Genomic DNA, 114,326 nt, shown 5'->3' with positions numbered 1-114,326 from the left:
CAAAGTGACCCTGAACCAGGCCATCGATAAACCGCTGACCGTGCTGCTGAGCACCGGTGAAACCGTGGTGTTCGCCGCTGGCGAAACCACCAAGACCATCTCCGCTCCGGCGCAAGGCGATGACGTGTTCATCGACAAGGGCCAGATCACCGTCAGCATCGACAAGGCCACTGTGACCGGTGCCCAGCTGGAAAACCTGCAGATCGGTGCACCGGCGACCGTTCAGGTCACCGACACCATCAGCAAAGTCACCGCCGTACTGTCGGTGGACAACACCGCTGTGGTCGAAGGGGGCAAGATCACCTACACCGTGACCTTGATCAGTGAGGACACCAAGCTGCCAGTCACTGGCCATGGCGGCGTGACCGTCACCCTGACTGGTGGCACGGTCGTGACCATTCCGGCAGGTTCTGCTTCGGGCACCGCCTTCGTTACCGCACCGAACGACCTGTACGCGGGTGGCCAACCGGCCATCACCAAGTCGATCACCGACATTGCGGTCTCGGGTGATGCCAAGTTTGAAAACCTGGTAACCGACAAGACCCCAGTCACCACCACCGTCAGCGATGAGCCGAACGGTGCGGGTAACCTGGTCAAAGTCAGCATCACCCCGGTTGTGGACACAGTGAACGAGGCCACCGCGCCGACCTTCAAAGTGACCCTGAACCAGGCCATCGATAAACCGCTGACCGTGCTGCTGAGCACCGGTGAAACCGTGGTGTTCGCCGCTGGCGAAACCACCAAGACCATCTCCGCTCCGGCGCAAGGCGATGACGTGTTCATCGACAAGGGCCAGATCACCGTCAGCATCGACAAGGCCACTGTGACCGGTGCCCAGCTGGAAAACCTGCAGATCGGTGCACCGGCGACCGTTCAGGTCACCGACACCATCAGCAAAGTCACCGCCGTACTGTCGGTGGACAACACCGCTGTGGTCGAAGGCGGCAAGATCACCTACACCGTCACCCTGATCAGTGAGGACACCAAGCTGCCAGTCACTGGCCATGGCGGCGTGACCGTCACCCTGACTGGTGGCACGGTCGTGACCATTCCGGCAGGTTCTGCTTCGGGCACCGCCTTCGTTACCGCACCGAACGACCTGTACGCGGGTGGCCAACCGGCCATCACCAAGTCGATCACCGACATTGCGGTCTCGGGTGATGCCAAGTTTGAAAACCTGGTAACCGACAAGACCCCGGTCACCACCACCGTCAGCGATGAGCCGAACGGTGCGGGTAACCTGGTCAAAGTCAGCATCACCCCGGTTGTGGACACAGTGAACGAGGCCACCGCGCCGACCTTCAAAGTGACCCTGAACCAGGCCATCGATAAACCGCTGACCGTGCTGCTGAGCACCGGTGAAACCGTGGTGTTCGCCGCTGGCGAAACCACCAAGACCATCTCCGCTCCGGCGCAAGGCGATGACGTGTTCATCGACAAGGGCCAGATCACCGTCAGCATCGACAAGGCCACTGTGACCGGTGCCCAGCTGGAAAACCTGCAGATCGGTGCACCGGCGACCGTTCAGGTCACCGACACCATCAGCAAAGTCACCGCCGTACTGTCGGTGGACAACACCGCTGTGGTCGAAGGGGGCAAGATCACCTACACCGTGACCTTGATTAGTGAAGACACCAAGCTGCCAGTCACTGGCCATGGCGGCGTGACCGTCACTTTGACTGGCGGCACTCAGGTCACCATCAACCCAGGCTCGGCTAAAGGCACTGTCAGCATTTACGCGCCTAACGACCCTTACACCGGTGGTCAAGCCACCATTACCAAGGGTATTACCGATATCTCGGTCTCGGGTGACACCAAGTTCGAAAACCTGGTGACCGACACCAAGCCGGTGAGCACCACTGTCACTGACGAACCGACCGGCAGCGGCGATGTCACCACGGTCGGTATCACAGGCACCACTTCGCTGACCGAAGGCGAAACTGGCCAGTACACGCTGACCCTGAGCAACGCGTCCAAGTCCGAAGTCACCATCACGCTCAGCTACAGCGGCACCGCCAAAAATGGTGAGGACTTCACCGGTGTCACCACCGTGAAGATCCCTGCCAACAGCACTGGCACGACGTTCAACATCGCTACCATCGACGACAAACTGGTCGAAGGTACCGAGAACTTCACCGTGAAGATCGAGACCGCCACCGGTGGCACCTTCGAGAACCTGCAGGTTGATAGCACCAAGTCGAGCGTGACCACTGCCATTCTCGACAACGACCACCTGCCGGTTTCGCCTGGCAGCGCGGTGTTTGGTGTGGAAGACACCGACTACGTGTTCGCCTGGAGTGATTTCAAAGTCACCGATGCCGATGGCAACACTGGCCTGTTCGTAACCATTTCTTCGCTCCCGGCCGCCGGCACCCTGCAGTTCTTCAATGGCACCGCATGGGTGAACGTGACCGCTGGCCAGGTGGTTAGCCAGGCGGATATCACTGCCAAGAACCTGAAATTCGTTCCGGCTCTTAACGAGTCGGGTGCGGATAACTACGGTGGCAATGGCGTGGGTAACCAGAAATCCGACTACGCGCAGTTCAAGTTCAAGCCGAACGACGGCACCAACCTGGGCAGCGAAGTGACCATGAAGGTCGACATCAGCCCGGTTGCCGACAAACCGACCCTGAGCTTCGGCAGCGCCGATATCGCGTCCAAAGGCCTGACCAAGGAAGTCTGGACTACCCTCAAAGGCCTGGGCACCGATGGCAACGGCATCACCGGTGATGCGCTCAAGACGGTCTTTGCCAACTCTGGCAATGCTGCCTCCAGCGGCACCACCACCAACGTGCAGTCCGATGGCAGCGTCACTGCTGGCACCGGTTCGAAAACGTCGGGCCTGATCTATCTGGAAGCCGGCAAGACCTACACCTTCAGCGGTATTGCCGACGACAGCTTCGTGGTCACCATTGGTGGCAAGACTGTAGTCACGGCCACTTGGGGTGCAGGTGGCCAGGTTTCGGGCACCTTCACCCCGAACACCAGCGGCTACTACCCGATCGAGGTCTACCATGCCAACCAGTCCGGTCCAGGCAGCTATGACCTGAACATCCAGGTAGGCTCGGGTGCTGTCACTGACCTGAACAGCTCGAACGTCAAGATGTATCAGAACGTGACCGAGATGGCCAACGCTGGCCTGGGTGTGTCCGACCTGCACACCGTGAACGGTCAGAGCTACTACGACGGCTACAAACTCAACGAAGGGCCGGAAGGTGGCTCGGTGAAGCTGGTCGGTATTACCACCGCCCTGACCGACACCGACGGTTCAGAAACCCTGAACGTGACCCTCAGCGGTATTCCGAAAGGTACCGTGCTGAGCGACGGTGCAGGCCACACAGTGACGGTAGGCAGTTCTCCGGTAGATGTGACCGGCTGGAAACTCGGCAGCCTGTCGCTGACCCCGCCGGCCTACTATAAAGGCTCGTTCGACATCACTGTCACCTCGACTGCCACCGAAAGCCTGGGCGGTTCGGCCATCACCACCGGCAACATCCCGGTGACTGTGTACGCCGCAACCTACAAGGCCAGCGTGGGCACCTCGGGCAACGACACCATGACCGGCAGTGAAGGCAACGACATCATCGTCGCTGACGTGGCTGGCCTGAACGTGGTCCAGGGCAAGAACTACAACATTGCCTTCATGGTCGACAGCTCGGGCAGTATGAGCGACCAGTCGATTGCCTCGGCCAAGACCCAGCTGGCGTCCGTATTCCAGACGCTGAAAGCGAGCCTCGGCTCGGACACTTCCGGTACCGTGAATATCTTCCTGGTCGACTTCGACACCCAGGTCAACAAGAACGTGACGGTGAACCTGAACGACACGGATGCCCTGAGCAAGTTGCAGGCGGTACTGGACTCGATGGTGGGCGGTTCTCGCTACGGCGGTGGTACCAACTACGAAGACGCGTTCAAGACTACGTCCAACTTCTTCAAGAGCGCCGTGGCCTTGGGCAACTCCGGTGCGGAGAACCTCACCTACTTCATCACGGATGGCAAGCCGACTTACTACCAGAGCGGGGAAAGCACCAACCCTCGCCTGTGGAGCAATGGCAAGTACCTGGATGACGTGGTCAACGTCAATAATTACAAGATTGGCGACACCTTCAGTGTCTGGGTCGACAGTACGCACAAGGTCGACATCAGCAGTAACGGACTCATTACCGTCTCTACCTACAAGAGTAATGGCAACCTCGCCTCGACCAAGGAGATCGGGACTATCCATGCCCAAGGTGATGGCACCTATGAGACTTCCGACCTGGCGGGTACTGGCTACGCTGACTACTCGAACTACTACTACTCGGCGGCAGGGTCCACTGCGAGCTTTACCGTACTGGGCGACAAAACTACCGGCCTGAGCAAGGTCCAGGCCATTGGCCTGAACAGCGATGTCACGCTGAGCGACCTGACACCTTACGACAGTGCTGGCAAGCCACAGACCAACATCGACCCGGCCGACCTGGCCAAAGCGATTCTTGGCCACTCCGAGGCTACCGTACCAGGTGCCGACACCGTCGATGGCGGTAACGGCAACGACATCATCTTCGGTGACCTGATCACCCTCAACGGCGTTGTCAGCGAGGGCTACCAAGCACTGCAGACCTACGTTGCGCAGAAGAGCGGTGTCGAAGTCAGCGCCATCACCACCAGCAACGTTCACCAGTACATTACCGAGCACTACACCGAGTTCGATATCTCCGGTGCCAAAGACGGCAACGACATCCTGTCGGGCGGCAATGGCAACGACATCCTCTTCGGCCAAGGTGGTAACGACACCCTCGACGGTGGCAAAGGTAACGACATCTTGCTGGGTGGTACTGGCAATGACACCCTGATCGGCGGCCAGGGCGACGATATCCTGATCGGTGGCAGCGGTGCGGACACCTTCGTGTGGAAGGCGGGCGATTACGGCAACGACGTCATCAAGGACTTCAAGATGACGGACAAGGACAAGATCGACTTGAGCGATCTGCTTCAGGGCGAGAAAGGCAGCACCATCGACAATTACCTGAAGCTCACCACGGTGGACGGCACGACGACGCTGCAGGTCAGCAGCGAAGGCAAGCTCAACGCTGCTGGCGGTCTGGCAAATGCCGATGTGACCATCAAGCTCGAAGGGGTGAACTGGTCCAACACCACGGTCAACTCGTTGATCAGCGGTGCTGACCCAACCATCATCATCCACAACAAAGACAACTGATCGACCACCGGGGCCGCCTAGCGGCCCCGGCTCTTTCCTGCCATACGTCAACAGCGCATAATCTGGCGCCGGGCCTGCGGGCCCGGTGATCTTTGCCTATGCTGCTGTCTACCAACAAGGAATCAACGTGACGAGGGACACCGCCATGTTCTACGTGCAACGCGACGCTGCCGGCCAGTTGCTGCGGGTAGAAGCAGCCTCTTTTGACCAGTTCACCGAAATGCTCCCAGCCGACCATGCTGATATCCAGGAATGGTTTGCCGATGACGCCGTTGAAAACAGCCTCGCCCAGCTCAAGCAAAGCGACCTGGACATGATCCGGGTACTTGAAGACCTGATCGATGTGCTGACCGCCAAGGGCGTGTTCAAGATCACCGACCTGCCCGCCGGCGCGCAGGCCAAGTTGCTCAACCGCTCCACCGCGCGCAAGGCGCTAAGCAGCCTGAACAACCTTATCGATGAAGAAGAGCAGGGCGGGCTGATCTGATCACGGCGCAGCCTGGCCCTGGTGCTATGGTTATTCTTTAAAGGTATTTAAATTATTTCTCTTATGACTTTATAGTCACCACCACTGCGTACCCGTCGACCAATCGATGCGCCGCACGACTTGAACCCACACGGGAAAACCCCGTGCGTTTCTGATCGTTGCGCGCCATTGAAGTCGCGCACTGCGTGGGAGTGATAAATGTCAGCCGCCTCGAACGCCTTGTCGACCATCGACAGCGCCCAGCCGCAAGTTTTCGAAATCCGCCCGTTCTCCGGTGCCGTAGGCGCCGAGATCATCGGCCTGGACCTGGACAAACCGGTCAACGCCGGGGATTTCACCCGAATCCATCGCGCCCACCTCGACCACCATGTGCTGGTGTTCCGCGACCAGCGCATCAGCCCGAAACAGCAGATCGCTTTCAGCCGCCGCTTTGGTGAGTTGCAGATCCACGTGCTCAAGCAGTTCCTGCTGGCAGGCCACCCCGAGATCCTGATTGTTTCCAACATCATCGAGAACGGCCAGAGCATTGGCCTGGGTGATGCCGGTAAGTTCTGGCACTCGGACCTGTCGTATAAAGAACTGCCCAGCCTCGGTTCGATGCTGCATGCCCAGGAACTGCCCAGCGAAGGCGGCGACACCCTGTTTGCCGACATGCACAAAGCTTGGGATGCCGTACCCGATGCCCTGCGCAAACAGATCGAGGGCCGCAGTGCCGCTCACTCCTACACCGCTCGCTACGCCGAGACCAAATTCGAAGGCAACTGGCGCCCGACCCTGACCGCCGAGCAATTGGCGCAGGTCAAGGAAGTCATCCACCCCGTGGTCCGCACACATCCGGAAAACGGCCGCAAGGCGCTGTTTGTCAGTGAAGGCTTCACCACTCGCATCGTCGGCTTGCCAGACGATGAAAGCCACGACGTGCTGCAACAGTTGTACGCCCTGAGCGTGCTGGAACAGAACATCTACCGCCACCAATGGCAGGCCCACGACCTGGTGTTCTGGGACAACCGCTCGCTGATCCACCTGGCCGCCGGCTGCCCCGCACACCTGCGCCGCAAGCTGTACCGCACCACCATCCAGGGCGATGCCCCGTTCTGACGACTGAGGAAATCTTCATGCGCAAATCCATCAGCCGCCTGGCGGCAAGCATCGGCCTGGGCGCTAGCCTGGTCATCGGCAGCCTGGCCGCCCCCGCAGTGGCCCAGGCCGAAGGCAAGATCCGTATTGCCGAGCAGTTCGGCATCGTCTACCTGCTGCTTAACGTGGTACGTGACCAGCACCTGATCGAAAAGCACGGCAAGGAGCAGGGCATCGACATCGACGTCGACTGGGCCCAGCTGTCGGGTGGCTCGGCCATCAATGACGCACTGCTGTCCGGTTCGGTGGACATCGCCGGCGCAGGTGTCGGCCCACTGCTGACTGTGTGGGACCGCACCAAAGGCCGGCAGAACGTGAAGGCAGTGGCCTCGCTGGGCAACTTCCCTTACTACCTGGTCAGCAGCAACCCCAACGTGAAGACCATCGCCGACATTTCCGACAAAGACCGCATCGCTGTGCCGGCGGTAGGTGTTTCGGTGCAGTCGCGCTTCCTGCAGTACGCCGCCGCCCAGCAGTGGGGCGACAAGGAATACAACCGCCTCGACAAATACACCCTCGCCGTACCGCACCCGGACGCCACCGCCGCGCTGCTGGCGGGCGGCACCGAGCTGAACGGGCACTTCTCCAACCCGCCGTTCCAGGACCAGGTACTGGCCAACAAGGACGTGCACGTGGTGCTCAACAGCTACGACCTGCTCGGCCCCAACTCGCCGACCTTGCTGTTTGCCACCGAGAAATTCCGCAAGGACAACCCTAAAACCTACAAGGCTTTCGTTGACGCCCTGGCCGAAGCCGCAGACTTCGCCCAGAAAGACAAGGCAGCTGCCGCCGACACCTACATCCGCGTGACAAAGGCCAAGATCGACCGCGACGCGCTGATCAAGCTGATCGACAACCCGCAGTACGAATTCACCATCACGCCGAAGAACACCTACAAGCTCGCCGATTTTCTCTATCGGGTAGGCGCCATCAAGCACAAGCCGGAATCGTGGAAGGACTACTTCTTCCAGGATGAACGCCCGCTGCAAGGGAGCTGATCGATCATGACCGCCCCATTGCCAGGCCACACGGCCAGCAACCTGAGCCGTGTCGTAACGCCGCCTTTGCTCAAGGTGGATAACCTCAGCCTCGAATACCGCACCGCGCAACGCGTGGTGCGGGCTACTCACCAGGTCAGCTTCGAAGTCGACCGTGCGGACCGCTTTGTGCTGCTCGGCCCCTCCGGCTGCGGCAAGTCCACCTTGCTCAAGGCCGTGGCCGGTTTCATCCCGCCTCAGGAAGGGCAGATTCTGCTCCAGGGGCAGGAGGTCCGCGGCCCAGGCCCCGACCGCATCGTGGTGTTCCAGGAGTTCGACCAGTTGCCGCCGTGGAAGACGGTGAAGCAGAACGTCATGTTCCCACTGTTGGTTTCCGGCCAGCTAAAAAGGGCCGAGGCTGAAGAACGGGCGCTGCATTACCTTGAGAAGGTCGGCTTGGCCGCCTTCGCCGATGCCTATCCGCACACCTTGTCGGGCGGTATGAAGGCACGCGTGGCAATTGCCAGGGCGTTGGCCACGCAACCAAAGATTCTGTTGATGGATGAGCCGTTCGCCGCCCTGGATGCGCTGACCCGGCGCAAGATGCAGGAAGAACTGTTGCTGTTGTGGGAGGAAGTGCGATTCACCCTGCTGTTCGTGACCCATTCCATTGAGGAAGCGCTGGTAGTCGGCAACCGCATCCTGCTGTTGTCGCCGCACCCCGGGCGAGTGCGGGCCGAAGTGCACAGCCATCAATACGACCTGGGCAGCCTGGGTGCCAGCGACTTCCAGGCCAGTGCCCGGCGTATCCACCGTTTGCTGTTTGACGAGGCGGATACCCCGGAACAGCCCGACGACCTTGGCTTCAATGATATTCGCATCGCCTACTGACAGGAGCTTCAGCCATGACCACTACACCTGTACGCCAGGAATACGAGGTGCAGCTGCAGCCCCTGCTCAGTGTGCCTTTGGAACGCCAGTTATCGTTGGCGCAACGTCTGTGGCAGCAAGGCTGGCTGCGCAAGGCGGTCATCTTGATGGTGATTGCCGTGCTGTGGGAGGCCATCGCCCGCTACCAGGACAACGACCTGCTGTTGCCGAGCTTTCTGCAAACCGCTGCGGCCTTTTGGGACGGCTTGCTTAGCGGAGAACTGCTAGCCAAAGTCGGTGTTTCGCTGGTGATTTTGCTAAAGGGCTATGTGCTGGGCATCGTCCTGGCCTTCGGCCTGACCAGCCTTGCGGTTTCGACCCAACTGGGCCGGGACCTGCTGGGCACGTTGACCTCGATGTTCAACCCGCTGCCGGCCATTGCCTTGTTGCCCTTGGCGTTGCTGTGGTTCGGGCTGGGCGACAACAGCCTGATCTTCGTGCTGGTGCATTCGGTGCTGTGGGCCTTGGCGCTGAACACGTATGCGGGCTTTCTCGGGGTCTCGGAAACACTGCGCATGGCGGGCCGCAACTATGGCCTGAAAGGGCTGCGGCTGGTGCTGCATATTCTCGTGCCGGCGGCCTTGCCGTCGATTCTGTCGGGGCTGAAGATCGGCTGGGCCTTTGCCTGGCGTACACTGATCGCCGCCGAACTGGTGTTTGGTGCCAGCAGCGGTAAAGGCGGGTTGGGCTGGTACATCTTCCAGAACCGAAACGAGCTGTATACCGACAAGGTATTTGCCGGGTTGGCGGTGGTGATCCTGATCGGCTTGCTGGTGGAAGGACTGGTGTTCAACACCCTGGAGCGGCTGACCGTGCGACGGTGGGGGATGCAACGCTAGTTCGTAAGCCTGTACCGGCCCCTTCGCGGGTACAGGCTAAAGCTTGTGGTACTGAGCTGCCGCATTGCTCAGGATCCTGCCAATCTCTTCCCGCAACCCCGCAGGCTGCTCCACCACCACCCCATCGCCATGGCTCAACAGCCACCAACGCAACGGCCAGCCATCACTGACCGTGCCGCGCAACCGATGCCCATGTTCCAGCGCCGTGAGTTGCATGTCGCCGCTCAGCGGCGCATCGCGCAGCTGCCGCGCCAGTGTATCGCTGATCCGCGCCACCAGCTCCACGCCTTCACCCTGCGTCGGCTGCAACGCATCCCCGCGCAGGTGCATCAGCAAGTCGAAGCTGCCACGCAACTCGCCAACCGCACTGGCTGACCAGTGCCAGCCGAACGGGATGCTCTTGTCATTGCGCTCCAGCGGGAAGATCAGCGACAGCTCATTGAGGTCGCGCTCGACCGTGCGTTTGCTGACCGTGAAGCCCACATCGCGCAGGCCCCAGACAAGCTCGGCGCTGGTAGTGCCGGGGGAGCGGCTGGGCAGCAGGCGCAGCAGCGCCCACTGACGGCTGAGGGTGGCGCGAGTTGTGGCGAACGGCAAAATGTAACGTCCTTGTCTAGGCTTGCCGCAACAGGATGGCGGCACGCGTGATGGATGGCAATTGGCCACAGCCTGCTCAGATCAAGGAACTCGCATTTGGTTGCCATGTGCCGAATCGTTCGCGACAGGTTTTGACGTGACGTCACGCAGAATCACGCCTCATCACAGCCGAAGGTTGGGGCTGTGCGTCGTTCAATGAGGATGAACATGTCTGCTGCCAGCAATATCCATTCGCTGCTTGCCCGCCTTCTTCCCGAGCGGGTCATTGCGCCACCGACCCCGGTCGGGAGGCGACAGCGGCTGTTTGCCGGTGTGGGTTTGCCCAGCCAGCGCTCGATGCTGGTCAACCGTCTGGATGAGGCCAGTGACCTGCAGGCGGTGTATGCCGACCTGCGCCGCCAGGCGTTGCTAGGCAGCGTGGCGGCACTGAACGACCTCGGCTGGATCTGGCTCAACGGCAAGTACTGGCGTGCCGATACCGTGCTGGCTGGCCACCTGCTGCGCATGGCGGCCCTGCAAGGCAATGCCGCTGCATGGTTCAACCTTGGGCAGCAGCATTACTTTGGCAAAGGCATCGACCCTTCCTACGTGCAGGCGGCGGAGTGCTACCGGCAGGCTTTCGAACTGGGCATGCTCCACGCAGCCGCGGCCTTGGGTGACTTGTATGAGGAGGAGGTGTGCGATGGCGACCTGGATTGGCAGGTGGACCTGGTGCAGGCTTACCAGTGGTTCATGCGCGGGGCTGAGCGGGGTGAAGCGCGTTGCCGCTTTGAGGTGGGTTACCGGTTGATGCACGGGCTTTACGTAGACGCAGACATCAAGGCCGCACTGTACTGGCTGGAGCTGGCGGCAGCGGCGGGGGTAGTGCAGGCGGCGGAAGAACTGGCAGTGCATTTCAGCAGCCGCGATGGGCTGCGCTACCAGGAGTGGCGGGACCGGGCGGTGCAGATGGGCAGCACGTTGGCCTTGACCATGAAGCTGGAAGACCAGATCCAGCCCTGAGTTTTCAGTTGCCTGTGCCGGCCTCTTCGCGGGCACGCCCGCTCCCACAGGTACCCCACAAATGCTCAGACCTTTGGTTTTCCTGTGGGAGCGGGCGCGCCCGCGAAGAGGCCGGCACAGGCTAAAAAATGAACAACATTTAACCCGGCGATTCGTCACCTCCTGTTGACGACAGGGGGAGGCACAGGCGTATATTGATAGTTAGCAAACTATGAATATCCTTGGTTCCTTTCATGTCCCTTGATCTCCTGCGCCTGCAAGTCAGCAGTGGCATGGTGGTTGCCGCTCGTCATTGGCGGCGCATCTGCCATACCGCGCTGATCGGTTACGGCATTTCCGAAGCCTGCGCCGCGCCATTGCTGATGATCGTGCGCCTGGGCGACGGCGTGCACCAAGTGGCGGTGGCCCAGGCTGCCGGCCTGGAAAGCCCATCACTGGTGCGCTTGCTCGACCAATTGTGCAAGGCCGGCCTGGTGTGCCGCAGCGAGGACCCACTGGACCGCCGCGCCAAAGCCCTGAGCCTGACCGCCGAAGGCCGTGCCCTGGCCGAAGCGATCGAAGCCGAACTGGTGCGCCTGCGCCGCGATGTGCTCAACGGAATCGACCAGGCCGACCTGGAAGCCACCTTGCGCGTGCTGCGCGCTTTTGAAGCTGCCGGCCTGGGCAGTGCGGGCGGGGTGGCATGAACGGCTTCTTCAGTTCGGTACCTCCGGCCCGCGACTGGTTCTACGGCGTGCGAACCTTCGGCGCCTCCATGATCGCCTTGTACATCGCGTTGCTCATGCAGTTGCCGCGCCCCTACTGGGCGATGGCCACGGTGTACATCGTCTCCAGCCCGTTCGTCGGCCCGACCAGCTCCAAAGCGCTGTACCGCGCAGTGGGTACGCTGCTGGGTGCCGGCGGGGCGATTTTCCTGGTGCCGCCGCTGGTGCAATCGCCGTTGCTGCTAAGCATCGCAATCGCGTTGTGGACTGGCACTTTGCTGTTCCTGTCGCTAAACCTGCGCACGGCCAACAACTACGTGCTGATGCTGGCCGGCTACACCTTGCCGATGATCGCCCTGGCGGTGGTCGACAACCCGCTGGCGGTGTTCGACGTGGCGTCTTCCCGCGCTCAGGAAATTTGCCTGGGGATCGTCTGCGCGGCGGTGGTCGGCGCCATTTTCTGGCCGCGCCGGTTGGCCCCTGTGGTGCTCGGCGCTACGGGTAACTGGTTCACCGAAGCGATCCGCTACAGCGACACCTACCTGGCCCGCGAAGCCAGCGGCGACAAGGTCGGCGGCATGCGCGGGGCGATGGTCGCCACCTTCAACTCGCTGGAGTTGATGATCGGCCAGCTAGGCCACGAAGGCGCTGGCCCACATACCCTGAAGAACGCCCGCGAGCTGCGCGGGCGGATGATTCATCTGCTGCCGGTAATCGACGCGCTCGACGACGCCGTGGTGGCCTTGGAAGGTCGCGCGCCGGCCCAGTTCGCCCAGCTTCAACCTGTACTTGAAGCCGCTCGTGAATGGCTCAAAGGCACTGCCGACAGCGCGTCGGTCGCGCGCTGGACTGCGCTGCACGAACAGATCGACCGCTTGCAGCCCGCTGCCGCCGCCCTCGACCAGCGCGCCGAGCTTTTATTGTCCAACGCCCTGTACCGCCTGACCGAATGGGCCGACTTGTGGCAGGACTGCTGCACCTTGCAGCACGCCTTGCGTACCGACGATGCCAAGCCTTGGCGTGCGGTGTACCGCCACTGGCGCCTGAGCCGCCTGACGGCGTTCTTCGACCGCGGCCTTATGCTGTACTCGGTTGCCTCCACCGTACTGGCGATTGTGGTCGCCTGTGGCTTGTGGATCGGCCTGGGCTGGAACGACGGCGCCAGCGCCGTGATCCTCGCGGCAGTATCGTGCAGTTTCTTCGCCGCCATGGATGACCCGGCGCCGCAGATCTACAAGTTCTTCTTCTGGACACTGCTGTCGGTCATCTTCTCCAGCCTGTACCTGTTCCTGGTGCTGCCCAACCTGCACGATTTCCCGATGCTGGTGCTGGCCTTCGCCGTACCGTTCATCTGCGTTGGCACCCTGACCGTACAGCCGCGCTTCTACCTGGGTACCTTGCTGACCATCGTCAACACCTCGACCTTCATCAGCATTCAGGGCGCCTACGACGCCGACTTCTTCACCTTCCTCAACGCCAACCTGGCCGGCCCCGTGGGGCTGTTGTTCGCCTTTATCTGGACCCTGGTGATGCGCCCGTTCGGCGTAGAGCTGGCGGCCAAGCGCATGACCCGCTTCGCCTGGCGCGACATCGTCGAAATGACCGAGCCGGCGACCCTGGCTGAACACCGCCAGGTTGGCGTGCAGATGCTTGACCGCCTGATGCAGCATTTGCCGCGGCTGTCGCAAACGGGTCAGGACAGCGGCGTGGCACTGCGTGATCTGCGTGTGGGGCTGAACCTGCTTGACCTGTTGGCCTATATGCCGCGTGCCGGCCAGCAGGCTCGCGAGCGCCTGAACACGGTGGTTGAGGAAGTCGGCGCGCACTACGCCGCCTGCCTGCGTGCCGGCGAACGCCTGCATGCCCCGGCCGCGCTGCTGCGCAACATGGAGCGTGCACGCCTGGCGCTGAACCTGGATGAGCTGTACGAGCGCGGCGATGCCCGCACCCACCTGCTGCATGCCCTGAGCGGCCTGCGGTTGGCGCTGTTGCCGGGCGTGGAAGTGATGCTCGACCCCGCCGAACAACCGCAATTGCCCCCTGGCCTCGACGGAGCGCCCCTGTGATTGGTGAACTGGATATCAGCGGGGTGTTCCTGCCTACGCTGCTGGTGATGATGTTTGGCACCTACCTGCTGTTCCTCGGGGTACACGCGGTGCTGGTGCGTATGCATTTCTACCGCCTGGTCTGGCACCGGGCGCTGTTCAACGTTGCCCTTTATGCCGTGCTGCTTGGCGCGGTGGACCACTTTTGCCGAAACCTGATGCTGCCATGAAAAAACCTTTGCTGACTTTGGGCCGTGTGGTCCTGACCTTGCTGGTAGTGACCTTCGCCGCCGTGCTCGTGTGGCAGATGGTGGTGTACTACATGTTTGCCCCCTGGACCCGCGACGGCCACATCCGCGCCGACGTGATCCAGATCGCCCCCGATGTGTCGGGGTTGATCCAGAAGGTCGAGGTGCGCGACAACCAGACCGTCAAACGCGGCGACGTGCTGTTCACCATCGACCAGGACCGCTTCACCCTGGCCCTGCGCCAGGCCAAGGCGACCCTGGGCGAGCGCCAGGAAACCCTGGCCCAGGCCTCGCGCGAAGCGCAGCGCAACCGTAAGCTGGGCAACCTGGTGGCCGCCGAGCAGCTGGAGGAAAGCCAGTCTCGCGAGGCCCGTGCCCGCTCTGCTGTCAGTGAGGCCCAGGTAGCGGTCGACACCGCCCAGCTCAACCTCGACCGTTCGGTGGTGCGCAGCCCGGTGGACGGCTACCTCAACGACCGCGCGCCGCGTAACCACGAGTTCGTCACGGCCGGCCGCCCGGTGCTCTCAGTGGTCGACAGTGCCTCGTACCACGTCGACGGCTACTTCGAGGAGACCAAGCTGGGTGGCATCCACATCGGCGACGCCGTGGACATTCGCGTGATGGGTGACAACACCCGCCTGCGCGGCCATGTGCAGAGCTTTGCCGCCGGCATCGAAGACCGCGACCGCAGCAGCGGCGCTAACCTGCTGCCCAACGTCAACCCGGCGTTCAGCTGGGTACGCCTTGCGCAGCGTATTCCGGTGCGCATCGCCTTTGACGAAGTGCCCGAGGACTTCCGCATGATCGCCGGGCGTACCGCCACGGTGTCGATCATCGAGGGCCAGCGCCCATGAAACAACTGATCCTGGCCGGCCTGTGCCTGTCGCTGGGGGCCTGCATGATGGTTGGCCCCGACTATGAGGTGCCCAAGGATGCGGCGGTACAACGCAGCGACCTCAACGGCCCGCTGCGCCAGGACGCCGACAGCGTGGTCTCGGCGCCGGTACCCGAGGACTGGTGGCAGCTGTATCAGGATCAAAGGCTGAACGAACTGGTGCGCCAGGCCCTGAGCGCCAACACCGAGCTGCGCGTGGCCGCCGCCAACATCGCCAAGGCCCGCGCTCAGGTCGAAGTGGCCGAATCGCAAGGTGGCTTCAATGGTGGCGTCAAGCTCGGTGCCCAGCGCCTGCAGGAGGCCGGCCAAGCCTTCCTGCTGCCCGAAAAGGTGCCAGTGGCCAACATTGGTGAAGCCATCATCAGCGCCTCGTACCAGTTCGACCTGTGGGGCACGTTCAAGCGCGGCACCGAGGCCGCCAAGGCCAATGCCGACGCTGCACAGGCGGCGGCCGACACCGCCCGTATCACCTTGGTGGCAGATGTGGTCAAGGCTTACACCCAGGTGTGCTCGGCAAACGAGGAATACCACATCGCCCGCGAATCGCTCGACTTGCAGGAGCAGAGCGTGAAGCTCAACCAGCGCCTGCGTGATGCCGGCCGTGGCGATGAAACCCAGGTCACCCGCTCCCAGACCCAGTTCAAATCCTTGCGCGCCGAGTTGCCACGCTTCAAGGCTGAGCGTGAGACCGGCGTGTACACCCTGGCTGCGCTGCTGGCTAAACCGGTGGACCAGTTGCCTGCCGGCACCGCTGATTGTGCCGAGCTGCCGCACCTGAGCCAGCTGGTTCCGGTGGGCGACGGTGCGGCCCTGCTCAAGCGCCGCCCAGATGTTCGCCAGGCCGAGCGCCAGCTGGCTGCAGCCACTGCTTACATAGGTGTAGCGACCGGTGCGCTGTATCCGGACATCAGCATCGGCGCTCAGGTTGGCACCATCGGTATCCTGGACGACCTTGGCGACCCGTCGACCAACCGCTGGGGCTTTGGCCCGCAGGTCAGCTGGTCCATTCCCACCAACGGCACCCGGGCCCGCATTCGCATGGCCGAAGCGTCTACCCAAGCCTCCTTGGCCAACTTCGATGGCGTGGTGCTGAACGCCATACGCGAAACCCAGACCCGCCTGGCGCAGTACAGCGCCCTGCTGGACCGGCGCGATGCCTTGGCCGAGGCGGAGAAATCGGCCAAGGAAGCAGCAGACCAGACCCACCGGTATTACCAGGCCGGGCGTGAATCGTTCCTGGCGGATTTGCAGGCGACGCGGACTTATACCGATATGCGCGCGCAGTTGGCGGCGGCCAATAGCCAGGTAGCCATGGGGCAGATTGGCGTGTTCCTCGCATTGGGTGGAGGGTGGAAGGAAAGTGCGGCTGAGCAGCCACGCCCATAGTTCTGCTAGTTACTTGACCGCTTTAGAGTTCGTCATGCTCCGCCTGACTTAACCAGGCAGGTGGAACATGGAAAAAGTTACGTGTGGGATGCCTGTTGGCATCGTGGAAGAGCAGGCCGGGCACTTTTGTGCAAAGTCCAGCTATGCGCCTTACGGGTTCGATGGTACCCAGGCAGTCGGGGTACCGGGCTTCAACGGACAGCCTCGTGACCGGGTGACCGGGTGTTATCTGCTAGGCGCCGGCTACCGGGCCTACAACCCTGGGCTGATGCGTTTCAACAGCCCGGACAGCTGGAGCCCGTTCGGCGAAGGCGGGTGGAGTAGCTATGCCTATGTCTCGTGCGACCCCATAAACCACAGTGATCCAACGGGACATATCAAGTACCCACAGCGACCATTGTCGCTGCAGATAAGCCCGAAACAGACATTCAATTCGCCACCCAGATCCCACAGTGCTCCCGTTTTAGCGAAACCCTTGCTGAGCCAAACGCCATCAAGTGCGTCAAGCTCCTCCGGAGGGCGCGCACCCGGCAGTGGGCAGTACAGTTCTCAAATATCGTGGAGCTCCAACGCCTCTTCAGGCTCCAGCAAAGGGTGGGCATTAGACAAATCCAACGCCACCTTCAAAAAGCTGACCAAGTCCGAACAGAAAGTATTCGATGTTTTCCAGAACGCCATACACCACTTTGGCATGTCTCCCAAAGACGCTTCAATGTTGGCGGGTGCTAGTAACTATAAATTGCTGCCCAACAATAAAGTCGACAATTTCCAGGTTCGGCTTAGCCAAGGGCAGCGGGTCTCAGGTGAAATCGAAGGTAAGACAGCGATCATTCGTCAGGTAGGTGGGCATACATGACACCGCCGGTGATCCAACGGCAAAGCCCCTGGCCATTCCATTTCATCAGATTTGTAGCAAGATTTTTCATGAAATCCGTCCAGCACCCTTGAGGGAAGCCAAGTCGGAGTGAACAATGTTCTCTTTCGTATTCCCTTCGAGACTGGCCATGAAAACCCGTTCCCGTCTGTTTGCCTGGCTGCCTGCTGCATTGCTCGGGCCGGTGCTGGCGCTGTGCAGCACCCTGGTGTTGGCCGAAGCCCCGGCCGAGGCCAGCAAGGCCATGCACCTGCTGGACTACATTGGCGCCGACTACCCGCCGACCGTGCAGGGCGGCAAGGTGATCGACGATGGCCAATACCGCGAGCAACAGGCGTCCAGCAAGGTGTTAGCGGAGCTGGTCAAAGGCTTGCCGGTAAATGGCGAGCAAGCAGCCTTGGAGCAGGGCGTGCAGGCGCTGCGCCAGGCGATCGACCAGCGCTTGGAAGGCGTGGCGGTGGCCAAGCAGGCTCGCCAGCTGGGCGCGCGCCTGGCAGTGGCCTACGAGGTCAGCCAGGCCCCGGTGATCACTCCGGACCCGGTCCGTGGCGCTTCGCTGTACGCGCAAAACTGCTCGATCTGCCATGGCGACACCGGCGCTGGCGATGGCCCGGCAGGCGTGGGGCTGGAGCCAGCCCCGTCTAACCTGCGCGATGTCTCACGCCTTGACCGGTTGAGCCTGTTCGACCTCTACAACGCCCTTTCGCTGGGCATCGACGGCACCGAGATGCCGTCCTTTGCCGACCAGCTGGATGACCGCCAGCGCTGGGATGTGGCTGCCTACATCGCAAGCTTCACCGCCAAGCCCGAAGCCGGTAAAGGCGACAAGACCTGGAATATTGCCGACCTGGCGCGCCAGACACCGTCCGAAGTCGCGGCCAACGAAGGTAATGCGGTCGTAGAGGCGTTCCGCGCCCAGCGCGCCCAGCCGCCGCAGGTCAAGCGCGGCCCGGCGCAGTTGCTGGAGTACACCGCCAGCACGCTGGACAAGAGCCTGGCGGCCTACCGCGCAGGCGACCACGACCAGGCTTACGACCTGTCTGTGGCGGCTTACCTGGAAGGTTTCGAACTGGTGGAAAGCTCACTGGACAACGTCGATGCCCAGGTGCGCAAGGACACTGAAAAGTCGTTGATGGCTTATCGTCAGTCACTGCAGGACGGGTTGCCCGTAGCCCAGGCCGAGCAACGTCTGACCCAGGCCAAGGCCAAGCTCGACCAGGCAGCCAAGCTGTTGGGCAGCGATGGCTTGAGCTGGTCGCTGAGTTATATCTCCGGTTTGCTGATCCTGCTGCGCGAAGGGCTTGAGGCCATTCTGGTGCTGGCGGCGATCCTGGCCTTCCTGCGCAACACTGGCCAACAGTCCGCGGTGCGTAGCGTCAACATCGGCTGGGCACTGGCACTGGTTGCCGGCTTTGCCACCTGGGCCTTGGCGGCTTATGTGATCGACGTCGGCGGCGCCCAGCGCGAGTTGCTGGAAGGCTGCACGGCGCTGTTCGCGGCGGTGATGGTCCTGTGGCTCGGGGTCTGGATGCATGACCGCCGCCATGCAGCAGCCTGGCAGAACTACATCAAAAGCAGCCTGGTCAGCGGCGGAGGGCGCTTCGGCTTTGCCTTGCTGGCGTTCTTCTCGGTCTACCGTGAACTGTTCGAAGTGATCCTGTTCTACGAAACCCTTTGGCTGCAGGCAGGCCCTGCCGGCCATCAGGCGGTACTGGCGGGTGGCGCAACGGCGCTGGTGCTGTTGGTGGGCCTTGCGTGGGTGATTCTGCGTGGTTCGGCCAAGCTGCCGCTGTCGCTGTTCTTCAGCATCAACGCCGCGCTGCTGTGTGCATTGTCGGTCGTGTTCGCCGGGCATGGCGTGAAGGCGCTGCAAGAGGCCGGGGTGCTGGGCACACGGCCGGTGGCGTTCTTCGAATTCGACTGGCTGGGGATTCACGCCGACGCCTACTCGCTGTCAGCGCAGGTGGTGGCCTTACTGGCCATCGTGTTCCTGTACGGGCGCTCGTGGCTGGCGGAAAAGCGCAGGGCAGCGGCTAACTGAAAAGGGCCGCTCTGCGGCCCCTTGCAATCTCGGATCAGGCTGGCTGTGGCGCTTTCAGAATGTTCTGCAGCAACTGGACACTGTTGACGGCGTCATGACCCAGGCTGGTCAGGTAGCCGCCATCAGGCTGATCAGTCAGCTTCTTATCATACAAGCGTTGCGCCGCCGCGATCAGGGCTGGGGCGGCGGCGCTGGTTATCTTGATGCCCTCCTGGCTGCTGTCGTGTTTGAACAGCGCGAGTACTTCCAGTTCGTCGATCAGATCGGGGGTAAAAGGCATGGCAGCTCCTGACTTCCAGACAAGGATTAGGGCACTGTTCAACGGTGCCTGATCTTCGAGTGTAGCCGGGTTATTCGTCCTCGCCTTGATCCATCTCAGGCGGCAGTTCCGGCAGCGCTCTCAGGGCGTTCTCGTACCACTCACGGTCGAACTCGCGATCTTCCTTCAGCATGTTGTCAACCTCGAAGGCCAGCACATGGGCCATCAGGTTGAGAATGTCTTCACGCTCGTAGCCGACCAACTTCAGTTTGTTGAAAGTGGCCTTGGCCGCAGCCGGGTCGCCGCTTTCAATCTGGTTTTCGATGGCCTGGGTCAGCGTTGCCTCGGCAAAGGCTTCGTCGTCGTTGTCGATGTCGGTGGGCTCGCTCATGGCGCTACTCCTGAGTTGGGATGCACAGTGTGCCATGCCCGTGGCGGCAATGCCCGGGCATTGACGGGGTGCATGACGCTGGTCAGCGGCGGGCGTACGGTCTATAAAAGCCGGGCCATCCCCTTACGGCCTGGAGGCTGTTACCTCATGCTCAAGCTTCATGGATTCTCGGTCAGCAACTACTACAACATGGTCAAGCTGGCCCTGCTGGAAAAAGGCCTGCCCTTCGAGGAAGTCACCTTCTATGGCGGCCAGGCGCCACAGGCGCTGGAGGTAAGCCCTCGGGGCAAGGTGCCGGTGCTGGAAACCGAACACGGTTTTCTCAGTGAAACCAGTGTGATCCTCGACTATATCGAGCAGACCCCGGGCGGCAAGGCACTGCTGCCAGTTGATCCGTTTGGTCAGGCCAAGGTGCGTGAGCTGCTCAAGGAAATCGAGCTGTACATCGAGCTGCCGGCGCGTACCTGCTATGCCGAGTCGTTCTTTGGCATGTCGGTGGAGCCGCTGGTCAAGGAGAAGGCCCGTGCCGATTTGCTGGCCGGGTTTGCCACGCTCAAGCGTAATGGGCGTTTTGCGCCTTATGTAGCGGGCAAGGAACTGACGCTGGCAGACCTGATGTTCTGCTTCTCGGTCGATCTGGCTTATGCAGTGGGCAAGAAAGTGCTGAACATCGACTTCCTGGCGGATTTCCCGCAGGCCAAGGCTTTGTTGCAGCTGATGGGTGAGAACCCGCACATGGCGCGGATCGTGGCAGACAAGGAGGCGTCGATGCCGGCCTTCATGGAGATGATTCGCAGCGGCAAACGCTGAGATCAGTGTTGGCCCCTTCGCGGGTAAACCCGCTCCCACAGGGACTGCGATGCTTTTGAAACCTGTGTGATGCCTATGGCCCCCACAGGACTGCACAGCCTTTGAAACCAGCGCAATACCTGTGGGAGCGGGCGTGCCCGCGAACGAGGGCGAAGCCCTCGCAATGGGCGTTAACGCGAAGCCAGCAGGTCTTTGCCACGCACAGCGGCGGCACGCACCTGCGCCGGTGCCGTACCACCAATGTGGTCACGGGCGTTCACCGAGCCTTCCAGGGTCAGCACGGCAAACACGTCCTGCTCGATCTGGTCGCTGAACTGGCGCAGTTCGTCCAGGCTCATCTCGGCCAGGTCCTTGCCCGTGTCCACACCGTACTTCACAGCATGGCCAACGATTTCGTGGCAGTCACGGAATGGCAGCCCCCGGCGAACCAGGTAGTCGGCCAGGTCGGTGGCGGTGGAGAACCCGCGCAGTGCCGCTTCACGCATGATGGCGTGCTTTGGCTTGATCGCCGGGATCATGTCGGCAAAGGCACGCAGCGAGTCGCGCAGGGTATCGGCGGCGTCGAACAGCGGCTCCTTGTCTTCCTGGTTGTCCTTGTTGTAGGCCAGCGGCTGGCCTTTCATCAGGGTCAGCAGGCCGGTCAGGGCGCCGAACACACGGCCGGTCTTGCCACGTACCAGTTCCGGCACGTCCGGGTTCTTTTTCTGCGGCATGATCGAGCTGCCAGTGCAGAAGCGGTCCGGCAGGTCGATGAACTGGAACTGCGCGCTGGTCCACAGCACCAGCTCTTCGGAGAAGCGCGACAGGTGCATCATTGCCACACTGGCAGCGGCGCAGAATTCGATGGCGAAGTCGCGGTCCGACACGCCGTCTAGCGAGTTGCCGCCCACGGCCTCAAAGCCCAGCAGCTTGCAGGTGAGTTCGCGGTCGATCGGGTAGGTCGTACCCGCCAGTGCGGCGCTGCCCAGGGGCATGCGGTTGGTGCGCTTGCGGCAGTCGACCAGGCGCTCGTAGTCGCGGCTGAGCATTTCGAACCACGCCAGCAGGTGGTGGCCGAAAGTGACCGGCTGCGCCGTCTGCAGGTGGGTGAAACCGGGCATGATCGTTTCTGCTTCACGCTCGGCCTGCTCCAGCAGGCCCTTCTGCAGGCGGGTGATTTCGGCCAGGATCAGGTCGATTTCATCGCGCAACCACAGGCGGATGTCGGTGGCCACCTGATCGTTGCGGCTACGGCCAGTGTGCAGCTTCTTGCCGGTGATGCCGATGCGGTCGGTCAGGCGCGCCTCGATGTTCATGTGCACGTCTTCGAGGTCGACGCGCCAGTCGAAGTTGCCGGCCTCAATCTCGCCCTGAATGGTCTTCAGGCCATCGATGATGGTGTCGCGCTCGGCATCGCTGAGCACGCCGACCTGCGCCAGCATGGTGGCATGGGCGATCGAACCCATGATGTCGTGGCGGTACAGGCGCTTGTCGAAATCGACCGAGGCGGTGAAGCGGGCGACGAAGGCGTCGACGGGCTCACTGAAGCGGCCGCCCCAGGACTGATTGGTCTTGTCGGTGCTCATGGATTCACTCATTGCAGGCGTGAACGAAAAAGTGGCGCCGATAATAGCAGGGTTGGGCTGGCTGCCGCAGGGCGCCGGTCGAGAGAAATGCCCGGAAAATGGCACAGAAGGATTTTAAGGAATGAACGGCAGTGTTCCACGGACCGTCTACAGTTGGACAAAGGACAGGCGGTGAATCTGCCGTCCGAGTGAATCTTTGGCCATCGCACCGGTCTAGAGCGTGACCGCAGTGTCGCTCGAACCACATCTGTCTACGCTATACCTGTGCGAGACTCATTCAGGAATCCAGCGCAATTATGAATGTCCTGATCGTTGATGACGAACCCCAAGACCGTGAACGCCTAAGCCGGCTGCTCGGCGAACTGGAGGGTTACACCGTGCTGGAGCCTAGCGCCACCAACGGCGAGGAGGCCCTTGCGCTGATCGAAAGCCTCAAGCCCGATGTGGTCCTCCTGGACATCGGCATGCCAGGCCTGGATGGCCTGCAGGTAGCTGCTCGCCTGTGCGAGCGCGAGGCGCCGCCAGCGGTGGTGTTTTGCACCGGGGATGATGAATACGGTGCCGAGGCATTCAAGGACAGTACCCTCAGCCATGTGACCAAGCCCTTCCAGGCCCAGGTGTTGCGTGATGCCTTGCGCAAGGCCGAAAAACCCAACCGCGCCCAGTTGGCCGCGCTTACCCGGCCGGCCAATGAAGGTGGTGGCCCTCGGAGCCACATCAGTGCCCGTACGCGCAAAGGCATCGAGTTGATCCCTTTGCCCCAGGTGATCTATTTCATTGCCGACCACAAGTACGTGACCTTGCGTCACGAAGGCGGGGAAGTGCTGCTCGACGAGCCGCTCAAAGCCCTGGAAGACGAATTTGGCGAACGCTTCGTGCGCATCCATCGCAATGCGCTGGTTGCCCGCGAGCGTATCGAACGCCTGCAGCGCACCCCGCTGGGGCACTTTCAGTTGTATCTGAAAGGTCTGGATGGCGACGCCCTTACCGTCAGCCGGCGGCATGTGGCCGGTGTGCGCAAGATGATGCAAACCCTCTAAAACCATTTGCGCAAGTCAGTAAGTTTGCGCGGTCCTTGTGGGAGCGGCCTTGTGTCGCGAAAGGGCCGCAAAGCGGCCCCAGCAAGCTATGCACCGCTGCCCAAACCCTGGGGCCGCTTCGCGGCCCTTTCGCGACACAAGGCCGCTCCCACACCAGACTGCGCAGGAGCTGTTGATCCGTATCTGCTAGCGATACCGGCGATGCTGTTATCATCGGCGGCATTTCTCTGGATCGGGGCGTTTCATGTCCACTCGCGAAATCCGCATTGCCACCCGCAAAAGTGCCTTGGCCCTGTGGCAGGCCGAATACGTCAAAGCCCGCCTCGAGCAGGCCCACCCCGGTCTGCTGGTGACCCTGGTGCCCATGGTCAGCCGTGGTGACAAGCTGCTCGACGCGCCGCTGGCAAAAATCGGCGGCAAGGGCCTGTTCGTCAAAGAGCTGGAAACCGCCCTGCTGGACAACGAAGCCGACATCGCCGTGCACTCGATGAAGGACGTGCCCATGGACTTCCCTGAAGGCCTGGGCCTGTACTGCATCTGCGAGCGCGAAGACCCGCGTGACGCCTTCGTTTCCAATACCTTTGACAGCCTTGCTGCGCTGCCTGCCGGCAGCATCGTCGGCACTTCCAGCCTGCGCCGCCAGGCCCAGTTGCTGGCGCGCCGTCCGGACCTGCAAATCCGCTTTCTGCGCGGCAACGTCAACACTCGCCTGGCCAAGCTGGACGCCGGTGAATATGACGCCATCATTCTCGCCGCCGCCGGCCTGATCCGCCTGGGCTTCGAAGACCGGATCACCGCCACCATCAGCGTTGACGACAGCCTGCCGGCTGGCGGCCAGGGCGCAGTGGGCATCGAGTGCCGCAGCGCCGACGTTGGGATCCATGCACTGCTGGCGCCGCTGCACCATGCCGACACCGCCGACCGGGTGGTGGCCGAACGCGCTCTGAACAAACGCCTGAATGGCGGCTGTCAGGTGCCGATCGCCTGCTACGCGGTGCTCGAAGGCGACCAGCTGTGGCTACGTGGCCTGGTTGGCCAGCCTAGCGGTGGTCTCCTGCTTGTGGCCGATGCCCGCGCGTCACGTTCTGCGGCCGAGGCCTTGGGCGTGCAAGTGGCCGAAGACCTGTTGGGCCAAGGCGCCGAGGCCATCCTCAAGGAAGTCTACGGTGAGGCCGGCCACCCGTGAGCCAATGGCGCCTGTTGCTGACCCGGCCTGCCGAGGACTGTGCGGCACTGGCGCAGAACCTGGCGGCAGCGGGGGTGGGCAGCAGCTGCCTGCCGCTGCTGGCGATCGAGCCCGTCACCCTGGAGGCCCGGCAGCGTCTGCTGCTGGAGGGCCTGGATGGCTTCCAGACGATCATCGTGGTCAGCAAACCGGCTGCCCGGTTGTTGCTTGAGCAACTGGCCGAAGCCAGCCTGCTGCCACCACGGCAGGGTTGGTTCACCGTGGGTGAGGCCACCGCTGCAGTGCTGCAGGGGGCGGGGCTGGCGGTAAGCACGCCTCTGCGTGGCGACGACAGCGAAGCATTGCTGGCACTACCAGCCCTGCTTCAGGCCGTTGCCGTACCTGCAGCGCGCGTCCTGGTCGTTCGCGGCGTTGGAGGTCGCGAACTGCTGGCAGAGCGTCTTGCAGAGCAAGGTGCTAGTGTCGAATATCTGGAACTGTATCGTCGCTGTCTGCCGGCTTACCCGGCGGGCACCCTGATGCGCCGCATCGAAGCGGAACGCCTCAATGGCCTGGTGGTCAGCAGTGGGCAGGGTTTTGAACATTTGCAGCAACTGGCCGGTGCCGACTGGCCGCAGCTGGCACGCCTGCCGCTGTTCGTGCCTAGCCCACGGGTCGCCGAACAGGCAAGGGCCGCCGGGGCCCAACAGGTTGTGGATTGCCGTGGCGCCAGTGCCACGGCCTTGCTGGCAGCTGTGCAGCGCAGCGCTGCACCTGCCTCTTAAGGCGCTAAGCTGAACGCGATGCGCCCCCATGCAAAGGATGGATACGTGAGCGAGACTGTCTTGTCCAATAACGATCAGCCGTCGGCACAGGCGCCGGCGGAACCCGTCAACACCCCACCTGCCAAGCGCTCCGGCAGTGGCCTGGCAGCACTGGCCTTGCTGCTGGGTGCAGCCGGGGTGGCGGTAGGTGGCTGGGGGGTCTGGCAGGTGCGTCAACTGCAAGGCAGCGAGTTCAACCAGGGCCAGCACATCGAGGCGCTGACCCAGCGTGCCGAAGCCCTGCAGCAGCGCGAACAGCAGATCAGCGCGCAACTGGCCAGCCTGCCGGCGGCCAGCGAGCTGGAAGATCGCCGCCGCCTGGTGGCACAGTTGCAAGGTGACCAGCAGCGCCTCAGCCAGCGCCTGGAAACCGTGCTGGGCGAAAGCCGCAAGGAGTGGCGCCTGGCTGAAGCCGAGCACCTGCTGCGCCTTGCTACCCTGCGCCTGTCGGCCTTGCAGGACATCACCAGTGCCAAGGCCTTGGTCGAAGGCGCCGACGAGATCCTGCGCGAGCAGAGCGACCCGGGTGCATTCGCCGCCCGTGAGCAACTGGCACGCAGCCTGGCCACACTCAACAGCACTCAGCAACCAGACCGTACCGGCCTGTTCCTGAAACTGGCCGCACAGCGTGAGCTGGTGCAGCAACTGAGCGCCCAGTCGCCCGAGTTCGACAGCAATGCCGATGCGCTGGGTGCCCTGACTTCCGACGGAGATGGCGCCAGCCGGCTGTCGCAGTGGTGGGCAGAAATCTCCAAGTACTTCCAGATCGACTTCAACGCCGATGAAAACGTGCGGCCGCTGCTGGCCGGGCAGCAGTTGAACCAGCTGCGACTGGCCCTGAGCCTGACCATCGAGCAGGCCCAGTGGGCGGCGCTCAATGGTGACGCAAAGGTCTACACCCAGGCGCTGGACGACGCCCGCAGCGTGCTGTTGGCGAACTTCAACGCCGACAACCCGCAAAGCAAGGCCATGCTTGACAGCCTTAACGCCTTGGCCGAGCAACCGGTGTCGGTGGTTACCCCCGACCTCAGCGAAAGCCTGGCGGCCGTGCAGGCCTACATTCAGCGCCGTCACCTGCCGGCCGAGGCTGAAGGGGGCAAGCCATGAAGCGTGTCTACCTGCTGGCGGTGCTGGCAATCGTGATTGCTGCGGCGCTGGGTATTGCCGTCGCCAAGCACAGCGGCTACGTGCTGCTTTCCTATGGCAGCTTCCGCTATCAATCGGGGCTGTGGGCGGCACTGGCCGGCCTGCTGGCGGTGCTCGCAGTGTTGTGGCTGGTGCGTTATCTGGTCGGCCTGGTACTGACGTCCAGCGGGGTGGTCAACCCGTGGTCGCGGCGCAACCGCAGCCGGCGCATCCGCCTGGCCATCGAACAGGGCCAACTGGACCTTGCCGAGGGCCGCTGGGCCAGCGCTCAACGCCACTTGCACCGTGCCGCCGAGGCCGAGCGCCAACCGCTGCTGTACTACCTCGGTGCCGCACGTGCTGCCAACGAGCAAGGCCGCACCGAAGACAGCGACAACCTGCTGGAGCGTGCGCTGGAGCGTCAGCCGCAAGCAGAACTGGCCATTGCCCTGACCCATGCGCAGTTGCAGATGGACCGTGGTGAAAGTGACGGCGCCCTGGAAACCCTGCTGGCCATGCAGGAACGCCACCCGCACAACAGCCAGGTGCTGCGCCTGCTGCAGCGTCTGTATGTGGAGCGCGGTGACTGGTCGGCACTGATCCGTCTGCTGCCAGACCTGCGCAAGGGCAAGGTGCTGCCGTCCGCCGAGCTGGCGGCATTGGAACAACGTGCCTGGGGCCAGAACCTGAGCCTGGCCACCACCCGTGGCGAAGACGCGCAAACTGCACGCCAGGCCCTGGAACGCGCCTGGCAGCAACTGACCGCGGCCCAGCGCCAAGAGCCGCAACTGGTGCTGGCCTACGCCGAGCAATTGCGCCAGGTGGGGGCCCAGAACGAGGCCGAGCAAGTGCTGCGCACTGCCCTCAAGCGTGAGTACGAAAGCCATTTGGCCCGCCTGTACGGCCTGGTGCGCGGTGATGACCCGGCGCGCCAACTGCAAACGGCCGAAGGTTGGCTCAAGGCCCACCCGCAAGACGCCAGCCTGTTGCTGACCCTTGGCCGCCTGAGCCTGCAGAACCGCCTGTGGGGCAAGGCGCGTGACTACCTGGAAAGCAGCCTGCGCATGGAGCGCAACCCCGAGGCCTGTGCCGAACTGGCCCGTCTGCTCGCTGGCCTTGGCGAGACCGAGCGCAGCAACCAGCTGTTCCAGGAAGGCCTTGGCCTGCTGGACGAGCGCCTGCTGGCGCTGCCTTTGCCAGAAGGCGTACGCGCCTGACCCACCCCAGAGCCCGCGCAAAGGTGCGGGCTTTGGGGGCGGGTAACTTATCTACTGCTGTAGGTTAGTTCTGCAGCCCATTTCTTCCGGCGCTTCCTACTTTAGCAATGGAAATTTCCTACGCGCTTCAGCGACTTATCGCTACTGTAGCGCCTTGATACAAAGCGGGTCTTTCCTCTACCGTTTCAGACCACAACATTTCCCCGGGACTTTCACCGCCCATGCTTCCGGCCCGCTTGCGCACCTTTTTCCTTCCTTCCTGCCTGGCCGCATTGGCAGTACTGGTCGTGTCATTCCACCTGGAAAACATACTGGGGCTGGTGCCGTGCCCTTTGTGCGTCAGCCAGCGGCTATTGCTTGCCGCCTACGCACTGCTGAGCCTGGCGGCGGTAGTGCAGGCGCCGGGTGCGCAAGGCATCCGCCATTACGCGCGGGCTACGCTGGGCTGCTCGCTGGCCGGCGCGTTGCTGGCGGCACGGCATGTCTGGGTGCAGGGAGGTGGCGGTGCTATCCCTGTATGCCCGCTGCCGATCGGGCGTGTCTTCGAGCAATCCTGGAGCGAAGCCGCGCGGCAGTTCCTGCTGGGTGGCCCGCAATGCAGCTCGCTGACATGGAGCTTTCTCGACCTGACGCTGCCTGAGTGGAGCCTGCTGGCCTTCCTGTTGCTGGCCGTGCTGCCCTTGAGATGCCTGCTGGCGTATCGTTTCCGCAGCCGGGCAACAAGTTGACCTGGAACAAGGCCAGGCCACCAGTGCGACCAATGGCGGTTTTACAAGGTATTAAACACTTGTATGAACTTTGTCTGCTGCGTACCTTGATGGTCAGCACGCACGGGAATAATCTCCCAGCACGCATACTGAAAACACAACTGCTCGATGCCGTTCTGCTGATGTCACCTTTGTGCTGCGTATTCGTGGCGCGAGGTGCAGCGGCATCTACCCAGAAGGGATGAGATCGCCATGCTCGATAGTTGTCAGAACGCCCAGGAACGCTGGGGTGGGGTTCACAAGCTGATCGACCGTTGGCTGGAGGAGCGCCAGGAACTGGTGCAGGCTTTCCGCGCGTTGCGCGATGTGAAGCTGGCCTTTGCCGACAAGGACACCAACGGGGACTTTTGCGCGCTTCTGGTCGACTACGTTTCGGCGTGGCACTTCGAAGTCAGCGGGCAGTTGATCGAAGAAGCCAAGGCATTCGGTGACTCGCGAGGCCTGGAACTGGCCACGCAAATCAATCCGCGCATTGATGAAAGTACCCAGATCGCACTGGCCTTCAATGATCATTGCGAGAAAGGCGACTGCACTGACCCCGAGCGCTTTGCCGACAAGCTCAACAAGCTCGGCGGCCTTTTGCGCGAGCGTTTTGAGCTGGAAGACTGCCTGATCGAAGTGCTGCACACCGCGCACAAGGAAGAGGGCGCAGTCGAGGCTTGAAGGTTGGCGTCAGTCGCCAACCGACAGCAGTTCGATCTCGAACACCAGGGGTGTATAAGGTTCGATCAGATCACCCGCACCTTCGGCGCCATAGGCTTGCGCCGACGGAATTACCAGGCGCCATTTGGCGCCGGCGTGCATTTTTGGCAAGGCCACCTGCCACCCTTCGATCACCGAGTCCAGGCTGAACCACTGGGGCGCCTGGTTCTGGTCGAACACCGAGCCATCCGGCAGCTTGCCCACATAGCGCACCTGCACTTTGCCGCCTGCTCTGGGTTGAGCCCCCGTGCCTGGCTGCAGTTCGCTGTAAAGCACACCTTCCGGTAGTTCGTGTACTCCATAACGCCCACGCTCGTTGGCCATGAAGCGTGTTTCGGCTGCCTGCAACTTCTGCGTGGCGGCGTCACCTGCCTGCGCTTCGTGCTGCTGGAGCACCGCCTGCATCCGCGCCTTGTCGAGCTTCAGCGGTTGCCCCTGATAGGACTGCTTCAGGCCTTCGACCAGTGCATCCAGTTGCAAACCCGGCATCTCCTGGCGCAGCCGCTCACCCAGGCTGGCGCCCAGGCTGTAGGCGAGGTCCGTGTCGGTGCTGTCGGCCATTGCAACAGGCACCAGCAGGCATACACCTAATACAAGATATCGAGGCAATGCCCGGACTCCCAAATATCAGCAATGATTAATTCAGCAACTACACTTTCACGCAGCTGCAAGATAACAACTTTGCCCAGGCATGCAACGCGGCGTAAATATTACTGTCAACATGCCCTAGCGGCGGTAGCAGCAGAAGCATAGTATGAGCCGCAATCTCGTCAGCCAGGAGGTAAACCATGTCGGCCAAAAAGAAGCCAGTAAACACGCCGTTACACCTGCTCCAGCAACTTTCGGGCAGCCTGCTTGAACACTTGGAAGATGCCTGCTCGCAAGCGCTGGCTGATGCGGAAAAACTGCTGGCCAAACTGGAAAAGCAGCGCGGCAGGGCCCAGGAAAAACTGCACAACGGTCGCCTGAAATTGCAGGATGCTGCCAAGGCAGGTAAAGCCAAGGCGCAGACCAAAGCGCAGAAAGGCATTGGCGAACTTGAAGGGCTGCTCGATGCGCTGAAAGAACGTCAAACCCAGACCCGTACTTATATCCAGCAACTCAAGCGCGACGCGCAGGACAGCCTGAAGCTGGCCCAAGGTGTTGGCAAGGTTCGTGAAGCAGCCGCCAAGGCCCTTGATCTGCGCGCAGCCAAAACCTCCAAGCCTGTTGCTGCCAAGCCAGCAGCCAAAAATACTACCGCTGCCAAACCTGCCGCGAAGCCAGCAGCCAGAGCCACTGCTGCTGTTAAACCTGCCGCGAAGCCAGCTGCCAAAGCCGCTGTTGCTGCCAAGCCTGCCACGAAGCCGGCTGCCAAAGCCGCTGCTGCTGCCAAGCCTGCCGCGAAGCCGGCTGCCAAAGCCGCTGCTGCTGCCAAGCCTGCCGCGAAGCCAGCTGCCAAAGCCGCTGCTGCTGCCAAGCCTGTCGCGAAGCCAGTTGCGAAAGCCGCTTCTGCTGCCAAACCTGCGGCGAAACCGGCTGCCAAAGCCGCTGCTGCTGCCAAGCCTGCCGCGAAGCCAGCAGTTAAAGCCACTGCTGCTGCCAAGCCTGCCGCGAAGCCAGCAGTTAAAGCCGCTGCTGCTGCCAAGCCTGCCGCGAAGCCAGCAGTTAAAGCCACCGCTGCTGCCAAACCTGCCGCTAAGCCGGCTGTCAAAGCCGCTGCGAAACCTGCTGCCAAAGCTCCAGCACGTACCGCCGCCAAGCCAGCTGCAGCAAAACCCGTTGCCAGCAAGCCAGCCGAAGCCAAACCTGCTACCCCAGCCGCCAGCACCCCGGCTGCGGCAACCAACTCGGCCACCCCGGCCGCTTCGGCAGCGCCGTCGGCACCCGCCAGCACTCCGGCTCAGGCACCGTCTTCGGCCTCCTGAAGCGCGGCCGCCGCGACGCGCAACTGTTGCAGCGCGTCGTGGTGTAGGGCAGGGGCCGGCGCCAGCCGGGCCAGCCAGTCGTCCGCGGGCTCAGTGGAGTCTGCGGGCCACGCTCGCGAGCGTTCCTGCATGCGCTCCAGCAACGCTCTTTCTGCCTGCAACTCCAACCCCTTCACCTGTTCACGCAACGCCGCCAGTTGCGGGTCACCCGCCGCTGACGCTCGCCACTGCTGGCGCAGGCTGCGTAATGGGGCGACCACTTCACGCTGCCAGCGCTCGGCAACTTCGTGCAGCGCTTGCGCGCGCTCGTCCAGCACGGCCACGCCACGCGCCTGCAGCCAGGCAGCGCACAGCAGCAGGCAGACATCGCCACCCTGCGCCTGCAGTCTAAGGCAGGCCGCTTCCACGCCAGGCTTGGCATACAGGGCCAGGGCGTAATTCCACAGGTCGGTGTACATGGTTCCACTCGCGCTATGGGCCGAGGAAGCTGGTAGACTCCGCGACCATCATGATCAGACTAACCAACCTCACTTTACAGCGTGGTCCGCAGCGCTTGCTAGACGGCGCCGACATGACCCTGCACGCCGGTCACAAAGCCGGCCTGATCGGCGCCAACGGCGCCGGGAAATCCAGCCTGTTCGCCTTGCTGCGCGGTGAGCTGTCGCCAGATGGTGGCGATTGCCAACTGCCCGGCGACTGGCGCATCGCCCACATGCGCCAGGAGATCGAGACCCTCGACCGCGTGGCGGTGGACTATGTGCTCGATGGCGACGCGCGCCTGCGCAAGGTCCAGACCGAACTGGCTGCGGCCGAGCAGGCCCACGATGGCACCGCCCTGGCGCGCCTGCACAGTGAGCTGGAAGCCGCCGACGGTTATACCGCCGACGCCCGCGCGCGCAAATTGCTGGCGGGCCTGGGCTTCACCAACGAGCAGATGGACCGCCGCGTCGGCGACTTCTCCGGCGGCTGGCGGATGCGCCTGAACCTGGCTCAGGCACTGATGTGCCCGTCCGACCTGCTGCTGCTCGACGAACCCACCAACCACTTGGACCTCGACGCCATCCTGTGGCTGGAAGACTGGCTCAAAGGCTACCCCGGCACGCTGTTGCTGATTTCCCACGACCGTGACTTCCTCGACGCCGTGGTCGACCATGTGCTGCACGTCGAGCAGCGCAAGCTGAACCTGTACAAGGGCGGCTACAGCGCCTTCGAACGCACCCGTGCCGAACGCCTGGCGCAGCAGCAACAAGCTTACGAGAAGCAGCAGGCGCAGCGCGCGCACATGGAAAAGTACATCGCCCGCTTCAAGGCCCAGGCCACCAAGGCGCGCCAGGCCCAAAGCCGGATCAAGGCCCTGGAGCGCATGGAGGAGCTGTCGGCGGCGCATGTCGACTCGCCGTTCGACTTCGTCTTCCGCGAGTCGCAAAAAATCTCCAGCCCGTTGCTGAGCTTGTCCGAAGGCAGCCTGGGTTATGGCGACAAGGCCATCCTCGACAAGGTCAAGCTGCAGCTCACCCCGGGTGCGCGCATTGGCCTGCTGGGGCCCAACGGCGCTGGCAAGTCGACCCTGATCAAGAACCTTGCGGGTGAGCTGGAGCCGTTGTCGGGCCGCCTGGTACGTGGCGAGAATCTGTCCGTAGGCTACTTTGCCCAGCACCAGCTGGACTCGCTCGACGACAAGGCCAGCCCGCTGTTGCACCTGCAGCGTATTGCCCCCACCGAACGTGAGCAGACCTTGCGCGACTTCCTCGGCGGCTTCGACTTCCACGGCGCCCGCTGCGAAGAGCCGGTGGTGAATTTCTCCGGTGGCGAAAAGGCCCGCCTGGCGCTGGCGCTGATTGCCTGGGAACGGCCGAACCTGCTGCTGCTCGACGAACCGACCAACCACCTCGACCTGGAAATGCGCCTGGCGCTGACCATGGCGTTGCAGGAGTTTGCCGGTGCCGTGGTAGTGGTGTCTCACGACCGTCACCTGCTCAAGAGCACCACCGACGACTTTTTGTTGGTAGCCGACGGCAAGGTTGAACCCTTCGACGGTGACCTGGACGACTACAGCCGCTGGCTGGTCGAGTACCGCCAGCGCAGTGCACCGGCCAGTACCACCCCGGTCAACCCGGACAAGACCGACAAGAAGGCCCAGCGTCAGGCTGCCGCAGCCTTGCGCCAGCAGTTGGCACCGCACAAGAAGGTCGCCGACAAGTTGGAGGCCGAGCTTAACCAGATGCACGCGCAGTTGGCCGAGGTCGAGACCGCGCTGGGTGATGGAGGCGTTTACGAGTCGGCTCGTAAGGACGAGTTGCGTGAACTGCTGGCGCGCCAGACCAAGCTCAAGCAACGCGAAGGCGAGCTGGAAGAAGCCTGGATGGAAGCGTTGGAAACCCTCGAAAGCATGCAGGCTGAGCTTGAGGCGCTGTCCTGATGGAGGAGCTGCGTTCGCTGCTGCCAGGGCAATGGATGAACACCTTCTGGCTGGGCTTGCAGATTCTCTTGATCCTGGTGGCGGCCTTCGTCCTGCAGCGCATCGTGGCTCGGGGTTTGAGCCGCCTGGGCCAGCGTTACCCGCTGCCGCCAGAGCTGCTGGTACCGGTGCGCGGCGGCCTGCGATGGCTGATCATGGGCAGTGCGCTGCTATTCGTGCTGGAGCGCCTGGGCGTGTCCGCAACCGTGCTGTGGACGGCATTGTCCGGCTTTGTCGCGGTGGCGGCGGTGGCCTTCTTCGCCATGTGGAGCGTGCTGTCCAACCTGCTGTGCGCGGTGCTGATCTTCACGGTCGGGCCGTTTCGCATCGGTGATGTGGTCGAGCTGGTCGATACGCTGGACAAGCCGGGCGTGAAAGGCCGGGTGATCGCCATCAACCTGCTGTTTACCACCTTGCTGGAAATGCCCGAGGCGGGTGGGGCGCTGGTGCAGGTGCCCAATAGCCAGTTCTTCCAGAAGTCGGTGCGGCGCTGGCGCGGGGCTGAGGTACAGACGATGCACAAGGATGCATCTGTCGAGGCTGACTGATTGAACCTGTACCGGCCTCTTCGCGGGCATGCCCGCTCCCACAGATAATCCACAGGGTCTGAAATCTGCACTGTATCTGTGGGAGCGGGCGTGCCCGCGAAGAGGCCAGTACAGGCAGTAAAATTCCTCAAAATCTGCTGGTCATTTTTTCACCAACACCTTAGCTTAACGTTTTGCAATATATGCTTGAGCGAGGTGTGTGATGTCGATGGAAGTATGGTTGGGCTTCTTTGCCGCCTGTTGGGTGATCAGCCTTTCACCCGGTGCCGGGGCAATTGCCTCGATGTCCAGCGGCCTGCAGTATGGCTTCTGGCGTGGTTACTGGAATGCCCTGGGCCTGCAACTGGGCCTGATCGTGCAAATCGCCATCATTGCCGCCGGCGTCGGCGCCATCCTGGCCGCCTCGGCCACGGCCTTCCAGGTCATCAAATGGTTCGGCGTCGCCTACCTCGTCTACCTGGCCTACAAGCAATGGCGGGCCTTGCCGATGGACATGTCCGATGAGTCCGGCGTGCGTCCGATCGGCAAACCGCTGAGCCTGGTGTTCCGCGGGTTCCTGGTCAACGTCAGCAACCCCAAGGCGCTGGTGTTCATGCTGGCCGTACTGCCGCAGTTCATCAACCCGCATGCACCGCTGCTGCCGCAGTATGTGGCGATCACCGTGACCATGATCACCGTGGACATGCTGGTGATGGCGGGGTACACCGGGCTGGCATCGCGGGTGTTGCGCTTGCTGCGTACACCCAAGCAGCAAAAACGACTGAACCGGACCTTTGCCGGGTTATTCATCGGCGCGGCCACCTTCCTGGCGACCCTGCGCCGGGCACCTCTCTGACAGATTTCAGGGGCCTGGTTCAGGCCCCTGCTGATCACCTGTCGTCACCTCGTTTGCCCCGACCGCACAAGTTTGGCCCTGCCTGCCGCTACCCGGCCTAAAATTGAAGATTGGGGGGCGAAACCGGAGGTGCATCATGCGTATGGCAAAGACCCTGCAGGCCCGCCTGGACAAGGCCAACTGCGACTACGACATCATTCCTCATCCACATTCGGCCACGAGCCTGGAGTCGGCCCGTACGGCCGGCGTGCCCGCCGAGCGGGTGGCCAAGTCGGTGATGCTCGATGACCGTCATGGCAACTACATCATGGCCGTGCTACCGGCCAACCGGCACCTGGACATGAGCAAAGTGCGCATGTCGGGGGCCTGGCAACTGACCCGCGAAAGCGGCCTGCCGAGCCTGTTCGGCGACTGCGAGCGCGGTGCCGTGCCGGCCCTTGGTGATGCTTATCAGATAAAAATGCTGCTTGATTCGAGTCTTACTCGCCAAGGTGATGTCTACCTGGAGGCAGGTGACCACGATCACTTGATCCACATGAGCATGGAGCAGTACATGAAGTTGGTGCCGCACGCCGAAGTGCGCGAGCTGTGCTGATGTTTTCACACCCATGCCAGGCGGGCGTCGTGGACGGCCTGCCTGGCGCTCAGGAGGAACCATGGAAGCGCCGATCCATCACTTTGCCGACCTGTTCAAGCAGTTGGGCTTGCCCGACGATCCCGAGAGTATCGATCAGTTCATCACCAGCCATTCCCCGCTGAAGAACGAAATCAAGCTGGTGGATGCGCCGTTCTGGACCGAGTCTCAGCGTGCTTTTCTCAAGGACAGCATCATTGAGGATGCCGATTGGGCGGAGCCGTTCGATCAACTTAACGAGGCGTTGCGCCGCCCCCGAAAATAAAGCGCCGAGCGGCACCTGACGAGTGATTGGCCGTTGCTATGCTCAGGAAAACAATAAGGGGATAGCGCAATGAAAGATCCCTATGCACCAGGTTTCTGGTGCTCCGTGACGATCCTGGGCACCCTGACGGCCAGTTATTTCTATGGCATCAGGCAGACGCAACAGATGAACCAGGCCGTGCATTTTCTGTATGCGGCTGCAGCGGTCACCGTGGCGGTTGTATTGGTGGCGCTGACCTGGATTGCCTGGCAGCAGTTGCACCTGAACAAGCGTGAAGTGATTCAGGGGCGAACGTTACTGACCATCTGGAACACCAAGGTGGCCCTGCGCCGCGTCGAAACGGTGTTCGACCGCTATTTCTGGGGCAGTTACTGGCATTCTGGGCGCACGTTCGAAGAAGTCATGGGCGAGCTCAAGGGCACACCGCTGGAGCAGAGCCTGGATGCCCTGAAGCGCCAGTGCCGGGCACTCGATCGTGAAATCCATGACCACCATCACCATTGGCTGGCCAATGCACGCGACCTGTCCAGCGTGGCCCAGGCCATGGCGCGTGAGCGCTATCAGCTGGACCTGGGCGAGCCCACCTGCAGTGGCCATGGCAATACGGCAGTGCTCAACCGTGACCTGGAGGTGCTGGTGTACACCTGGTCGGCGCGCCTGCGCAGTTTCGACCATCAACTGGACGAATTGGAGCGCGCCTACCACTGAGGGGCTTCACTCGCCTCGGATGTACTGCTCCAGTTGCTGAATCAGGCTGGCCTGTTCGGTGATGGTTTCCTTGACCAGGTCGCCGATCGACAGCAGGCCGAGCAGCTTGCCGTCGTCGACCACCGGCAGGTGACGCAGGTGCCGGTCGGTCATCAGGTTCATGCAGAAATCGAGCTTTTGCTTCGGTTGCACCGTCACCACGGGCGCACTCATGATTTCCCGCACCGGGGTGGCGGCGGAAGAGCGCCCCTTGAGCACCAGTTTGCGCGCGTAGTCCCGTTCGCTGACGATACCCACCACCCGGTTGCCCTCGACCACGGGCAACGCACCGACGTTTTTCTCCGCCAGCATTTTCAGGGCGTCGAGCACCGAGTCATCCGGGCCGATGGTGTAAACGGTCTGGTGCTGGGACTTGGTCTTGAGGATTTGTTCGACGGTCTTCATACGGGCCTCTGCGGGTGAAAAAGCGCTGTCTCGGAGTAACTAAAGCATCCGGCACGGCGCTCTGCACGGCAATGCAGGAAACGGCATGGAGCCCATTGAAAAACGTCATGAGCCTGCCGAGGGCAACTGGCTTGCCCGAATTCTGAAGGCTTGCGGGGTCCATGTGGGAGCGGGCGTGCCCGCGAACACCGGCGCAGCCGGTGCCAGACACCGCGTTGAATTCTTCGCGGGCCCGTCCGCTCCCACAGGAGTCTGGGTGTTTCCTATAGGCAACCGCCTGCGGCCACCTCCTGGCTCGCTTCCTTGAGTGCCGCCGCCACAGCGGCTGCATCGTTGGCGGTATACACCCGCCCGCCGGTGTTGCTGGCTGCGCAGTTGGAGCCGGTGCTGGCGCTGATATTGACCACGTTGATGCGCAGGCGTGGCTGGTTTTTGGCGATCTGCTCCGACACGCTGCACACGCTGGTGCCGCAACTGTCCCGGCCATCCACGAACATCACGATCACGCCATCCTGATCGCGTCCGTTCATCTTGCTGGCGGCGGCTTGCAGGCTTATCCCCAACCCGGTCCCGCCACGTGCTTTCAGGTCGGCCACACGTTTGACCAGGTCTGCGCGCTGGTCTTGCCCGAAGACGCCGTGATCCACCGGGCTGCGGCAACCGTCAAAGGTCACCAGGCGCATGTTCACGGTTTTGTCGAGGTCGGCGATGACGGTGCTCAGCGAGCTTTTCGCCACGTCCATACGGGTGAGCCGTTGCGGCTGGTTGTTGGCCAGCAGCTCATCGACGTAGGGAATGCGGGCCAGCAAGCCGATGTACCAAGGGTCAGCTTCTTTTTTCACCCTGATGCGCTGGTCCATGGAACCCGAAGTGTCCAGCACTACCGCAAATTCCGAGGCCTGGAACGCGCCCCCCGGCGTACAGATCGCGGTCTGCGTGTAGCCTTGCCAGCGCTGGTACAGCACAGGCCAGCTGCTGTACAGCCAGTAGAGCAGGAGCAGTAACAAGCCAAACAGCATCCAGGGCCACAGGCGCAGGCGGCGGCGCTCGGTCATCACCACGGTTCGGGTCTGGGCGGGCTTGGGGGGTGGTGCTGGTTTTGGCTTGGCCGGCGCGGGCTGTCGCGGTAAGGGAGGCGCGGGCACGGTTGGCGGCGCAGCGAGAGGTGCAGGCTGCCCCCAGCGAATCACCAGAGGTTCGTCGTTGATGCTGTACAGGTTGGCCAGGTCCGGTTGGCCGATGAGCGTGCGTAACGCCTCGGCTGCGGGTACCTGGCCGCGCCGTTGCAGCTCATCTGCCAACTGGCTGACGGCTGACTGGCGCTCTTCATAGCGTTTGAGCAAGGCAGCCTGCTGCTCTCGGCCGAGCGTGGCATACAGAAGCGGTTGCCCCTCCAGTTCAGACCACCATTCCAGCACCCCGTCGCGGCCCTGTCTGGGTATTGCGTACAGGTGAGCGATGCCCGGCGGAAAGTGCTGGCGGATCAACGCCACCCTGAGTTCGAGCGCGCTGGCAGCATCCTGGCTGGCGTGGGTGTCGCGGTTTACCCTTTGCATGGTTAGTCCTGGTTGCAATCGGCTGAGCTGGAGACTTCCTGGCTGGCAAGCTTGATGGCTGCGGCAACCTGCACCGCATCGCTGGCGGAATAGATGCTCCCACCCGTGCTCTGGGCGACACAGCTGGCCAGGTTGCTGTTGCTGATGTCGATCAGGTTGACGCGTAACCGCGGCTGCTCGCGGGCAATCCGCTGCGCTACTGCACAAACGTCCTGGTCACAGCCGTCGGCACCGTCGATGAACATCAGGATCACCCCATCGCGGTCGCGCCCGTTCATGGTCTTGGCCGCCACATCAAGGCTGGCTGCCAGGGCGGTGCCATCGTCTGGCACCAGTGCCTGGATACCGTTGATCAGTGCCGGGCGCTGGGCCAGAGAGAACACGCCGTGGTCCAGCGGCGCGCGGCAGCCATCGAAGGTCACCACGCGCATGTCCACCGCCGGGTGCAGGTCGTTGATCAGGTGGGTCAGGCTGCTCTTGGCCACGTCCATCCGTACGGGGGCCTGGGTAAGGCGCGCGACACGCTGCTGATCGATGTTCGGGTCGCTGTTGATGTTCTGGAAGAACCATTGCTCGTCTTCAAGGGTAGTGGCGACGTTGAGTTGCATTGAGCCCGAGGTGTCGAGCACCACGGAAAACTCGGGTGGTTGTACGCGGGTGTCCTTCACGCAGGCGTAGGGCGTGGCGGGGCGGGTGCCAAGCCAATGCTGCAGGTAGGGCCAGCCGAACCACAAGGCCAGGGCCAGCAACAGCAGGCCGAGCAGTGGCAACAAGAACCACGGCAGCCAGACCCAGCGCCGACGCACCACTGGCGCGGGGCGGGGCGGTGGCGGGGCGGGCGAAGGCTTGACCGGGGCAGGTTCGGCCCAGCGCACGACCAGCGGTTGGCCGTTGATGCTGTACAGGTTGTTCAGCTCGGCAGGCCCGATGAGCTTGCGCAGCAATGCAGCATCAACGGCCTGCCCCAGGCTTTCCAGCTTGCTTACCAGCTGTTGCACGGCTTCCTGGCGCTCGTCGTAGAGGCGCAGCAAGGCGGCCTGTTGCTCGGCGCCGAGGTCATGGTACCGGTGTGGTTGGCCTTGCAGTTCCGACCACCATTCGCGCTGGCCATCCTTGCCGTTGCGTGGGGTGGCAAACAGATGAGCGATGCTCGGGGGAAAATGCCTGACGATGATCGCCATGGCCTGTTCGAGCACCCGCAGGTCGTCCTTGGCGGGGCTGGTGTCGCGGGTGACCCGCTGCATGTGGATATCCTGAAAAGATACGGCAGCCGAAGCTGCCGATGAGGTTTTACTCGTAACCCAGGCTCAGCTGAAGGCGGCTGACCTGTTGTTGAAGAGCCGCGAGCTTCTGCTTGCGGGCTTCGATCTGGGCGCTGCTGGCATTTTGCGAGGGTGCGGCCTGGTTAGCTTTGAGCTGCTGCTCAAGGCCGGCGATCTGCTTTTGCACATCGCTCTTGTTGCCATGGCGTGCCTTGAGCGTGCCCAGCAGGTCGTTCAACGACTTTTCCAGGCTGGCCTGCTGACGCTGCTGGCTTTGCAGGTCCTGGCGGGTCGAGGCCTGCAGTGCACTCAACTGTGCGTACACTTCGTTGAACTGGCGGTTCTGCTCCTGGGCGCCGAGCAGTTCCTGTTCGCTGTTGCGCACACCTTCGGCATAACCGCCGCCGTAGTCGCAGTTGAGCTTGCCGATCAGGCTGGCGCTGCTGTCGGAAGCATTGCACTGTGAGGCCGTGGTCGCACAACCGGCCAGGCTGGCCAGCAGTGCCAGGCACAGGCAGTTACGTAAAAACATGGGGTGCCCTCCTTCAGCCCAGGGTGATTGCCGAACGCTGGCTGTAGAGGCCATCGACCTCCTGCTGCAGCGATGCGACCTTGGTGTTCATCTTGGCAATCTCGGCTTCGACCTTTTGCACTTCGGCCTGGCTGGCGCCGCCATCACGTTCAAGCTTGGCCACCTGCTGGTACTCGTTGACGCGGGTTTTCATGTTGCTCAGGTCTTTGCGCATCAAGCCGATGTTCTGGTCGATGTTGGCGATGTCCTGCTGGGCCTTGGCCTTGTCCAGGCTCTTGGCTTTCATGCTCTGCTGGATGCTGGCTATTTGTTGCTTGTCGTCATTGATGACGCGTTGCAGCGTATCGGTGCGCGCTGCGACTTTGGCGGTTTCACCCTGCACTTCGGTGGTCATCGCATTCAGGCGCTCGGAGGTATTGGCATATTTCGCCCGGCGCTGGTCGAGGTAGTAGTTGGCGCCCATGGCCACGCCGCACGCACCGACACCGGCGATGATCGAACAGGCGGCCTTGTTGCCGGAGTTGGACAACATACAGGCAAGAATGCCGGCGCTGGCGGCGATCGCACAGGCCTGGAAGCCCGATGTGGTGAAGAATTTGGCATCGTTGCCGCTGGTCAGGCGCGGGTCGACCGTGCCCTGGCCACTGGTCAGCGAGCTGCCGGTATTGGCGCAACCGGTAACGGCCAGGCAAGCAGCCATCAGCAGACCCAGCCAAGGGTTGATACGGGTGGATGTAGGGACGTTCATGGTGTAGCTCCTGGATGTTCTTGGGTCAGTGTGCGACGGTCTTGCAGCTGTTCAGCCATGCGTTGGCATCGATCTTCTGGGTCTTGAGGAAAGACATCTGGTTGGCCCAGTGGGTGCGCAGGTAGGGCGACAGGTCCTTGAGGTTCTTGTTGGCTTTGAACGAACCGTCCAGCACCGGAACCTGGGCTTCGAGCAAGTCCTTGCCGTACAGCGAACCCGACTCCACCAGGGAGCTGGCGTAGTAGCGGCTGAGCTTGTGCAGGCGCTCCTGCTGCTCTTCGAGCTTGACCTTGCGCACGCCACAGGTCGGGTCTTCTTCGCCGGCCTTGCAGTTGCTGGCGTAGTTTTTCTGCAGGAAGTCCAGGTACTGGCCATCGTCGAGCATCTTGGTGCACAGGAAGGCGCCAAGGTTGAGGCTGGCGCGGATCGCCTGGTCGCGGGCTTCCTGCTGCTGCTGGTTACTGGCGCGCAGCTGGTTCTCGACGGTTTTGAGCTGGTTCTTGAGGGCTTCGTCTTCCACGTTGGAGGCGAGCTCTTCCAGCGCCTTGACGGTGCCCTTCTGTTTGCTTTCGGCAGCCGGTTGATCGCTGCCCAGGTTGCTCCAGCTTTTTTCGATGTTCTTTACCCGGTCGCGCGAGGTCAGGGTCGGAGAAACCATGGCCAGGCGCAGGCCGTTGGTCTTCTTGGCCACTGCACCCTCGGCGTTGTAGTACGGCTCTTCCTGGCGCAGCGAGGTTCGCAGTTCGCCTTCGCTGGTCAGATAGTTGCCACCGCGCACCACATAGCCCCCGGCCTGGCCGTGCTGGCGGTCAAGCTTGTTCAGGCGGAACGGCTCGAACATCATCTCGCTGGCATTGCCGAGCATGTCATGCAGGCCCAGCGGGTTGGGCTTGAGCAGCCCGCTCAGCTGCAATTGGCCGTTGGCAGACTGCGCGCCGGCGAACCACTCGTAGGCATTCAGGCCCTCGGGCATGGGGTAGCGGCCATCGCGGAACTCGGCCGTACTGACTTGCAAGCCGCCACGTGCGGCGAATTCCCACTCCACTTCGGTTGGCAGGCGCAAGAAGCCCTGTGCGCCATCTTCCTTGGGCAGCTTGTCGGGTGCGTTGGCACGTAACCAGCGGTTGTACTTGTCGGCGGCCTGCAGGGCGTCCAGCCACGACACCGATACAATCGGCAGGCGCTGCTTGTTAGAGGCGGTCGGGCAGGTTTCGTCCATCAACGCCTTGTACTGCAGTTGGCTCATCTCGTACTTGGCGAGCAGGTAGTAGCGCGACTTCTCACCTTTGGCACTGGTGAAACTGCCGGCAATGAAGGCGGGGCGTGTCTGCTCGACATAGCCCCACTCGGCGCTGTCCTGGCCGATGTTGATGGGGTAGTCGTCCAGCGGCCCGGCCACCGGGATCATTACCTTGCGAAAGACCATGGCACCGTCACAGGGCATGGGCAGTACCACGTCTTCGGCGTCGGCCATCGGGTTGTAGTACTTCTCCTCCCAGGTGGCCGCTGTTGCTTGCAGCGCAAAGCCGAGAGCAAGTGGCGCCAGAAGCAGGTGGCTGTAGGCTTTAGAGTTCACGCAGGCTCTCCGCAGGTTGTATCCGTATGGCACGCAAGGCGCCGATCAGGGCGACCAGGCCGGCAACCAGCAAGGCCAGCAGCAGGGCGACCAAGCCGTGCCATACGGTGATGTGACAAATGAAGGTGCCGGTTGCCTGGCTGCTGACCAGCAACCGGTCGAACAGCAGGCTGCCGAGGTAGTAGCAGCCGAGCCCGCCCAGGTAGCCCACCAGGCTCAGCACCAGTGCTTGAAGCACGACGTAGGCCGATACTGCAGGGCTGCTGAAACCCAACAGGCGCAGCACGGCCAGGTGGCGGCGCTTTCGGTCGATGTTGGCCAGGAAGGCGCCGACCAGCGAGGCGATGCAGCCGATCAGGGCGGCCCCGGCAATAACGCCGAAAATCAGCCCGAGCACGTGGTTGATTGCCTTGACGCTGTTGATCTCCGCCAGGCGGCTGGCGGTTTCGATGCGCTGCTCGTTGAGCCATTGCTCCAGCGGTGCCACGCTGTCGATGTCCCGTGCATAGACCCGGGCCCGTGCGTAGCCGACGCTCAGGGTATCAAGGGCCTGACCACTGCTTGCTCCAAGGCTGGCGACCAGATAACCATCGCGATAGTGCTCCAGCTCCATCAGTAGCTCGGGGCTGACAAAGGCTGCAGGGCGGGCGAAGCGCACCGAGCTGACGATGGCACGTACCTGCAGTGCGCGCTCGCCACGCTCGTTGACTTCGTTCAGGCGTCGGGCAACGCGCAAGCGCAGGGTGTCACCGACCTTGGCTTCAAGGCGTTGAGCGGCACGTTCGCTGAGAATCAGCTGGTCGGGTGCCAGCTCGCTCAGGTCTGTCGCCAACAGCGGATCGCCGGCACGAGTAGGAATCACCTCGACGTTGTCAGCGAAGCGGCCGTGTGCGCCCAGCAGGTCGGCCTGGGTGTTCAAGGAGCGGGTCTGACCGATCGCGAAGCCCACCTCCGGGCGTGCCTGCAACCGCTGCAACCAGGCTTGGTCGAAATGGCCGCTGCTGAGCATTTTGACTTCAAGGTTGCGGGGGTCGCTGAGCAGTTCCTGTTGCAATTGGCTGACTACCCCGTGCTTGAGGCCGAACAGCAACAACAGGGGCGCAATGACGGCGACCAGCGAGGCCGCCATGCACAAGGAAACATTACGGTCGTGCCAGAGATCGGCCAGGGACAATCGGGCCAGCAGCGCCAGGCGCTTATGCCACGGGTTCAAAGCGTGTTTCCCCTTGACCGTTGATGGCAGCCAGGCGCGGCAGGCCAAAGCGTTCGACCAGTGCCCAGTCGTGCGACACGACCAAGGCGCTCAGCCCTAGCTCCGCCACCAGCTGCAGCAGCAGTTCGAACAGACGTTCTGCATTGTGCGGGTCGAGTGCGGCGGTGGGCTCGTCGGCCAACAGCACCCGCGGTTCATGGGCGATGGCACGCACGCAGGCCACCCGCTGGCGCTCGCCTATGGAGAGCGCCTGGGGCAGCTTGCCCAGTAGCGGCGCCAGGCGCAGTGCCTCGATGGCTTTGTCCACCGCCGTGCTGGCAGGTGGCAGGCCGAGCAGGCGGCGTGGCAGCAGGATGTTGTCGCGCACACTGAGAAAAGGCAGCAGCCCGCCGTTCTGCAGCACAAAGCCAAGCTCGCGCGAACGCAAAGCCGCCAACGCTGGCTGCTGGTCGCTTGCCAGCAGGCTGGCCACATCCTGGCGTTGCGGGCCAAGCCTGTAGTGCGTCAGTTGCTCAGGCTTGAGCAGCAGGCCGATGGCCTCCAGCAGTGTGCTCTTGCCGCAGCCGCTCTCGCCGGTTATCGCACGTACTTCGCCGGGCTTTAGGCACAGTGCGTCCAGCCGTACCCGGTGAGCCTGCGATCCTTCGCCTCGAACGACTAGTAATCCCTTGATATCGAGCATATGAGGTCAGGGCATCATTTCCAGCGGCACCGGGTAGACGTTGTCGCGGCTGTCACTGCCCGGCGCCAGGGCAACCCAGCGGTCGACGTCGGCGTTGTAGCGTTGGTAATGGCGTAGCTTGGTGCTCAGGCTGCGGATGAATTTCTCCTGGGCCAGGCCATCCCAGCCTTTCCAGGTTTCTTCATCCAGGTTCAGCACTTCGCTCTGGTAGGGCAGGTCTTGCAGGTACTCGCCAAGTACGCCCAGGTCTGCCACGCGGGTGGTCGAACCCTGCTTGAGCTGGTTCGGGTCGGCACCCATGGTCGCTGCAACCGAGCGCAGGCGGGTGAACATTTCGTCTGGCGAAATCATGCCTTCGTTGGCGGCATCCAGGATCTGCTTGAGGACATCGCTCAGGTCACTGAGCTGGGCCTTGGTCAGCAGTACGCGCACATCGGTGGTCGGCACGTTCTGTTTGATCAGGTCGCGGTCGCTGATCCAGGCCTGGAACACCGGCGGCGCCTGGGTACCGTTGGCCTTGCCGAGGTAGGCCAGCTGCATGGCGTGGCCAATCAGTGCGGCATCCTCGAGCATTTTCTTTTCGGCAGGGTCGGCCTTGGCGTTGGTTGCGCTGCCGATGGCAGCCTCGCCCATATAGGCAGCCCGCACTTGCTGGGTGATGGCGGCAGCCAGGCCGTCGACCTTGCGGCCAAAGGCCTCCACATCGCCGGCATTGACGGGGTAGTACAGCGAGGTGTTGGTACCCGGGTAATTCGACAGGGTGCGGTACTGCGCTTCGGCGGTGCTGTGGTTCTTGGCGCCGCTCGGGGTTTTCAGGTGCAGGGTGTACAGGGCCACACCCGGGTTGCTGGCTTCGATCTTGACCTGTTCGGCACCCAGGCCTGTGCTCGACAGCTTGTCACCCCCGTCGATGGCGCCGGCATCGGTGATCAGCACCACATAGCGTGCGCCAAACTGGCTCCAGTCGATCTGGTCCACGGCAGACATGACACCGGCGTAGGCATCTTCGTTGAACTCGCTGCTGGATACCTTGGCCTGCTTCAGGTCCGCGACCTTGGCCATGAAGTCGGCACCGTCTTTCACCGTGTTGGGGTCGGCGTACATCTTGCTGACGTATTCCAGGCCCGGCACGGCCTTGGTGCTGGAGCGGTAGGCAACCAGGCCGAACTTGACCTGCTTGCCGAGGTTTTCTTTCTCGATCTGCCCGTACACGCGCTTGATCGCCTCGCGGGTGCGATCAATGTACGGGTCCATCGAAATGGTCGAGTCGATGACGAACACCACGGCTGCGCTGAACGCCTTCAGCTGTTGGTTGGCAGTGCCCTGGCCGGGTGCAGGTGTTGCGGCCGCGGCACTGTCGGCCTTGCTGACCGACGCCACATTGAGGATGCGTGTGCGGAAGCCCTCTTCGGTCATCACTTCTTCGCCGCTAAGCACTGGCAGCAGGTAGAAGTTTTTCTGCAGATCGACGAAATACTCGGGCTCTTCGGCCAGCACGCCGGGCGCCTCGTTGCCGTGCTTGAGCTTGGCGCGTATCGGGGCAACATGGCTGACGGGGTCGGGGGCGTTGAGAATGCCTTCGAGCTGGTTGCGCTCCTTGAAGAACATCAGCCGATCACGGTTGGCGGGGTTGGTAAATGCCAGGGTCAGTTGCATTTTCCATTCGACGGTGCAATCGGCGGGCAGCCAGCCGATGCTCTTGCCTTGTGTGTCCGGCCCGACCCGCAGCCACTCGCGGGTGTCAGCCTGGGCGCGTTCGTACACGTAGAAGCGGCTGAAGGTCGGTTGTGCGGCGCCAGGCGCAGCCCCGGCGTTATCGCTCAGCTTGCACCCTGGCGTGGTCAACACGCGCTGGAACAGGGTTTTCTTGCCGTCCTGCAGCAGGGGCTTGTCGGCAGCTTGCAGGGCAGGGCTCAGGGACAGGGCCAATAGCGCGGCGCCAATGCTACGCATCTTCATGGCTTGAGCTCCTCGTAGCGCTGCTTGGCTTCGGCGTTGTTTTCATCGAAACCGAGGATGGTCTCGTACCAGGAGGCTGCCGTGGCGGCTTCAGGCGCCTTGAAGCAGCTGCTTGGCTGGTGGAACTTGGGGTCGTATTCGTGGGCGTAGGCCGTGGCGATCTGGATGTCACCGGCATTGGCGCGGTTGGCATACAGGCGCTGGGCTACGTCGCACTGGTCGTTGGCCTTGGCCAGGCTGATCACTTCAAGCAGTGCGGCGCTGTCCGGCTTGCTCTGGATACACGACTGCAGGAACGCCAGCGAGCTCTGGCTTTTCATGCTTTCCAGCGAGCAAGGTTTGGCCCCGTCGTCCTTTGGAACTGGCTTTTCTTCAGGCGGCACGGGTGCCGTTACTTCCGCTGCGCTGCGGTTGAACCACCACCAACCGCCCCCGGCGCCAAGCGCCAGCAGGATCAGGATCAACAGGGGCAACAGCCACTTTTGGCCTTGCTTGGCAGGCGTTGCCGGCGGCGGGGCAACAGGCGCTGGCAGGGGGGCTGGCGCGGCCTCGGTCTTGGGCTCGGGTTCCGCAGCCACTGCCGGAGCAGGTTCAGGGGTGGTCACCGCAGGGGGCTCGATAATCACCGTCGCGCTGGGCAGCGGTGCCGGGGGCGGCGATTTATCCAGCGCTGGCCCAGGCTCGACAGAAGCCATGATGGCGCTGTTGAAACGCACCATGCCCAGGTCGCTGCGACCGGTCTGCGGGTTGCTGACCTCGATGCGGAAGGTGGCGGTGCCGCTGGCTTGCAGCAATGGGTTGATCAGGTTGGGGCCGATCCGCGTCTCGATGGCCGGTGCGCCTGCAACGGCGCTCAGGCCATCCAGGCGGAACCAGTGAGCAACCGGGGCCCAGTGGCCACCATCATGCAGAAACTCGTGGGACTGGCTACTTTGCAGAGAGCATTGCAGCCCCTCGCTGGTGCCTTCCCAGCCGGTGATCCGCAGCAGGCCTTGGCCCGGCGTGTTCACATCCAGTGGCAGCACATCAACTCTGATACCCATTGCACTCAACTCGCTTGAAAGGTGTTCAGCAGTACCGCCAACTGGCGTCGCTGCTCGGTGGTGATTTCAGGGTCCGCGCCGCTCTTGGCGTTTTCCTGGGTCAGCCAGGCCAGGCCGGACAACCAGTCGACCAGGAAGCTTTGTTCCTGATAGGAAGGCTGTTCTAGTAGTACCGGCAAATCGCCTTGGGCAACCGTCTGATAGGTGTTGAATAGCGGCCCGCACTCACCCAGCAGGGCCGTTGGCCGTTCACTGACGGGCATACTCAGCAGGCCGAACCAGGCCAAGAAGTCGCGCATGGCCAGTTGCACGGTCAGCACTTGGCGCTGGACCAGTTGGTCGCGTCGCACGCCGTTGAACACGCGGCGCATGACTGCAGCGTCTAGTTGCTCGATAAAGGCGGGGCGACGTACCGCACTGACCAGCTCTTCGACCAGGGCCTCGGCCACTTCACGGGTGATACGCAAGCTGGCCAGGCGCACCGGCTGTGTGCCCAGGTCGCGCATGTGCTTGATCCAGGCTTTCAGCGCGGCGCGCACAAAGCGTTGTTCGGCGTTAAGCCGCTTGGCCAGCGGTTTGGGCGCTGCTGCGGCTGGCGCTGCAGACGCCTTCTTGCCGAACAGCGGGCCGAAGGTGATTGCAGGTGCTTTGTTGGCCGGGCCTTGGCTCGCTTGCTCGGGCGCTTCGCTGGCTTGGCCATCGATACCCTCGATGTCGTACACCCCGCCCAGATACAACTCGCGCAGTTGCTCGACCGGTACTTGCAGGGCATGGATCAGTTCGCTGATTGCATCCGGGTCTTCGCCCAGGTTTTCCAGCAGGTACTCGGTTTTCTCGCGCTTTTTTTCCAGCAGCTGTTCAAAGTCTTCTTCGCGCCAGGCATGCAGCCCGTGCTCCAGCAGGTCGGTACGGCACTGCTGCAGTTGTTCTTCAATACGCGCCAGTTTGAAGTCCAGGTCATTGATCTTGGCGAAGCTGGTGCTGAACCGGCTGATGCCACCATCGTTCAGGGTAAGCATGGCGTCGAAGGCTGCGCCGGTATCTGCCATATGGCGTTTGGCGGCAGGGAGGTCGACAACGTACTGCTTGAGCTTCTGGATCTCCGAGGCGTAGCTCTCGACCAGCCGCAGCTCTTGGTTCTGCTCGTTGATCTCGACGAACGCGGTACCCGTGAAGGCCGGCTTGCGGACCATGTAGGTATTGTCGAACGGCTTGCCAACCGACCATTCCTTCATCCACTCCTGGCTACCAAAGCGCTCAACGATGGTGATTTTCATCAGCCGCTCGGCGGTCAGGATTTTGTTCGAGTCATCCGAGCCAAGGGTGCTGTTGACCCAGCCATCGCACATGGTCAGCGCCCAGATCAGGCCTGGCGCGCGTTGGCCCCGCTCTTTCGGCGTGGCGCCCTGGGTGTTGTGGATCCAGCGCGTCAACACCGGGCCGACACTGATGACGTCGCTTTGCTTCATGGTGCTGGTGCACACCACCAGGGCATTCATCTCTTGCGCTTCGCTGTAGCGCTCGAAGAGGTAGGCCACCTTGCCGCGCAAGATCAGGTTCCAGTACGGGTACACCTCATCGGCAGACTCTTTCAATGCCGCTTCGTCGACCGACAGGTATTTGTTACGGGTGCGGTAGCCGGGGAAGTCGAGAATGTCGACATCCTGCGCGACCGAGGCGGACGGGCTGTTGCGCAGGCTGAAGTTCACCTCTACCGCCAGTGTCGCCAGCTGCGCGATGGTTACGCCAACACCGGCCTGCAGCTTGTCATCTTGCAAGGGCAGCACAGTGACCGGCTGATCGCGACGGGTGCCCAGGCGGCTGAGCACGTCCACGCTCATGATGTTGTAGGGCGATGCTGTGATGCCTACGGTTTCTTGCTTGAATACGCTTACCGGCGCATACACGGTTTCGGCATAACCCAACGTTTGCAGGACACCGGCCAGCTGGATGTACACGTCGGTAATGGGCGCCTGCCCACCCCACAGCACAGAGAACAGCTTTGCACGTTCACGGGGCGCCAGGCGCGGTGCCAGCTTTACTGCCCGTGGCCAGTAATGTTCGTCAAGCAGGCGGGTGGATTTCTCGAAATTGCTTTTCAGGTAGTCCCACAGCGCGACCACGTCATCACTGCTTACGCCGGGTTGCGCAGAGCCTGTGCCCTGGCCTTCGAACTCATTGAGTGCGGCGTGGATACGTTGCTCGGTAAAGCTGTAGTCCATGCGCTCGTGGTCAAAGTCCTCGAACCACGAATTGCAGAGTATTTTGGCGATCTCGATTTCGCCGAACAGCTTGAGCTCGACAGGGTAGTTGTTATCCCGGCATGGCTTGGACGCGTGGCTGAACCGGGTGACCAGGCCGGTGGCCTCGCCACCGCCGCCTGGCGGGTTTACATGCCGGATGAAGTCCAGCACCTGGCCACCAAAGTCACTCTCCAGCTTGCCATTGCCGTCCGACGCGAGCGCCGAGATCAAGTACGACTTGCCCGCCTGCGAGAGGCCAAAAAACCCCACGGTCATGGGGTTGCCGGCACTGCGCTGCAAGTGCTTTGCCCGGTTGCGCGCGCGGCTTAGGCGCAGGCTAAGCCCGTCGGCCTCGGCCTCGACGCTGGCGGCATTGCCACGCACCTGTTCAATCCACTCCAGGGCCTCGCCGGCGCCTTTGTGAATGGCGCCCCAGGCGCCCATCAACTGCTGTTGCTTTGGCGTAAGGTCGCTCATTTTCCTTTGACGTTCCCGCTGTCCAGCCAATAGTCGGTGTCTCTCACGCGCATGGTCGGCATGGTGTTGAGTGAGAGCTCAAGATCCCGGTCGACGTCGAAGTCGGCATCCTGGATGTTCGTTTCCAGCTTCTGTATGACCAGCTTGTCGCTGATAAGCCCTTGGTCGCGCTCTTCCTGATCGAATTGTTCGATCTCCAGGCGAATACGCACGACCGGAACCTCACCATTTTTGCCAACTGCTGTGCTGAGCGCCGCCCTGCCCGAGGGGGTGAAGCGCAAGGTGTAAAGCGGTGACGCGGGCCAGCGCTGGGCGGCCAGTTGGCGGTAACCCAGATGCAGGTCTCCGCGCAACTCCAGCCAAGGCGTGCCACGTTGCTCGCCCTCGCCGACGATCGGCAGTTCGATCAGCCCTTTATCGGACTTCAGGTCGTGGTAGAGCACGTCGGCATGTTTGATGCTGCCGGCAGGGTCGATCTGGCCGAAGTGCTTGATGACCGAGTAAGGTTTTAGCGCGGCGGTGAGGAAGTAGAAGTTCGTCACGCTGTGGTTGGAGCACAGCAGGCAGATCATCGCGCCCACCGAGGCGGTGCTTTTCGGGTCGTCGATCAGGCCATTGCGGTGGAAGGGGTACCAACCGCCGGTGCGGTAGTTCTGCATGGGCAGGATGCGCCCTGGCGGCAGCGGCAGGCGCTGGCGGATGAACGCCTGGATGCCTGGCAGGCGCGATGGTCGCCCCGTCAGCAGCAGCATGTCGCAAGGGTATTTGGACGCCACCTCGCACAGTTCGGCGAGAATCTTGGTGATGTTGAACTGGCCGCCCATGAACGCAGCGTGTACCCGCTCAAGGTCGAAGGTGATCGGTGTCTGCAGCAAGTCGAGCGTGCCATCGCGGCCCGCTTCGCGGCGAACACCGGCGTTGACGAACGCCAGCACTCTGTCGTTGACCGCAGCCTCACCCAGCGCCTGTTGCCAGGTTTGTTCGACCGGGACGTTGGGCTGCGCGGGGTCATATTGCTCGTAGGCCTTTAGCAGTGCCAGGCCCAGCGGCACAAATACCTGCAAGTTCAACTGCTGGCGCAGCAGGCGCTCTTGCACAGTGGCATCGCCGGTCCCGCACAGGCGCGACATCAGCTCATCCGGTGCAGGTACGCCAGCACTGCGCAGTGCATTAGCGAACGAGGGCAGGATGAACTCCTGTATCACGTCCAGCAGGATGTCGTCGCCGGCGATCTTGAACCCGTCACGAAAACGCTGGTTCGGCACGATGTGCACGTTGGCCCCGGCGCCGCCACCGTTGCCCCAGTCCAGGCGGTAATCGGTGATTACCAGGTCGGTGGTACCCCCCCCGATGTCGATGGTCGCCAGGGTGATCTGTTCGTGCTCTTGCTTGTCTGGCCGGGCCACGGCGGCAAAGAACTCGTCGGGGTGGCCGGCAAAGTTCTCGACCACCTCGTTGTACAGGTACACCAGTTGGCCGCAGCTGGCCTCGTCCCACTCTACGCGAACGCTGGGGAGCGGAGTGCGGGTCTTGACGTCCTTGCCCTTGAAGGGGTTGCTCTCGTCCTGGTGCCAGCCCAGGCTCTTCCATACCAGGCCGATGGCTTCGTACAGCCGATTGCTGAGCAGGCTGCGCTCTGCCTGTGGCATGCCTGGCGGCACGGTCAGGGTAATGCTGTTGAGCCTGCGCGGTACGTTGGAGTGCCCTTGGCGCGAACGTTGGGCCGGGCTGTTGATCTGGGTCAGCGCCTGGGTCACCACCTCGGCCAGCATGAAGGTCATCAGGCTGCTGCGCGAATAGCGCGGGTTGAACACCGGCATGTCGAAAGGCTTGAGGTACAGCGGCTGGCCGCGGTCGTTGATCAGGTTGGCAAACGGCCCGGCAACGGCCATGGGCTGTTTTTCGACCTTGACGTAGGCGGTGTTGAACCGCCAGCCGTGGCCGTAGGGTTTTTCGTCCCACAGATAACGTTTCGGGCTGGAAAGCCCGGTCGAGCCTTCAGTGCCGCGGTTGCGGCTGGCAAGGCGGCTGGCTTCGCCGCCGACGCGCGCGATGGTCGGCCACTGGAAGGCGTTATGCCGGCCACTCTTGTTTGACAGGTGGTTTTTGCCGAACGCGGCGTGGGTAAATTCGACCCGGCTTTCGAACGCCTGGTTATAGACCTTTTCTGGCTCGCTGAGGTCGCGCAGTGCCAACACATAATTGTTGAGCATGCCGCCGCCGTCCTGGGCGTGGTCCTCGATGAGGATGCCGCAGGTGCGCGAGTTGCCGACGTCCAGCACCAGGTCCACCAGGATGGGTTCGACGATGCTATCGACATCGTTGGCAATCACCTTGATTTCCGGGATTTCGACCTTGGGCTTTTCGTTGCTTTGCTCAGCCGGTACCGGGCGGCGCAGCAGGCTCAGCAGGTTCAGATAATGAGCAAGGTGGCGGTTACCCTGCAGCTCTCGGTCCAAGCGTTCGCGGGTCAGCTCAGGACGGGCTTCTGTGTAGACCTCGGTGAGCCAGTCGCGGATCCAGGTGTGTGTCAGGAACCAGCCATATTCACGCGCACTGCACGCCAGTTTGAACGCCACCCCTGAACGCACGTCCTCTTCACTGGGGGCCAGGTAAGGGGCACCTTCGACCATTGCCATGGTGCGGCTGTCGAAACCGAGGGTAAAGCGGTGAGTGTTGCCGTCGATATCCGGCTCGGCGAGCTTGACCAGGCGCATGCGCGCCCAGTTGTTCGGGCCTTCGTCAAAACGGTAGGGCGGCGTGAAGCGCAGGAACGGGATGGGCAACCAGACACCGTCCAGCAGTTTCAGGCTGTCTTCCATGGGCAGGCGGAAGTGGTTGACTTCGCTGGAGTCGAACGCCACCTGCACCACTTTGTCCGGCTCGGGCTCGTAGAAGTCTTTGTATTCCTTGGACCACAGCAGTCGCGTAGGCACCATGCCGTTGTTGAGCTGGACGAATTTGCCGGTCTGCTCGCCATCCGGGCCGAGACGCAGGGCGAAATCCATGAATTGAATTCCGGTATCGCTGACCAGCGTGACCGTTTCTTCGAACTGGGTGATTTCGGGCAACATCTTCTGCGTTTCTCGTGTGATTAGCCGGCTTTTTTCATTTGAATGTCGAAGCCTTTGGCGCCGTAGTTGGCGTTGCAATCGGCAGCGCCGTTGGCTTTGGCTTTGCAACCCACTTGCGGCAAGTCATAGCTGCTGCCGTCGGCACAGGCGGCCTGGCCGGAACTGTTGATCGACAACAGGCCGCCTTGCATGGCTGCGGCGACCGGCGCATGGCACTGCACTTTGTCCGGGCGGGTGACCGTGGCTTGGCCCTTGCCGTTCTGGAAGTCGTACTTCAGGCGCAGCGGCTTGCCAGTGCCGGCTTCTTGAATGCCTGCACCCGCCCACTTGCCGTTGAGGAAGTCAGCGTTGCCATCGGCCGCATTCGGGGGAATGCTCAAATCATCAGGTTGCGGCGGCGGATTGCCGGTTTGTGCTTGCTCATCGGCCAGCTGCGGTGGCGCAGGTTGCGTGTTCTCTGGCGTCGAGGCCTCGGCCTCACCTGGAGGTGGCGCGTCGGGTGTTTGCTCTGGCGCTGGCTGCTGCTCTGGCGCTGGCGGTGTTTCTGGGTTGCCTTGCGCAGGGGTGTCGGCACTGTCCGCCGGCGCCTGGCTATCGCCTTGTGGCGCGGCACCGCCGGCATCGGCGGGGTCGCCCGACAGGCTAGCCGGGTCGCCGGTACTCGCCGCCGGGTCTGGGGCAGTTGCACCGGTTGCACCGTTCGCAGCGCCAACCAGGTTCGACGATTGTGTTGTCACTTGGCCTTGGTGGTTGACTGGCACCGAAGTATTGCGGCCAAGGTCCGGGAAGCCTGGGCCGGAAAGGTTGACCCCAGGGATGCAGCCGCGTAGCCCGAACAGCAGCAGGAGCAGTAGTGCCAACATCAGCAGCAACGGCAAGATCCAGCGCAAGTTGCGCCACCACGGCAGGCGCGTGACGGCAGCGACTGGCGGTACTGCAGCAGCTGCTGCCGGCGCAATGGGCGCGGCTGGGGGTGCCAGCGGTGCGGCCACGGGCTCGGCGATGGGGGCAGTGCGCGGGTACAGGCAGTGCAGGGGTTGTCGGCTGCGCTCGGCGCCGGCATGGATGAAGCCCCAGAAGGTCAGTACCGGGCGGCCATCGACCAGGTAGACGAAGTTTTCGTCAGGGAAGGGCACCACACAGGTGAGCAGCTTGCCGAACACGGCGTTGTCACCTTCGGCGGCCTTTCTGGCCGTTGCCGAGGGTTGGCCGTTGGCGTCCAGGCCCAGCAAGGTATTGCTCAGGGCGTTGATCTTGCTTTGCAACATCTCGAGCTGCACACGTGCTGGTGCGCGCTCTTCTTCGGTGGCGCTGCTCCAGGGAATTACATCGCCTGGGCGGTCGCTGTACCAATCGATGGTGCGGCCCTGCTCATCGCTCTGCGGGATGGCCAGGTGCTCGATCAGCTCCGGGTGCTCCGGGTACTTGCGACGAATCGCTTCGCGAATCTGCAAAGCAGCGCGATAGACGGGTTGGCCAGTCTCGCCCAATGCGGTGAAGTGTTCACTTCTACCGCTGCGTAGTAATACTCCGCGCATCCTTGTAGACCTACCTAGTCTTTTAGCCGAATCCGTTCGGTATCCATTAAACAATACCGAAAAACCGAACAACACTAATGGCAAAGTGCTTTTTTCGTCAATTCATATGGATGGCTTTTTGACGTCAAAGGACGTTTTATCCGGTTACACTCCCTCTGGTCCGATCAACGGCATCGGCAACTCATCATCGACGAATGGAGCACGAAGAGCATGAGCCTTTGGGATGACCTGAAGAAGAAGGCCTACGATGCCAACCCGGAGCTGGCCGCCAAGGCCGCCCAGGCGTTGGAGAAGGCCCGGGACCTGGCGGTTGAGGCAGGGCAGAAAGCTGCGCCCCTCATCAAGGAAGCCAGTGACAAAGCCGCAGGCTACGCGCAAGAGAAAACCCCGTTGCTCAAGGCCCAGGCCCTGAAGGCGATAGACGATGCCAAGCAGCGCCGTGCCCAGCTGCAAGAACAGGCCAAGCGCGACAAAGCCGCGCGGGCGGAGATGATCCGCACCATGTACGACATCACGCTTACGCCGGAAGACGTCAATTTCGTCGAGGAGCCGTTCAACCATTTTGAGCGGCAGTTGATGTTTTTCGTGCGTAACGGTGAGGTGCTGGAAAGCGAAAAGCGCAACCAGACGCATCTGGACGCCTACCATTCGCACCGCAGCACCGGTGGCCACATGTGGCAGGGCAGCGGCCATACCGGTAGCAGCTCATCGACCATGCAGGTCACTTCGCAGAATGTTCAGGAGCACGAGTTCTGGGTCCGCCTGGAGAATGGGACCGAAGCGTGTTTCCAGCTGAACAACAATGGTGTGCGCCTGCGCCCTGGGCAGCATGTGAGCATGGCGTTTGTGCGCAACGCCAACCAGGACACGGGGCAGATGGTTGCGCTGTACAACCATAACGCAGGGGAGAACTTCGTGACCCTCTCGCCGAGGGAGATCAACCAGCAATTTCAGCTGTACTTGAAAGAGCCCGGCATTTTCAACGCCAACGAAGTGAACAGTACGCGCGACAGGCTGCTGCAGGCGCTGGACAAGCGTCTGGGCGAACTGGCCAGGTACATGGCGCTGCACGGTGACAGGCGTTCCGGCCAGCTGATAGAAGCCCAGGCGGAATAAACGAAAAAGCCCCGGGAGATCTCCCAGGGCTTTTTTGATATGGCGCACTCGGCGGGATTCGAACCCACGACCCCTGCCTTCGGAGGGCAGTACTCTATCCAGCTGAGCTACGAGTGCAACGCGCACGCATGATACCCATCTGCGTCGTTGACGTCCATCGCCTTGATCTGTGGCTGTTTTTACCTGTCTGGTATCAAAGCGCGATCAGTTCCGGCCGTAACCCTTCCACCCGGTGTGCAGGTGGCGGCAAGTGGCCGCCGGTGCCGGTGATCTGGTGCAGCACCCTCTCTCGCAAGCCGTGCAGGGCTACGCCGCTGCGCAAACGCGGGTGGGGGAGGTCGATCTTCACCACCGACTTGATCCGCCCCGGGCGCGGCTCCAGCACTACCACCCGGTCGGCCAGGTAGGTGGCTTCTTCCGCGTCATGGGTTACCAGCAGGGTAGTGATGCCGGCGCGTTCACGAATGGCCAGCAACTCGTCCTGCAACTGCTGGCGGGTCAGCGCATCGAGTGCACCGAACGGCTCGTCCAGCAGCAGAATCCGTGGGCTTGCCACCAATCCTCGGGCAATCGCCACGCGTTGGGCCATGCCGCCGGAAAGCTGGTGTGGGTACGCTGCCTCGAAGCCGGCCAGCCCCACCAGCAGCACGAATTCATGCACGCGGCGGGCGCGCTCCCCCTGGGTCAGTTGCTCGTTCACCAAGCCCAGGGCAATGTTCTGCTCCACCGTCAGCCAAGGGAACAAACGGTGCTCCTGGAACACGATGCCGCGCTCGCCACCTATGCCGCTGACGGTGTGCCCGTCGACGCGGATGCTGCCGCTGTAGTCGGTATCCAGGCCCATCAGCAAGCGCAGCAAGGTGGATTTTCCACAGCCGGACGCACCGACAATGGCAATGAACTCGCCCTCGTTGATCGACAGATTGAAGTTGCGAATCGCCTCAAACGGCTGGCCGTCCACGGTGAACACCTTGCCGACCCCGTCGAAGCTGACCAGCGGCGGGGTGGTGTCGGGCTGATTGGCCGCGTGCAGGTGCGAAGTGTTGAATGCGTTCATGCGGTTCTCCAGCGCGTAGCGCGCGATTCGAGGCGTTGTCCAAGGGTGCCAAGCAGAGCGCCGACCAGGCCTATCAGAACCATGGCGGCCATTACCTGGTCCATGCGGAACAGTTGTTGGGCGCCGATCATCAAGCTGGCGATGCCGCCATCCGACGGCATGAAATACTCCGCGCCGATGGTGCCCAGCCAGGCGTAGATCAGCGACAGGCGCAGGCCTGCGAAAATCGCTGGGGCAGCGCCGGGTAGCACCAGCAGGCGCAGGCGCTGCCACAGGTTCAGGCGCAGGGTGCGGGCCGCTTCGCCCAGTTGTGGCGAAAGGCTGGCGATGCCCCGCTGGGTAGCGATCAGCAGCGGGAAGAATGCGGCCAGGCCAACGAACACCAGCTTGGCACCTTCACCCAGGCCGAACCACGCGGTGAGCAGCGGCACCCAGGCGAACAGTGCCACCTGGCGCAATGCTGTCAAAGTTGGCCCGAATACATGTTCGGCAGGCCTGGACAGCCCCAGCAACAAACCGGTCAACAGGCCTGCGCCGCCGCCCAGCAACAGGCCAGTCAGGGTGCGCTGCAGGCTCAGTATCAGGGCCTGCGGCAACGAACCATCGGCCAGGCCGACCAGCAGCGTGCGCAGTACCTCAAGTGGCGAGGTGAGGATGTTCGGGTCAACCCAGCCGAAGCTGTTGCTGGCCTGCCACAGCGCCAGTAGCGCCAAGGGCAGCAGCAGGCTTTGCCAGCCGCGAGGCAAAGGCCCGCGCTGCTGCTCGCCAGTGGCCGGCTGCGGCCAATACAGCAGGCGCTTTTCCAAGGCTGAGAAGCTGCGCTCCAGCACAGCGCCGACCAGGCCGATCACCAGAATGCACAACATCACCAGGTCGAGCATGAACAGTTGCCGGCCCCACACCATCAGGTAACCGATCCCCTCGCTGGAGGCCAGCAACTCGACCGCCAACAGCGAGGTCCAGCCGGTGGCCAGGGCCAGGCGCACGCCGGTGAGGAAGGCGGGCAGGGCGGCCGGCAGTAACAGGCGCAGGAACAGCAGGTGCCGGGGTAGGCGCAGCGCTGCAGCGGCCTCACGCAGTTTTGGCTGGGCATCGCGCACACCCACCAGCGTGTGCAAGGTAACGGGAACTATCACGGCTTTTACCAGCACCACCAGCTTGAGCAGCTCGCCGATGCCGAAGAACAGCATGAACAACGGGATCCAGGCCAAAGTAGGAATCTGCGCCAGTGCCACGAAGGTCGGCAATATCAGCGTCTGCGCCCGCCGCGAAGCACCCAGCCACACCCCCAGCAGCAGGCCGCTGGCAATGCCCGCCGCCAGCCCCCAGAACAGCCGTTGCAGGCTTATCCACAGGTGCCCCCACAGCTCGCCGGAGCCAAACTCCAGCGCGCTCTGCCATACCAGCGCTGGCGCCGGCAGAATCTGCTCGCTCATCCAGTGCTGCCGGCTTGCCACCACCCAAAGCAGCGCAATCAGCACAGGCAGCAACCAAGGCAAAACACGCTCCCCAGAGAAGATGCGATCCCTGTGGGAGCGGCCTTGCGCCGCGAATGGGTCGCGTAGCGGCCCCCCCCGATTCCTGCTCAGAACTCCATTCATCGGCGATCTCTCGAAGCATTGTTAGGTTATTCAATTATGGAATTAAAAAAACCATAAAGTTACTTTCAAGAGATAAGAGCATGCACTTCCTGCATACGGAAGCCCCCCGCCGTTGCGTTTTCCTCATATTTTCCATGCGTTTTCCGCAAGCTCCCCGCAGGCCCGCATGCAGCCTGATTTATGCCTTCCAGTTACTAAAGAATGAAGTTTTGATCTTTGTAGGTTCTAACCGGACCTGACTAGCTTCTGGCCAAAGCGCCGGCCATCGCCGCTGGCAGCCTGCCAAGGAGCCTTGCCATGAAAACCCCGTTGCGTCACCTGATTACCGCCCTTGGGCTGGCCTTCACCCTCGGTGCCCACGCGGCTGAACCCGCCAAGCCAGAGAGCATTCGCATCGCGGTGCCCGACCTCAGTGCCGGCAGCAAGCCGAGCGCGGGCGGCGTGGTCGATGTATTGCGCGATCAGCAGTTGCTGGAGAAGGAGTTTGCCAAGGACGGCATCCGCATTGACTGGCACTTCTTCAAGGGGGCCGGGCCGGTGGTGAACGAGGCGTTAGCGAACGGCCAGGCCGACTTCGCCTACCTTGGCGACCTGGCCGCGATCGTCGGCAAGGCCAATGGCCTGGACACTCGCGTGCTGTCGGCGGGAGTGCGGGGGGTGAAGAGCTACCTGGGCGTGGTGCCCGGCTCTGGCATCAAGACCCTGCACGACCTCAAGGGCAAGCGCGTAGCAGTGTTCCGGGGCACCGCCAACCAACTGTCGTTCGCCAGCGCCCTGGCCAGCCAGGGGCTGACCGAGCGCGAACTGAAGGTGATCAACCTCGACTTCAATGCCGCCAATGCTGCGTTGGCCGCCAAGCAGATCGACGCCACCTGGGGCCTTTCCAACCTGCTGTCGCTGCGTGAGCGCGGGCTGGTCGAACTGCCGGTCAATTCGCGTGACCTGGAAGGTGCCGGCAGCACTCAGGCAGTGCTGCTGGGTACCGGTGACTTCATCCGCAAGTACCCCGAACTCGTCCAGCGCCTGGTCAACGCCCAGGAACAGGCCAGCACCTGGCTGCGCGACGAACACAACCGCGACGCCTACATCGACCTGGTGGCCAGCAATGCCAACTGGCCGCGCAACATCCTCAGCGACGACCTGGCCAAGGAAGACCTCGGCCACTACTTCGACCCGCGTCTGGACGCCGATTTTGTCCGCCAACTGCAGCAGGGCGTTGACCTGGCGGCCAAGGAGCGCCTGATCCGCCGTGGCTTCCAGGTAGCCGACTGGGTCGAGCCACGCTTCCTCGATGCTGCGCTGAAACAGGAACAGGCCGTGCAGGCCGCCCGCTGAACCTTAAAAAACCCGACAATGACCGCAAGGACCACGACCATGAGCAATGCCGCCCTGGCCACCGCGCCACAAACCCTCGAACTCGACATTCACCCGGTTGCCGGCCGTATCGGTGCCGAAATCCGCGGTGTGCAGCTGTCCGCTGACCTCGATGCAGCCACAATCGAAGCGATCCAGGCTGCACTGGTGCAGCACAAGGTGATCTTCTTCCGCGACCAGACCCACCTGGATGACCAGAGCCAGGAAGGCTTTGCCAAACAGCTCGGCGAACCGGTCGCCCACCCGACAGTGCCGGTGGTAGATGGCACCAGCTACCTGCTGCAGCTCGATGGCGCCGAAGGCCAGCGGGCCAACTCCTGGCACACGGACGTGACCTTTGTCGATGCCTACCCCAAGGCCTCGATCCTGCGCAGTGTGGTCGCACCGGCTTCGGGTGGCGATACCGTCTGGGCCAACACCGCTGCGGCCTATCAGGAACTGCCCGAACCGCTGCGCGAACTGGCCGACAAGCTGTGGGCGGTGCACAGCAACGAATACGACTACGCCAGCATCAAGCCTGATGTCGACCCGGCCAAGCTGGAGCGTTACCGGAAGGTGTTCACCTCGACCGTTTACGAGACCGAGCACCCGGTGGTGCGCGTGCACCCGATCAGCGGTGAGCGGGCGCTGCAACTGGGGCATTTTGTGAAACGCATCAAAGGCTATTCGCTGGCGGATTCGCAGCACCTGTTTGCGGTGTTGCAGGGGCATGTGACGCGCCTGGAGAACACGGTGCGCTGGCGTTGGCAGGCGGGGGACGTGGCGATCTGGGATAACCGCGCGACGCAGCATTATGCGGTGGATGACTATGGGACCCAGCCGCGAGTGGTGCGGCGGGTGACCTTGGCCGGTGAGGTGCCGGTTGGGGTGGATGGCCAGTTGAGCCGGATAACGCGTAAAGGTTGAGAATGCCGGGGCCGCTTTGCGGCCCTTTCGCGACACAAGGCCACAAAAGCACGGCGTACGCCGATCCCATGTGGGAGCGGCCTTGTGTCGCGAAACGGGGGCGAAGCCCCCGCCAGCTACAACTCGGTATCACAGGCAATCAACTGCCTGACCAGCCCCTGAGCCAACGGCGACAAGCCATACCCCACCCGGCTCACCACCCCATAGCGGGTATAGAACGATTCTTCCTGCTCGGGTGCCAGGTCCGCCAGCTGCAGCGCCACCAGCCCTCCATCACGCTGATACGGCCGCAAGTTGGCATTGCAGGCAATGCCGATGGTGTCCGAATGCATCACCACATTCAGCAGCGCATACCCGTGCTCGCACTCCACCGACGGCAGAAAGTCCTGCCGCCCGCTGAGGTCGCTGAGGATCTTGCGGATGTTTGGCGGGCGCAAGGTGGTAGCCAGCGGATAGTCGAACAGGTCTCGCGCCTGCACGGCCTCCTGCTCGGTCAGCGGGTGCCCGGTGCGGCAGCAGAAATGCCAGCGCTGTGGCGTCAGCTTGTGCACCTGGTAGTCCGGGTCGGACTCGAACTGGCGGGTGTCGGCGACAAAGAACTCGATCTCTTCGGCAACCAGCTTGCGGTTCAAGGCCTGCCAGTTGTCCACCTGGAAGCAGGTGCGCGCGGCCGGATACTCGGCCACGAAGCGCGCCACCGCTCGCGGCACCAGACCACCGGCTGGCGCAGGGCCGGAGCCAAAGCGCACCACGCCGGTTGTGGCACCGTTGAACTGGTGGATCTCGTTGACCAGGTTGTGCGCCCCATGCACCAGCCGCCGCGAGTGCTCCAGCACCAGCATGCCTTGGCGAGTCGGCGCCAGCTCCTTGCTGGCGCGGTCTACCAGGCGGCAGCCGATGTTGTGTTCGAGCGTCTGAATGCTGCGGCTGAAAGCCGATTGCGACAGGTTCACCGCAGCTGCCGCCGCAACGAAACTGCGGTGCTCGACCAAGGCAATGTAGTGGCGTAGCTGACGGAGATCGATATGCATTTTCTACATTAAAACCTTCGGTCAAATGCAATTGCTGACAAGGGTGAGTCCCCTTATAAAGGGTGTTACTTATTCCACTAAATATGAATTACATATATTTATATCACTTAAAAGAATATAAGCCCGACTGACCGCGATTCGGTTCCGCCAACGGAAATGCTCGCCAGGGCCCATGCCTCAAGGAGCATTTGCATGTCCGGACTTTCCCGTTGGCCTGCGCGCGCGTCGCGCTTCACCTTGCAACCCTTGGCCGCTGGCGTGCTGCTGGCGGCGTCCTCTGGCACCTTCGCCGAAGAGCCGGTCAGCGCCACCCCGGTGGTAGAACAGGAAGCCAAGCTCGGCACCGTCACCGTCAATGCCCGCCGCCGCGAAGAAACCGCGCAAAGTGTGCCCACGCCGATCAGCGTGCTCGACAGCGAAACCCTGGAAACCCAGCGCATCTACCGTGTGCAGGATCTGCAACAGCTGGTGCCCAGCACCAACGTCGCCTATGTACATGCCCGCCAGTCGAGCATTTCGATCCGCGGCCTGGGCAACAACCCGGCAAGCGATGGCTTGGAAGGCAGCGTTGGCATCTACCTGGACAACGTCTACCTCGGCCGCCCTGGCATGGCGGTATTCGACCTGCTGGACGTGGAGCAGCTAGAGGTGCTGCGCGGCCCGCAGGGCACGCTGTTCGGCAAGAACACTACGGCCGGCGTGCTCAACATCACCACGCGCAAGCCCACCTTTCACCGCGAAGGCAGCATCCAGCAGTCGATTGGCGAAGACGGCTACCTGCAGACGCAGGGCAGCTTTTCGGGGCCGATCAGCGAGACCCTGGCCGGGCGCATCAGCGCCTACCGCACCGAAGACGATGGCTATGTGAAGAACATCCACAACGGCGACGACCTCAATGGCGGCAAGCGCCAGGGCTTTCGCACCCAACTGCTGTTCAAACCCAGCGAAACCTTCAACCTGCGCTGGATCGGCGAATACAACGAAGAGGATTCCAATAACGGCATCCTCAGCCTGTACAGCACCGGCCCGACCATCAATGGCGTAAACCGCTACGAAAGCCTGGCTGCCCAGGCGGGTGCGACGCTGGTCACAGGCAAGGACCGCAAGGTCAATTTCGACGCCGACCAGCAGGTGACAGTGTTCCAGGGCGGCACCTCGGTGGAGGCCAACTGGACCTTGCCCAACGACTTCACCCTGACGTCGATCACCGCCTACCGCTGGTGGGACTTCACCCCGCGCAACGATGATGGCCTGAACGTGCCGGTGTTCTATAGCGCCGGGGTATCGGTGCGCGACAAGCAGTACTCGCAAGAAATCCGCCTGGCTTCGCCTACCGGTGGCGCTTTCGACTACGTGCTGGGTGCCTATTACTTCAAGCAGGACCTGGACAACAAGTCCTTCACTTACTACGGCCCGCAGGCGGATGTCTGGAACCTCACGCCTGCCGGGGCGCTGAACAACGTCAACACAATCGGTGATGGGCACATCGATACCGACAGCTATGCGCTGTTCGCCCAGGGCACCTGGCATGTCACCGACCGCCTGGACTTTACCGCCGGCATCCGCGGTACCTATGAAGAGAAGAGCGCCTGGGTAACCCGCGATGCACCCAGCGGCGGCGCCGCAGTGACCGGTGCTGCCGCCACCGCGCGCCAGGCCCGGATAGGGGCTTACGATTCGGGCGACCTCAACCAGTACAGCTTCAGCCCATCCGGCCTGCTGGGCCTGAGCTACCGCTTCAACGAGCAGTTGCTGGGCTACGCCACCCTGACCCATGGCGAGAAGTCGGGCGGTGTCAACCTCACCGTCGGGGCTGCGCCACGGCTGGGCACTGACTCGCTACTGGTCGGCACCGAGCGGGTCAACAACGCCGAACTGGGCTTGAAAAGCACGCTGTTAGACGGCCGTCTACAACTCAACACCAACCTGTTCTGGGCTGAAGTACACGGCTACCAGGCCAACGTCTACGACCAGATCAACCGCGTGCAGTACCTGGCCAACGCCGGCAGCGTGCGCTCGCGCGGCCTGGAGTTCGAAGCCACGGCACTGCCAATCCGCGGCCTCACGGTCAACTTCAACGGCTCGTGGAACGACGTGCGCTACACCGAGTACAAGGACGCCCCATGCCCGGCAGAGGTGAGCCTGGCCAATGCCACCGCCACCTGCGACTTGTCTGGCCACCAGGTGGTCGGCGCCTCCAAGTACATCGCCAACCTCAACACCCAGTACAAGTGGCAAGCCACCGACCATGTCGAGCCGTACGTCACCGCCAGCTACGCCTTCCGCTCGAAGGCGGTGGGCACCATCGACGATTCCGATTTCGGCCAGATCCCCAGCTACGCGCTGGTCAACCTTTCCGCCGGTGTGCGCCTGGATCAGGGCGACGGCGTGGTCGACCTGTCGCTGTGGGTGAAAAACGCCGGCGACAAAACCTACTTCACCAGCCTGTGGAACTCCGCCAACGGTGGTTATGCCGGCGTGCTTGGCACCCCGCGCACCTTCGGCGCCACCGCCCGTTACGATTTCTGAGCACAAGGAGCTTTGCCATGAATGCCAAGACCGAAACCCCTGCACTTCCTGAGGGCGCCTGCCTGACTGCCAAGGTCCCGGAGCGCGACGAAGCGTTGCTCGGCGACGTGGTGGTCAACCCGTACCGCCTGGCGCCGCTGACCGCGATCATCCGCGATGGTGGGCGCAGCCTGAGTGATGCGCATGTGCGTGTGCTGGGGCGTGGCGAGCGCGGCGTGGACATTGTCTATGACGTGTCTGACCGTTCGTTGTGGACCTACGGCGGTATCCCGGTATTCGGCCTGTACCCGGACCACGTCAACCAGGTAGAGGTGACCTACAAGCTCGATGGCGAGCGCATTCGCGAGGAGTATCAGATCTACGCCCCGGCCGTGCGCTTGCCGGTAGTGGCGAAGCAGACCGCTGCGTTGCCGGAGGTCGAGCCGATCAAGGTGGCGCCTGGGTTTGAGAAGCGCCTGTACCTGTTCAACCACCTGCTTGGCGACATTCCGGGCGGGCGTGCCTTCAAGTGGAATGCCCTCGGCGGCGCGGCAGAATGGGATCAGGTGGGCAACAACTGGATCGCCGACAGCAACGGCGATGTGCGTTGGTATCTGGATATCGAGCAGATTCACGATTCCAACCGCCGCGACGCCCTGGGCGGCACCATGGGCTTCCAGCAGACCCGCGACGGCAAGCTGATCTGGGGTCAAGGCCAGACCTATTCCAAGTACGACCTGCTCGGCCGGCGCATCTGGCAGCGCAGCCTCCCCGACAAGTTCGCCGACTTCTCCCATGAAATCCGCGAGACGGCCAACGGCACCTACCTGTTGCGGGTTGGCACCAGTGATTATCGCCGCCCCGACGGCAAGCGTGTGCGCTCGATCCGCGACCACATCATCGAGGTCAGCGAGGCCGGGGATGTGCTGGACTTCTGGGACCTGAACCAGATCCTCGACCCGTACCGTGGTGACCTGCTGGAGACCTTGGGCAAGGCGGCTATCCAGTTGCCGGAAGGGGTGCAGAAACAAGACGAGCGACTGGCCAACGAACTGGCCGAGGGTGACTTGCCCTTTGGCGACACCCCCGGGGTGGGCACCGGGCGCAACTGGGCACACGTCAATGCCATCGATTACGACGCTGATGACGACAGCATCATCGTTTCAGCACGGCATCAGGGTGTGGTCAAGATTGGCCGTGACAAGCAGGTGAAATGGATTCTCGCCTCGCCCCAAGGCTGGCCGGAGCGCCTGCGCGACAAAGTGCTGAAGCCGGTCGAAAGCGAAGGCTTCGACTGGTCGTGGACCCAGCACACGGCCTGGCTGACCGGCAAAGGCACGCTGACCGTCTTCGATAACGGCTGGGGGCGCGACTTTGCACCCACCAAGCTGACAGGCAACTACAGCCGGGCGGTGGAGTACCGTATCGACGAGGCCAAGGGCACGGTTGAGCAAGTGTGGGAGTACGGCAAGGAACGCGGCGACGAGTGGTACAGCCCGGTGACTTCGGTGGTGGCTTACCGGCCTGAGACCGATACCCAGTTCATCTACTCGGCTTCGGTGAATTTCCTGACGCCGGAGAAGCTGACCACTACCGTGCTCAATGAGGTGCGGCGTGGAACCCAGGAGGTGCTGGTGGAGCTGAAGGTACACAGCCGTCAGCCGGGCAGTGTTGGCTACCGGGCACTGGTGATCGACCTGGCCAGGGCATTCTGATTCATCCCCTCCGGGAGGGCCGTCGGTCCTCCTTTCACATTTCTTTCAGTTCATTCGTCTAACCTGTACCGGCCCTTTCGCGGGCACGCCCGCTCCCACAGGTACTGCACCGAACTCGAGACCGGTGGGGTACCTGTGGGAGCGGGCGTGCCCGCGAAAGGGCCGGTTGCCAGTACGCAAATGATGAATTTTCCGCCCGGCTGTTCAACCATTCGTTCTTTTTTTTGAACAGCCTATTGTCCTATACCCCAGCAGCCGCTTAGCATTCGTTTGAGATTTCAAACGCTCGATGCCCTGCCTTGGGCGCTTTTCAACAATCAACAATTCGGGAAGCCGACATGCAGCTCAAAGACGCTCAGTTGTTCCGCCAGCAAGCCTATATCAATGGTGAGTGGCTGGATGCGGACAACGGCCAGACCATCAAGGTGACCAACCCGGCCACCGGTGAAGTCATCGGTACCGTGCCAAAGATGGGCACCGCGGAAACGCGCCGCGCCATTGAAGCCGCCGACAAGGCCCTGCCGGCCTGGCGTGCACTGACCGCCAAAGAGCGTTCGACCAAGCTGCGTCGCTGGTTCGAACTGATGATCGAAAACCAGGACGACCTGGCTCGCCTGATGACCACCGAGCAAGGCAAGCCACTGGCCGAAGCCAAGGGCGAAATCGCCTACGCCGCCTCGTTCATCGAGTGGTTCGCTGAAGAAGCCAAGCGCGTTTACGGTGACACCATTCCTGGCCACCAGCCAGACAAGCGCCTGATCGTCATCAAGCAGCCAATCGGCGTTACCGCGGCCATTACCCCGTGGAACTTCCCGGCCGCCATGATCACCCGTAAAGCCGGCCCGGCCCTGGCCGCTGGCTGCACCATGGTGCTCAAGCCTGCTTCGCAAACCCCTTACTCCGCCCTGGCCCTGGTCGAGCTGGCGCACCGTGCCGGTATCCCGGCTGGCGTGCTGAGCGTCGTTACCGGCAGCGCTGGCGAAGTTGGCGGCGAACTGACCGGCAACTCCCTGGTACGCAAGCTGTCCTTCACCGGCTCGACCGAAATCGGTCGCCAGCTGATGCAGGAATGCGCCAAGGACATCAAGAAGGTTTCCCTGGAGCTGGGTGGCAACGCCCCGTTCATCGTGTTCGACGACGCCGACCTGGACAAGGCTGTCGAAGGCGCGATCATCTCCAAGTACCGTAACAACGGCCAGACCTGCGTCTGCGCCAACCGTATCTACGTGCAGGACGGCGTCTACGACGCGTTCGCCCAGAAGCTGGCCGCTGCAGTTGCCAAGCTGAAGATCGGCAACGGCCTGGAAGACGGCACCACCACTGGCCCGCTGATTGACGGCAAAGCTGTCGCCAAGGTTCAGGAGCACATTGAAGACGCCGTTTCCAAAGGCGCCAAAGTGCTGTCCGGTGGCAAGCTGATCGAAGGCAACTTCTTCGAACCGACAATCCTGGTTGACGTACCGAAGACTGCTGCCGTTGCCAAGGAAGAGACTTTCGGCCCACTGGCGCCGCTGTTCCGCTTCCAGGACGAAGCCGAAGTCATCGCCATGTCCAACGACACCGAGTTCGGCCTGGCTTCGTACTTCTACGCCCGCGACATGAGCCGTGTGTTCCGTGTTGCCGAAGCCCTGGAATACGGCATGGTAGGTATCAACACCGGCCTGATTTCCAACGAAGTGGCACCGTTCGGTGGCATCAAGGCTTCGGGCCTGGGCCGCGAAGGTTCCAAATACGGTATCGAGGACTACCTCGAAATCAAATACCTGTGCATCAGCGTCTGATAGCACGGTAAAGGCTTTACCTCTGCCAGCGGGGCGCGAGAGCGACGTCTCGCTGGCCTTTTTTACATCGCAGTACCTGGTGGCCAGGGCGTTTACGGCAGTCGATCAACGAATACTGTGCGCGAACACTCCCAGCCCCCCCGAATAAAAGCGCCATTCCTGTCGGCGCAATGAGGGCATTATGAGCAAGACCAACGAATCCTTGATGCAACGTCGTGTAGCTGCCGTCCCACGTGGCGTTGGCCAGATCCACCCGATCTTCGTCGACACCGCGAAGAACTCGACTGTGATCGATGTTGAAGGCCGCGAACTGATCGACTTCGCTGGCGGCATCGCAGTACTGAACACCGGCCACCTGCACCCGAAAGTGGTTGCAGCCGTGCAAGAGCAGCTGACCAAAGTCAGCCACACCTGCTTCCAGGTGCTGGCCTACGAACCCTACGTAGAGCTGTGCGAGAAGATCAACAAGCTGGTACCAGGCGACTTCGACAAGAAGACCCTGCTGGTCACCACCGGCTCCGAAGCCGTTGAAAACGCCATCAAGATCGCCCGTGCCGCCACTGGCCGTGCTGGCGTGATCGCCTTCACCGGTGCCTACCACGGCCGTACCATGATGACCCTGGGCCTGACCGGCAAGGTCGTGCCGTACTCCGCTGGCATGGGCCTGATGCCAGGCGGCGTGTTCCGCGCGCTGTTCCCGAACGAGCTGCACGGTGTGAGCGTTGATGAAGCCATCGCTTCGGTTGAGCGTATCTTCAAGAACGACGCCGAGCCTAAAGACATCGCCGCGATCATCCTCGAGCCAGTACAAGGCGAAGGCGGCTTCCTGCCAGCGCCGAAAGAGCTGATGAAGCGCCTGCGCGCCCTGTGCGACCAGCACGGCATCCTGCTGATCGCTGACGAAGTACAGACTGGTGCTGGCCGTACCGGCACCTTCTTCGCCATGGAACAGATGGGCGTTGCGCCTGACCTGACCACCTTCGCCAAATCCATCGCTGGCGGCTTCCCGCTGGCCGGTGTGTGCGGCAAGGCCGAGTACATGGACGCTATCGCTCCGGGCGGCCTGGGCGGCACCTACGCCGGTTCGCCGATCGCTTGCGCCGCGGCCCTGGCCGTGATCGAAGTGTTCGAAGAAGAGAAACTGCTGGACCGCAGCAAGGCCGTAGGTGAGCACCTGACCACCGCCCTGCGCGAAATCCAGAAGAAGTACCCGATCATCGGCGACGTCCGTGGTCTGGGCTCGATGATTGCGGTTGAAGTCTTCGAGAAAGGCACTCACACCCCGAATGCTGCTGCTGTTGGCCAGGTTGTTGCCAAGGCACGCGACAAGGGTCTGATCCTGCTGTCCTGCGGCACCTACGGCAACGTTCTGCGTATCCTGGTACCGCTGACTGCCGAAGACGCACTGCTGGACAAAGGCCTGGCCATCATCGAAGAGTGCTTCGCTGAACTCGCTTGATGTGACGCGCTTCTGAAAAAACCCGCCTCGGCGGGTTTTTTTTGTGCCCAGAAAAGCCGTAGGGCGCTATCGTTAGCGGAGGATTTGCTTTGGAAGCTGCGACGGAATGTGTGTCAGGCTATTCAGGAGTTGTTGGCGATGAGCGCTGCGAACCCCACCGCACCAAACGTACTGATTGTCGAGGGCGATCCCTGGGTACGTGACATGCTCAGCGAGATGCTGCTCAGCGTGCGCTGTGATGCCCGGCTTCAGGTATGCGCCGATGGGTCGCAAGCACTCAACCTGTTGGCCAACAAACCCGACCTGATCATCGCCGCGCGCGAACTGGCCGGTGTCGATGGCCTGGACCTGCTGCGCAAGGTCCGCGCCAAAGGGCCGGGGTTGCCGTTCATCCTCATGAGCAACCGCAGCGACAGCGCCAGTGTGCGCGAGGTGCTGCCCCTGCACCCCACCGCCTACCTCAGCAAGCCACTGAACCTGGACAACCTGCGCAAGCGCCTGGAAGAGCTGCTGGTGGCCGTTGGAGAAGAAATCGCCTGCCCGGTGCCGGCCTCGCAGGCAGGTGCCAGCCTGCCGGCCTACCTTGAGCAGCGCCGCGCTACCGCCGATGGCGGGCCGTTGCTGGCCGATGTGCAGCTTGCGATCAAGCGGGCACTCAACCCGCAGGGCTTGAACCTGAAGGTGCTTGAAGAGGAAGTGCGTAACGACCCTCAGGTTACCGCCGTCCTGATCGCGGCTGCCAACAGCGCCGCGCTGCACCGTGAAGCACCCGTGCAAACGCTGCTGCAGGCCCTGAACAAGCTTGGCAGTACCCAGAGCATGAACCTGATCCTGGGCATGACCCTCAAGCGCAGTGCGCGGCTCAGCGACCCGCTGCTGGCGCAGCACGCAGCCGGTTACTGGGACCTTTCACTGCATACGGCAGAATATGGCCGTACCTTGGCGCGCATGCTCGAGCTGGACCAAGGGCGTTGTTATTGCGCGGGGTTGCTGCATTGCCTGGGCGACCTGGCGGTATTGCGCTGCCTGCAAGAGTGGCGGTTGGCCGGGGGCGAGCTGGACGAACGCAATGTGCAGCATTCGCTGGATGAGTTCGGTGCGGCGTTCGGTTCGGCGCTGCGCACGCGCTGGCGCTTGCCGTTGGCATTGCGCGAGTTGATCGCGGCGATCTACCAGCTGGGCGGTGGCGTGTATTCGCGGGAGATCCTGGCGATGAACCTGGCCGGGCAGTTGTCGCGGCTGCCGGCCGAGCAGGGGCTGGAGAAGGTGGCGAACGGCAAGACGGCACGCTTGCTCAAGATTGGCCTGCCGGAGCTGAACCGGCTGCGCAAGGTGGACAACCCCGAGGTGAAGCCCCAGGAAGAGCCACCGGTGGCTGAGGCCGAAGTTTCCAGCTGAGAATTTGGGGCCGCGTTGCGGCCCTTCGCGGGCTTGCCCGCTCCCACAGGTTTCGCCTTGAATGCAGGGATATGCTATCCCTGTGGGAGCGGGCGAGCCCGCGAACACCGGCCCTAGCCGGTGCCATCCTCCGCGCAGCCTGATCAGCCGCAAACGATCTGGTTCTTGCCCTGCCGCTTGGCCTGGTACATCGCCGCATCGGCCCGGGCATACAGGCTGTCCAGCGCCACATCGTCTTCGGTGAGCTCGGTCAGCCCCTGGCTCACCGTCACCCCGTAGGTCTGCTCGCCATGGCTGAAGCTCAAGCGCTGGATTTCCCGCTGCAAGCGCTCGGCAATCTGCTCTGCCATCTGCGCATCGCAACCCGGGAACACTGCCGCAAACTCCTCGCCGCCAATGCGCCCGAACAGGTCGCCTCGGCGTAGCACGGCCTTGCCGCTGTCGGCGATGTGCTGCAACACCTGGTCGCCTTCCTGGTGGCCATAGCTGTCGTTGACGTGCTTGAAGTCATCGATATCCAGCAACAGGAAGGCCAGCGGCGTGCCGTCTTCGCGGGCACTGTCGAAGGCTTGTTGGGCGCATTCGAAAAAGTGCCTGCGGTTGCTGCTCTGGGTCAGCACGTCAGTGGTAGCCAGCCGCTGCAGCTCGCTTTCAAGCTGCTTTTTCTCGGTGATGTCTTCGGCAATGCCGACGATGATCACCCGGTCGTCCTCGCGTTGCTGGTTGATGTAGCACTTGTCGCTCAGCCAGCGCAGTTGGCCGTCGGCATTGAGGATGCGGTATTCGCGGTCTTCCACCGAACCCTTGAGCAGCACTTGGGCCAGGCTGCGCTCGGCGAACTCCAGGTCGTCGGGGTAGATGCAGTCGCGCCATTCGTTGTAATCAGCCAGTACCAGGCTCACCGGGCGGCCAAAGATGCGCTCGTAAGCGGGGCTTACGTACAGCACCTGGCGGGTTTCCCAGTCGAAGGCCCAGAGCACCGCATTGACGCTGTCGAGTAGTGAGCTGAACAGTTGGTCGCGCTCGCTCAGGCGGGCGACTTCGCCCTGGGCATGGAGCAAGGCCAGCAAGGTCTGGGCGGCTTCGGGGGGAGATGTACCGGGCAGGATCGTGGGGATGTTCTTGGCCATGTGCACGAATCAGGTCTCGACTTGAAAGCGTGCGGCCAGCATCCTGCCCGCCACGCGGGCGATGTGCAGTTTTGAGTGGGGACGGGGGGCGAAGTTCCGAACGGCACGCCCTGCAAAGGGGCGTGCCGACTAACGGCGGTCAGGCGCCGGTCGGGCGCAGGGAGTAAGTCTTGAGCTGCGCCGCGAAGTCGCGCAGGGCGTGGATGCCGCTGGTTTCGGCCTCGTGTATCCAGTCCTTCATGGCCGCCAGCATGTCGTGCCCGTTGGCGCTGGTGCGCGCCCAGATCTGCTGCAGGGCCAGGCGTTTTTCGTAAATGGTCTTCAGTGCCTGGCTATGGGCAAGCATGGACTCGATACGCACATGGTGGCGGTCTTCCAGCAAGCTGGTTTCGCGCGACAGCAGGCGCTTGGCACGGCGGAAGTGGTGACGCACCGACGCATCGACGCGGGCCAGTTCCTGTTTGACCAGCGGGCCGATGACCAGCTTGCGGTACTGGGCCATGATCTGAAAGCGGTTGTTGAGGATGGCCATGGCAGTGTCCATGTCCAGGCTGGCCTTGCCCGCCACCCGGTGGGCAATCGGCGCAACACGCTGCACCTTGGCCAGGCGCAAAAAGCAGAACAGGCGTATCCAGGCCCAGCCCATGTCGAACTCCCAGCGCTTGATCGAAAGCTTGGCCGAGTTAGGGTAGGTGTGGTGATTGTTGTGCAGCTCTTCGCCGCCGATGACGATGCCCCAGGGCACCAGGTTGGTGGCAGCATCGCGGCATTCGAAGTTGCGATAGCCGAGCGCGTGGCCCAAACCGTTGACCACGCCGGCAGCCCAGAACGGTATCCACATCATCTGTACCGCCCAGATGGTGATGCCGATGGTGCCAAACAGCAGCAGGTCGATCACTGCCATCAATGCGATGCCACCCAGCTTGTAGCGCGAGTAGAGGTTGCGCTCGATCCAGTCGTCCGGGCAGTTCTTGCCGTAGATGCGCAGGGTCTCGGAGTTGCGCGCCTCTTCGCGGTAAAGCTCGGCGCCCTTGCGCAATACGGTACCCAGGCCTTTGTGCACCGGGCTGTGCGGGTCGTCGGGGGTTTCGCACTTGGCGTGGTGCTTGCGGTGGATGGCGGTCCATTCGCGGGTGTTCTGCGCCGTGGTCAGCCACAGCCAGAAGCGGAAGAAGTGCTTGAGCGCGCCATTGAGCTCCAGCGCCCGGTGCGCGGAGTAGCGATGCAGGTAGACCGTGACGCTGACGATGGTCACGTGGGTCATCAACAAGGTGATGCCGACCAGTTGCCAGGCCGACAAGTCGAGCAGGCCGTAGTACCACATAGGTGTAAAAACCCTCGGAATGCAGGAGGAGGGGCTGATTATCCCTTGGCAGGGAAATAAAACCAGTCACCCGTTCAGATAGGAGGTCACGACATGTTTCAGCCTTTATAATGCCCATTCTTTTCTGAAGGGCTATCCCACCCGACATGTCTGTTTCTGTTCGCGACGCCTTGCGCATGGCTGCGCTGTATGTGGTGCTCTCGATCCTCTGGCTGGCGCTCGCCGAGGTGATGCTGCACGGCATGACTGACGACCCCCTGGCACTGACCGTGGGGCGGCAGATCAACGTGGTGCTCTGGGTGCTGCTCAGCGCCGTACTGATTTACGTGTCGCGGGTGCGCCTGCTCAACTTCATCGGCCATGGTGCGCGCTTGCGTTGCGCGGACCGCGAGCGGCTGCGCATGGCCGCCGCAGTGTTCGACAGTACCCTCGAAGGTGTACTGGTCACTGACCGTCAGGGCCTGATCGTGCACGTCAATCGCGCGTTCATGCGCATCACCGGCTACCAGCAGGACGAGGTCATCGGCCAGCGCCCGAACAAGTTCAAATCGGGCCGCCATGGCCTGGACTTCTATCAGCAGATCTTCGCCTCTCTGGCCGAGAAGGGTGAATGGAGCGGTGAAATCTGGAACCGGCGCAAGAGCGGTGAAATCTATCCGCAGTGGCAAACCATTTGCGCCATACGCGATGACGAAGGTGAAATCAGCCACTACGTAGCCGTGTTCAGCGACATCAGCGCGATCAAGCACACGGAGCAGGAGCTGGCCTACCTGGCCCACCACGACCCGCTGACCGGCCTGCCAAACCGCCTGCTGTTCACCGACCGTGTCGAGCAGGCGCTTGCGGCGGCCCAGGCCAACAAGCGTGGATGCGCCCTGCTGCTGCTGGACCTTGACCATTTCCAGAGCATCAACGACGGCCTTGGCCATACCATCGGCGACCAGTTGCTGAAACTGGTGGGCGAGCGCCTGACCGAGAAATTGGGCTCCGGTGTGACCTTGGCCCGCTTGGGCGGCGACGAGTTTGGCGTGCTGGCCGAGGGCTGCCAGCAGGTCGGCCAGGCGGGCAAGCTGGCGCAGTGCATCATCGAGCGCATGCGCGAGCCGTTCCTGTTCGATGGTCACCGGCTGTTCATCAGTGTCAGTGCGGGTATCAGCCTGTTCCCCAGTGACGCCTTGAGTGCCGAGCAGTTGCTGCGCAATGCCGACGCGGCGTTGTACAAGGCCAAGCACAATGGGCGAGCGTGCTATGCGCTGTATACCGAAGAACTGACCGCTCACGCTCAGCATCGGGTCGAGACTGCGGGCGAGCTGCGCCGGGCGTTGGAGCAGGACGAGCTGCGGGTGTTCTTCCAGCCGGTGCACGACCTGGCGACAGGCAGCAAGATCGGGGTCGAGGCGCTGGTGCGCTGGCAGCACCCCCAGCGCGGGCTGGTGCCGCCGGGCGAGTTCATCCCGATTGCCGAGCGAACCGGGCTGATTGCCGAGATCGATGCCTGGGTGCTGCGCCAGGCCTGTCGGCAAATGGTGCAATGGCAGGCCGAAGGCCGGCAGCTGGAATTTGTGGCGGTAAACATCTCCAGCCGCCTGTTTGGCCAGCACGAACTGTACCGGCAAGTAGCCGAGGTTTTGCATGAGACGGGCCTGGCTCCTGCCCTGCTGGAGCTGGAAGTGACCGAAAGCGCGGTGATGGAAGACCCGGAAGTGGCGCTGGAGCAACTGCACCGGTTGCGGGAGCTGGGGGTGACCCTGGCCATCGACGACTTTGGCACCGGCTATTCGTCGTTGCTGCGGCTCAAGCGTTTGCCGGTGCAGAAGCTGAAGATCGACCAGGGCTTCGTTGCCGGGTTGCCGCTGGATGAGGATGACATCGCGATTGTGCGGGTGATCATCGCCCTGGCCCGCAGCATGGGCATGCAGGTGCATGCCGAAGGCATCGAGCAGGCGGACCAGGCCAGTTTCCTGCTTCAGGAGCACTGCCAGCTGGGGCAGGGGTACTGGTTCGGGCGGCCGGTGCCGGCTGGGGATCTTCGCTGGGATTGAGATCTTGGGGCCGCGTTGCGGCCCGATCGCGACACAGGGCCGCTCCTACATGGGTATGCGGTCGCCTGTAGGAGCGGCCTTGTGTCGCGAAAGGGCTGCAAAGCAGCCCCAGCATTCAACGCTTGTTCAAGCCTTTCGCCAGCCTGTCCCCACCCAGCTGTATCAACGCCACCAATGCCACCAGCATGGCGATCACGGTCAGCATGATCTGGCTGTCGAAACGCTGGTAGCCATACCGGTAGGCAATATCTCCCAAGCCCCCGGCACCAATTGCCCCGGCCATGGCCGAGGAGTTGATCAGGGTCACAAGGGTAATGGTGAAGCCCCCCACGATGCCCGGCAGCGCCTCGGGCAGCAGCACGTGCCAGACGATGTGCCAGCGCCGGCAGCCCATGGCCTGCGCGGCTTCCACCAGGCCATGGTCGACTTCGCGCAGGCTGACCTCGGCTATCCGCGCAAAAAACGGCGTGGCGGCAATGGTCAGCGGCACCACCGCCGCCCACACGCCGTAAGTGGTGCCTACCACCAGGCGGGTGAAGGGGATCAGCGCGACCATCAGGATCAGAAACGGGATCGAACGGAACAGGTTGACGAAGGCGCCCAGCACCCGGTTCAGCAGCGGCGCTTCGAAGATTCCGCCCTTGTCGCTGGTGACCAGCAACACAGCCATCGGCACCCCCACCAGCAGGGCAATCAGCGACGACACGCCGACCATCAGCAGGGTATCGAGCAAGCCTTGCAGCAGGCGATCAAACCACATGGCCCAGTACCTCCACGTCCTCGGCCCAGCGACGGGCGCGCTCCAGCAGCTGATGGGTGTCGTGCGGCGAGTGTTGCACCGACAGGATCAGTTGCCCCAAGGCATGCTCGCCAATGGTTTCTACGCCGCCCTGCAGCAGGCGCACGCGGCCGCCCAGGTCGTGGAACAGGGCAGACAGTTCGGGCTCGCCAAGCAGGGTGAGTTTCAGCACCACAGCGCTGTCGCGGCTTACCGGGCTGGCCCGCAAGCTGGCTTGCAGCGCCGCTGGCAACCTGGCCTGCAACGGCGCAAGCAGGGTGCGGGTGACCTCGTGGCGTGGAGCGCCGAACACCCGCCAGACATCGCCCTGCTCGACCACTTCGCCGCGCTCCAGTACCACCACCCGTTGGCAGATATCGCGGATCACCGCCATTTCGTGGGTGATCAGCACGATGGTCAGGCCCAGGCGCTGGTTGATGTCGCGCAGCAGCTCAAGGATCGAGGCGGTGGTTTCCGGGTCGAGCGCCGAGGTGGCCTCGTCGCACAGCAGAATTTCGGGGTCGTGCACCAGCGCCCGGGCAATGCCCACACGCTGCTTCTGTCCACCGGAAAGCTGCGCCGGGTACACGTGGTGCTTTTCCTGCAAGCCGACCAGCTCCAGCAGCTCGCGCACCTTGCGCTGGCGCTCGGCCTTGGCAACGCCGGCCACCTTCAACGGCAGCTCGACGTTCTGCCACACGGTCTTGGCCGACATCAGGTTGAAGTGCTGGAAGATCATGCCGATGCGCCGGCGCAGCGCCACCAGGTGGTCCTCGTCGAACGGGGCGATGTCCACCTGGTCGATCAGCACCCGGCCCTGGCTGGGCTGCTCCAGGCGGTTGATGGTACGCAGCAGTGAAGACTTGCCGGCGCCGCTGCGGCCGATGATGCCGAAGATCTCGCCATGGCGGATGTTCAGGTCGATGCCTTGCAAGGCCGGTTGTGCCTGGCCAGGGTAGGTCTTGCCCAGGCCGATGAAGCGCACATGGGCTTCATTGACCTCCGGGCGCAGGGCCTGTTCCTTGACCGTTGGCGGCAATGGTTGTGGTGTAGGCGCCCTGAGCGCGCTGGCCTGGCTCATGTCAGCCTTCCCAGCCGGCTTGGTAGAGCTTGCCGTGGGCTTTGTCCAATGCTGCGCGCACCACCGGCGAGTGCTGGTAGATGTCGACGAACCTGGCCAGGCGTGGGTCGTCTTTGCTTTGTGGGCGGATCACGAACTGGATCACGTATTCCTTGTTTTCCAGGCCGTCGAACAGCAATGCCGAGGTGGCATCGAAGGTGTTGGCCAGGCGGATGTAGGCCGGGTAGCCCTGCACCAGGTCGGCGTCATCGTAGGCGCGTACCAGTTGAACCGCCTCGACCTGCAGGATTTTCAGCTTTTTCGGGTTGGCGACGATGTCGTCTTCGGTGGCCTTGTAGCCAACGCCAGGCTTCAGGGTGATCAGCCCGGCCTTGGCCAGCAGTTGCAGGCCACGGCCGCTGTTGATCGGGTCGTTGGCGATGGCCACGCTGGCACCTTCAGGCAGTTCGGCAAAGCTTTTGTACTTTTTCGAATACAGGCCAACATTGTTGATGATGCCCGAGGCGTAAGGCACCAGGTTGAAGCCCGCAGCAGCCTTGGCGTTCTCCAGGAACGGGATGTGCTGGAAGTAGTTCACGTCGATGTCACCGCTGTTGAGGCTGACATTGGGCGCAATCCAGTCGCTGAATTCGATCAGCTTCACGTCCAGGCCCTGCTTGTGCGCTTCTTCCACTGCGGCTTCCAGCGGAATGGCAAAGGCCGAGGTGGTGCCGATCTTCAGCGGTTCGGCAGCCAGGGCGCTGGCGGAAAGGCCCAGGGTGAGGGCAATGGCCGCGACGGGCCGGAACAGTTTTTCAAGCATGGTGCAGGGCTCCAGTCGGGGCAGGGGTTGGGGTAAAGCGGTAGGTCGAGCCCGGGTGGTCGGCGGGCAAGTGCGGGTGATCGGCCTGGAACAGCTTTTCGCGCAGGGTGCCTTCGGCGTAAGCGGTCTTGTAGCGGCCACGCTGTTGCAACTGCGGGATGACCAGGTCGATGAAATCCTCGAAGCTTTCCGGGGTGACGGTGCGGGTCAGGTTGAAACCGTCCAGGCCGGTTTCGTCGAGCCACGCAATCAACTGCTCAGCCACCTGGTCAGGTGAGCCGACCAGGGTTACGTAGCGGCCGCCCAAGGCGTGCTGTTCAAGCAGGCGGCGGCGGGTCCAGGCGTTGTCTTGCAACTGGCGTGTGGCGGACTGGATGGCGTTGCCCTGGCTGAAACCAATCGGCTCGTCCAGCCCGTAGGCCGCAAAGTCGATGCCGGTGGATGCGGCGAAGTGTGCGACGCCGGCCTCGGGGCTTGCATGGCGCAGGTATTCGGCATGCTTGGCCTGGGCCGCTTGCTCGGTGGTGGCGACGATCACCGTGATGCCCATGAACACTTTGACCGCGTGCGGGTCGCGTCCGGCGGCCTGGGCTGCCGCGCGTACCTTGTCGACCTGGGCGCGGGTGGCGGCCTTGTCCTGGCCACTGATGAATACGCATTCGGCATGGTTGCCGGCGAAGGCCAGGCCACGCTGCGAACTGCCGGCCTGGAACAGTACCGGGGTGCGTTGCGGCGAGGGTTCGCTCAGGTGATAGCCCTCGACGTTGTAGAACTCGCCGTGGTGGCTGACCTTGCGCACCTTGTCGGGCTGGGCATAGACGCGCCGCTCCCGGTCTGCAACCACGGCGTCGTCGGCCCAGCTGCCTTCCAGCAGCTTGTACAGCACCTGCAGGTATTCGTCGGCCTGGTCGTAGCGGCGGTCATGCTCCGGTTGCTGCGCCAGGCCCATGGCCCGGGCGGCGCTGTCGAGGTAGCCGGTGACGATGTTCCAGCCTACCCGGCCATTGCTCAGGTGGTCGAGGGTGGAAAGGCGCCGGGCGAACAGGTACGGCGCTTCGTAGGTGAGGTTGGCCGTAAGGCCGAAACCCAGGTGGCGGGTGACCGCCGCCATGGCTGAAACCAGCAGCAACGGGTCGTTGACCGGCAGCTGGATCGACTCCTTGAGGGTGACGTCCAGCGACTGGCCGTAGATGTCGTAGGTGCCGACGATGTCGGCAATGAACAGCCCGTCGAACAGGCCGCGCTCCAGCAGGCGCGCCAGATCGGTCCAGTAGTCCAGGGTCTTGTACTGGGTCGAAGTGTCCCGTGGGTGGGTCCACAGGCCGTGGTTGATGTGCCCGATGCAGTTCATGTTGAAGGCATTGAGCAGAATCTGCTTGGCCATCAAATAGTCCCCCGGCGTGGCGGGTTGGCCTCGTTGAGGTAGTAGTTGCCGATGGCGTGGTACTTCCAGCGCACCGGGTCGTGCAGGGTGTGCACGCGGGCGTTGCGCCAGTGGCGGTCGAGGTTGTGTTCGGCCAGGGTGGCCTGGCTGCCGCCCAGTTCGAACAGGGCGGTACCGGCCGCAAGGGAAATTTCGGTGCTGATGGCCCGCGCTTCGGCCACGGCGATGGACGCGGCGGCCACGTTGTCGGCGCTGCTGTCGTCGCGGGCGCGGTCGAGGTATTCGCCGGCGCGCTCCAGCAGGGCCTCGGCGGCATGCAGGCGGATTGCCAGGTGGCCGAAGCTCTTCAGCGTCAGCGGGTCATCCGTGGCCTTGTCCAGGCCCGAGTCGACCCATGGGCGGCTGCGGGTGCGCACGAAGTGCAGGGCGTCTTCATAAGCGGCGCGGGCGATGCCGGTGTCGATGGCGGCATGGAGGATCTGCGCCAGCGGGCCGACCGGGGTGGGGCGCTCGAACGCGCTCTGGAACGGCACCACATCGGCGGCGCTGACATACACGTTGTCGAACACTACCGAACCGCTGCCGGTGGTGCGCTGGCCGAAACCGCTCCAGTCGTCGATCACCTGCAGGCCCTGGCTGTCGGCCGGGACGAAGGCCAGTTGCTGCACGCCTTGCTCATCAACGACCGAGGTAGGAATGCGCTGGGCGTAGATGGCGCCGGTGGAATAGAACTTGCGGCCGTTGATGCGAAAGCCATCGCCGTCACGGCTCAGGCGGGTGGTGCGTTCGTTGGCGGTTTTGGTACCCAGTTCGGCCAGGGCGTTGCCGAAACGGCGGCCGGCCAGTACTTCGGCGTACAGGCGCTGTTGCTGTTCGGGGGTGCCGTTTACCCGCAGCACTTCCAGGCCGTAGAAATGGTTTTGCGGGATTTGCCCGAGCGAGCCGTCGGCCTGGGCGATACGGGCGATGACCTTGGCCAGGGTGACGTTGGACACCCCGGCGCCGCCAAAGGCCTTGGGTACGCTGATGGCCCACAGGCCGGAGCGGGTGAACAGCTCCAGCTCAGCGTGGGGCAGGCGGCGCTCGCGGTCGCGCAGGGCGCTGTCGCGGCGCAGTTGTTGGGCGATGTCTTCAGCGACGGCCAGGGCTTGGGCGTCGCTGGTGATGATTGATATTGTCATGGTGTTCTCCGGGGCCCAGGGGCCGCTGTACGGCCCATTCGCGGGGCAAGCCCGCTCCCACAGGTACAGCGTTTATCTCTGGATTCGTGAGATATCTGTGGGAGCGGGCTTGCCCCGCGAATGGGCCGTACAGCGGCCCCCAAGGCCTAAAAATCAGATCCAGGAATGCCGCGCAGGCAGGGTGCCGTTGAGGTAGTAGGCGCCCACCGCGTGATACTTCCAGCGCACCGGGTCGTGCAGGGTGTGCACCCGGGCATTGCGCCAGTGGCGGTCGAGGTTGAACTCGGCAAGGGTGGCGCGGCTGCCGGCCAGTTCGAACAGCTTCTCGCTGGCCTGCAGGGCGATCTCGGTGGTCAGCACCTTGGCCTCGGCCACCGCAATCGAGGCCCGTGCCGCACTGGCTGCGTCAATGGGCGCAGCATTGACCTCGTCGAGTACCCGCGCGGCCTTGCGCAGCAGCGCTTCGGCGGCGTGCAGTTCGAGCTTCAGGCGGCCGATGTCGGCGATCACATAAGGGTCGTCACTGGCGCGGTCCACGTTGGCTTCGATCCACGGGCGGGATTTTTCGCGCACGAAAGTGATCGCATCATCGATCGCGGCTTCTGCGATCCCGGCGTCAATCGCAGCCTGGATCAGCTGCGACGCTGCGCCCTGGATGTTGGGGATGTCACGCTGGCGCCAGTTATCGATCACCAGCTCCGCGTCTACCGGCACCTCGTCCAGCAGCACAGTGCCGCTGGCGGTGGTGCGCTGGCCGAACCCGGACCAGTCATCGACGATGCGCAGCCCCGGGCTGCCACGGCGCACGAACGCCAGGCGCTGGCGGCCTTCCTCGTCGAGGGCTTTTACCGCCACCCAATGGGCGAACAGCGCGCCAGTGGAGTAGAACTTCTCGCCGCTGATGCGATAGCTGTCGCCGACCCGGGTTATCCGCGCCTTGAGGGTGAGGGTGTCCTTGGTACCGCGTTCGGGGCCGGCATTGCCGATGCGCCAGCCGTCGAGCACGCTGCGGAAAATCAGCGCCTGTTGCGCCTCGGTGGCCGTCAGGCGAATCAGTTGCAGCATGCCGAACTGGTTCTGCGGGATCTGCCCCAGCGCCGGGTCGGCGGCGCTGATCAGGCGGAATACTTCGGCTACGGTTTCGAACGACACGTCGGGGCCGCCGTGGGCCTTGGGTACGCTGATGCTGCCCAGGCCGCTGCGGGTGAACAGCTCGATCTCGGACCAGGGCAGTTTGCGTTGCTGGTCGCGGCGGGCAGCTTGCTCGCGGGCAGCCTCGGCCAGTTCGCGGGCCGCTTGCAGGGCCTCTGCGTCGTTGCGCAGTAACTTGGCCGGCAGCAGCAGGGGCGAGCTGTCGAGATCGCTGTGGAATTGGGTATTTGGCTGGCTGGACATCAGTACCGCTCCTTGGCTGCACTCAATGCCCTGGCGATACGCACTGGGGTGATTGTGATCCTGACCATTCCTGACCTCACAAAATAGTTGTGCCGCGACGCTGGTCGCGACAAATGTGTGCTGGTCCGGTGGTCCGGTTTATATACCCTAATGCTTTATAAAATGTTTATGAACTAACATTTTGGAATATATATAGAAGGAGGGATTTGTTACAGATGTGCCGGCCCTTTCGCGGGCACGCCCGCTCCCACAGGTACAGCGCAGGTCTCAAAACCGGTGCGATACCTGTGGGAGCGGGCGTGCCCGCGAAGAGGCCGGAACAGGTTTACTCGGAGGCAGCAGTCCCCAGGAACTTGCGCAGGAACTGCCGGGTACGCTCTTCTTTCGGCGCCGCAAACAGCGCCTTGGCTTCACCCTGCTCCACGATCACGCCCTTGTCGAAGAAGATCACCCGGTTCGCCACGTCCCGGGCAAAGCTCATTTCGTGGGTGACGATGATCATGGTGCGTTTTTCCTCGGCCAGGCCGCGGATGGTCGCCAGCACTTCACCCACCAGCTCCGGGTCCAGCGCCGAGGTGGGCTCGTCGAACAGGATAACCTCCGGTTCCATGGCCAGGGCGCGGGCGATGGCCACCCGTTGCTGCTGGCCGCCGGACAGGCGCCGTGGGTAGGCGTCTTCCTTGCCGGCCAAGCCGACCTTGGCCATCAACCGCCGGCCCAGCTCGATGGCCTGCTCGCGGGGCGTCTTCTTGACGATCACCGGCCCTTCGATCACGTTCTCAAGGGCGGTGCGGTGCGGGAACAGGTTGAAGTTCTGGAACACGAACCCGGCTTGCTGACGCAAGCGGCGTATCGCACTTTGCTGGCCACCCAGCGGGCGGTTGGCATCGATGCTGATGGCGCCGATCTTGATCTGCCCCGCATCGGGGGTTTCCAGCAGGTTCAGGCAGCGCAGGAAGGTGGTCTTGCCCGAGCCGCTAGGGCCGATGATGGCCACCACTTCGCCGGGCTGCACGGTCAGGTCGATGCCGTTGAGCACGGTCTGGCCCTTGAACCGCTTGGTCAGGCCTTTGACTTCAATCATGCTCATTGCTCCTGGTCATGCTGGTTGACCCGCGCTTCCATGCGGTTCTGGAAGTGCGCGAGGATGCTGCATAGCACCCAGTAGATGACCGCGACCGCCACGTACATGGTGAACACTTCGAAGGTGCGAGCGGTAATCAGCTGTGCCTGGCGGAACAGCTCGGGCACCTGGATGGTTGCCGCCAGGGCAGTGTCCTTGACCAGCGAGATGAAGCTGTTGCCCAGCGGGGGCAGGGCAGTGCGCAAGGCTTGTGGCAGGATCGCCCGTCGCATCGCCTGGACGCGGGTCATACCGATACTGGCTGCGGCTTCCCACTGGCCACGGTCGATCGAGGAGATCGCTGCGCGCAGGATCTCGCAGATGTAGGCCGCCATGTTCAGCGACAGGCCGATCAGCGAAGCCGGAATGGGGTCGAGTTCGATGCCGATCTGCGGCATGCCGAAATAGATCACGAACAGCTGCACCAGCAGCGGCGTGCCGCGGAAGAACGACACGTAGATCCGCGCCAGCCAGTTCAGCGGCAACACCTTCGACAGCCGCATCAGCGCCAGGGCAAAGCCCAGCAGCAGGCCAAAGAACATGCCGCCGACACTGAGCAGCACCGTATAACCCGCGCCCTTCAGCAGGAAGGGCGTGGAGTCGACAACGAGTTGCAGGCTTTCAGCAATCATTTGGTGACATCGGCACCGAAGTATTTTTCGGACAGCTTGGCCAGCGAGCCGTCAGCCTTGAGCTTGTCGATGGCCTTGTTGATTGCTGCCAGCAGCTCAGGCTCGCCCTTGCGCAGGGCCACGCCGCTTTCCAGGCGCGAGAAGGCATCGCCGGCAAGTTGGGTGTCCTTGGCTTTCTTGGCATATTCCAGTGCGGCCAGGCGGTCGATCAGGATGGCGTCGATGCGGCCGTTACGCAGGTCGGCGAATTTGCTCGGGTCATCGGAATACGTGCGCACATCAGCCGTCGGCACGTCCTGTCTCACCCATTGCTCATAGTTGGTGCCCAGGCCTACGCCGACTTTCTTGCCCGCCAGGTCTTGCGCACTATTGATGTTCAGGTCCTTGGCTTTCTTCGTCAGGATCAGAGCCTGGATGCCGGAAATGGTGTATGGCTCGGAGAAGTCATACTTTTTCTTACGCTCTTCGGAAATGGTCACCTGGTTGACTACCACGTCCAGGCGTTTGGACTCCAGCGCTGCAAGAATGCCATCCCACTGCGTTGGCTGCAGCTTGACCTTGACCCCCAATTCCTTCGCCAGCAACTCGGACAGCTCTACCTCGAAGCCGGCCAGTTTGCCGTTCTCGTCCACGAAACTGAACGGTGGGTATGTACCCTCCAGGCCAACGTTGATCACGCCTTTTTCCTGGATGGTTTTCAATTGCTCGCCGGCGAACGCCTGGCTGAGCAGGCCGGCGCCTAGCAACAGGGCCAGGCTGGCGTTGAGTAGCGGTTTGGCGAATTTCGACATGTCAGAGCCCCGCGCTTGTTGTGTAAGTAGTGAGGTGGCGACTATAGGGTTGGCTGCTTAGGCCAGGAAATACTAAAAAATTATTTTGTTATTTCTTTTTTGATTTTCGTCAGATGCTGGCTGCTTTGAGGGTAGGCGAGGTTACCCACTCCGTCATCGCGGCTTATGCCCGACTTAGCGCAGGATGGAATAAAGCGTTGTTTTTTCCAAGGGCCAGATTTGCCGTAGAGTGGATTGCAAGTAGGCAGGCCCGGCCTCTTCGCGGGCACGCCCGCTCCCACAGGTACTGCACAGGGCCTGATGTTTGCGCGGTCCCTGTGGGAGCGGGCGTGCCCGCGAAGAGGCCGGGCCTGGCGAGTAAAATTAGATGGCCTATACGGCAGGAGAAAACCGTGAGCGAACAACCTTCATCCGCGCATTGGCAGTTGCAGAGCATCGTCAGCGGCCTGCGCGGCGCCCGTGAGCAATGGCGCACCCGCAATGGCCGCAGTATTGGCGAGCAGGGCGGGCGCGAGCTGCCGTCGCGCGAGGCAATGCGGCAGATTCTGGAGCACCTGTGCGGGGCGCTGTTCCCGATGCGTCTGGGCCCGGTCGACCTGCGCGAAGAGAGTGAAGACTTCTACGTCGGCCATACCCTGGATGCTGCGCTGACTGCCTTGCTTGCCCAGACTCGCCTCGAACTGCGTTACGCGGCGCGGCAGAGCAACGCTGAGCTGGCCGGCGTCGATGCCCATGCGCTGAGCCTGGTGCAGGGCTTCGCCGCCGCGCTGCCAGACCTGCGCGTGCTGCTCGACACCGACGTACTGGCCGCCTATCACGGCGACCCGGCGGCGCGCAGCGTCGATGAAGTGTTGCTGTGCTACCCGGGCATTCTGGCGATCATTCATCACCGGCTGGCGCACCACCTGTATCAGGCCGGCCTGCCGCTGTTGGCGCGGATCAGTTCGGAGCTGGCGCATTCGGCCACCGGTATCGACATTCACCCCGGTGCGCAGATCGGCCCGAGTTTCTTCATCGACCACGGCACCGGCGTGGTCATCGGCGAAACCGCGATCATCGGCGAGCGCGTGCGTATCTACCAAGCGGTGACCCTGGGCGCCAAGCGCTTCCCCAGTGATGAGTCGGGGACTTTGCACAAAGGCCTGCCGCGCCATCCTATCGTCGAGGACGATGTGGTGATCTATGCCGGGGCCACGGTGCTGGGGCGTATTACCATCGGCAAAGGTTCGACCATTGGTGGCAATGTGTGGCTGACCCGCAGTGTGCCGGCTGAGAGCAACATCACCCAGGCCAACCTGCAGCTGGATTGCCAGGACAAGAATTGATCTAGCATTCGTATTGGCTGTTCCGGCCTCTTCGCGGGCTCGCCCGCTCCCACAGAGACCCCGCAAATCTTGAACCTTGTGCGGTACCTGTGGGAGCGGGCAAGCCCGCGAAGAGGCCAGTGCAGGAGCACGCCAATCAGCGCCCCAATTCGCATTGATATCCAATCCATGTTTAACTTGAACGCTTGTTCAATGAAAAACGCTGGTCCGCTGCCGGTGTTCAACAGGAGGATTCCTTTGCTGAACCCGTTCATTCCGAACCTCACGTCGTTCGACGAGGTGCACGCTTTATGAGTGCACCGAACCCTTCCGCCGCCAATGGCAAAATCCGCATGAACCCCCCGGTGTTCTATTTTGCGGCAAGTTTCATCCTCATCTTTGGCCTGGTGGTCATCTCCAACCCGCAAGCCGCAGGCGACTGGCTGCTGGCGGCGCAGAACTGGGCAGCCAACACGGTCGGCTGGTACTACATGTTGGCCATGACGCTGTACCTGGTCTTCGTGGTGGTCACCGCCTTGTCCGGCTACGGCAAGATCAAGCTCGGTGCCGACCACGACGAACCCGAGTTCAGTTACCTGTCGTGGGCCGGCATGCTGTTCGCCGCCGGTATCAGCATTACCTTGTTCTTCTTCTGCGTTTCCGAGCCGCTGACGCACATGTTGCAGCCGCCCCAGGGCGAAGCGGGCACGGCCGAGGCCGGGCGCCAGGCGATGCAGATCCTGTTCCTGCACTGGGGCCTGCATGGCTGGGGTGTATTCGCCTTCGTCGGCATGGCGCTGGCCTACTTCGCCTACCGCCATAATTTGCCGCTGGCCTTGCGTTCAGCGCTGTACCCATTGATCGGCAAACGCATCAATGGGCCGATCGGTTACGCAGTGGATGGCTTCGGCATCATCGCCACGGTGTTCGGCCTGGGTGCCGACATGGGCTTTGGCGTGTTGCACCTGAACGCCGGGCTGGACTACCTGTTCGGCATCAGCCACAGCCAGTGGGTGCAGGTGATCCTTATCACCCTGATGATGGGGGCGGCAGTGGCTGTGGCTGTTGCCGGGGTGGAGAAAGGTGTGCGGGTGATGAGCGACATCAACCTGTTCCTGGCCTGCGCGCTGCTGTTGTTCGTGCTGTTTGCCGGGCCTACCCAGCACCTGTTCAACACGCTGATCCAGAACCTGGGCGATTACCTGGGCGCGTTGCCACGCAAAAGCTTCGACGTGTATGCCTACGGTGAAAACCGCGACTGGCTGGGTGGCTGGACGGTGTTCTACTGGGCCTGGTGGATTGCCTGGGCGCCGTTCGTTGGCCTGTTCATCGCCCGTATCTCCCGCGGTCGCACCATCCGCGAGTTCGTCTTTGGCGTACTGCTGATTCCGCTGGGCTTTACCCTGGCGTGGATGTCGATCTTCGGCAACAGCGCGCTGGACCAGGTCATCAATCACGGCATGACCGCGCTGGGCCAGTCGGCACTGGATAACCCGTCGATGAGCCTGTACCTGCTGCTGGAAACCTACCCGTGGAGCAAGGCGGTGATCGCCACCACGGTGTTCATCAGCTTCGTGTTCTTCGTGACCTCCGCCGACTCGGGCACCGTGGTGCTGTCGACGCTGTCGGCCAAGGGCGGTGACGCAGACGAGGACGGGCCGAACTGGCTGCGCATCTTCTGGGGCGCGATGACTGCGCTTATCACCAGCGCACTGTTGTTCGCGGGCAGCATCGATTCGCTGAAGTCGGCTGTAGTGCTGACCTCGTTGCCGTTCTCGCTGATTCTGCTGTGCATGATGTGGGGGCTGCACAAGGCGTTCTATCTGGAGTCGCAGCGGCAGATCGCGCAGATGCACTCGCTGGCCCCGTTCGCCCAGTCACGCCGCGGCCGCGGCGGCTGGCGCCAGCGCCTGAGCCAGGCGGTGCACTTCCCGTCGCGTGATGAGGTGTACCGCTTCATGGACGATGTGGTGCGCCCGGCGATTGCCGATGTGCGTGAAGTGTTCGAGCAGAAGGGCCTGGTGCTGATTACCCAGGACGACCCGAGTCACGACAACGTCAGCCTGAAGATTGGCCATGGCGAGGAACAGCCGTTCATTTACCAGGTGCAGATGCGTGGTTACTTCACGCCATCGTTCGCTCTGGGTGGGCTGGGTACGCAGGAGCTGAAGAACCGCCGCTACTACCGGGCCGAGGTGCACCTGAGCGAAGGTAGCCAGAATTATGACCTGGTGGGCTATAGCAAGGAGCAGATCATCAACGACATCCTCGACCAGTACGAGCGGCACATGCAGTACCTGCATCTGGTCCGCTGACCAGGCTCTCCTGTCCTGGCCTCTTCGCGGGCTTGCCCGCTCCCACAGGTACGGCACCAGTTTCGAAACCTGTGTTGTACCTGTGGGAGCGGGCAAGCCCGCGAAGAGGCCGGCACAGGCAACAACTAAAAGGGCGCATCCCCCAGGATGGTCGCCCGATGCATCACCCGCCGGTTCGGCCGGTAATCATCGACGGCAAAGTGCTGGGTCACGCGGTTGTCCCAGAACGCTACGTCATTCTCCTGCCAGCGCCAGCGAATGCTGAACTCCGGCCGCGTCGCATGGGCGAACAGCAACCTCAGCAGCGCATCGCTTTCCAACTCGCTCAGTTCATTGAAGCGTGTGGTGAACCCCTCATTGACGAACAACGCCTTGCGCCCGCTCACCGGATGCGTGCGTACCACCGGGTGCGACAGCGGCGGGTTGTTGCGCCGCGTCGCCTCCCAGCGCGCCAGGTCCTCGGGCGTGGTACCAAAGCGCTCCAGCGGGAACGACTTGGTGAAGTCGTGGGTGGCGGTCAACCCGTCAAGCATATCGCGCAGTGGCGCCGACAAGGCTTCGAAGGCCGCAATGCCGCTGGCCCACAGGGTATCGCCACCGTAGGCTGGCAACTGCTTGGCGCTGAGCACCGCGCCCAGTGCCGGGGTCGGCAAAAAGGTCACGTCGGTGTGCCACACGGCGTTGTCGCGTACATCGGTGACGGCGGTGTCGAGCACCAGCACCTGCGGGGTTTCCGGCACGTTGGGGTAGATCGGGTGGATGTGCAGGTCGCCGAAACGGGCAGCAAAACGGGCCTGCTGCTCGGGGTTGATCGGCTGGTCGCGGAAGAACAGCACCTGGTGCTGCAGCAGTGCCTGTTCGATGGCGTCGCGCTGCTCGGCGGTGATGTCGCGGCTGATATCCACGCCGCTGATCTGGGCGCCGAGCGCCGGGCTGAGGGGGGTGATGGTCAGGCTCATGTCGGTCTCTTTATCAGGCGCCGATGTGTCGGCGTGGTCAGTCGGTTTCAGTGGCTCTGCCCGTGCCAAGGCACCAGCTTGCGTTGCAGGGCACGCAGGCTCATTTCCAGGGCGAAGGCGATCAGGGCAATCAGCAGGATGCCCAGCACCACCACATCGGTGACCAGAAACTGCGCCGCCGACTGCACCATGAAGCCCAGGCCACTGGTGGCGGCGATCAGCTCGGCGGCTACCAGCGTCGACCAGCCGACCCCCAGGCCAATGCGCACGCCCGTAAGGATGTCGGGCAACGCACTGGGCAGGATCACATGGCGGATCAACTGGGCCTTGGTCGCACCCAGCGACTGCGCCGCACGTAGCTTGGTCGGGTCGACCGTGCGCACGCCGGTGGCGGTGGCAATGGCGATCGGGGCGAAGATCGCCAGGTAGATCAGCAGCACCTTCGACAGCTCGCCGATGCCGCACCAGATGACGATCAGCGGCAGGTAGGCCAGCGGCGGGATAGGCCGGTAGAACTCGATCAGCGGGTCGAGGATGCCCCGCGCCACGCGGTTGTAGCCGATGGCGATGCCGACCGGGATGGCGGTCAGGGTTGCGGCTATCAGCGCCAGGCCGATACGGCCCAGGCTTGCGCCCAGGTGCTGCCACAGGCTGGCGTCCATGTAGCCTTGGGTGAGCAGGGTCCAGGCCCTGGCCAGGATATCGCCGGGCGAAGGCAGGAACAGCGGCTCGATCCAGCCGGCGGCGGTCACCAGCCACCAGACCAATAGCAGGGAGCCAAGTGTCAGCGTGCTGATCCAGCGGGTAGACAGTGGCCGGCGCAGCTTGGCGGCTGGCCGGGTTTGGGCGTTATGTTTGCCGGTTACCGGCAGGTCCAGGCTGCTCATGCGCGCTCCTGCAGGCTTTGGCGTTGGGAGAACACCCGCGCCAGCACATGCTCGCGGGTTTCGATAAAGGCGGGGTCGGACTTGATCGCCCGGGCCGATTCGCCAGCGGCATAGCGCTGGCCGAAGTCCAGTTGCAGGCGTTCCACTACGCGCCCCGGGTTGGGCGCCAGCAGTACCAGCTCGCTGGCAAGGAACACCGCTTCTTCGATGTCGTGGGTAATCAGGAACACCGGCTTGGCAGTGCGCTGCCAGACCTGCAGCAGCAGCTCCTGCATCTGTTCGCGGGTAAATGCGTCGAGGGCGCCGAACGGTTCGTCCATCAGCAATACGCGAGGGTCGGCCGCCAGTGCGCGGGCCAGGCCTACGCGCTGCTTCTGGCCACCAGACAATTGCCAGATGCGCCGCTCGCCGAAGCCATCGAGGTCGACCAGTGTGAGCATTTCACGGGCTTTGGCCTCACGCTGGGCGCGGGGCACGCCGGCCAGTTCGAGGCCGAAGGCGACATTGCCCAGCACGTTTTGCCATGGCAGCAGGGCATCGTCCTGGAACACCACGCCGCGCTCGGCACCGGGGCCTTGCACCGGTACGCCGTCGAGGGTGATGCGCCCGCCGCTGGGGGCGACAAAGCCGGCGATCAGGTTCAGCAGCGAGGTCTTGCCGCTGCCGGAAGGCCCCAAGGCCACCAGTAACTGGCGCGGCCCCAGGCTCAGGTTGATGTCGGCCAGCACCGGGGTGCTGGCGCCAGGGTACTGTGCGCTGATGCGCTCCAGTTCGAGCAAGGCCATGACGGGCTCCGGATCAGTTTGGAAGGAACTTGGCGCTGACGTACGGCGAGTAGTCCGGCAGTACGGCGTCGACCTTGCCTTGCTGCTTGAGGAAGTTGGCCGTGTCGGTCAGTGCCTGGGTGGTCGGCGCGCCCAGGGCGTTGGCCTGGTCTGCGGCCAGTGGGTAGACGTTGCCTTCCAGCAGTACCGGGATGTCGCTGGCCTTGGCGCCAGACAGCTTCACCAGCTTGTCTACGTTGCCCTTGTCGGCCAGCCAGGCTTTCGGGTCTTTACGATAGTCGGCGTAGGCATCGAGGGTGACCTTGGCAAAGGCCTTGACCACCTCAGGGTGCTTCTCGGCGAAGTCCTTGCGCACAATCCAGGCATCGAACGTGGGTGCGCCTTTCTTGGCCAGCTCGCCCGAGGTGATCAGCACCTTGCCGTTTTCCTTGGCCACGCCCAAGGCGGGGTCCCAAACGTAGGTGGCATCAATGTCGCCGCGCTTCCAGGCGGCAATGATGGCCGGCGGCGCCAGGTTGAGGATCTGTACCTTGGACGGGTCGATGTTCCAGCTTTTCAGGGCAGCCAGGAGGCTGTAGTGGCCTGTGGATACAAACGGCACGGCGACCTTCTTGCCGATCAGGTCTTGCGGGGTCTTGATGCTGTCGCGGGCGACCAGCGCTTCACCGGCGCCAATCTGGGTGGCGATGAGGAAGGTTTCAACCGGCAGCTTGCGGGTGGCGGCAGCGGCCAGAGGGCTGGAACCCAGGTAGCCGATTTGCACGTCGCCGCTGGCTACTGCAGTGATCACGTCTGCGCCGTTATCGAATTTGCGCCAGTCGATGCTGGCCTTGCTGGCCTTTTCATAGTCACCATCGACCTGGGCCACTTTGGCCGGGTCGACGGTGGTCTGGTAGGCCACGGTCAGGTCGGCGGCCTGGGCAAACCAGCTGGTGCCAGCGAGGGTCAGGGCGGCGAACAGGCGCAGCGGAGCGTGCGGGATCATGGTGAACCTCTCGTCAGGCAATCGGGGTGATAGATGGCGAGAAGACTAAATGATCTAATAATTTACAAATAAATAACTTTTTTGCATTAGCTTAGGAGCCAAATGCTTTAAGCCCAAAGGCGCAATGTGAGGTAACCCTGCTCGGTGGCGGAATCAGGCTTGCCTGCTAGGCTATTTCGTCCCTATAGATCGAAACGGAATTAGGTTATGAGCAAACGTTTGCAAATAACCAAAAGCTATTAGAGGCGTGCCAGCTACAACCTATTGCAGTAAAGGTTCCAACCATATTCCGTAAAAATCTTACCAATTCACAAAACGGTCATTTTGGATTTATAGGATTGTCATTATCCTGTAGCGCAGGTGGCGTCTTAGACCAAAGTCGCGAAACGTTTAGAAACGATTGACTTGATGGTCACACTTTGGGACTAAATCGCCAATCCACGGTGAGCGGGGCAACAGACCCCTCCGCCAGAGATGCACAAAAATTAGAACGTAGAGGAGCAAAACATGTACAAGTCCAGCCTGGCCGTGGCCGTGGCACTGGGGGTTTTCGCCCAAACAGCAGGCGCTGCCGGTTTCGTTGAAGACAGCAAACTGTCGCTCAGCTCGCGCACCATGTACTTCAACAACGACAACCGTGATGGCGGTGCCGACAACCGTGAGTCGGGTCAGGGCTTCAAGCTCGACTACATCTCCGGCTTCACCGAAGGCACCGTTGGTTTCGGTGTTGATGCCCAAGCCCTGTGGGGTATCCACCTGGATGGTGGCCGTGGCAAGCACCCAGACAACAGCAGCTTCTTCCCAAGCGACAGCGACGGCTCGGCTGCAAGCCAGTGGGCTCGCGTTGGCGCCAACGCCAAGGCACGCTTCTCGAAGACCGAAGTTCACTACGGTAGCGCCCTGGCGCCGAACCTGCCGATCCTCGTCTCCAACGATGGCCGTCTGCTGCCGCAAACCTTCGAGGGTGGCACCATCCAGTCGAAGGAAATCGACAACCTGACCGTCAACGCCGGTCAGCTGACCCACGCCATGGGCCGTGCTTCGAGCAACCGTACCGGTCTGTCGGTAGCCGGTGCTACCCAGGACAGCAACAAGTTCCGTTACGGCGGCCTGGACTACAAGCTCACCCCGGACCTGACCCTGCAGTACTACTACTCGAACCTGGAAGACTTCTACAAGCAGCACTTCCTGGGCGCGACCCACGTGTTCAAGATCGCTGACGACCAGTCGTTCAAGACCGACCTGCGCTACTTCGACAGCAGCAGCGACGGCAAGAACGGTGAGGCCGGCTACCGCTTCAGCAACAACGGCGGCTATGCCAAGAACACTGGTGAGGTCGACAACAAGACCTGGTCCGCGATGTTCACCTACACCCTGGGTGGCCACTCGCTGATGCTCGGCCACCAGCGCGTCAATGACGACGGTGGTTTCGTCTGGCTGAACCAGGGCAACGTGGTTGACGGCAACGGCCGCAACGAAGGCGCCGGCGGTTCCAGCTTCTACCTGTTCACCGACAGCATGATCAACCAGTTCGCCAAGGCCGGTGAAAACACCACCTTCGGTCAGTACGCCTACGACTTCGCCCGCCTGGGCGTTCCGGGCCTGAAAGCTTCGGTTGCCTACCTGAAAGGTGAAGACGGCAAGAACGCCAACGGCAACGGTACCTTCAGCGAATGGGAACGTGACGCTCGCGTCGACTACGTTATCCAGGAAGGCACCTTCAAGGGCCTGGGCGCCAGCCTGCGTCACGGTGTATACCGCGGCACCGGCACCAGCTCGCTGGCCGACCAGGATCAGACCCGTCTGATCTTCAACTACACTTACAACTTCCTGTAAGCCGTAGCTGAACAAGAAGCCTCGCCTGGTGCGAGGCTTTTTTGTGCCTGCAAATTCGTATGCGTTATGGTTATAAATAAATCGTTATTTATTCTTTTTGTTTTTAACCGAATGCAGGCACATTGAACCCATACGGTACAGAACCCAGCCAAGGAGCCGCAGCCCATGAGCCTCAAACTCGGCGATATCGCCCCCGATTTCGAACAGGATTCCAGCGAAGGCAAAATCCGCTTCCACGAGTGGCTGGGCAACAGCTGGGGGGTGTTGTTCTCCCACCCGGCCGACTTCACCCCGGTGTGCACCACCGAGCTGGGGCTGACTGCCAAGCTCAAGGACGATTTCGCCAAGCGCGGAGTCAAGGCCATCGCCCTGTCGGTAGATCCGGTCGACTCGCACCATAAGTGGATCGAGGACATCAACGAAACCCAGAACACCGTGGTCAACTTCCCGATCATTGCCGATGCCGATCGCAAGGTGTCCGACCTGTACGACCTGATCCACCCGAATGCCAGCGACACCCTCACCGTGCGCTCGCTGTTCGTCATCGACCCGAACAAGAAGGTGCGCCTGACCATCACCTATCCGGCCAGTACCGGGCGCAACTTCAACGAAATTCTGCGGGTGATCGACTCGCTGCAGCTGACCGACAACCACAAGGTCGCCACACCAGGTAACTGGCAGGACGGTGACGAAGTGGTGATCGTGCCTTCGTTGAAGGACGAGGAAGAGATCAAGCAGCGCTTCCCCAAAGGTTACCGGGCGGTCAAACCCTATCTGCGGCTTACCCCTCAGCCCAATCGTTAATGGATTCCTCGTTGCATTGCTCTTAGCCAAGCAGGGATTTTCGGGCCGTTTCGACGGCCCTTTTTTATGCCTGCAGAAACCTCATGCGCTTCTTCGCGGGCGCGCCCGCTCCCACAGGAATAGCGCAAATCTCAAGCTTTGTGCGGTCACTGTGGGAGCGGGCGTGCCCGCGAATAGGGCCTTGAAGCTAAAAACAAAAATGGAATAACCAAATGAAAAAATATGATTTCTAGATATATGCGGTGGCTGTTAATGTCACTCCCAACAGAACACAAGGAAGCGCTGCAATGCTGGTCGTCTCAATCGGTGGTAGCCCAAGTCCCCGTTCACGCTCCGGCGTGTTGCTGGAGCGTTCGCGCCAGTGGCTGCAGAACCAAGGCGTCGAGGTAGTGACCTTCCAGGTACGTGACTTCCCCGCCGAAGACTTGCTCCACGCCCGTTTCGACAGCCCGCATGTGCAGCACTTCCAGCAGCTGGTAGCCCAGGCCGATGGCCTGATCGTTTCCACCCCGGTGTACAAGGCGTCGTTTGCCGGTGCGCTGAAAACCTTGCTCGACCTGCTGCCTGAGCGCGCCCTGGCACACAAGATCGTGTTGCCAATCGCCACCGGCGGCAGCATCGCCCACATGCTGGCGGTGGATTACGCATTGAAACCCGTGCTGTCGGCACTCAAGGCCCAAGAGACCCTGCAAGGGATCTTCGCCGACGACAGCCAGGTGGCTTACGCAGAGGGCACGAAGCCCGCGCAATTGGTACCGGCGCTGGAAGAACGCTTGCTGGACTCGCTGGAAACCTTCCACGTTGCCTTGGCCCGCCGGCCACGCCCCGTGGCCCCCGGCGTACTGAATGAACGCCTGATCAGCGCTCGCTGGAGCATCTGACCGGCACAACCCGCTTTACCACCTTACTCGCCCGACAACGAGGCAAGCAGGTGCAACCCGAACCTCATTCGCACAGGAGAGCGCCATGCGCACAGTCTTCTTGCGTCGCGGTCTGGTCGCCCTGTTTGCGGCGGCTGTGTCCTTCGGCGCCATCACCCAAGCCCAGGCCGAGAGCCTGCGCATCGGTTACCAGAAATACGGCACCCTGGTGCTGCTCAAAGCCAAAGGCACGCTGGAGAAGCGCCTGGCCGAGCAGGGCGTACAGGTGCAGTGGACCGAATTTCCCGGCGGCCCGCAGCTGCTTGAAGGGCTGAACGTCGGCTCCATCGATTTTGGCGTTACCGGCGAAACCCCGCCCGTATTCGCCCAGGCCGCTGGCGCCGATCTGCTCTACGTGGCCTACGAGCCGCCAGCACCGCACAGCGAGGCGATCCTGGTGCCGAAGGGCTCGCCGATCCAGTCGGTGAAAGACCTCAAGGGCAAGAAAGTCGTCCTCAACAAAGGTTCCAACGTGCACTACCTGCTGGTCCGCGCCCTGGAAGACGCCGGCCTCAAGTACACCGACATCCAGCCCGTCTACCTGCCACCGGCCGACGCCCGCGCCGCCTTTGAGCGTGGCAGCGTCGATGCCTGGGTGATCTGGGACCCGTACCAGGCAGCCGCCGAACAGCAGCTGCAGGCGCGTACCCTGCGTGACGGCAAGGGCCTGGTCGACAACCACCAGTTCTACCTCGCCACCCGCAACTACGCGACTCAGCACCCGGCGGTGATCAACACCGTGATCGAGGAAGTGCGCGCCGTGGGCGAGTGGTCCCAGGCCAACCCGCAGGAGGTGACCGACCAGGTTGCACCGCTGCTCGGCCTGCCCGCCGACATCACCCTGACCTCGGTCAAGCGCCAAGGCTACGGTGCTGCACCGCTGACCCCCGAGGTCGTGGCCGCACAACAGAAAATCGCCGACACCTTCCAGGCGCTCAAGCTGATACCCAAGCCGCTGAGCATCAAGGACGTGATCTGGACACCCCCGGCCAAGGTCGCTAGCGCGCCTTGATTGATTCGCCTGTGCCGGGGCGCCGCCCTGGCTGAGCCACCCTTGAGGAGACAACTCCAATGAGCCTTAACATTTTCTGGTTCCTTCCCACGCACGGTGACGGTAAGTACCTGGGCACGTCTGATGGCGCGCGCGCCGTTGACCATGGCTACCTTCAGCAGATCGCCCAGGCGGCCGACCGCCTCGGCTTTGGTGGCGTGCTGATCCCCACCGGGCGCTCCTGCGAGGATTCCTGGCTGGTGGCAGCGTCGCTGATCCCCGTGACCCAGCACCTGAAATTCCTGGTTGCCCTGCGCCCAGGCATCATTTCGCCAACCGTGGCTGCACGCCAGGCAGCGACCCTGGACCGCCTGTCCAATGGCCGTGCGCTGTTCAACCTGGTGACCGGTGGCGACCCGGACGAACTGGCCGGTGATGGCCTGCACCTGAACCACCAGGAGCGCTACGAAGCTTCGGTCGAGTTCACCCGTATCTGGCGCAAGGTGCTGGAAGGTGAAAACGTCGATTACGACGGCAAGCACATCCAGGTGAAGGGCGCCAAGCTGCTCTACCCGCCAATTCAGCAACCACGCCCGCCGCTGTATTTCGGTGGTTCGTCCGAGGCCGCTCAGGATCTGGCCGCCGAACAGGTCGAGTTGTACCTGACCTGGGGCGAGCCACCGGCAGCCGTTGCCGAGAAGATCGCCCAAGTGCGCGAAAAAGCCGCTGCTCAGGGCCGTGAAGTACGCTTCGGTATCCGCCTGCATGTGATTGTGCGGGAAACCAACGAAGAAGCCTGGGCCGCCGCCGACCGCCTGATCTCGCACCTGGATGATGACACCATCACCCGTGCCCAGGCCTCGCTGGCGCGCTTCGACTCGGTGGGCCAACAGCGCATGGCTGCCCTGCACGGCGGCAACCGCGACAACCTGGAAGTCAGCCCCAACCTGTGGGCAGGCGTCGGCCTGGTCCGTGGCGGCGCCGGCACCGCACTGGTGGGCGATGGCCCGACTGTCGCAGCGCGGGTGAAGGAGTATGCCGAGCTGGGGATCGATACCTTCATCTTCTCGGGTTATCCACACCTGGAAGAGTCGTATCGCGTTGCCGAGCTGCTGTTCCCGCATATTGACGTAAATCGCCCTGAGCAGCCCAAGAGTGGGGGTTACGTAAGCCCGTTCGGCGAGATGGTGGCCAACGACATCCTGCCCAAGTCCGTGTCGCAGAGCTGAGGGCCGGGTCATGAGTCGTGCATCTTCTTCCACCCTGGCCCAGCGCCTGGCGCCGTGGGCGCTGCCGGTGCTGCTGTTGGCCGCCTGGCAGCTCGCGGTCAGCGCGGGTTGGCTGTCGACGCGCATCCTGCCGGCACCTAGCGCAGTGGTAAGCGCCGGTGTCGAGCTAGTGCGCAGCGGCGATATCTGGACCCACCTGGCCATCAGTGGCTGGCGTGCCGGGCTGGGCTTCGTCATTGGTGGCAGCATCGGCCTGGTGCTGGGCTTCATCACCGGCCTGTCGAACTGGGGCGAACGCCTTCTCGACAGCTCGGTGCAGATGATCCGAAACGTGCCGCACCTGGCGCTGATTCCGCTGGTGATCCTGTGGTTCGGCATCGACGAGTCGGCAAAGATCTTTCTGGTCGCGTTGGGCACCCTGTTCCCGATTTACCTGAACACCTACCACGGTATTCGCAACGTCGACCCGCAACTGGTCGAGATGGCGCGCAGCTACGGCTTGTCCGGCTTCAGCCTGTTCCGCCAGGTGATCCTGCCGGGTGCGCTGCCGTCGATCCTGGTGGGCGTGCGCTTTGCCCTGGGCTTTATGTGGCTGACGCTGATCGTTGCCGAAACCATTTCGGCCAACGCCGGCATCGGTTACCTGGCGATGAACGCCCGTGAATTCCTGCAGACCGACGTGGTGGTATTGGCCATCGTCCTGTATGCCGTGCTCGGCAAGCTCGCCGACCTCGCCGCCCGCGGCCTGGAACGTGTGTGGCTGCGCTGGCACCCGGCCTACCAAGTGGCCAAGAAGGAGGGCGCATGACCGTGCTCAAGGAACAGCCGCCACGCCTGTTGCGTGGCATCCCGCTGGCCTCCAACGGCCTGCGTAAAGCCTTTGGCCAACGCGAAGTGTTGAAGGGCATCGACCTGCACATTCCGGCCGGCCAGTTCGTTGCCATCGTCGGCCGCAGTGGCTGCGGCAAAAGCACCCTGCTGCGTCTGCTGGCCGGGCTTGACCAGCCTACTGCCGGGCAACTGGTTGCCGGGGCTGCGCCGCTGGAAGAGGCCCGTGAAGAAACCCGCCTGATGTTCCAGGACGCACGCCTGCTGCCATGGAAGAAGGTGATCGACAACGTAGGGCTGGGCCTCTCGGGCGATTGGCGCCCACGTGCGCTGGAAGCGCTGGATGCGGTTGGCCTGGCCGACCGCGCCAATGAATGGCCGGCAGCCCTCTCGGGTGGCCAGAAGCAGCGTGTGGCATTGGCCCGTGCGCTGATTCACCAACCGCGCCTGCTGCTGCTGGATGAGCCGTTGGGTGCGCTGGATGCATTGACCCGTATCGAAATGCAGCAACTGATCGAACGCCTGTGGCGTCAGCACGGATTCACGGTGCTGCTGGTCACCCACGATGTCAGCGAGGCGGTCGCCGTGGCTGACCGGGTGATCCTGATCGAGGACGGCGAGGTCGGGCTCGACCTCACTGTCGACCTGGCAAGGCCCCGGGCGCGTGGTTCGCATCGCCTGGCTGCGCTGGAAAGCGAAGTGCTCAACCGTGTTCTGTCGGCCCCGGGCACTGCGCCCGAGCCGGACCCTGTAGCCCCTCTGCCCACGCAACTGCGTTGGGCGCACTGATTGACTCACTTACCCGACTGAAGCCATAGAGAAGGAATTACATCATGACTATCAAAGCTATCAACGTCCGTAACCAGTTCAAAGGCACCGTGAAAGAAATCCTCGAAGGCCCGGTACTGTCGGAAATCGACGTGCAGACCGCCTCTGGCATCGTGACTTCGGTCATCACCACCCGCTCGGTCAAAGAGCTGGAACTGCAGGTGGGCAGCGAAGTGATTGCCTTCGTGAAGTCGACTGAAGTGTCTATCGCCAAGCTGTGATGACAGTGGTCAATGGGGCTGCTTTGCAGCCCTTCGCGGCGGTTCGGCGCCCCGACATGCACGCTCCCACAGGTACTTTGCAGGCTTCAGAGTTTGCACGGACCCTGTGGGAGCGGGCGAGTCGGGGCGCCGAACCGCCGCGAAGGGCCGCAACGCGGCCCCAATAATTTCAGCTGGAACGCTTGGCCAGAAACGGCGGCAGGTACAACCCCAGATACGCCTCGAACACCCGCTTGCCTTCCTCGGCCATGCGCGGGCTGATCGCTTCGTGCAACTGCACCGACCGCGCATACACCCGGTCGCTCAGCTCCATCGCCAGGGCAAACACATCCACATCCCGCGGCATCACCGGCAGGTGAAAGTGCTGGTCGAACAGCTTGTGCATCAGGTCGCCCAGCTCCATGTCGTGCTGCCGATCGGCCTGCACCACTTCGCTCAGGCCGTGCTGGGCCAGAATCAGCTGCCGCGCCGCCGCATCTTCGTTGTAGATATCCAGCATGCGCTGCTCGATCAGCCGTGACAGTTGGTGCCAGGTGCTGAACGCGCTGCTGTCGAACGGTGCGCTCAGGGCTTCGCGAAATGCCCGGTGCACATCGGCCGTCAGCGCTTCCAGCAAGGCCGGCACGCTGGCGAAGAAGTGATACACCGATGACGGTGGAATCTGCGCCCTCTCGGCCACGCTGTAGATGGAAAGCGCCGCCACCCCTTGTTCGGCCAGCAGCTCACGCGCAGCCGCCAGGATGGCTTCGATCCTGGCCTGGCTGCTGGCGCGCGGCTTGCGCGGGGTGGCGGTGCGGTTCATCAGTTGCTGATCGCCAGGATGCTGGCCTGGTAGGCGCCGACGAACAGGTCGAAGTCACCGACTTCCTCTTGCTCCAGCTCGGACTGCCTGGCCAGTGACTCACGGGCCAGCGATTCGAAAGCCTGTTGCTGTTCGTTGCTTAGCGGTTGCTCGCGGAACGTGTCGGCGTGGATGCGGCTTTGGCGCAGCGAGAACGCGATGAAGCTCTCGTCATGCTCGGTCATGCGTGCCAGTACCTGGGCCGACGGGGTCAGCTCCGGGTCATCGACTTTGGCCTGTTGGGCACGCAGAGCCTGCGCGTGCTCGTCGCCACCCTGTGCCCGGTCGAGCAGCTCGGCCATCTGGCCGATACGGGCAATAAGCTCGCTGGCCCAGTCCTTCAGGCTGACAGGCTGGCCATTGCGCTGCAGCGAGAGCCCAGGGCGACGGCCTTCTTTCACCACCGTCAGGAAGTTGTTGGTGCACTGGCCGCATTCGCCGTTGTCCAGCTGTGGGCTGTCATCCAGCGCGCAGAGCAACAGGAATGCATCGAGGAAGCGTGCCTCGGTCAGGTCGATGCCTACCGGCAGGAACGGGTTGATGTCCAGGCAACGCACTTCTACATACTGCACGCCGCGTGAAGTCAGGGCCTGAATTGGCCGTTCGCCGGTGTAGGTGACCCGCTTGGGGCGGATGTTCGAGTAGTACTCGTTCTCGATCTGCAGAATGTTGGTGTTCAGCTGCACCCACTCGCCGTCCACGTGCGTACCGACTTCAACATAAGGCGGGTAGGGCGTGCCAACGGCCTTGCGCAGGCTGTCGGTGTAGCTGGCCAGGTCGTTGTAGCACGGCGTGAGGCCGGCCTGGGCATTGCTCTGGTAGCCGAGGTCGCTCATGCGCAGGCTGGTGGCATAGGGCAGGTACAGGGTTTCGGCGTCCAGTTCTTCGAGCTGGTGCGGGCGGCCACGCAGGAAGCCTTTGTCCAGGGCTGGCGAGGCGCCGAACAGGTACATCAGCAGCCAGCTGTAACGGCGGAAGTTACGGATCAGGGCGATGTAGGCCGACGACTGGTAGTCGCGGTCGTCTTCAGTGCTGCCTTCGGCTTCGCGCAGCAAAGGCCACAGCGCTTCGGGCAGCGAGAAGTTGTAATGGATACCGGCGATGCACTGCATGGTGCGGCCGTAGCGCAGGGCCAGGCCCTTGCGGTAGACGTGTTTGAGCTTGCCGATGTTCGAGTTGCCGTACTCGGCGATCGGGATGTCCTCCTCGGCCGGCAGCGTGCACGGCATCGACGGGCTCCACAGGTATTCGTCGCCCAGCTTGCTGTAGACGAAACGGTGGGTCTGTTCGAGGCTTTCGAGCACTTTGGCCGGGTCGGGCAGGGCCGGGGTGATGAACTCCAGCAGCGACTCGGAATAATCGGTGGTGATCTGCTCGTTGGTCAGCGCCGATCCCAGCGCTTGCGGGTGAGGGGTCTGAGCCAGGCGACCTTCGTCGGTCACGCGCAGACATTCGCGCTCAATGCCGTGCAGGCACTGCTTGAGCAGGGGAAGATTGGCGCCGAGCAGGCTCAGGCGGCGGTTGAGGAGGTCGCTCAAGATGTATTCCTTCACGCGTCAGTCGCCCCAATATGGGGGTGGAGATAACGGTCTACAAGGGTAGGAAGAAAGGAACTGGCGTTGTCGCCTGGTTAACGCGGATCCAGCAGTGCCAGCGCACTGCTGAAAATACCGCAGATACTGCTTGGTGGGCTAGAGAACCGCGAAGGTTCCTTGCGCTTTCGCCACCAGTTTGTCGCCCTGGACTACGTCCGCGTCGACCACCAGGGTGCGTCGCCCGGCGTGCAGCACCCGGGCGGTGCACAGTACTTCGCCGTCGCTGACGGCGCGCATGTAGTTGATCTTGCACTCGATGGTGACGCTTTGCTGGTCAAAGCCATGGCTGGCCGAGCAGGCCAGGCCCATGGCAATGTCCACCAGGCTGAAGATTGCCCCGCCGTGCAGCTTCTGGCCACGGTTGCGCAAGTGTGGCTCGAGGGGCAGGGCCACCTCCGCAACACCTGTTTCCAGACGTTGCAGGCGGCAGCCCAGCAGCTGGCTGAAGGCGCTTTCGACGTATTCGCGGGGTACGTCCATCACTTCTTCTTCAACTGCTTGGCGTTGGCGAACAGGGAGGCCATGGCGTTGTTGGCCGGTGCGGCAGTGGCGGTTTCACGCGGGCGTTGGGCCTGCTGCTGGCGGTTGCCGCCATTGCCACGATTACCACCGCGGTTACCTTCGACCTTCTCGCCCGGGGTGTCGCTCATGCGCATGGACAGGCCGACGCGCTTGCGCGGGATGTCCACTTCCATGACCTTGACCTTGACCACGTCGCCAGCCTTGACCGCTTCACGCGGGTCTTTGATGAACTTTTCCGACAGCGCCGAGATGTGCACCAGGCCGTCCTGGTGTACGCCGATGTCGACGAAGGCGCCGAAGTTGGTGACGTTGGTCACCACGCCTTCGAGGATCATGCCCGGCTCCAGGTCCTTGAGGTCTTCGACGCCGTCCTGGAAGGTGGCGGTCTTGAACTCGGGGCGAGGGTCGCGGCCCGGTTTGTCCAGTTCCTGCAGGATGTCGGTGACGGTCGGCAGGCCGAAGGACTCGTCGGTGAACTTCTTCGGGTCCAGGCGCTTGAGGAAGCTGCTGTCACCGACCAGCGAGCGAATGTCGCGGTCCGTGTCGGCAGCGATGCGCTGCACCAGCGGGTAGGCCTCGGGGTGCACCGCCGAGGCGTCCAGCGGGTTGGTGCCGTTCATCACACGCAGGAAGCCGGCGGCCTGTTCGAAGGTTTTTTCACCCAGGCGGCTGACCTTTTTCAACGCCGCACGGGTGACGAACGGGCCGTTGGCATCGCGGTGGGCGACAATGTTCTGTGCCAGCGTGGCGTTGAGGCCGGAGATACGCGTCAGCAGCGCCACCGAGGCGGTGTTCACGTCCACGCCCACGGCGTTCACGCAGTCCTCGACCACGGCGTCCAGGCCACGCGCCAGTTTCAGCTGCGATACGTCGTGCTGGTACTGGCCGACACCGATGGATTTCGGGTCGATCTTCACCAGCTCTGCCAGCGGGTCCTGCAGGCGGCGGGCAATCGACACGGCGCCACGAATCGACACGTCGAGGTCCGGGAACTCGCGGGCGGCCAGTTCCGATGCCGAGTAAACCGACGCGCCGGCTTCGGAGACCATGATCTTGGTGATTTTCAGCGCTGGGTATTTTTTGACCAGCTCTGCCACCAGCTTGTCACTTTCGCGGCTGGCGGTGCCGTTGCCGATGGCGATCAGCTCTACCGAGTGCTTGGCGCACAGTGCCGCCATGATGGAAATGGTGCGGTCCCAGTCGTTTTTCGGCGCATGCGGGTAGACCGTGGTGTAGTCCAGCAGCTTGCCGGTGGCGTCGACCACGGCGATCTTGCAACCGGTGCGCAGGCCCGGGTCGAAGCCCAAGGTGGCGCGCGGTCCGGCCGGTGCGGCCAGCAGCAGGTCGTGCAGGTTGTGGGCGAACACGTTGATCGCCTCGCCTTCGGCGTTGTCGCGCAGTTCGCCGAACAGGTCGGTTTCCAGGTGGGTGTACAGCTTGACCTTCCAGGTCCAGCGCACCACTTCGCCCAGCCATTTGTCGGCCGGGCGGCTGCGGTTTTCAACGCCGACGTGGTTGCCGATCATCACTTCGCACGTGTGCAGGGTGCCAGGCAGTTCTTCGCCCACTTTAAGCGAGGCGCTCAGCACACCTTCGTTGCGCCCGCGGAAGATCGCCAGGGCACGGTGCGACGGGGCGTTGCGCAGCAGTTCGTCGTGGGCAAAATAGTCGCGGAACTTGGCGCCTTCTTCTTCCTTGCCGGCCACCACACGGGCACTGAGCACCGCCTCCTGCTTGAGGAAGCTGCGCAGCTTGTCGAGCAGGGCAGCGTCTTCGGCGAAGCGCTCCATGAGGATGTACTTGGCGCCTTCCAGCGCGGCCTTGACGTCGGCTACGCCTTTTTCGGCGTCGACGAAGCGTGCGGCTTCGCCTTCCGGGGCCAGGGTCGGGTCGTTGAACAGGCTGTCGGCCAGTTCGCCCAGGCCGGCTTCCAGGGCGATCTGGCCCTTGGTGCGGCGCTTCTGCTTGTACGGCAGGTACAGGTCTTCGAGGCGGGTCTTGGTGTCGGCCAGCTTGATTTCGCGGGCCAGTTCCGGGGTCAGCTTGCCCTGTTCTTCGATGCTGGACAGGATGCTGGCGCGGCGGTCGTCGAGTTCGCGCAGGTAGCGCAGGCGCTCTTCCAGATGGCGCAGCTGGGTGTCGTCCAGGCTACCGGTCACTTCCTTGCGGTAACGGGCGATGAAGGGCACGGTCGAGCCTTCGTCCAACAGGCCCACGGCCGCCTCGACCTGCTGGGGGCGTACGCCCAGTTCCTCGGCGATACGGCTGTTGATGCTGTCCATGTAAACCACCTGACATTTGTGAATACGGGGGTCGCCTGTGGGCCTTTCGCCCGGCGGCGCTGGATGAAAGCCGCGCATTATACCCATCGCAAACAGCTTGCGGTGATGGCGGCCAGCCAGCCGGAACTGGCGCCGGGGGAAAAATCTGCTAACAATGCTCACGCAACGTGCAGCAATGGCTACGCCATAATGCGCGGCGATATCAGAGGAGTTATTCATGACCGGCACCGCAAACACCGCTGAAGGTGACAAGATTCTCATCGTCGACGACGACCCGGGGCTTAGCAGCCTGCTGGAGCGTTTCTTCACCAGCAAGGGCTACCGTGCCCGCGCGGTGCCCAACACCGAGCAGATGGACCGCCTGCTGCAGCGCGAGGTGTTCAACCTGGTGGTACTCGATCTAATGCTGCCGGGCGAGGATGGCCTGTCCGCGTGCAAGCGCCTGCGCCAGCAGAACAACCAGATCCCGATCATCATGCTCACCGCCAAGGGCGACGAGCTGAGCCGTATCAAGGGCCTGGAGCTGGGCGCCGACGACTACCTGGGCAAGCCGTTCAACCCGGACGAGCTGATGGCCCGCGTCAAGGCTGTGTTGCGTCGCCAGGCCCCTGCCGTGCCGGGTGCACCGGGCAGCGAAGACGAATCGGTCACCTTCGGCGACTACGAGTTGTCGCTGGCGACCCGCGAACTCAAGCGTGGCGATGAAGTGCACATGCTCACCACCGGCGAGTTCGCCGTGCTCAAGGCCCTGGTGATGCACGCCCGCGAGCCGTTGACCCGCGACAAGCTGATGAACCTGGCCCGTGGCCGTGAGTGGGATGCACTGGAGCGCTCCATCGACGTGCAGATCTCGCGCCTGCGCCGCATGATCGAGCCGGACCCGTCCAAGCCGCGTTACATCCAGACCGTCTGGGGCGTGGGCTACGTATTCGTGCCAGACGGAAACGCGGGTAAATGATGCCTCGTCATCCATGAAAACACCGCTCTGGTTTCCGCAAAGTTTCTTCGCCCGCACCCTGTGGCTGGTGTTGATCGTCGTCCTGTTCAGCAAGGCCTTGACCCTGGTCTACCTGCTGATGAACGAGGACGTTCTGGTCGACCGTCAGTACAGCCACGGTGTGGCGCTGACCTTGCGCGCCTATTGGGCTGCCGACGAAGAAAACCGCGACAGGATTGCCGAGGCGGCGGGCCTTATCCGCGTGACGGGTTCGGGCGTGCCCGAGGGTGAGCAGCACTGGCCCTACAGCGAAATCTACCAACGGCAGATGCAGGCGGAGCTGGGCGAAGACACCGAGGTGCGGCTGCGCATTCACGCGCCACCGGCGTTGTGGGTCAATGCGCCAAGCCTGGGCCCCGGCTGGTTGAAAGTGCCGTTGTACCCGCACCCGCTGCGTGGGCAAAAAATCTGGAACGTGCTGGGTTGGTTCCTGGCCATCGGCCTGTTGTCCACCGCCTCGGCCTGGATTTTCGTGCGCCAGTTGAACCAGCCGCTCAAGCGCCTGGTGTTTGCCGCTCGTCAGCTGGGCCAGGGGCGCAGCGTGCGCCTGCCAATCAGTGATACGCCCAGCGAGATGGCCGAGGTGTACAAGTCCTTCAACCAGATGGCCGAGGATGTCGAGCAGGCCGGGCGCGAGCGCGAGCTGATGCTGGCCGGGGTTTCCCACGATCTGCGCACACCGCTGACGCGCCTGCGTCTGTCGCTGTCGTTGATGGACAGCGACAGTGATCTGAGTGACGACATGGTCCGCGACATCGAGGACATGGACGCGATTCTCGATCAGTTCCTGGCCTTCATCCGCGATGGCCGTGACGAGCCGTTGGAAGAGGTTGACCTGGCCGACTTGGTGCGTGAAGTCGTGGCGCCGTACAACCAGCCGAAAGAACGTGTGCGCCTGTGCCTGGAGCCAATCCCGCCGTTCCCGCTGCGCCGCGTTTCGCTCAAGCGCATGTTGGGCAACCTGATCGGCAACGCCCTGCACCATGCCGGCAAGGGCGTGGAGGTGGCGGCCTATGTGTCGGGCGACGAGAGCGCACCCTATGTGGTGCTGAGCGTGCTGGACCGTGGCACCGGAATCGACGAGTCGGAGCTGGAGACCATCTTCAATCCGTTCATTCGTGGGGACCGGGCGCGGGGCGGCAAGGGGACCGGGTTGGGGTTGGCGATCGTCAAACGGATCGCGGCGCAACATGGCGGGAATGTGGAGCTGCGCAATCGCTCTGGTGGCGGGATCGAGGCGCGGGTCAGGCTGCCGCTGGGGTTGCTGCTACCGCGTAATGCCGTTTGATTGCTGGGGCCGCTTTGCGGCCCATCGCGACACAAGGCCGCTCCTACAAGGGTTACGCGATCCCCTGTAGGAGCGGCCTTGCGTCGCGATGGGCTGCAAAGCAGCCCCAAAATTTCAGCCCTTACCCTTGGTCCGGGTCTGGTTAGGCCCGCCATTCTTCTCAAGGTGTTCGATGATCATTCCGGCCACGTTCTTGCCGGTGGTCATTTCGATGCCCTCCAGCCCCGGTGATGAGTTCACTTCCATCACCAGCGGCCCATGGTTTGAGCGCAAGATATCCACACCCGCCACACTCAACCCCATCACCTTGGCAGCACGAATCGCGGTAATCCGCTCTTCAGGGGTGATCTTGATCAGGCTGGCAACGCCCCCTCGGTGCAGGTTGGAGCGAAATTCGCCCGGTTTGGCCTGGCGCTTCATCGAGGCAATCACCTTGTCGCCCACCACGAAGCAGCGAATGTCGGCGCCGCCCGCCTCCTTGATGTACTCCTGAACCATGATGTTCTGCTTGAGGCCCATGAACGCCTCGATCACCGACTCGGCAGCCTGGGTGGTTTCGCACAGCACCACGCCGATGCCCTGGGTGCCTTCCAGCACCTTGATCACCAACGGTGCACCATTGACCATCTGGATCAGGTCGGGAATGTCGTCGGGGGAGTGGGCGAAGCCGGTAATGGGCAGGCCGATACCGCGCCGCGACAGCAATTGCAGCGAACGCAGCTTGTCGCGCGAGCGGGCAATGGCCACCGACTCGTTAAGCGGGTACACGCCCATCATTTCGAACTGGCGCAGCACGGCGCAGCCGTAAAAAGTTACCGAGGCCCCGATACGCGGGATCACCGCATCGAAGCCCTCCAGTGGCTTGCCGCGGTAGTGGATCTGCGGCTTGTGACTGGCAATGTTCATGTAGGCCCGCAGGGTATCGATCACCACCATTTCGTGGCCACGCTGGGTACCGGCTTCGACCAGGCGGCGGGTGGAATACAGACGCGGATTGCGCGACAGCACAGCGATCTTCATGCAGCACCTGTGACAGGGGAAAGGGTGGCCGCAAAGGCCGGTTTGTCTTGGACGTACTTAAGGCCAGGGTTGACCACCAACTGGCCGTGAATCAGCGCCTTGGAGCCAAGTAGCAGGCGGTAGCGCATGCTCTTGCGGCAGGCCAGGGTAAACTCCACTTCCCACACACGATCACCCAAAGCCAATGACGTGCGGATGACATAACGGGTCTGAGCGTGACCGTTGGAGCTTCTGATGGTCTTTCTGTTCACCAACGGTGCCTCGCAGCGCCGGTGGCGCAGTTGTACCACTGTGCCCAGATGTGCAGTGAAACGTACCCAGGGCTGGCCATCGCGCTCGAACGGCTCCACCTCGGTGGCGTGCAGGCTGGAGGTGCTGGCGCCGGTGTCGATCTTGGCGCGCAGCCCGGCCACGCCAAGGTCGGGGAGGGCGACCCACTCGCGCAGGCCGATCACAGTCAAATGGTCAAATGTCTTCACGAAGCACACCCTGCGAATGAGGTGGTGAACTGTAAGCACCGCGGGGACTTTTTGCATCCGTATGTGAAGGTAGTACAGTTCGATGAAAGACAGAATCCGAGGTAACGGGATGGCACAAAAAGCCGAAGACGACGATAAGGTTCGCCTGGACAAGTGGTTATGGGCGGCGCGGTTCTACAAGACGCGGGCGCTGGCCAAGGCGGCGATCGAGAGCGGCAAGGTGCATTGCCGGGGCGAGCGTTGCAAGCCGGGGAAGGAGCCGCGGGTAGGTGACCAGTTCGTGCTGCGTACAGGGTTTGATGAGCGCACGGTGGAGGTGAAGGCGTTGTCGGTGGTACGCCGTGGCGCGCCCGAGGCGCAGACGCTGTATGAAGAGACCGAAGAGAGTGTGCGCCGCCGGGAGCAGGCGGCCGAAATGCGCAAGGCAGGGGCCATGGGTGTGACCACCGACGGCCGGCCGACCAAGAAGCAGCGGCGGCAGATTCACCAGCTGCATGGCAGTTTCGAATAGCAGGTGCCCGGACGTAGCCCCGGGCATGTGGCGGTTCAGCGCTTATCGCCCGACCAGCGGTATTTTCCAACCTTCTGTCGAACTCTCTTGAGGGTCTGCGCCAGTCCACTTGGAAAACAGTGCCCGCACCACCATTAACAGGAACAAATGGTCCTTGCTTGGAACAGTGGTCGATTCGCCATAAAATAGCCCCTATTGCAAACAGGACCGGACTACTTGTGAGCGCTCAGTCATCAAGCGCTGGGACTCTGCAACCCTGTTTAACCACCCTTTCAGATAGCTAAAACCTATGAGCGATTTGCCAGATACCGATTTCACCCAACGTTTCATCTTCGACGAGCGTGATGTGCGCGGCGAGTGGGTGTCTCTCGATGCCAGCTACGCCGCGGTGCTGGCGCGTCACGAGTACCCGCAGCCGGTGCAGGCACTGCTCGGTGAACTGATGGCGGCTACCGCCTTGCTGGTGGGGGCGCTGAAGTTCGATGGCCTGCTGATTCTGCAGGCACGCTCCGAAGGGCCGATCCCGCTGCTGATGGTCGAATGTTCCGGTGACCGGGAGATCCGTGGCGTGGCCCGCTACGATGCCTCGCAGATTCCAGCGGGTGCCACACTGGCGCAGCTGATGCCCGACGGTCACCTGACCTTGACCATCGACCCGGTCAAAGGCCAGCGCTATCAAGGTACCGTCGACCTCGAAGGCGCCAGCCTGGCGGAGTGCTTCACCAGCTACTTCGTGCAGTCGCAGCAACTGAACACGCGCTTCTGGCTCGACACCTCCAGCGGCAAGGCCCGCGGCCTGCTGCTGCAGCAACTGCCGCGCGACCGCCAGCCGGACGATGAAGAGCGTGAAGAAAGCTGGCAGCATGTATTGGCCCTGGCCAGCACGCTGAAGGCCGACGAGTGGACCGAGGGCAACGAAACGCTGCTGCATCGTCTGTACCACGAAGACGCCGTGCGTTTGTTCGACATCCAGCCGCTGCGTTTCAACTGCAGCTGCTCGCGCGAACGTTCCGGCAATGCGCTGGTCAGCTTGGGCGAGCCCGACGCCAAAGCGTTGGTGGAAGAATGCGGCGGTAAGGTGGAGATCGATTGCCAGTTCTGCAATGAGCGCTATTTCTTCGATGCCAGCGATGTGGCGCAACTGTTTGCCGGTGGCGGTACTGACACGGCGTCAGAAACTCGCCACTGAAACGTTTAATTTCAGGGGAATCTCCTGTCGAATTGCGCAAAAGCGCGGTTACGACAGGAGGGGCCTACTTTTTTTGGGCGTTTCTGGCATAATCCGGCCACTTTTTTTCGCTGTAGTAGTTTTTTACAGACAACTACAAAACGTTTGGAGCACTCGGCCTCGGGCCGGATGGGGTATCTCATGACGCAAGCCAACAACACCGTGTACACCGACCTGAGCGTCGATATGCTGGTAGAAGAAGCGCTGCAACGCGGTGAAGGCGTACTAGCCGATACTGGCGCACTGGTCGTAGAGACTGGTCACCGTACTGGCCGTTCGCCGGCTGACCGTTTCATCGTCGAAGAACCGTCCACCCAGGACCAGATTGGCTGGGGCCCGATCAACCGCAAGTTCCCGGCCGACAAGTTCGATGCCCTGTGGGCTCGCGTCGAGGCGTTCAACAACGCTCAGGATCACTTCGTTTCCTACGTTCACGTAGGGGCCGCAGACGATCACTACCTGCCGGTGAAAATGACCACCCAGACTGCCTGGCAGAACCTGTTCGGTCGTTGCCTGTTCATCAACCCGGAGCAGTTCAACCCGGCCGGTCGTGACCAGTGGCAAGTGCTCAACGTTGCCAACTTCGAGTGCGAGCCTGAGCGTGACGGCACCAACTCCGACGGTTGCGTAATCATCAATTTCGCCCAGAAGAAAGTGCTGATCGCTGGCATGCGCTACGCCGGCGAAATGAAGAAAGCCATGTTCTCGGTGCAGAACTTCCTGCTGCCGGCTGCCGACGTACTGCCAATGCACTGCGCGGCCAACATCGGTGAAGAAGGCGATGTGACCCTGTTCTTCGGCCTGTCCGGCACTGGCAAGACTACCCTGTCGGCTGACGAAAGCCGTTACCTGATCGGTGACGACGAGCACGGCTGGGGCGAAGGCGTTGTCTTCAACATCGAAGGCGGCTGCTACGCCAAGTGCATCGACCTGTCCGAGAAGAACGAGCCGGTCATCTGGAAAGCCATCAAGCATGGCGCCGTGTTGGAAAACGTCGTCATCAACGATGCCAAGCACGCCGATTACACTGATGTCAGCCTGACCCAGAACAGCCGTGCCGCCTACCCGCTGGAGCATGTTGCCAAGGTCTCCGAGAAGAACCTGGGCGGCGAGCCTAACGCTGTCATCTTCCTGACCTGCGACCTGACCGGCGTACTGCCGCCAGTGTCGATCCTGAACAACGAGCAGGCGGCCTACCACTTCCTGTCGGGTTACACCGCGCTGGTCGGTTCTACCGAAATGGGCTCGGGCAGCGGCATCAAGTCGACCTTCTCCACCTGCTTCGGCGCGCCGTTCTTCCCGCGCCCGGCCGGCGTCTACGCCGAGCTGCTGATCAAGCGTATCAAGGCCTTCGGTTCCAAGGTCTATCTGGTCAACACCGGCTGGACCGGTGGTGGCTACGGCGTTGGCAAGCGCTTCAGCATCCCGACCACCCGTGCGGTGATCGCTGCGATCCAGAGCGGCGCGCTGATCGGTGCCGAAACCGAGCACCTGGACATCATCAACCTGGACGTGCCGAAGGCCGTTCCGGGTGTTGAAACCGAGCTGCTCAACCCGCGCACCAACTGGGCTGACAAAGCTGCCTACGACGACGCGGCCCAAGGCCTGGCCAAGCTGTTCATCGAAAACTTCAAGAAGTTCGAAGTTTCCGACGCCATCAAGGCCGCTGGCCCGCAGCTGTAAGCTACGCCCAGCTGCAACAAAAAGCCGCCCTCAATGGGCGGCTTTTTTGTTCCTGATTTCCGGCTGGTGCAATTCCTTGTAGGAGCGGCCTTGTGTCGCGATGGGCCGCGGAGCGGCCCCAGGATTGCAGCGTCAATGCATAAATTGTCGGGGCCGCTTTGCGGCCCATCGCGACACAAGGCCGCTCCTACAGGGGATCTCGACAGACCTTGGGCCCCGCACGGGCAGCGAGAACCTGGTTTTTCTGTTTCACTGTCAGCATCAATTGCGAAGACAAGAGCCAGACAGATGACCGAATCCCCTCAGCGCACTGCCTTCTCCCACTTCCACCCCATTCTCACACGCCCTTCGGACAACGACGTCAACGGCCATATCGCCGGCGCCACCGTGCATGGCTTCTTCGAGACCGCTATCCATGCCTTCCTCGTCGAGCAGGCCGAGGTGGACCTGCGTGACGGCGAGCTGGCGGCCTTCGTGGTCAGTTCGGCTGCGGATTTCTATGCGCTGCCGGGGTTCCCCGATGTGCTCGAAGTGGGCTTGGGAGTGACGCGCCTGGCGGGCAGTACGGTGGAGTACCGCCTGGCGCTGTTCCGCCCGGGAGAGGCAGAGGCGTGTGCAGCAGGTGGGGTGGTGCAGGTGTTCATCGAGCGCGCCAGTGGCCGACCCGTGGCGCTGCCAGAAGCGCTGCAGGTGATCCTGTCTGGCCTTGTGCTGGAGCAGCAGGCATAAAAAAAACCCGCCGGCGGGGGCGGGGTTTTTGTTGCCGGGGCAGGGCCCTCAGGCATCAGTCGCGCCAGTGGCGCTTGTGCTTGCGGTGGCCGTAGTGGCGGCCGCGATCGTAGTGGCGACGGTCGTCGTAGCCGCGACGGTAGCGGCGATCTTCATGGCGCTCGTCTTCGTCGGCCTTGTTGCCCATATAGTTACCCAACGCACCACCGGCACCACCGCCGGCTGCCGCGCCAATGTAACTACCAGTGGTGCCGCCCACCGAGCGACCGACCACGTTACCGCCTGCTGCGCCCAGCGCGCCGCCGATAGCGGCCTCACCGCGCTGGCGCTTGTCGGCGCCCAGCGCACCGCCGGCCGCGCCGCCCAGGCCGGCACCAATGGCGCCGCCAGTGCTGCCACCGATGGAGTTGCCCACCACGGAGCCCAGTACCCCACCCAATGCGCCGCCGATGCCGGCCTCGGTGGTGCCGCCTGCCATGGCAACGCCGCTGAGCAAGCTGAAAGACAACAACAGAATCGAGGAGTACTTCTTCATCAAGAGAGCCTCATAGGGATGACGAGGCGAATTTGAGGCTAAGCGGTGTGGCTGGCAACGGAAATCCGACGAGTAACACGAGTTGTACACAATTCTCTAAGTTGCTGTATTTACTGTGAAACTTTATCGATTTTCGGCGGTCTGAGACCTTTATGACAAAGCCCTGAACCGCCACGGAACAGGGCTTTTTTCGTTTTTACAGGGTGCGCCCGTCCTGTCCGGGAAGTGATGGTAAGAGATCACGGCTGTTGCGACTCCGCCGCCGGGCTGTAGACCCGCGGTGCGCTGTGCTTGGGCAAATGGATGAGGTTGAGGTTGTGCTTGCGTGCCCATTGCAGGGCAAGGCCGGTCGGGGCCGACAGGCTCACCAGGGTCTGGATGCCGGCACGCAGCACTTTCTGGATCAGCTCCAGGCTGCAGCGGCTGGTGACAATGGCCAGGCCCCCTTCGCTGTCGATGCCTTGGCGCAGCAGGGCGCCGATCAGTTTGTCGAGGGCGTTGTGCCGGCCGATGTCTTCACGGCCCAGCAGAAGCTCGCCATGGCGGTCCATGAACAGTGCCGCATGCACCGCACCACAGTGCTGGCCTAGTGGCTGGAAGGCATCAATGCGTTCCCGCAAGCCTACCAGCCACTGCGCGGGTGGCAGCGGCGCGCCCGGCAGCTCGGCCAGATCCGGTAGCGCCTGTTCAAGCGCTTCGACCCCACACAGGCCGCACCCACTGGTACCCGCCAGCTGGCGACGCTGGTTTTTCAGGTTCCAGAACGCTCGGCTGGAGATCTCCAGGTCGGCATACATCGCCGAACCGCTGCCGGAGAGCTTCAGGTCGTAGATTTCTGTGATGCCTTCGACAATACCGCTGCCAACGCTGAAGCCGACCGCGAAGTCTTCCAGGTCGGTGGGGCTGACCAGCATCACCGCCTGGTTTAGGCCGTTGTAGACAATGGCCAGGGCAACTTCCTCGGCCAGCGGGGTGCTGTCGCGTTTGGCGTCGCTGAGCTGGACGTAATCGTAGGTGTTGCTGGCGGCGGGCATGGACAAGGGCGATGAGGCCGCGCAGACCGGAGGTTTGCTGTTCATCGGGGGCGCTGAATACCGGCGGCTTTCTGATGGCACAAGCTTATGCTTGCAGGCCGGCGGCGTCTAGTCGCCAGGGTCTATGCCTTGATAGATCGCGTCGATTGGTC

100 protein-coding genes and 1 tRNA gene (1 of these 101 running past the window's edge) are annotated in these 114,326 nt (G+C 62.6%); 55 read left to right on the top strand and 46 right to left on the bottom strand.

Annotation, left to right across the window (positions count from 1 at the left end):
- The 6 genes from P0Y58_01495 to P0Y58_01470 all read left to right on the top strand — a co-directional run.
- Positions 1-5,200, top strand: partial view of a type I secretion C-terminal target domain-containing protein gene (locus tag P0Y58_01495; protein WEK30892.1) — the final stretch only. Its footprint begins 17,357 nt before the window's first position; 5,200 of the gene's 22,557 nt are visible here — the last part of the coding sequence; the start codon falls outside the window, past its left edge; its stop codon occupies positions 5,198-5,200.
- Positions 5,201-5,345: 145 nt separating this feature from the next.
- Complete coding sequence (locus P0Y58_01490; protein ID WEK33254.1) at positions 5,346-5,687, top strand: tryptophan synthase subunit beta; 342 nt, start codon at positions 5,346-5,348, stop codon at positions 5,685-5,687.
- Positions 5,688-5,885: 198 nt separating this feature from the next.
- Complete coding sequence (locus P0Y58_01485; GenBank protein ID WEK30891.1) at positions 5,886-6,785, top strand: TauD/TfdA family dioxygenase; 900 nt, start codon at positions 5,886-5,888, stop codon at positions 6,783-6,785.
- Positions 6,786-6,802: 17 nt separating this feature from the next.
- Complete coding sequence (locus P0Y58_01480; protein WEK30890.1) at positions 6,803-7,822, top strand: ABC transporter substrate-binding protein; 1,020 nt, start codon at positions 6,803-6,805, stop codon at positions 7,820-7,822.
- 6 nt (positions 7,823-7,828) lie between these two features.
- On the top strand, positions 7,829-8,692 hold the full coding sequence (locus P0Y58_01475) for an ABC transporter ATP-binding protein (GenBank protein WEK30889.1): 864 nt from the start codon (positions 7,829-7,831) through the stop codon (positions 8,690-8,692).
- Positions 8,693-8,706: 14 nt separating this feature from the next.
- On the top strand, positions 8,707-9,570 hold the full coding sequence (locus P0Y58_01470; GenBank protein ID WEK30888.1) for an ABC transporter permease: 864 nt from the start codon (positions 8,707-8,709) through the stop codon (positions 9,568-9,570).
- A 36-nt stretch (positions 9,571-9,606) separates the two neighbouring features.
- On the opposite strand, the gene P0Y58_01465 is transcribed toward P0Y58_01470, so the two are convergent.
- Positions 9,607-10,167, bottom strand: coding sequence for a WYL domain-containing protein (locus P0Y58_01465; protein WEK30887.1), 561 nt, complete (start codon positions 10,165-10,167; stop codon positions 9,607-9,609).
- A 207-nt stretch (positions 10,168-10,374) separates the two neighbouring features.
- Here P0Y58_01465 and P0Y58_01460 point away from each other — a divergent pair, with 207 nt between their 5' ends.
- The 8 genes from P0Y58_01460 to P0Y58_01425 all read left to right on the top strand — a co-directional run bounded on the left by P0Y58_01460 (position 10,375) and on the right by P0Y58_01425 (position 19,362).
- On the top strand, positions 10,375-11,169 hold the full coding sequence (locus P0Y58_01460; GenBank protein WEK30886.1) for a tetratricopeptide repeat protein: 795 nt from the start codon (positions 10,375-10,377) through the stop codon (positions 11,167-11,169).
- Positions 11,170-11,402: 233 nt separating this feature from the next.
- The gene (locus P0Y58_01455; GenBank protein WEK30885.1) at positions 11,403-11,855 is read left to right on the top strand and encodes a MarR family transcriptional regulator; all 453 of its coding nucleotides are present in this window, start codon (positions 11,403-11,405) and stop codon (positions 11,853-11,855) included.
- A complete protein-coding gene (locus tag P0Y58_01450) occupies positions 11,852-13,939 on the top strand; it encodes an FUSC family protein (protein WEK30884.1) in 2,088 nt (695 codons plus the stop codon). Before P0Y58_01455 ends, P0Y58_01450 begins: the two co-directional genes overlap by 4 nt.
- A complete protein-coding gene (locus P0Y58_01445) occupies positions 13,936-14,148 on the top strand; it encodes a DUF1656 domain-containing protein (protein WEK30883.1) in 213 nt (70 codons plus the stop codon). The genes P0Y58_01450 and P0Y58_01445 overlap by 4 nt, the downstream gene beginning before the upstream one ends.
- Positions 14,145-15,020: an HlyD family secretion protein gene (locus tag P0Y58_01440; protein WEK30882.1), complete on the top strand. Its 876-nt coding sequence runs from the start codon at positions 14,145-14,147 to the stop codon at positions 15,018-15,020. The genes P0Y58_01445 and P0Y58_01440 overlap by 4 nt, the downstream gene beginning before the upstream one ends.
- The gene (locus P0Y58_01435; protein WEK30881.1) at positions 15,017-16,447 is read left to right on the top strand and encodes a TolC family protein; all 1,431 of its coding nucleotides are present in this window, start codon (positions 15,017-15,019) and stop codon (positions 16,445-16,447) included. Before P0Y58_01440 ends, P0Y58_01435 begins: the two co-directional genes overlap by 4 nt.
- A gap of 88 nt (positions 16,448-16,535) precedes the next feature.
- Positions 16,536-17,303 carry an RHS repeat-associated core domain-containing protein gene (locus P0Y58_01430; protein WEK33253.1) on the top strand — a complete coding sequence of 256 codons (768 nt, stop codon included), beginning with the start codon at positions 16,536-16,538 and terminating at the stop codon, positions 17,301-17,303.
- A gap of 115 nt (positions 17,304-17,418) precedes the next feature.
- On the top strand, positions 17,419-19,362 hold the full coding sequence (locus P0Y58_01425) for a cytochrome c/FTR1 family iron permease (GenBank protein ID WEK30880.1): 1,944 nt from the start codon (positions 17,419-17,421) through the stop codon (positions 19,360-19,362).
- 34 nt (positions 19,363-19,396) lie between these two features.
- Here P0Y58_01425 and P0Y58_01420 read toward each other — a convergent pair whose 3' ends face one another.
- Positions 19,397-19,642, bottom strand: a complete 246-nt coding sequence (locus P0Y58_01420; GenBank protein ID WEK30879.1) for a TIGR02647 family protein — start codon at positions 19,640-19,642, stop codon at positions 19,397-19,399.
- 70 nt (positions 19,643-19,712) lie between these two features.
- On the bottom strand, positions 19,713-20,012 hold the full coding sequence (locus P0Y58_01415) for a hypothetical protein (GenBank protein WEK30878.1): 300 nt from the start codon (positions 20,010-20,012) through the stop codon (positions 19,713-19,715).
- Positions 20,013-20,159: 147 nt separating this feature from the next.
- Between P0Y58_01415 and P0Y58_01410 the strand changes: the two genes are divergently transcribed.
- A complete protein-coding gene (locus P0Y58_01410; protein ID WEK30877.1) occupies positions 20,160-20,822 on the top strand; it encodes a glutathione S-transferase in 663 nt (220 codons plus the stop codon).
- Between the two features lie 170 nt (positions 20,823-20,992).
- Here P0Y58_01410 and argH read toward each other — a convergent pair whose 3' ends face one another.
- On the bottom strand, positions 20,993-22,387 hold the full coding sequence (argH, locus tag P0Y58_01405) for an argininosuccinate lyase (protein ID WEK30876.1): 1,395 nt from the start codon (positions 22,385-22,387) through the stop codon (positions 20,993-20,995).
- 296 nt (positions 22,388-22,683) lie between these two features.
- Here argH and P0Y58_01400 point away from each other — a divergent pair, with 296 nt between their 5' ends.
- The 7 genes from P0Y58_01400 to rsd all read left to right on the top strand — a co-directional run bounded on the left by P0Y58_01400 (position 22,684) and on the right by rsd (position 29,188).
- Complete coding sequence (locus P0Y58_01400) at positions 22,684-23,427, top strand: LytTR family DNA-binding domain-containing protein (GenBank protein ID WEK30875.1); 744 nt, start codon at positions 22,684-22,686, stop codon at positions 23,425-23,427.
- A gap of 244 nt (positions 23,428-23,671) precedes the next feature.
- Positions 23,672-24,613, top strand: coding sequence for a hydroxymethylbilane synthase (hemC, locus tag P0Y58_01395; protein ID WEK30874.1), 942 nt, complete (start codon positions 23,672-23,674; stop codon positions 24,611-24,613).
- The gene (locus P0Y58_01390; GenBank protein ID WEK30873.1) at positions 24,610-25,377 is read left to right on the top strand and encodes a uroporphyrinogen-III synthase; all 768 of its coding nucleotides are present in this window, start codon (positions 24,610-24,612) and stop codon (positions 25,375-25,377) included. The genes hemC and P0Y58_01390 overlap by 4 nt, the downstream gene beginning before the upstream one ends.
- Before the next feature lie 45 nt (positions 25,378-25,422).
- Positions 25,423-26,523, top strand: a complete 1,101-nt coding sequence (locus P0Y58_01385) for a uroporphyrinogen-III C-methyltransferase (GenBank protein WEK30872.1) — start codon at positions 25,423-25,425, stop codon at positions 26,521-26,523.
- A complete protein-coding gene (locus P0Y58_01380; GenBank protein ID WEK30871.1) occupies positions 26,520-27,758 on the top strand; it encodes a heme biosynthesis protein HemY in 1,239 nt (412 codons plus the stop codon). The genes P0Y58_01385 and P0Y58_01380 overlap by 4 nt, the downstream gene beginning before the upstream one ends.
- A 221-nt stretch (positions 27,759-27,979) precedes the next feature.
- Positions 27,980-28,486 carry a disulfide bond formation protein B gene (locus tag P0Y58_01375; GenBank protein ID WEK30870.1) on the top strand — a complete coding sequence of 169 codons (507 nt, stop codon included), beginning with the start codon at positions 27,980-27,982 and terminating at the stop codon, positions 28,484-28,486.
- Positions 28,487-28,717: 231 nt separating this feature from the next.
- Positions 28,718-29,188 (top strand): sigma D regulator, encoded by a 471-nt coding sequence (rsd, locus tag P0Y58_01370; GenBank protein ID WEK30869.1) that lies wholly within the window; start codon positions 28,718-28,720, stop codon positions 29,186-29,188.
- Between the two features lie 9 nt (positions 29,189-29,197).
- Here rsd and P0Y58_01365 read toward each other — a convergent pair whose 3' ends face one another.
- Complete coding sequence (locus P0Y58_01365; GenBank protein ID WEK30868.1) at positions 29,198-29,836, bottom strand: FKBP-type peptidyl-prolyl cis-trans isomerase; 639 nt, start codon at positions 29,834-29,836, stop codon at positions 29,198-29,200.
- A 179-nt stretch (positions 29,837-30,015) separates the two neighbouring features.
- On the opposite strand from P0Y58_01365, the gene P0Y58_01360 reads away from it, so the two are divergent.
- The gene (locus tag P0Y58_01360; protein ID WEK30867.1) at positions 30,016-31,134 is read left to right on the top strand and encodes an AlgP family protein; all 1,119 of its coding nucleotides are present in this window, start codon (positions 30,016-30,018) and stop codon (positions 31,132-31,134) included.
- On the opposite strand, the gene P0Y58_01355 is transcribed toward P0Y58_01360, so the two are convergent.
- On the bottom strand, positions 31,110-31,592 hold the full coding sequence (locus tag P0Y58_01355; protein WEK30866.1) for a TIGR02444 family protein: 483 nt from the start codon (positions 31,590-31,592) through the stop codon (positions 31,110-31,112). The two genes, P0Y58_01360 and P0Y58_01355, sit on opposite strands and share 25 nt — an antisense overlap.
- Before the next feature lie 50 nt (positions 31,593-31,642).
- Here P0Y58_01355 and P0Y58_01350 point away from each other — a divergent pair, with 50 nt between their 5' ends.
- The 6 genes from P0Y58_01350 to P0Y58_01325 all read left to right on the top strand — a co-directional run bounded on the left by P0Y58_01350 (position 31,643) and on the right by P0Y58_01325 (position 36,582).
- A complete protein-coding gene (locus P0Y58_01350) occupies positions 31,643-33,553 on the top strand; it encodes an ATP-binding cassette domain-containing protein (GenBank protein WEK30865.1) in 1,911 nt (636 codons plus the stop codon).
- On the top strand, positions 33,553-34,140 hold the full coding sequence (locus P0Y58_01345; GenBank protein ID WEK30864.1) for a mechanosensitive ion channel family protein: 588 nt from the start codon (positions 33,553-33,555) through the stop codon (positions 34,138-34,140). The genes P0Y58_01350 and P0Y58_01345 overlap by 1 nt, the downstream gene beginning before the upstream one ends.
- Positions 34,141-34,342: 202 nt before the next feature.
- Positions 34,343-34,975, top strand: a complete 633-nt coding sequence (locus P0Y58_01340; GenBank protein ID WEK30863.1) for a LysE family transporter — start codon at positions 34,343-34,345, stop codon at positions 34,973-34,975.
- A gap of 136 nt (positions 34,976-35,111) precedes the next feature.
- Complete coding sequence (locus tag P0Y58_01335; GenBank protein WEK30862.1) at positions 35,112-35,570, top strand: YbaK/EbsC family protein; 459 nt, start codon at positions 35,112-35,114, stop codon at positions 35,568-35,570.
- A gap of 61 nt (positions 35,571-35,631) precedes the next feature.
- The gene (locus tag P0Y58_01330) at positions 35,632-35,874 is read left to right on the top strand and encodes a DUF2789 domain-containing protein (GenBank protein ID WEK30861.1); all 243 of its coding nucleotides are present in this window, start codon (positions 35,632-35,634) and stop codon (positions 35,872-35,874) included.
- Positions 35,875-35,943: 69 nt separating this feature from the next.
- Positions 35,944-36,582, top strand: a complete 639-nt coding sequence (locus tag P0Y58_01325) for an NADH:ubiquinone oxidoreductase subunit N (protein ID WEK30860.1) — start codon at positions 35,944-35,946, stop codon at positions 36,580-36,582.
- A 6-nt stretch (positions 36,583-36,588) separates the two neighbouring features.
- Here P0Y58_01325 and P0Y58_01320 read toward each other — a convergent pair whose 3' ends face one another.
- From P0Y58_01320 to P0Y58_01260, 13 genes are all read right to left on the bottom strand, one after another.
- Positions 36,589-37,026: a CBS domain-containing protein gene (locus P0Y58_01320; GenBank protein WEK30859.1), complete on the bottom strand. Its 438-nt coding sequence runs from the start codon at positions 37,024-37,026 to the stop codon at positions 36,589-36,591.
- Between the two features lie 263 nt (positions 37,027-37,289).
- On the bottom strand, positions 37,290-38,582 hold the full coding sequence (locus P0Y58_01315) for a VWA domain-containing protein (GenBank protein WEK30858.1): 1,293 nt from the start codon (positions 38,580-38,582) through the stop codon (positions 37,290-37,292).
- A gap of 2 nt (positions 38,583-38,584) precedes the next feature.
- Entirely contained in the window at positions 38,585-39,826 is a 1,242-nt protein-coding gene (locus P0Y58_01310; GenBank protein ID WEK30857.1) for a VWA domain-containing protein, read from the bottom strand.
- Between the two features lie 46 nt (positions 39,827-39,872).
- Positions 39,873-40,376 (bottom strand): hypothetical protein, encoded by a 504-nt coding sequence (locus P0Y58_01305; protein WEK30856.1) that lies wholly within the window; start codon positions 40,374-40,376, stop codon positions 39,873-39,875.
- A gap of 13 nt (positions 40,377-40,389) precedes the next feature.
- On the bottom strand, positions 40,390-41,124 hold the full coding sequence (locus P0Y58_01300; GenBank protein WEK30855.1) for a hypothetical protein: 735 nt from the start codon (positions 41,122-41,124) through the stop codon (positions 40,390-40,392).
- Positions 41,125-41,149: 25 nt separating this feature from the next.
- Positions 41,150-42,700, bottom strand: a complete 1,551-nt coding sequence (locus P0Y58_01295; GenBank protein WEK30854.1) for an SUMF1/EgtB/PvdO family nonheme iron enzyme — start codon at positions 42,698-42,700, stop codon at positions 41,150-41,152.
- Positions 42,690-43,913, bottom strand: a complete 1,224-nt coding sequence (locus P0Y58_01290; GenBank protein ID WEK30853.1) for an ABC transporter permease — start codon at positions 43,911-43,913, stop codon at positions 42,690-42,692. Before P0Y58_01290 ends, P0Y58_01295 begins: the two co-directional genes overlap by 11 nt.
- Positions 43,897-44,595, bottom strand: a complete 699-nt coding sequence (locus tag P0Y58_01285) for an ABC transporter ATP-binding protein (GenBank protein ID WEK30852.1) — start codon at positions 44,593-44,595, stop codon at positions 43,897-43,899. Before P0Y58_01285 ends, P0Y58_01290 begins: the two co-directional genes overlap by 17 nt.
- A gap of 6 nt (positions 44,596-44,601) precedes the next feature.
- On the bottom strand, positions 44,602-46,554 hold the full coding sequence (locus P0Y58_01280) for a VWA domain-containing protein (GenBank protein WEK30851.1): 1,953 nt from the start codon (positions 46,552-46,554) through the stop codon (positions 44,602-44,604).
- Positions 46,551-47,597, bottom strand: coding sequence for a hypothetical protein (locus P0Y58_01275; protein WEK30850.1), 1,047 nt, complete (start codon positions 47,595-47,597; stop codon positions 46,551-46,553). Before P0Y58_01275 ends, P0Y58_01280 begins: the two co-directional genes overlap by 4 nt.
- A gap of 5 nt (positions 47,598-47,602) precedes the next feature.
- Positions 47,603-50,317 (bottom strand): virulence factor SrfC family protein, encoded by a 2,715-nt coding sequence (locus P0Y58_01270; GenBank protein WEK30849.1) that lies wholly within the window; start codon positions 50,315-50,317, stop codon positions 47,603-47,605.
- On the bottom strand, positions 50,314-53,391 hold the full coding sequence (locus tag P0Y58_01265; GenBank protein WEK30848.1) for a virulence factor SrfB: 3,078 nt from the start codon (positions 53,389-53,391) through the stop codon (positions 50,314-50,316). The genes P0Y58_01270 and P0Y58_01265 overlap by 4 nt, the downstream gene beginning before the upstream one ends.
- Positions 53,392-53,411: 20 nt before the next feature.
- A complete protein-coding gene (locus P0Y58_01260; protein ID WEK30847.1) occupies positions 53,412-54,929 on the bottom strand; it encodes an SrfA family protein in 1,518 nt (505 codons plus the stop codon).
- Between the two features lie 210 nt (positions 54,930-55,139).
- Between P0Y58_01260 and P0Y58_01255 the strand changes: the two genes are divergently transcribed.
- Positions 55,140-56,045, top strand: a complete 906-nt coding sequence (locus P0Y58_01255) for a hypothetical protein (GenBank protein ID WEK30846.1) — start codon at positions 55,140-55,142, stop codon at positions 56,043-56,045.
- Between the two features lie 40 nt (positions 56,046-56,085).
- Here P0Y58_01255 and P0Y58_01250 read toward each other — a convergent pair.
- The 3 genes from P0Y58_01250 to P0Y58_01240 all read right to left on the bottom strand — a co-directional run bounded on the left by P0Y58_01250 (position 56,086) and on the right by P0Y58_01240 (position 58,703).
- A tRNA-Arg gene (locus P0Y58_01250) sits at positions 56,086-56,162 on the bottom strand.
- Positions 56,163-56,238: 76 nt separating this feature from the next.
- The gene (locus tag P0Y58_01245) at positions 56,239-57,102 is read right to left on the bottom strand and encodes an ABC transporter ATP-binding protein (GenBank protein ID WEK30845.1); all 864 of its coding nucleotides are present in this window, start codon (positions 57,100-57,102) and stop codon (positions 56,239-56,241) included.
- Positions 57,099-58,703: an ABC transporter permease gene (locus P0Y58_01240; protein ID WEK30844.1), complete on the bottom strand. Its 1,605-nt coding sequence runs from the start codon at positions 58,701-58,703 to the stop codon at positions 57,099-57,101. The genes P0Y58_01245 and P0Y58_01240 overlap by 4 nt, the downstream gene beginning before the upstream one ends.
- A 297-nt stretch (positions 58,704-59,000) precedes the next feature.
- On the opposite strand from P0Y58_01240, the gene P0Y58_01235 reads away from it, so the two are divergent.
- The gene (locus P0Y58_01235) at positions 59,001-60,038 is read left to right on the top strand and encodes an ABC transporter substrate-binding protein (protein ID WEK30843.1); all 1,038 of its coding nucleotides are present in this window, start codon (positions 59,001-59,003) and stop codon (positions 60,036-60,038) included.
- A gap of 39 nt (positions 60,039-60,077) precedes the next feature.
- Positions 60,078-60,983, top strand: coding sequence for a TauD/TfdA family dioxygenase (locus P0Y58_01230; protein ID WEK30842.1), 906 nt, complete (start codon positions 60,078-60,080; stop codon positions 60,981-60,983).
- A gap of 116 nt (positions 60,984-61,099) precedes the next feature.
- Here the strand turns inward: P0Y58_01230 and P0Y58_01225 are convergent, their stop codons facing one another.
- Complete coding sequence (locus P0Y58_01225) at positions 61,100-62,014, bottom strand: LysR family transcriptional regulator (GenBank protein ID WEK30841.1); 915 nt, start codon at positions 62,012-62,014, stop codon at positions 61,100-61,102.
- A gap of 192 nt (positions 62,015-62,206) precedes the next feature.
- Here P0Y58_01225 and P0Y58_01220 point away from each other — a divergent pair, with 192 nt between their 5' ends.
- The 5 genes from P0Y58_01220 to P0Y58_01200 all read left to right on the top strand — a co-directional run bounded on the left by P0Y58_01220 (position 62,207) and on the right by P0Y58_01200 (position 70,875).
- Entirely contained in the window at positions 62,207-64,543 is a 2,337-nt protein-coding gene (locus P0Y58_01220; GenBank protein WEK30840.1) for a TonB-dependent receptor, read from the top strand.
- Between the two features lie 17 nt (positions 64,544-64,560).
- Complete coding sequence (locus P0Y58_01215) at positions 64,561-66,237, top strand: aryl-sulfate sulfotransferase (GenBank protein WEK30839.1); 1,677 nt, start codon at positions 64,561-64,563, stop codon at positions 66,235-66,237.
- A 338-nt stretch (positions 66,238-66,575) separates the two neighbouring features.
- The gene (gene gabD / locus P0Y58_01210) at positions 66,576-68,018 is read left to right on the top strand and encodes an NADP-dependent succinate-semialdehyde dehydrogenase (protein WEK30838.1); all 1,443 of its coding nucleotides are present in this window, start codon (positions 66,576-66,578) and stop codon (positions 68,016-68,018) included.
- 181 nt (positions 68,019-68,199) lie between these two features.
- A complete protein-coding gene (gabT, locus tag P0Y58_01205) occupies positions 68,200-69,477 on the top strand; it encodes a 4-aminobutyrate--2-oxoglutarate transaminase (protein ID WEK30837.1) in 1,278 nt (425 codons plus the stop codon).
- A 138-nt stretch (positions 69,478-69,615) separates the two neighbouring features.
- Positions 69,616-70,875, top strand: coding sequence for a response regulator (locus P0Y58_01200; GenBank protein WEK30836.1), 1,260 nt, complete (start codon positions 69,616-69,618; stop codon positions 70,873-70,875).
- A gap of 143 nt (positions 70,876-71,018) precedes the next feature.
- Here P0Y58_01200 and P0Y58_01195 read toward each other — a convergent pair whose 3' ends face one another.
- Complete coding sequence (locus P0Y58_01195; GenBank protein WEK30835.1) at positions 71,019-72,005, bottom strand: sensor domain-containing diguanylate cyclase; 987 nt, start codon at positions 72,003-72,005, stop codon at positions 71,019-71,021.
- Positions 72,006-72,144: 139 nt separating this feature from the next.
- A complete protein-coding gene (desA, locus tag P0Y58_01190; protein ID WEK30834.1) occupies positions 72,145-73,329 on the bottom strand; it encodes a delta-9 fatty acid desaturase DesA in 1,185 nt (394 codons plus the stop codon).
- A gap of 146 nt (positions 73,330-73,475) precedes the next feature.
- Between desA and P0Y58_01185 the strand changes: the two genes are divergently transcribed.
- Positions 73,476-75,371 (top strand): EAL domain-containing protein, encoded by a 1,896-nt coding sequence (locus P0Y58_01185; GenBank protein WEK30833.1) that lies wholly within the window; start codon positions 73,476-73,478, stop codon positions 75,369-75,371.
- A gap of 115 nt (positions 75,372-75,486) precedes the next feature.
- Here P0Y58_01185 and P0Y58_01180 read toward each other — a convergent pair whose 3' ends face one another.
- From P0Y58_01180 to tcyJ, 9 genes are all read right to left on the bottom strand, one after another.
- Entirely contained in the window at positions 75,487-76,131 is a 645-nt protein-coding gene (locus tag P0Y58_01180) for an ABC transporter permease (protein WEK30832.1), read from the bottom strand.
- Positions 76,121-77,230, bottom strand: coding sequence for a methionine ABC transporter ATP-binding protein (locus P0Y58_01175; GenBank protein ID WEK30831.1), 1,110 nt, complete (start codon positions 77,228-77,230; stop codon positions 76,121-76,123). Before P0Y58_01175 ends, P0Y58_01180 begins: the two co-directional genes overlap by 11 nt.
- Position 77,231: 1 nt before the next feature.
- Positions 77,232-78,032 carry a MetQ/NlpA family ABC transporter substrate-binding protein gene (locus tag P0Y58_01170; protein ID WEK30830.1) on the bottom strand — a complete coding sequence of 267 codons (801 nt, stop codon included), beginning with the start codon at positions 78,030-78,032 and terminating at the stop codon, positions 77,232-77,234.
- Positions 78,025-79,416 (bottom strand): LLM class flavin-dependent oxidoreductase, encoded by a 1,392-nt coding sequence (locus P0Y58_01165; GenBank protein WEK30829.1) that lies wholly within the window; start codon positions 79,414-79,416, stop codon positions 78,025-78,027. Before P0Y58_01165 ends, P0Y58_01170 begins: the two co-directional genes overlap by 8 nt.
- Positions 79,416-80,597: an SfnB family sulfur acquisition oxidoreductase gene (locus P0Y58_01160; protein ID WEK30828.1), complete on the bottom strand. Its 1,182-nt coding sequence runs from the start codon at positions 80,595-80,597 to the stop codon at positions 79,416-79,418. Before P0Y58_01160 ends, P0Y58_01165 begins: the two co-directional genes overlap by 1 nt.
- 153 nt (positions 80,598-80,750) lie before the next feature.
- Entirely contained in the window at positions 80,751-81,992 is a 1,242-nt protein-coding gene (locus P0Y58_01155) for an SfnB family sulfur acquisition oxidoreductase (GenBank protein ID WEK30827.1), read from the bottom strand.
- Positions 81,993-82,317: 325 nt separating this feature from the next.
- A complete protein-coding gene (gene yecC, locus P0Y58_01150; GenBank protein ID WEK30826.1) occupies positions 82,318-83,076 on the bottom strand; it encodes an L-cystine ABC transporter ATP-binding protein YecC in 759 nt (252 codons plus the stop codon).
- Between the two features lie 2 nt (positions 83,077-83,078).
- Positions 83,079-83,747 (bottom strand): cystine ABC transporter permease, encoded by a 669-nt coding sequence (gene tcyL, locus P0Y58_01145; protein WEK30825.1) that lies wholly within the window; start codon positions 83,745-83,747, stop codon positions 83,079-83,081.
- Complete coding sequence (gene tcyJ, locus P0Y58_01140; GenBank protein ID WEK30824.1) at positions 83,744-84,538, bottom strand: cystine ABC transporter substrate-binding protein; 795 nt, start codon at positions 84,536-84,538, stop codon at positions 83,744-83,746. The genes tcyL and tcyJ overlap by 4 nt, the downstream gene beginning before the upstream one ends.
- 392 nt (positions 84,539-84,930) lie before the next feature.
- On the opposite strand from tcyJ, the gene P0Y58_01135 reads away from it, so the two are divergent.
- Both P0Y58_01135 and betT read left to right on the top strand, forming a co-directional pair.
- Complete coding sequence (locus P0Y58_01135) at positions 84,931-85,863, top strand: serine acetyltransferase (protein ID WEK30823.1); 933 nt, start codon at positions 84,931-84,933, stop codon at positions 85,861-85,863.
- Between the two features lie 290 nt (positions 85,864-86,153).
- Positions 86,154-88,157, top strand: a complete 2,004-nt coding sequence (betT, locus tag P0Y58_01130; GenBank protein WEK30822.1) for a choline transporter BetT — start codon at positions 86,154-86,156, stop codon at positions 88,155-88,157.
- A 125-nt stretch (positions 88,158-88,282) separates the two neighbouring features.
- On the opposite strand, the gene tauD is transcribed toward betT, so the two are convergent.
- Genes tauD through tauA form a run of 4 tightly spaced genes read right to left on the bottom strand, consistent with a single transcriptional unit; the run spans position 88,283 to position 91,773 of the window.
- A complete protein-coding gene (gene tauD / locus P0Y58_01125; GenBank protein WEK30821.1) occupies positions 88,283-89,116 on the bottom strand; it encodes a taurine dioxygenase in 834 nt (277 codons plus the stop codon).
- Between the two features lie 47 nt (positions 89,117-89,163).
- Positions 89,164-90,003 carry a taurine ABC transporter permease TauC gene (gene tauC, locus P0Y58_01120; GenBank protein ID WEK30820.1) on the bottom strand — a complete coding sequence of 280 codons (840 nt, stop codon included), beginning with the start codon at positions 90,001-90,003 and terminating at the stop codon, positions 89,164-89,166.
- The gene (gene tauB / locus P0Y58_01115; protein WEK30819.1) at positions 90,000-90,788 is read right to left on the bottom strand and encodes a taurine ABC transporter ATP-binding subunit; all 789 of its coding nucleotides are present in this window, start codon (positions 90,786-90,788) and stop codon (positions 90,000-90,002) included. Before tauB ends, tauC begins: the two co-directional genes overlap by 4 nt.
- Before the next feature lie 13 nt (positions 90,789-90,801).
- Positions 90,802-91,773, bottom strand: a complete 972-nt coding sequence (tauA, locus tag P0Y58_01110; GenBank protein ID WEK30818.1) for a taurine ABC transporter substrate-binding protein — start codon at positions 91,771-91,773, stop codon at positions 90,802-90,804.
- A gap of 507 nt (positions 91,774-92,280) precedes the next feature.
- Here tauA and P0Y58_01105 point away from each other — a divergent pair.
- The 8 genes from P0Y58_01105 to P0Y58_01070 all read left to right on the top strand — a co-directional run bounded on the left by P0Y58_01105 (position 92,281) and on the right by P0Y58_01070 (position 99,430).
- Positions 92,281-93,609: an OprD family porin gene (locus P0Y58_01105; GenBank protein ID WEK30817.1), complete on the top strand. Its 1,329-nt coding sequence runs from the start codon at positions 92,281-92,283 to the stop codon at positions 93,607-93,609.
- A 165-nt stretch (positions 93,610-93,774) separates the two neighbouring features.
- Positions 93,775-94,413, top strand: a complete 639-nt coding sequence (locus P0Y58_01100) for a peroxiredoxin (GenBank protein ID WEK30816.1) — start codon at positions 93,775-93,777, stop codon at positions 94,411-94,413.
- A gap of 287 nt (positions 94,414-94,700) precedes the next feature.
- Entirely contained in the window at positions 94,701-95,294 is a 594-nt protein-coding gene (gene ssuE / locus P0Y58_01095; protein WEK30815.1) for an NADPH-dependent FMN reductase, read from the top strand.
- A gap of 85 nt (positions 95,295-95,379) precedes the next feature.
- Positions 95,380-96,345, top strand: a complete 966-nt coding sequence (locus P0Y58_01090; protein WEK30814.1) for a sulfonate ABC transporter substrate-binding protein — start codon at positions 95,380-95,382, stop codon at positions 96,343-96,345.
- A gap of 59 nt (positions 96,346-96,404) precedes the next feature.
- A complete protein-coding gene (gene ssuD, locus P0Y58_01085) occupies positions 96,405-97,553 on the top strand; it encodes an FMNH2-dependent alkanesulfonate monooxygenase (GenBank protein ID WEK30813.1) in 1,149 nt (382 codons plus the stop codon).
- A gap of 10 nt (positions 97,554-97,563) precedes the next feature.
- Entirely contained in the window at positions 97,564-98,361 is a 798-nt protein-coding gene (ssuC, locus tag P0Y58_01080) for an aliphatic sulfonate ABC transporter permease SsuC (protein ID WEK30812.1), read from the top strand.
- Positions 98,358-99,170: an aliphatic sulfonates ABC transporter ATP-binding protein gene (ssuB, locus tag P0Y58_01075; GenBank protein WEK30811.1), complete on the top strand. Its 813-nt coding sequence runs from the start codon at positions 98,358-98,360 to the stop codon at positions 99,168-99,170. Before ssuC ends, ssuB begins: the two co-directional genes overlap by 4 nt.
- Positions 99,171-99,214: 44 nt before the next feature.
- A complete protein-coding gene (locus P0Y58_01070) occupies positions 99,215-99,430 on the top strand; it encodes a molybdopterin-binding protein (protein WEK30810.1) in 216 nt (71 codons plus the stop codon).
- 169 nt (positions 99,431-99,599) lie between these two features.
- Here the strand turns inward: P0Y58_01070 and P0Y58_01065 are convergent, their stop codons facing one another.
- The 4 genes from P0Y58_01065 to P0Y58_01050 all read right to left on the bottom strand — a co-directional run bounded on the left by P0Y58_01065 (position 99,600) and on the right by P0Y58_01050 (position 104,670).
- Positions 99,600-100,232, bottom strand: coding sequence for a TetR/AcrR family transcriptional regulator (locus tag P0Y58_01065; protein WEK30809.1), 633 nt, complete (start codon positions 100,230-100,232; stop codon positions 99,600-99,602).
- On the bottom strand, positions 100,232-101,809 hold the full coding sequence (gene gshA, locus P0Y58_01060) for a glutamate--cysteine ligase (GenBank protein WEK30808.1): 1,578 nt from the start codon (positions 101,807-101,809) through the stop codon (positions 100,232-100,234). Before gshA ends, P0Y58_01065 begins: the two co-directional genes overlap by 1 nt.
- A gap of 153 nt (positions 101,810-101,962) precedes the next feature.
- Positions 101,963-102,346 (bottom strand): PaaI family thioesterase, encoded by a 384-nt coding sequence (locus tag P0Y58_01055; GenBank protein ID WEK30807.1) that lies wholly within the window; start codon positions 102,344-102,346, stop codon positions 101,963-101,965.
- Entirely contained in the window at positions 102,346-104,670 is a 2,325-nt protein-coding gene (locus tag P0Y58_01050; GenBank protein WEK30806.1) for a Tex family protein, read from the bottom strand. The genes P0Y58_01055 and P0Y58_01050 overlap by 1 nt, the downstream gene beginning before the upstream one ends.
- Before the next feature lie 63 nt (positions 104,671-104,733).
- On the opposite strand from P0Y58_01050, the gene P0Y58_01045 reads away from it, so the two are divergent.
- From P0Y58_01045 to P0Y58_01035, 3 genes are read left to right on the top strand one after another with little or no spacing between them, the layout of a single operon-like run.
- Positions 104,734-104,913 carry a hypothetical protein gene (locus P0Y58_01045; protein ID WEK30805.1) on the top strand — a complete coding sequence of 60 codons (180 nt, stop codon included), beginning with the start codon at positions 104,734-104,736 and terminating at the stop codon, positions 104,911-104,913.
- Positions 104,888-105,628, top strand: a complete 741-nt coding sequence (ompR, locus tag P0Y58_01040; GenBank protein ID WEK30804.1) for a two-component system response regulator OmpR — start codon at positions 104,888-104,890, stop codon at positions 105,626-105,628. The genes P0Y58_01045 and ompR overlap by 26 nt, the downstream gene beginning before the upstream one ends.
- A gap of 13 nt (positions 105,629-105,641) precedes the next feature.
- Positions 105,642-106,955, top strand: coding sequence for an ATP-binding protein (locus P0Y58_01035; protein ID WEK30803.1), 1,314 nt, complete (start codon positions 105,642-105,644; stop codon positions 106,953-106,955).
- Between the two features lie 114 nt (positions 106,956-107,069).
- Here the strand turns inward: P0Y58_01035 and rimK are convergent, their stop codons facing one another.
- Positions 107,070-107,975, bottom strand: a complete 906-nt coding sequence (gene rimK / locus P0Y58_01030; GenBank protein WEK30802.1) for a 30S ribosomal protein S6--L-glutamate ligase — start codon at positions 107,973-107,975, stop codon at positions 107,070-107,072.
- Complete coding sequence (locus P0Y58_01025; protein WEK30801.1) at positions 107,972-108,454, bottom strand: ATP-dependent zinc protease; 483 nt, start codon at positions 108,452-108,454, stop codon at positions 107,972-107,974. Before P0Y58_01025 ends, rimK begins: the two co-directional genes overlap by 4 nt.
- A 109-nt stretch (positions 108,455-108,563) precedes the next feature.
- On the opposite strand from P0Y58_01025, the gene P0Y58_01020 reads away from it, so the two are divergent.
- The 4 genes from P0Y58_01020 (at position 108,564) to P0Y58_01005 (ending at position 112,605) form a co-directional block, all read left to right on the top strand.
- Positions 108,564-108,965, top strand: coding sequence for a S4 domain-containing protein (locus tag P0Y58_01020; protein ID WEK33252.1), 402 nt, complete (start codon positions 108,564-108,566; stop codon positions 108,963-108,965).
- 289 nt (positions 108,966-109,254) lie between these two features.
- A complete protein-coding gene (gene hslO, locus P0Y58_01015) occupies positions 109,255-110,154 on the top strand; it encodes an Hsp33 family molecular chaperone HslO (GenBank protein WEK30800.1) in 900 nt (299 codons plus the stop codon).
- A gap of 180 nt (positions 110,155-110,334) precedes the next feature.
- The gene (locus P0Y58_01010) at positions 110,335-111,876 is read left to right on the top strand and encodes a phosphoenolpyruvate carboxykinase (GenBank protein ID WEK30799.1); all 1,542 of its coding nucleotides are present in this window, start codon (positions 110,335-110,337) and stop codon (positions 111,874-111,876) included.
- A gap of 288 nt (positions 111,877-112,164) precedes the next feature.
- Positions 112,165-112,605 (top strand): thioesterase family protein, encoded by a 441-nt coding sequence (locus P0Y58_01005; protein ID WEK30798.1) that lies wholly within the window; start codon positions 112,165-112,167, stop codon positions 112,603-112,605.
- Positions 112,606-112,660: 55 nt separating this feature from the next.
- On the opposite strand, the gene P0Y58_01000 is transcribed toward P0Y58_01005, so the two are convergent.
- A complete protein-coding gene (locus tag P0Y58_01000) occupies positions 112,661-113,140 on the bottom strand; it encodes a hypothetical protein (protein ID WEK30797.1) in 480 nt (159 codons plus the stop codon).
- Between the two features lie 239 nt (positions 113,141-113,379).
- Complete coding sequence (fdhD, locus tag P0Y58_00995) at positions 113,380-114,219, bottom strand: formate dehydrogenase accessory sulfurtransferase FdhD (GenBank protein WEK30796.1); 840 nt, start codon at positions 114,217-114,219, stop codon at positions 113,380-113,382.
- Between the last annotated feature and the right edge of the window lie 107 nt (positions 114,220-114,326).

Origin of the sequence: Candidatus Pseudomonas phytovorans (assembly GCA_029202525.1) — a bacterium.
GTDB lineage: Bacteria > Pseudomonadota > Gammaproteobacteria > Pseudomonadales > Pseudomonadaceae > Aquipseudomonas > Aquipseudomonas phytovorans.
The sequence above is the reverse complement of the archived record's forward strand: the minus strand, read 5'-3'. Positions and strand labels throughout refer to the sequence as shown.

What these genes read in the sequence shown, in the direction of transcription:
- P0Y58_01260 (WEK30847.1), bottom strand. Translation starts at nt 54,929, where the DNA reads ATGCGCGGAGTATTACTACGCAGCGGTAGAAGTGAACACTTCACCGCA.
- P0Y58_01305 (WEK30856.1), bottom strand. Translation starts at nt 40,376, where the DNA reads ATGTTTTTACGTAACTGCCTGTGCCTGGCACTGCTGGCCAGCCTGGCC.
- betT (WEK30822.1), top strand. Translation starts at nt 86,154, where the DNA reads ATGAGTGCACCGAACCCTTCCGCCGCCAATGGCAAAATCCGCATGAAC.
- rsd (WEK30869.1), top strand. Translation starts at nt 28,718, where the DNA reads ATGCTCGATAGTTGTCAGAACGCCCAGGAACGCTGGGGTGGGGTTCAC.
- P0Y58_01185 (WEK30833.1), top strand. Translation starts at nt 73,476, where the DNA reads ATGTCTGTTTCTGTTCGCGACGCCTTGCGCATGGCTGCGCTGTATGTG.
- argH (WEK30876.1), bottom strand. Translation starts at nt 22,387, where the DNA reads ATGAGCACCGACAAGACCAATCAGTCCTGGGGCGGCCGCTTCAGTGAG.
- P0Y58_01275 (WEK30850.1), bottom strand. Translation starts at nt 47,597, where the DNA reads ATGGGTATCAGAGTTGATGTGCTGCCACTGGATGTGAACACGCCGGGC.
- P0Y58_01280 (WEK30851.1), bottom strand. Translation starts at nt 46,554, where the DNA reads ATGAAGATGCGTAGCATTGGCGCCGCGCTATTGGCCCTGTCCCTGAGC.
- P0Y58_01320 (WEK30859.1), bottom strand. Translation starts at nt 37,026, where the DNA reads ATGAAGACCGTCGAACAAATCCTCAAGACCAAGTCCCAGCACCAGACC.
- P0Y58_01435 (WEK30881.1), top strand. Translation starts at nt 15,017, where the DNA reads ATGAAACAACTGATCCTGGCCGGCCTGTGCCTGTCGCTGGGGGCCTGC.
- P0Y58_01005 (WEK30798.1), top strand. Translation starts at nt 112,165, where the DNA reads ATGACCGAATCCCCTCAGCGCACTGCCTTCTCCCACTTCCACCCCATT.
- P0Y58_01230 (WEK30842.1), top strand. Translation starts at nt 60,078, where the DNA reads ATGAGCAATGCCGCCCTGGCCACCGCGCCACAAACCCTCGAACTCGAC.
- P0Y58_01310 (WEK30857.1), bottom strand. Translation starts at nt 39,826, where the DNA reads ATGCAGCGGGTCACCCGCGACACCAGCCCCGCCAAGGACGACCTGCGG.
- P0Y58_01330 (WEK30861.1), top strand. Translation starts at nt 35,632, where the DNA reads ATGGAAGCGCCGATCCATCACTTTGCCGACCTGTTCAAGCAGTTGGGC.
- P0Y58_01300 (WEK30855.1), bottom strand. Translation starts at nt 41,124, where the DNA reads ATGAACGTCCCTACATCCACCCGTATCAACCCTTGGCTGGGTCTGCTG.
- P0Y58_01200 (WEK30836.1), top strand. Translation starts at nt 69,616, where the DNA reads ATGAGCGCTGCGAACCCCACCGCACCAAACGTACTGATTGTCGAGGGC.
- tauD (WEK30821.1), bottom strand. Translation starts at nt 89,116, where the DNA reads ATGAGCCTGACCATCACCCCCCTCAGCCCGGCGCTCGGCGCCCAGATC.
- P0Y58_01255 (WEK30846.1), top strand. Translation starts at nt 55,140, where the DNA reads ATGAGCCTTTGGGATGACCTGAAGAAGAAGGCCTACGATGCCAACCCG.
- P0Y58_01165 (WEK30829.1), bottom strand. Translation starts at nt 79,416, where the DNA reads ATGGCCAAGCAGATTCTGCTCAATGCCTTCAACATGAACTGCATCGGG.
- ssuB (WEK30811.1), top strand. Translation starts at nt 98,358, where the DNA reads ATGACCGTGCTCAAGGAACAGCCGCCACGCCTGTTGCGTGGCATCCCG.
- P0Y58_01245 (WEK30845.1), bottom strand. Translation starts at nt 57,102, where the DNA reads ATGAACGCATTCAACACTTCGCACCTGCACGCGGCCAATCAGCCCGAC.
- P0Y58_01380 (WEK30871.1), top strand. Translation starts at nt 26,520, where the DNA reads ATGAAGCGTGTCTACCTGCTGGCGGTGCTGGCAATCGTGATTGCTGCG.
- P0Y58_01420 (WEK30879.1), bottom strand. Translation starts at nt 19,642, where the DNA reads ATGCCTTTTACCCCCGATCTGATCGACGAACTGGAAGTACTCGCGCTG.
- P0Y58_01455 (WEK30885.1), top strand. Translation starts at nt 11,403, where the DNA reads ATGTCCCTTGATCTCCTGCGCCTGCAAGTCAGCAGTGGCATGGTGGTT.
- yecC (WEK30826.1), bottom strand. Translation starts at nt 83,076, where the DNA reads ATGATTGAAGTCAAAGGCCTGACCAAGCGGTTCAAGGGCCAGACCGTG.
- P0Y58_01425 (WEK30880.1), top strand. Translation starts at nt 17,419, where the DNA reads ATGTTCTCTTTCGTATTCCCTTCGAGACTGGCCATGAAAACCCGTTCC.
- P0Y58_01430 (WEK33253.1), top strand. Translation starts at nt 16,536, where the DNA reads ATGCCTGTTGGCATCGTGGAAGAGCAGGCCGGGCACTTTTGTGCAAAG.
- P0Y58_01345 (WEK30864.1), top strand. Translation starts at nt 33,553, where the DNA reads ATGGAGGAGCTGCGTTCGCTGCTGCCAGGGCAATGGATGAACACCTTC.
- ssuC (WEK30812.1), top strand. Translation starts at nt 97,564, where the DNA reads ATGAGTCGTGCATCTTCTTCCACCCTGGCCCAGCGCCTGGCGCCGTGG.
- rimK (WEK30802.1), bottom strand. Translation starts at nt 107,975, where the DNA reads ATGAAGATCGCTGTGCTGTCGCGCAATCCGCGTCTGTATTCCACCCGC.
- P0Y58_01070 (WEK30810.1), top strand. Translation starts at nt 99,215, where the DNA reads ATGACTATCAAAGCTATCAACGTCCGTAACCAGTTCAAAGGCACCGTG.
- ompR (WEK30804.1), top strand. Translation starts at nt 104,888, where the DNA reads ATGACCGGCACCGCAAACACCGCTGAAGGTGACAAGATTCTCATCGTC.
- P0Y58_01340 (WEK30863.1), top strand. Translation starts at nt 34,343, where the DNA reads ATGTCGATGGAAGTATGGTTGGGCTTCTTTGCCGCCTGTTGGGTGATC.
- P0Y58_01410 (WEK30877.1), top strand. Translation starts at nt 20,160, where the DNA reads ATGCTCAAGCTTCATGGATTCTCGGTCAGCAACTACTACAACATGGTC.
- P0Y58_01440 (WEK30882.1), top strand. Translation starts at nt 14,145, where the DNA reads ATGAAAAAACCTTTGCTGACTTTGGGCCGTGTGGTCCTGACCTTGCTG.
- tauC (WEK30820.1), bottom strand. Translation starts at nt 90,003, where the DNA reads ATGAGCAGCCTGGACCTGCCGGTAACCGGCAAACATAACGCCCAAACC.
- fdhD (WEK30796.1), bottom strand. Translation starts at nt 114,219, where the DNA reads ATGAACAGCAAACCTCCGGTCTGCGCGGCCTCATCGCCCTTGTCCATG.
- P0Y58_01490 (WEK33254.1), top strand. Translation starts at nt 5,346, where the DNA reads ATGTTCTACGTGCAACGCGACGCTGCCGGCCAGTTGCTGCGGGTAGAA.
- P0Y58_01285 (WEK30852.1), bottom strand. Translation starts at nt 44,595, where the DNA reads ATGCTCGATATCAAGGGATTACTAGTCGTTCGAGGCGAAGGATCGCAG.
- P0Y58_01270 (WEK30849.1), bottom strand. Translation starts at nt 50,317, where the DNA reads ATGAGCGACCTTACGCCAAAGCAACAGCAGTTGATGGGCGCCTGGGGC.
- P0Y58_01020 (WEK33252.1), top strand. Translation starts at nt 108,564, where the DNA reads ATGGCACAAAAAGCCGAAGACGACGATAAGGTTCGCCTGGACAAGTGG.
- P0Y58_01055 (WEK30807.1), bottom strand. Translation starts at nt 102,346, where the DNA reads ATGGACGTACCCCGCGAATACGTCGAAAGCGCCTTCAGCCAGCTGCTG.
- P0Y58_01375 (WEK30870.1), top strand. Translation starts at nt 27,980, where the DNA reads ATGCTTCCGGCCCGCTTGCGCACCTTTTTCCTTCCTTCCTGCCTGGCC.
- P0Y58_01235 (WEK30843.1), top strand. Translation starts at nt 59,001, where the DNA reads ATGAAAACCCCGTTGCGTCACCTGATTACCGCCCTTGGGCTGGCCTTC.
- hslO (WEK30800.1), top strand. Translation starts at nt 109,255, where the DNA reads ATGAGCGATTTGCCAGATACCGATTTCACCCAACGTTTCATCTTCGAC.
- tcyL (WEK30825.1), bottom strand. Translation starts at nt 83,747, where the DNA reads ATGATTGCTGAAAGCCTGCAACTCGTTGTCGACTCCACGCCCTTCCTG.
- tauB (WEK30819.1), bottom strand. Translation starts at nt 90,788, where the DNA reads ATGGCCTTGCTCGAACTGGAGCGCATCAGCGCACAGTACCCTGGCGCC.
- gabT (WEK30837.1), top strand. Translation starts at nt 68,200, where the DNA reads ATGAGCAAGACCAACGAATCCTTGATGCAACGTCGTGTAGCTGCCGTC.
- P0Y58_01325 (WEK30860.1), top strand. Translation starts at nt 35,944, where the DNA reads ATGAAAGATCCCTATGCACCAGGTTTCTGGTGCTCCGTGACGATCCTG.
- ssuD (WEK30813.1), top strand. Translation starts at nt 96,405, where the DNA reads ATGAGCCTTAACATTTTCTGGTTCCTTCCCACGCACGGTGACGGTAAG.
- P0Y58_01050 (WEK30806.1), bottom strand. Translation starts at nt 104,670, where the DNA reads ATGGACAGCATCAACAGCCGTATCGCCGAGGAACTGGGCGTACGCCCC.
- tcyJ (WEK30824.1), bottom strand. Translation starts at nt 84,538, where the DNA reads ATGTCGAAATTCGCCAAACCGCTACTCAACGCCAGCCTGGCCCTGTTG.
- P0Y58_01180 (WEK30832.1), bottom strand. Translation starts at nt 76,131, where the DNA reads ATGTGGTTTGATCGCCTGCTGCAAGGCTTGCTCGATACCCTGCTGATG.
- P0Y58_01485 (WEK30891.1), top strand. Translation starts at nt 5,886, where the DNA reads ATGTCAGCCGCCTCGAACGCCTTGTCGACCATCGACAGCGCCCAGCCG.
- P0Y58_01000 (WEK30797.1), bottom strand. Translation starts at nt 113,140, where the DNA reads ATGAAGAAGTACTCCTCGATTCTGTTGTTGTCTTTCAGCTTGCTCAGC.
- P0Y58_01360 (WEK30867.1), top strand. Translation starts at nt 30,016, where the DNA reads ATGTCGGCCAAAAAGAAGCCAGTAAACACGCCGTTACACCTGCTCCAG.
- P0Y58_01100 (WEK30816.1), top strand. Translation starts at nt 93,775, where the DNA reads ATGAGCCTCAAACTCGGCGATATCGCCCCCGATTTCGAACAGGATTCC.
- P0Y58_01160 (WEK30828.1), bottom strand. Translation starts at nt 80,597, where the DNA reads ATGACAATATCAATCATCACCAGCGACGCCCAAGCCCTGGCCGTCGCT.
- P0Y58_01035 (WEK30803.1), top strand. Translation starts at nt 105,642, where the DNA reads ATGAAAACACCGCTCTGGTTTCCGCAAAGTTTCTTCGCCCGCACCCTG.
- P0Y58_01105 (WEK30817.1), top strand. Translation starts at nt 92,281, where the DNA reads ATGTACAAGTCCAGCCTGGCCGTGGCCGTGGCACTGGGGGTTTTCGCC.
- P0Y58_01470 (WEK30888.1), top strand. Translation starts at nt 8,707, where the DNA reads ATGACCACTACACCTGTACGCCAGGAATACGAGGTGCAGCTGCAGCCC.
- P0Y58_01090 (WEK30814.1), top strand. Translation starts at nt 95,380, where the DNA reads ATGCGCACAGTCTTCTTGCGTCGCGGTCTGGTCGCCCTGTTTGCGGCG.
- P0Y58_01220 (WEK30840.1), top strand. Translation starts at nt 62,207, where the DNA reads ATGTCCGGACTTTCCCGTTGGCCTGCGCGCGCGTCGCGCTTCACCTTG.
- P0Y58_01335 (WEK30862.1), top strand. Translation starts at nt 35,112, where the DNA reads ATGCGTATGGCAAAGACCCTGCAGGCCCGCCTGGACAAGGCCAACTGC.
- P0Y58_01350 (WEK30865.1), top strand. Translation starts at nt 31,643, where the DNA reads ATGATCAGACTAACCAACCTCACTTTACAGCGTGGTCCGCAGCGCTTG.
- P0Y58_01480 (WEK30890.1), top strand. Translation starts at nt 6,803, where the DNA reads ATGCGCAAATCCATCAGCCGCCTGGCGGCAAGCATCGGCCTGGGCGCT.
- P0Y58_01400 (WEK30875.1), top strand. Translation starts at nt 22,684, where the DNA reads ATGAATGTCCTGATCGTTGATGACGAACCCCAAGACCGTGAACGCCTA.
- ssuE (WEK30815.1), top strand. Translation starts at nt 94,701, where the DNA reads ATGCTGGTCGTCTCAATCGGTGGTAGCCCAAGTCCCCGTTCACGCTCC.
- P0Y58_01450 (WEK30884.1), top strand. Translation starts at nt 11,852, where the DNA reads ATGAACGGCTTCTTCAGTTCGGTACCTCCGGCCCGCGACTGGTTCTAC.
- P0Y58_01415 (WEK30878.1), bottom strand. Translation starts at nt 20,012, where the DNA reads ATGAGCGAGCCCACCGACATCGACAACGACGACGAAGCCTTTGCCGAG.
- P0Y58_01460 (WEK30886.1), top strand. Translation starts at nt 10,375, where the DNA reads ATGTCTGCTGCCAGCAATATCCATTCGCTGCTTGCCCGCCTTCTTCCC.
- gabD (WEK30838.1), top strand. Translation starts at nt 66,576, where the DNA reads ATGCAGCTCAAAGACGCTCAGTTGTTCCGCCAGCAAGCCTATATCAAT.
- P0Y58_01170 (WEK30830.1), bottom strand. Translation starts at nt 78,032, where the DNA reads ATGCTTGAAAAACTGTTCCGGCCCGTCGCGGCCATTGCCCTCACCCTG.
- P0Y58_01475 (WEK30889.1), top strand. Translation starts at nt 7,829, where the DNA reads ATGACCGCCCCATTGCCAGGCCACACGGCCAGCAACCTGAGCCGTGTC.
- P0Y58_01215 (WEK30839.1), top strand. Translation starts at nt 64,561, where the DNA reads ATGAATGCCAAGACCGAAACCCCTGCACTTCCTGAGGGCGCCTGCCTG.
- P0Y58_01175 (WEK30831.1), bottom strand. Translation starts at nt 77,230, where the DNA reads ATGAGCCAGGCCAGCGCGCTCAGGGCGCCTACACCACAACCATTGCCG.
- P0Y58_01195 (WEK30835.1), bottom strand. Translation starts at nt 72,005, where the DNA reads ATGGCCAAGAACATCCCCACGATCCTGCCCGGTACATCTCCCCCCGAA.
- P0Y58_01315 (WEK30858.1), bottom strand. Translation starts at nt 38,582, where the DNA reads ATGCAAAGGGTAAACCGCGACACCCACGCCAGCCAGGATGCTGCCAGC.
- P0Y58_01010 (WEK30799.1), top strand. Translation starts at nt 110,335, where the DNA reads ATGACGCAAGCCAACAACACCGTGTACACCGACCTGAGCGTCGATATG.
- P0Y58_01065 (WEK30809.1), bottom strand. Translation starts at nt 100,232, where the DNA reads ATGAACCGCACCGCCACCCCGCGCAAGCCGCGCGCCAGCAGCCAGGCC.
- desA (WEK30834.1), bottom strand. Translation starts at nt 73,329, where the DNA reads ATGTGGTACTACGGCCTGCTCGACTTGTCGGCCTGGCAACTGGTCGGC.
- P0Y58_01155 (WEK30827.1), bottom strand. Translation starts at nt 81,992, where the DNA reads ATGTCCAGCCAGCCAAATACCCAATTCCACAGCGATCTCGACAGCTCG.
- P0Y58_01265 (WEK30848.1), bottom strand. Translation starts at nt 53,391, where the DNA reads ATGTTGCCCGAAATCACCCAGTTCGAAGAAACGGTCACGCTGGTCAGC.
- P0Y58_01045 (WEK30805.1), top strand. Translation starts at nt 104,734, where the DNA reads ATGAAAGCCGCGCATTATACCCATCGCAAACAGCTTGCGGTGATGGCG.
- P0Y58_01355 (WEK30866.1), bottom strand. Translation starts at nt 31,592, where the DNA reads ATGTACACCGACCTGTGGAATTACGCCCTGGCCCTGTATGCCAAGCCT.
- P0Y58_01240 (WEK30844.1), bottom strand. Translation starts at nt 58,703, where the DNA reads ATGAATGGAGTTCTGAGCAGGAATCGGGGGGGGCCGCTACGCGACCCA.
- hemC (WEK30874.1), top strand. Translation starts at nt 23,672, where the DNA reads ATGTCCACTCGCGAAATCCGCATTGCCACCCGCAAAAGTGCCTTGGCC.
- P0Y58_01225 (WEK30841.1), bottom strand. Translation starts at nt 62,014, where the DNA reads ATGCATATCGATCTCCGTCAGCTACGCCACTACATTGCCTTGGTCGAG.
- tauA (WEK30818.1), bottom strand. Translation starts at nt 91,773, where the DNA reads ATGATCCCGCACGCTCCGCTGCGCCTGTTCGCCGCCCTGACCCTCGCT.